106 protein-coding genes (1 of these 106 cut by a window edge) are annotated in these 112,982 nt (G+C 65.7%); 64 read left to right on the forward strand and 42 right to left on the reverse strand.

Annotated features, from left to right (window positions below):
* From QXZ94_RS29530 to QXZ94_RS29545, 4 genes are all read left to right on the forward strand, one after another.
* Positions 1-775, forward strand: the 3' portion of a protein-coding gene (locus QXZ94_RS29530) for a sterol desaturase family protein (RefSeq protein WP_172110085.1). It extends 53 nt beyond the left edge of the window; only the last 775 of its 828 coding nucleotides appear in the window; the start codon falls outside the window, past its left edge; the stop codon is at positions 773-775.
* A gap of 198 nt (positions 776-973) precedes the next feature.
* Complete coding sequence (locus QXZ94_RS29535; RefSeq protein ID WP_172110563.1) at positions 974-1,411, forward strand: pilus assembly protein N-terminal domain-containing protein; 438 nt, start codon at positions 974-976, stop codon at positions 1,409-1,411.
* A 266-nt stretch (positions 1,412-1,677) separates the two neighbouring features.
* Positions 1,678-2,223: a TadE/TadG family type IV pilus assembly protein gene (locus QXZ94_RS29540; RefSeq protein WP_172110084.1), complete on the forward strand. Its 546-nt coding sequence runs from the start codon at positions 1,678-1,680 to the stop codon at positions 2,221-2,223.
* 47 nt (positions 2,224-2,270) lie between these two features.
* Positions 2,271-2,825, forward strand: a complete 555-nt coding sequence (locus tag QXZ94_RS29545) for a TadE/TadG family type IV pilus assembly protein (protein WP_315724365.1) — start codon at positions 2,271-2,273, stop codon at positions 2,823-2,825.
* A 153-nt stretch (positions 2,826-2,978) separates the two neighbouring features.
* On the opposite strand, the gene QXZ94_RS29550 is transcribed toward QXZ94_RS29545, so the two are convergent.
* From QXZ94_RS29550 to QXZ94_RS29560, 3 genes are all read right to left on the reverse strand, one after another.
* Positions 2,979-3,191, reverse strand: a complete 213-nt coding sequence (locus tag QXZ94_RS29550) for a cold-shock protein (RefSeq protein ID WP_006612155.1) — start codon at positions 3,189-3,191, stop codon at positions 2,979-2,981.
* Between the two features lie 301 nt (positions 3,192-3,492).
* A complete protein-coding gene (gene infA / locus QXZ94_RS29555) occupies positions 3,493-3,783 on the reverse strand; it encodes a translation initiation factor IF-1 (protein WP_172110082.1) in 291 nt (96 codons plus the stop codon).
* 24 nt (positions 3,784-3,807) lie between these two features.
* Positions 3,808-5,220 (reverse strand): DEAD/DEAH box helicase, encoded by a 1,413-nt coding sequence (locus tag QXZ94_RS29560; protein WP_315724367.1) that lies wholly within the window; start codon positions 5,218-5,220, stop codon positions 3,808-3,810.
* 506 nt (positions 5,221-5,726) lie between these two features.
* Here QXZ94_RS29560 and urtA point away from each other — a divergent pair.
* The 16 genes from urtA (at position 5,727) to QXZ94_RS29640 (ending at position 20,574) form a co-directional block, all read left to right on the forward strand.
* Complete coding sequence (gene urtA / locus QXZ94_RS29565) at positions 5,727-7,049, forward strand: urea ABC transporter substrate-binding protein (protein WP_315724369.1); 1,323 nt, start codon at positions 5,727-5,729, stop codon at positions 7,047-7,049.
* Positions 7,050-7,181: 132 nt separating this feature from the next.
* Complete coding sequence (gene urtB, locus QXZ94_RS29570) at positions 7,182-8,744, forward strand: urea ABC transporter permease subunit UrtB (RefSeq protein ID WP_409998811.1); 1,563 nt, start codon at positions 7,182-7,184, stop codon at positions 8,742-8,744.
* A complete protein-coding gene (gene urtC, locus QXZ94_RS29575; RefSeq protein ID WP_315724373.1) occupies positions 8,741-9,904 on the forward strand; it encodes an urea ABC transporter permease subunit UrtC in 1,164 nt (387 codons plus the stop codon). Before urtB ends, urtC begins: the two co-directional genes overlap by 4 nt.
* Before the next feature lie 5 nt (positions 9,905-9,909).
* Positions 9,910-10,671 carry an urea ABC transporter ATP-binding protein UrtD gene (urtD, locus tag QXZ94_RS29580; RefSeq protein WP_315724375.1) on the forward strand — a complete coding sequence of 254 codons (762 nt, stop codon included), beginning with the start codon at positions 9,910-9,912 and terminating at the stop codon, positions 10,669-10,671.
* A 116-nt stretch (positions 10,672-10,787) separates the two neighbouring features.
* The gene (gene urtE / locus QXZ94_RS29585; RefSeq protein WP_315724377.1) at positions 10,788-11,483 is read left to right on the forward strand and encodes an urea ABC transporter ATP-binding subunit UrtE; all 696 of its coding nucleotides are present in this window, start codon (positions 10,788-10,790) and stop codon (positions 11,481-11,483) included.
* Positions 11,484-11,541: 58 nt separating this feature from the next.
* A complete protein-coding gene (locus tag QXZ94_RS29590) occupies positions 11,542-12,378 on the forward strand; it encodes an urease accessory protein UreD (RefSeq protein ID WP_315724379.1) in 837 nt (278 codons plus the stop codon).
* Positions 12,379-12,440: 62 nt separating this feature from the next.
* A complete protein-coding gene (locus QXZ94_RS29595; RefSeq protein WP_015669637.1) occupies positions 12,441-12,743 on the forward strand; it encodes an urease subunit gamma in 303 nt (100 codons plus the stop codon).
* Between the two features lie 117 nt (positions 12,744-12,860).
* Positions 12,861-13,166 (forward strand): urease subunit beta, encoded by a 306-nt coding sequence (locus tag QXZ94_RS29600; RefSeq protein WP_006612145.1) that lies wholly within the window; start codon positions 12,861-12,863, stop codon positions 13,164-13,166.
* Positions 13,167-13,170: 4 nt separating this feature from the next.
* Entirely contained in the window at positions 13,171-13,710 is a 540-nt protein-coding gene (locus tag QXZ94_RS29605) for an HD domain-containing protein (RefSeq protein ID WP_315724383.1), read from the forward strand.
* 14 nt (positions 13,711-13,724) lie between these two features.
* Positions 13,725-14,237 (forward strand): hypothetical protein, encoded by a 513-nt coding sequence (locus tag QXZ94_RS29610; protein ID WP_315724385.1) that lies wholly within the window; start codon positions 13,725-13,727, stop codon positions 14,235-14,237.
* 44 nt (positions 14,238-14,281) lie between these two features.
* Complete coding sequence (ureC, locus tag QXZ94_RS29615; protein WP_315724387.1) at positions 14,282-15,997, forward strand: urease subunit alpha; 1,716 nt, start codon at positions 14,282-14,284, stop codon at positions 15,995-15,997.
* A gap of 48 nt (positions 15,998-16,045) precedes the next feature.
* Positions 16,046-16,345, forward strand: coding sequence for a putative quinol monooxygenase (locus QXZ94_RS29620; RefSeq protein ID WP_315724389.1), 300 nt, complete (start codon positions 16,046-16,048; stop codon positions 16,343-16,345).
* A gap of 27 nt (positions 16,346-16,372) precedes the next feature.
* Positions 16,373-17,002 (forward strand): urease accessory protein UreE, encoded by a 630-nt coding sequence (locus QXZ94_RS29625; protein ID WP_315724391.1) that lies wholly within the window; start codon positions 16,373-16,375, stop codon positions 17,000-17,002.
* Positions 16,989-17,711, forward strand: coding sequence for an urease accessory protein UreF (locus tag QXZ94_RS29630; RefSeq protein ID WP_315726608.1), 723 nt, complete (start codon positions 16,989-16,991; stop codon positions 17,709-17,711). The genes QXZ94_RS29625 and QXZ94_RS29630 overlap by 14 nt, the downstream gene beginning before the upstream one ends.
* 142 nt (positions 17,712-17,853) lie before the next feature.
* Complete coding sequence (gene ureG / locus QXZ94_RS29635; RefSeq protein ID WP_172110069.1) at positions 17,854-18,477, forward strand: urease accessory protein UreG; 624 nt, start codon at positions 17,854-17,856, stop codon at positions 18,475-18,477.
* Between the two features lie 441 nt (positions 18,478-18,918).
* Complete coding sequence (locus QXZ94_RS29640; protein ID WP_315724394.1) at positions 18,919-20,574, forward strand: HWE histidine kinase domain-containing protein; 1,656 nt, start codon at positions 18,919-18,921, stop codon at positions 20,572-20,574.
* Positions 20,575-20,694: 120 nt separating this feature from the next.
* On the opposite strand, the gene QXZ94_RS29645 is transcribed toward QXZ94_RS29640, so the two are convergent.
* Positions 20,695-21,243 carry a sigma-70 family RNA polymerase sigma factor gene (locus QXZ94_RS29645; RefSeq protein ID WP_006612137.1) on the reverse strand — a complete coding sequence of 183 codons (549 nt, stop codon included), beginning with the start codon at positions 21,241-21,243 and terminating at the stop codon, positions 20,695-20,697.
* Positions 21,244-21,480 (reverse strand): NepR family anti-sigma factor, encoded by a 237-nt coding sequence (locus QXZ94_RS29650; protein ID WP_172110067.1) that lies wholly within the window; start codon positions 21,478-21,480, stop codon positions 21,244-21,246.
* 197 nt (positions 21,481-21,677) lie between these two features.
* Between QXZ94_RS29650 and QXZ94_RS29655 the strand changes: the two genes are divergently transcribed.
* The gene (locus tag QXZ94_RS29655; protein ID WP_172110561.1) at positions 21,678-22,481 is read left to right on the forward strand and encodes a response regulator; all 804 of its coding nucleotides are present in this window, start codon (positions 21,678-21,680) and stop codon (positions 22,479-22,481) included.
* A 97-nt stretch (positions 22,482-22,578) separates the two neighbouring features.
* On the opposite strand, the gene QXZ94_RS29660 is transcribed toward QXZ94_RS29655, so the two are convergent.
* The gene (locus QXZ94_RS29660) at positions 22,579-23,013 is read right to left on the reverse strand and encodes an energy transducer TonB (RefSeq protein WP_315724397.1); all 435 of its coding nucleotides are present in this window, start codon (positions 23,011-23,013) and stop codon (positions 22,579-22,581) included.
* 350 nt (positions 23,014-23,363) lie between these two features.
* On the opposite strand from QXZ94_RS29660, the gene QXZ94_RS29665 reads away from it, so the two are divergent.
* Entirely contained in the window at positions 23,364-23,804 is a 441-nt protein-coding gene (locus tag QXZ94_RS29665) for a hypothetical protein (protein ID WP_315724399.1), read from the forward strand.
* An 86-nt stretch (positions 23,805-23,890) separates the two neighbouring features.
* On the opposite strand, the gene QXZ94_RS29670 is transcribed toward QXZ94_RS29665, so the two are convergent.
* The 3 genes from QXZ94_RS29670 to QXZ94_RS29680 form a co-directional block, all read right to left on the reverse strand.
* Positions 23,891-24,334, reverse strand: a complete 444-nt coding sequence (locus QXZ94_RS29670; protein WP_315724401.1) for a hypothetical protein — start codon at positions 24,332-24,334, stop codon at positions 23,891-23,893.
* Positions 24,335-24,438: 104 nt separating this feature from the next.
* A complete protein-coding gene (locus tag QXZ94_RS29675) occupies positions 24,439-24,810 on the reverse strand; it encodes a YqjD family protein (protein ID WP_315724403.1) in 372 nt (123 codons plus the stop codon).
* 80 nt (positions 24,811-24,890) lie between these two features.
* Positions 24,891-26,009 carry an AI-2E family transporter gene (locus QXZ94_RS29680; RefSeq protein WP_315724405.1) on the reverse strand — a complete coding sequence of 373 codons (1,119 nt, stop codon included), beginning with the start codon at positions 26,007-26,009 and terminating at the stop codon, positions 24,891-24,893.
* Between the two features lie 221 nt (positions 26,010-26,230).
* On the opposite strand from QXZ94_RS29680, the gene QXZ94_RS29685 reads away from it, so the two are divergent.
* Positions 26,231-26,983, forward strand: a complete 753-nt coding sequence (locus QXZ94_RS29685) for a L,D-transpeptidase (protein ID WP_315724407.1) — start codon at positions 26,231-26,233, stop codon at positions 26,981-26,983.
* Positions 26,984-26,997: 14 nt separating this feature from the next.
* On the forward strand, positions 26,998-27,657 hold the full coding sequence (locus QXZ94_RS29690; RefSeq protein WP_315724409.1) for a DUF2865 domain-containing protein: 660 nt from the start codon (positions 26,998-27,000) through the stop codon (positions 27,655-27,657).
* A gap of 13 nt (positions 27,658-27,670) precedes the next feature.
* On the opposite strand, the gene QXZ94_RS29695 is transcribed toward QXZ94_RS29690, so the two are convergent.
* Together QXZ94_RS29695 and QXZ94_RS29700 are read right to left on the reverse strand one after the other, a co-directional pair.
* On the reverse strand, positions 27,671-29,764 hold the full coding sequence (locus QXZ94_RS29695; RefSeq protein WP_315724411.1) for a methyl-accepting chemotaxis protein: 2,094 nt from the start codon (positions 29,762-29,764) through the stop codon (positions 27,671-27,673).
* A gap of 75 nt (positions 29,765-29,839) precedes the next feature.
* Complete coding sequence (locus QXZ94_RS29700) at positions 29,840-31,933, reverse strand: HAMP domain-containing methyl-accepting chemotaxis protein (protein ID WP_315724414.1); 2,094 nt, start codon at positions 31,931-31,933, stop codon at positions 29,840-29,842.
* A 186-nt stretch (positions 31,934-32,119) separates the two neighbouring features.
* Between QXZ94_RS29700 and QXZ94_RS29705 the strand changes: the two genes are divergently transcribed.
* On the forward strand, positions 32,120-32,275 hold the full coding sequence (locus QXZ94_RS29705) for a Thivi_2564 family membrane protein (RefSeq protein WP_172110058.1): 156 nt from the start codon (positions 32,120-32,122) through the stop codon (positions 32,273-32,275).
* A 65-nt stretch (positions 32,276-32,340) separates the two neighbouring features.
* Here QXZ94_RS29705 and QXZ94_RS29710 read toward each other — a convergent pair whose 3' ends face one another.
* Positions 32,341-34,503: a malate synthase G gene (locus QXZ94_RS29710; protein WP_315724417.1), complete on the reverse strand. Its 2,163-nt coding sequence runs from the start codon at positions 34,501-34,503 to the stop codon at positions 32,341-32,343.
* Positions 34,504-35,858: 1,355 nt separating this feature from the next.
* Between QXZ94_RS29710 and QXZ94_RS29715 the strand changes: the two genes are divergently transcribed.
* On the forward strand, positions 35,859-36,890 hold the full coding sequence (locus QXZ94_RS29715) for a cytochrome-c peroxidase (protein ID WP_315724419.1): 1,032 nt from the start codon (positions 35,859-35,861) through the stop codon (positions 36,888-36,890).
* A 206-nt stretch (positions 36,891-37,096) separates the two neighbouring features.
* On the opposite strand, the gene cysC is transcribed toward QXZ94_RS29715, so the two are convergent.
* Together cysC and cysD are read right to left on the reverse strand one after the other, a co-directional pair.
* A complete protein-coding gene (cysC, locus tag QXZ94_RS29720; RefSeq protein ID WP_315724421.1) occupies positions 37,097-39,013 on the reverse strand; it encodes an adenylyl-sulfate kinase in 1,917 nt (638 codons plus the stop codon).
* Between the two features lie 17 nt (positions 39,014-39,030).
* Complete coding sequence (cysD, locus tag QXZ94_RS29725; protein WP_172110560.1) at positions 39,031-39,825, reverse strand: sulfate adenylyltransferase subunit CysD; 795 nt, start codon at positions 39,823-39,825, stop codon at positions 39,031-39,033.
* Between the two features lie 234 nt (positions 39,826-40,059).
* Here cysD and cysG point away from each other — a divergent pair, with 234 nt between their 5' ends.
* From cysG to QXZ94_RS29795, 14 genes are all read left to right on the forward strand, one after another.
* Entirely contained in the window at positions 40,060-41,490 is a 1,431-nt protein-coding gene (gene cysG / locus QXZ94_RS29730; RefSeq protein ID WP_315724423.1) for a siroheme synthase CysG, read from the forward strand.
* A complete protein-coding gene (locus QXZ94_RS29735; RefSeq protein ID WP_011924226.1) occupies positions 41,491-41,805 on the forward strand; it encodes a DUF2849 domain-containing protein in 315 nt (104 codons plus the stop codon). It abuts the gene before it with no gap.
* A gap of 10 nt (positions 41,806-41,815) precedes the next feature.
* On the forward strand, positions 41,816-43,471 hold the full coding sequence (locus QXZ94_RS29740; RefSeq protein ID WP_315724427.1) for a nitrite/sulfite reductase: 1,656 nt from the start codon (positions 41,816-41,818) through the stop codon (positions 43,469-43,471).
* Positions 43,458-43,976: a DUF934 domain-containing protein gene (locus QXZ94_RS29745; protein ID WP_315724430.1), complete on the forward strand. Its 519-nt coding sequence runs from the start codon at positions 43,458-43,460 to the stop codon at positions 43,974-43,976. Before QXZ94_RS29740 ends, QXZ94_RS29745 begins: the two co-directional genes overlap by 14 nt.
* Complete coding sequence (locus QXZ94_RS29750; protein WP_315724432.1) at positions 43,973-44,698, forward strand: phosphoadenylyl-sulfate reductase; 726 nt, start codon at positions 43,973-43,975, stop codon at positions 44,696-44,698. Before QXZ94_RS29745 ends, QXZ94_RS29750 begins: the two co-directional genes overlap by 4 nt.
* A 201-nt stretch (positions 44,699-44,899) precedes the next feature.
* The gene (locus QXZ94_RS29755; protein WP_315724433.1) at positions 44,900-45,889 is read left to right on the forward strand and encodes a sulfate ABC transporter substrate-binding protein; all 990 of its coding nucleotides are present in this window, start codon (positions 44,900-44,902) and stop codon (positions 45,887-45,889) included.
* A 45-nt stretch (positions 45,890-45,934) separates the two neighbouring features.
* Positions 45,935-46,768: a sulfate ABC transporter permease subunit CysT gene (gene cysT, locus QXZ94_RS29760; protein ID WP_172110048.1), complete on the forward strand. Its 834-nt coding sequence runs from the start codon at positions 45,935-45,937 to the stop codon at positions 46,766-46,768.
* A 9-nt stretch (positions 46,769-46,777) separates the two neighbouring features.
* Complete coding sequence (cysW, locus tag QXZ94_RS29765) at positions 46,778-47,680, forward strand: sulfate ABC transporter permease subunit CysW (RefSeq protein ID WP_315724435.1); 903 nt, start codon at positions 46,778-46,780, stop codon at positions 47,678-47,680.
* Positions 47,670-48,707 carry a sulfate ABC transporter ATP-binding protein gene (locus tag QXZ94_RS29770; protein WP_315724437.1) on the forward strand — a complete coding sequence of 346 codons (1,038 nt, stop codon included), beginning with the start codon at positions 47,670-47,672 and terminating at the stop codon, positions 48,705-48,707. The genes cysW and QXZ94_RS29770 overlap by 11 nt, the downstream gene beginning before the upstream one ends.
* A gap of 472 nt (positions 48,708-49,179) precedes the next feature.
* On the forward strand, positions 49,180-49,695 hold the full coding sequence (locus tag QXZ94_RS29775) for a CAP domain-containing protein (protein WP_315726611.1): 516 nt from the start codon (positions 49,180-49,182) through the stop codon (positions 49,693-49,695).
* 143 nt (positions 49,696-49,838) lie between these two features.
* Positions 49,839-51,014, forward strand: coding sequence for a patatin-like phospholipase family protein (locus QXZ94_RS29780; protein WP_315724439.1), 1,176 nt, complete (start codon positions 49,839-49,841; stop codon positions 51,012-51,014).
* Positions 51,015-51,019: 5 nt separating this feature from the next.
* Positions 51,020-51,811, forward strand: a complete 792-nt coding sequence (locus tag QXZ94_RS29785) for a 3-hydroxybutyrate dehydrogenase (RefSeq protein ID WP_172134430.1) — start codon at positions 51,020-51,022, stop codon at positions 51,809-51,811.
* 262 nt (positions 51,812-52,073) lie between these two features.
* Positions 52,074-52,325, forward strand: coding sequence for a SemiSWEET transporter (locus QXZ94_RS29790; RefSeq protein ID WP_006614646.1), 252 nt, complete (start codon positions 52,074-52,076; stop codon positions 52,323-52,325).
* Positions 52,326-52,334: 9 nt separating this feature from the next.
* Entirely contained in the window at positions 52,335-52,886 is a 552-nt protein-coding gene (locus tag QXZ94_RS29795; protein ID WP_315726613.1) for an RNA 2'-phosphotransferase, read from the forward strand.
* Between the two features lie 40 nt (positions 52,887-52,926).
* Here QXZ94_RS29795 and QXZ94_RS29800 read toward each other — a convergent pair whose 3' ends face one another.
* From QXZ94_RS29800 to QXZ94_RS29810, 3 genes are all read right to left on the reverse strand, one after another.
* Positions 52,927-53,586, reverse strand: a complete 660-nt coding sequence (locus QXZ94_RS29800; RefSeq protein ID WP_315724441.1) for a L,D-transpeptidase — start codon at positions 53,584-53,586, stop codon at positions 52,927-52,929.
* A gap of 176 nt (positions 53,587-53,762) precedes the next feature.
* On the reverse strand, positions 53,763-55,136 hold the full coding sequence (locus QXZ94_RS29805) for a lipopolysaccharide biosynthesis protein (RefSeq protein ID WP_315724443.1): 1,374 nt from the start codon (positions 55,134-55,136) through the stop codon (positions 53,763-53,765).
* Between the two features lie 102 nt (positions 55,137-55,238).
* Positions 55,239-56,078 (reverse strand): protein-disulfide reductase DsbD domain-containing protein, encoded by an 840-nt coding sequence (locus QXZ94_RS29810; protein WP_315724445.1) that lies wholly within the window; start codon positions 56,076-56,078, stop codon positions 55,239-55,241.
* 136 nt (positions 56,079-56,214) lie between these two features.
* On the opposite strand from QXZ94_RS29810, the gene QXZ94_RS29815 reads away from it, so the two are divergent.
* The gene (locus QXZ94_RS29815) at positions 56,215-56,865 is read left to right on the forward strand and encodes a YqgE/AlgH family protein (protein WP_315724447.1); all 651 of its coding nucleotides are present in this window, start codon (positions 56,215-56,217) and stop codon (positions 56,863-56,865) included.
* A 182-nt stretch (positions 56,866-57,047) separates the two neighbouring features.
* On the opposite strand, the gene QXZ94_RS29820 is transcribed toward QXZ94_RS29815, so the two are convergent.
* On the reverse strand, positions 57,048-57,935 hold the full coding sequence (locus QXZ94_RS29820) for a TauD/TfdA family dioxygenase (RefSeq protein ID WP_315724449.1): 888 nt from the start codon (positions 57,933-57,935) through the stop codon (positions 57,048-57,050).
* Between the two features lie 134 nt (positions 57,936-58,069).
* On the reverse strand, positions 58,070-58,849 hold the full coding sequence (locus tag QXZ94_RS29825; RefSeq protein ID WP_315724451.1) for an SDR family NAD(P)-dependent oxidoreductase: 780 nt from the start codon (positions 58,847-58,849) through the stop codon (positions 58,070-58,072).
* 137 nt (positions 58,850-58,986) lie between these two features.
* Here QXZ94_RS29825 and QXZ94_RS29830 point away from each other — a divergent pair, with 137 nt between their 5' ends.
* The 3 genes from QXZ94_RS29830 to QXZ94_RS29840 all read left to right on the forward strand — a co-directional run bounded on the left by QXZ94_RS29830 (position 58,987) and on the right by QXZ94_RS29840 (position 61,378).
* Positions 58,987-60,126, forward strand: a complete 1,140-nt coding sequence (locus tag QXZ94_RS29830) for a PQQ-dependent sugar dehydrogenase (protein ID WP_315724453.1) — start codon at positions 58,987-58,989, stop codon at positions 60,124-60,126.
* A 73-nt stretch (positions 60,127-60,199) separates the two neighbouring features.
* Positions 60,200-60,934: an SDR family NAD(P)-dependent oxidoreductase gene (locus QXZ94_RS29835; protein ID WP_172134424.1), complete on the forward strand. Its 735-nt coding sequence runs from the start codon at positions 60,200-60,202 to the stop codon at positions 60,932-60,934.
* A 75-nt stretch (positions 60,935-61,009) separates the two neighbouring features.
* Positions 61,010-61,378 carry a CsbD family protein gene (locus QXZ94_RS29840; protein WP_315724456.1) on the forward strand — a complete coding sequence of 123 codons (369 nt, stop codon included), beginning with the start codon at positions 61,010-61,012 and terminating at the stop codon, positions 61,376-61,378.
* A 128-nt stretch (positions 61,379-61,506) separates the two neighbouring features.
* Here QXZ94_RS29840 and QXZ94_RS29845 read toward each other — a convergent pair whose 3' ends face one another.
* A complete protein-coding gene (locus QXZ94_RS29845) occupies positions 61,507-63,342 on the reverse strand; it encodes a DUF459 domain-containing protein (protein WP_315724458.1) in 1,836 nt (611 codons plus the stop codon).
* A gap of 150 nt (positions 63,343-63,492) precedes the next feature.
* Positions 63,493-64,893, reverse strand: coding sequence for a lytic murein transglycosylase (locus QXZ94_RS29850; RefSeq protein ID WP_315724460.1), 1,401 nt, complete (start codon positions 64,891-64,893; stop codon positions 63,493-63,495).
* Positions 64,894-65,111: 218 nt separating this feature from the next.
* On the opposite strand from QXZ94_RS29850, the gene galU reads away from it, so the two are divergent.
* Positions 65,112-65,993, forward strand: a complete 882-nt coding sequence (gene galU / locus QXZ94_RS29855) for a UTP--glucose-1-phosphate uridylyltransferase GalU (RefSeq protein WP_315724462.1) — start codon at positions 65,112-65,114, stop codon at positions 65,991-65,993.
* Positions 65,994-66,019: 26 nt separating this feature from the next.
* Here galU and QXZ94_RS29860 read toward each other — a convergent pair whose 3' ends face one another.
* A complete protein-coding gene (locus QXZ94_RS29860; RefSeq protein WP_315724464.1) occupies positions 66,020-67,525 on the reverse strand; it encodes a sensor domain-containing diguanylate cyclase in 1,506 nt (501 codons plus the stop codon).
* Positions 67,526-67,657: 132 nt separating this feature from the next.
* On the opposite strand from QXZ94_RS29860, the gene QXZ94_RS29865 reads away from it, so the two are divergent.
* The 7 genes from QXZ94_RS29865 to QXZ94_RS29895 all read left to right on the forward strand — a co-directional run bounded on the left by QXZ94_RS29865 (position 67,658) and on the right by QXZ94_RS29895 (position 75,800).
* A complete protein-coding gene (locus QXZ94_RS29865) occupies positions 67,658-67,915 on the forward strand; it encodes a hypothetical protein (protein ID WP_315724465.1) in 258 nt (85 codons plus the stop codon).
* Between the two features lie 132 nt (positions 67,916-68,047).
* Entirely contained in the window at positions 68,048-69,841 is a 1,794-nt protein-coding gene (locus tag QXZ94_RS29870) for a peptide ABC transporter substrate-binding protein (RefSeq protein ID WP_315724466.1), read from the forward strand.
* A 258-nt stretch (positions 69,842-70,099) separates the two neighbouring features.
* Positions 70,100-71,893 carry a peptide ABC transporter substrate-binding protein gene (locus QXZ94_RS29875; RefSeq protein ID WP_315724468.1) on the forward strand — a complete coding sequence of 598 codons (1,794 nt, stop codon included), beginning with the start codon at positions 70,100-70,102 and terminating at the stop codon, positions 71,891-71,893.
* 44 nt (positions 71,894-71,937) lie between these two features.
* On the forward strand, positions 71,938-72,897 hold the full coding sequence (locus tag QXZ94_RS29880; protein WP_172110026.1) for an ABC transporter permease: 960 nt from the start codon (positions 71,938-71,940) through the stop codon (positions 72,895-72,897).
* Positions 72,863-73,804: an ABC transporter permease gene (locus QXZ94_RS29885; RefSeq protein ID WP_315724471.1), complete on the forward strand. Its 942-nt coding sequence runs from the start codon at positions 72,863-72,865 to the stop codon at positions 73,802-73,804. Before QXZ94_RS29880 ends, QXZ94_RS29885 begins: the two co-directional genes overlap by 35 nt.
* On the forward strand, positions 73,804-74,802 hold the full coding sequence (locus tag QXZ94_RS29890) for an ABC transporter ATP-binding protein (RefSeq protein ID WP_210265493.1): 999 nt from the start codon (positions 73,804-73,806) through the stop codon (positions 74,800-74,802). The genes QXZ94_RS29885 and QXZ94_RS29890 overlap by 1 nt, the downstream gene beginning before the upstream one ends.
* A complete protein-coding gene (locus QXZ94_RS29895; RefSeq protein WP_315724474.1) occupies positions 74,802-75,800 on the forward strand; it encodes a dipeptide ABC transporter ATP-binding protein in 999 nt (332 codons plus the stop codon). Before QXZ94_RS29890 ends, QXZ94_RS29895 begins: the two co-directional genes overlap by 1 nt.
* Before the next feature lie 16 nt (positions 75,801-75,816).
* On the opposite strand, the gene QXZ94_RS29900 is transcribed toward QXZ94_RS29895, so the two are convergent.
* On the reverse strand, positions 75,817-77,802 hold the full coding sequence (locus tag QXZ94_RS29900) for a cache domain-containing protein (protein ID WP_315724476.1): 1,986 nt from the start codon (positions 77,800-77,802) through the stop codon (positions 75,817-75,819).
* Positions 77,803-78,031: 229 nt separating this feature from the next.
* Positions 78,032-79,897: a feruloyl-CoA synthase gene (locus QXZ94_RS29905; protein ID WP_315724478.1), complete on the reverse strand. Its 1,866-nt coding sequence runs from the start codon at positions 79,895-79,897 to the stop codon at positions 78,032-78,034.
* A gap of 301 nt (positions 79,898-80,198) precedes the next feature.
* Here QXZ94_RS29905 and QXZ94_RS29910 point away from each other — a divergent pair, with 301 nt between their 5' ends.
* Complete coding sequence (locus QXZ94_RS29910; RefSeq protein WP_315724480.1) at positions 80,199-80,678, forward strand: MarR family winged helix-turn-helix transcriptional regulator; 480 nt, start codon at positions 80,199-80,201, stop codon at positions 80,676-80,678.
* A 163-nt stretch (positions 80,679-80,841) separates the two neighbouring features.
* On the opposite strand, the gene QXZ94_RS29915 is transcribed toward QXZ94_RS29910, so the two are convergent.
* Both QXZ94_RS29915 and QXZ94_RS29920 read right to left on the reverse strand, forming a co-directional pair.
* A complete protein-coding gene (locus QXZ94_RS29915; RefSeq protein ID WP_315724482.1) occupies positions 80,842-83,721 on the reverse strand; it encodes an EAL domain-containing protein in 2,880 nt (959 codons plus the stop codon).
* A 168-nt stretch (positions 83,722-83,889) separates the two neighbouring features.
* Positions 83,890-84,888 carry an NAD(P)H-quinone oxidoreductase gene (locus QXZ94_RS29920; protein ID WP_315724484.1) on the reverse strand — a complete coding sequence of 333 codons (999 nt, stop codon included), beginning with the start codon at positions 84,886-84,888 and terminating at the stop codon, positions 83,890-83,892.
* 85 nt (positions 84,889-84,973) lie between these two features.
* On the opposite strand from QXZ94_RS29920, the gene QXZ94_RS29925 reads away from it, so the two are divergent.
* Positions 84,974-85,165, forward strand: coding sequence for a DUF1192 domain-containing protein (locus tag QXZ94_RS29925; RefSeq protein WP_315724486.1), 192 nt, complete (start codon positions 84,974-84,976; stop codon positions 85,163-85,165).
* A 624-nt stretch (positions 85,166-85,789) separates the two neighbouring features.
* A complete protein-coding gene (locus tag QXZ94_RS29930) occupies positions 85,790-86,302 on the forward strand; it encodes a DUF1465 family protein (RefSeq protein ID WP_172110016.1) in 513 nt (170 codons plus the stop codon).
* Positions 86,303-86,455: 153 nt separating this feature from the next.
* On the opposite strand, the gene rpmE is transcribed toward QXZ94_RS29930, so the two are convergent.
* A complete protein-coding gene (rpmE, locus tag QXZ94_RS29935; protein ID WP_012046762.1) occupies positions 86,456-86,683 on the reverse strand; it encodes a 50S ribosomal protein L31 in 228 nt (75 codons plus the stop codon).
* A gap of 234 nt (positions 86,684-86,917) precedes the next feature.
* On the opposite strand from rpmE, the gene QXZ94_RS29940 reads away from it, so the two are divergent.
* Positions 86,918-88,777, forward strand: coding sequence for an ABC transporter ATP-binding protein/permease (locus QXZ94_RS29940; RefSeq protein ID WP_315724489.1), 1,860 nt, complete (start codon positions 86,918-86,920; stop codon positions 88,775-88,777).
* Positions 88,778-88,920: 143 nt separating this feature from the next.
* The gene (locus QXZ94_RS29945) at positions 88,921-89,121 is read left to right on the forward strand and encodes a hypothetical protein (RefSeq protein ID WP_172110014.1); all 201 of its coding nucleotides are present in this window, start codon (positions 88,921-88,923) and stop codon (positions 89,119-89,121) included.
* Positions 89,122-89,320: 199 nt separating this feature from the next.
* Here the strand turns inward: QXZ94_RS29945 and QXZ94_RS29950 are convergent, their stop codons facing one another.
* From QXZ94_RS29950 to QXZ94_RS29960, 3 genes are read right to left on the reverse strand one after another with little or no spacing between them, the layout of a single operon-like run.
* A complete protein-coding gene (locus QXZ94_RS29950) occupies positions 89,321-89,770 on the reverse strand; it encodes a GNAT family N-acetyltransferase (RefSeq protein ID WP_315724492.1) in 450 nt (149 codons plus the stop codon).
* Positions 89,767-90,795: a peptidoglycan -binding protein gene (locus QXZ94_RS29955; protein ID WP_172110012.1), complete on the reverse strand. Its 1,029-nt coding sequence runs from the start codon at positions 90,793-90,795 to the stop codon at positions 89,767-89,769. Before QXZ94_RS29955 ends, QXZ94_RS29950 begins: the two co-directional genes overlap by 4 nt.
* Positions 90,796-90,838: 43 nt before the next feature.
* Complete coding sequence (locus tag QXZ94_RS29960) at positions 90,839-91,828, reverse strand: MotA/TolQ/ExbB proton channel family protein (RefSeq protein WP_172110011.1); 990 nt, start codon at positions 91,826-91,828, stop codon at positions 90,839-90,841.
* Between the two features lie 182 nt (positions 91,829-92,010).
* Here QXZ94_RS29960 and QXZ94_RS29965 point away from each other — a divergent pair, with 182 nt between their 5' ends.
* The 5 genes from QXZ94_RS29965 (at position 92,011) to QXZ94_RS29985 (ending at position 99,285) form a co-directional block, all read left to right on the forward strand.
* On the forward strand, positions 92,011-92,823 hold the full coding sequence (locus QXZ94_RS29965) for a DUF1295 domain-containing protein (protein ID WP_315724495.1): 813 nt from the start codon (positions 92,011-92,013) through the stop codon (positions 92,821-92,823).
* A gap of 12 nt (positions 92,824-92,835) precedes the next feature.
* A complete protein-coding gene (locus tag QXZ94_RS29970) occupies positions 92,836-93,864 on the forward strand; it encodes a cyclopropane-fatty-acyl-phospholipid synthase family protein (RefSeq protein ID WP_315724498.1) in 1,029 nt (342 codons plus the stop codon).
* A 283-nt stretch (positions 93,865-94,147) separates the two neighbouring features.
* The gene (locus QXZ94_RS29975) at positions 94,148-95,341 is read left to right on the forward strand and encodes an efflux RND transporter periplasmic adaptor subunit (protein ID WP_315724500.1); all 1,194 of its coding nucleotides are present in this window, start codon (positions 94,148-94,150) and stop codon (positions 95,339-95,341) included.
* Between the two features lie 6 nt (positions 95,342-95,347).
* Positions 95,348-98,503, forward strand: a complete 3,156-nt coding sequence (locus tag QXZ94_RS29980) for a multidrug efflux RND transporter permease subunit (RefSeq protein ID WP_315724502.1) — start codon at positions 95,348-95,350, stop codon at positions 98,501-98,503.
* A 185-nt stretch (positions 98,504-98,688) separates the two neighbouring features.
* Entirely contained in the window at positions 98,689-99,285 is a 597-nt protein-coding gene (locus QXZ94_RS29985) for a hypothetical protein (RefSeq protein ID WP_315724504.1), read from the forward strand.
* 372 nt (positions 99,286-99,657) lie between these two features.
* Here QXZ94_RS29985 and QXZ94_RS29990 read toward each other — a convergent pair whose 3' ends face one another.
* The 11 genes from QXZ94_RS29990 to tkt form a co-directional block, all read right to left on the reverse strand.
* Positions 99,658-100,449, reverse strand: a complete 792-nt coding sequence (locus QXZ94_RS29990) for an inositol monophosphatase family protein (protein ID WP_257166422.1) — start codon at positions 100,447-100,449, stop codon at positions 99,658-99,660.
* A 140-nt stretch (positions 100,450-100,589) separates the two neighbouring features.
* On the reverse strand, positions 100,590-101,681 hold the full coding sequence (locus tag QXZ94_RS29995; protein WP_315724508.1) for a tetratricopeptide repeat protein: 1,092 nt from the start codon (positions 101,679-101,681) through the stop codon (positions 100,590-100,592).
* A gap of 10 nt (positions 101,682-101,691) precedes the next feature.
* Positions 101,692-102,369 carry a thiamine phosphate synthase gene (locus tag QXZ94_RS30000; protein ID WP_315724510.1) on the reverse strand — a complete coding sequence of 226 codons (678 nt, stop codon included), beginning with the start codon at positions 102,367-102,369 and terminating at the stop codon, positions 101,692-101,694.
* The gene (locus tag QXZ94_RS30005) at positions 102,370-102,591 is read right to left on the reverse strand and encodes a hypothetical protein (protein ID WP_315724513.1); all 222 of its coding nucleotides are present in this window, start codon (positions 102,589-102,591) and stop codon (positions 102,370-102,372) included. It lies immediately after the preceding gene.
* 242 nt (positions 102,592-102,833) lie between these two features.
* The gene (fba, locus tag QXZ94_RS30010) at positions 102,834-103,901 is read right to left on the reverse strand and encodes a class II fructose-bisphosphate aldolase (protein WP_172134409.1); all 1,068 of its coding nucleotides are present in this window, start codon (positions 103,899-103,901) and stop codon (positions 102,834-102,836) included.
* A gap of 187 nt (positions 103,902-104,088) precedes the next feature.
* On the reverse strand, positions 104,089-104,346 hold the full coding sequence (locus QXZ94_RS30015) for a hypothetical protein (RefSeq protein ID WP_315724516.1): 258 nt from the start codon (positions 104,344-104,346) through the stop codon (positions 104,089-104,091).
* A gap of 45 nt (positions 104,347-104,391) precedes the next feature.
* Complete coding sequence (locus QXZ94_RS30020; RefSeq protein ID WP_315724518.1) at positions 104,392-105,582, reverse strand: phosphoglycerate kinase; 1,191 nt, start codon at positions 105,580-105,582, stop codon at positions 104,392-104,394.
* Positions 105,583-105,606: 24 nt separating this feature from the next.
* The gene (locus QXZ94_RS30025) at positions 105,607-105,747 is read right to left on the reverse strand and encodes a hypothetical protein (RefSeq protein WP_315724520.1); all 141 of its coding nucleotides are present in this window, start codon (positions 105,745-105,747) and stop codon (positions 105,607-105,609) included.
* Between the two features lie 110 nt (positions 105,748-105,857).
* On the reverse strand, positions 105,858-106,865 hold the full coding sequence (gene gap, locus QXZ94_RS30030; protein ID WP_315724522.1) for a type I glyceraldehyde-3-phosphate dehydrogenase: 1,008 nt from the start codon (positions 106,863-106,865) through the stop codon (positions 105,858-105,860).
* Between the two features lie 145 nt (positions 106,866-107,010).
* A complete protein-coding gene (gene recQ / locus QXZ94_RS30035; RefSeq protein ID WP_315724524.1) occupies positions 107,011-108,888 on the reverse strand; it encodes a DNA helicase RecQ in 1,878 nt (625 codons plus the stop codon).
* A gap of 234 nt (positions 108,889-109,122) precedes the next feature.
* A complete protein-coding gene (tkt, locus tag QXZ94_RS30040; RefSeq protein ID WP_315724526.1) occupies positions 109,123-111,108 on the reverse strand; it encodes a transketolase in 1,986 nt (661 codons plus the stop codon).
* Between the two features lie 271 nt (positions 111,109-111,379).
* Between tkt and QXZ94_RS30045 the strand changes: the two genes are divergently transcribed.
* Both QXZ94_RS30045 and QXZ94_RS30050 read left to right on the forward strand, forming a co-directional pair.
* Positions 111,380-111,724 (forward strand): DUF4164 domain-containing protein, encoded by a 345-nt coding sequence (locus QXZ94_RS30045; protein ID WP_315724528.1) that lies wholly within the window; start codon positions 111,380-111,382, stop codon positions 111,722-111,724.
* On the forward strand, positions 111,721-112,104 hold the full coding sequence (locus QXZ94_RS30050) for a cell division protein ZapA (RefSeq protein ID WP_315724530.1): 384 nt from the start codon (positions 111,721-111,723) through the stop codon (positions 112,102-112,104). The genes QXZ94_RS30045 and QXZ94_RS30050 overlap by 4 nt, the downstream gene beginning before the upstream one ends.
* A gap of 295 nt (positions 112,105-112,399) precedes the next feature.
* Here the strand turns inward: QXZ94_RS30050 and QXZ94_RS30055 are convergent, their stop codons facing one another.
* Positions 112,400-112,795, reverse strand: coding sequence for an ester cyclase (locus QXZ94_RS30055; RefSeq protein ID WP_315724532.1), 396 nt, complete (start codon positions 112,793-112,795; stop codon positions 112,400-112,402).
* Positions 112,796-112,982 lie beyond the last annotated feature (187 nt).

The following is a 112,982-nucleotide window of genomic DNA, read 5'->3' on the forward strand; positions in this document are numbered from 1 at the left end:
GGTGCTGCCGATCACGCTGGTCCTGGCGGTCGTGTTCTCGGTGCTCAGCCATTTCTGGGCCTGCAATCCTGGCAAGCCATGGTGGCAGAAGCGCGAGCTTGTCACCGACATGGTCTACTGGTTCTTCGTGCCGGTGTTCGCGCGCGTCCTGCGCATCGGGCTGCTGGTGCTGGGGGCCGGCGTGATCTTCAAGATCCACGATGCGGATGAGCTGATCGCCTTCTACGAGAACGGCCATGGACCGCTGGCGCAATTGCCGGAATGGCTGCAGGGGCTGCTGTTCATCGTGCTCGCCGACTTTATGCTGTATTGGACCCACCGTCTGTTTCATGGCGGCGAGTTCTGGAAATACCACGCGGTTCATCACTCGTCGGAGGACCTCGAATGGATCTCGGCGGCGCGTTTCCATCCCGTCAACCTGATCATCGGCACGATTGCGGTCGACGTGATCCTGTTGATGGCCGGCATCTCGCCCAACGTGATGCTCTGGGTCGGCCCGTTCACGACCTTCCATTCCGCCTTCGTCCACGCCAACCTCAATTGGACGCTCGGGCCGTTCAAATATGTCCTGGCAACTCCCGTGTTCCATCGTTGGCACCACACCTCGATGGCGGAGGGCGGCAACACCAATTTCGCCGGCACTTTCCCACTCTGGGACATTCTGTTCGGCACGTTCCGGATGCCGGAGGGGCAGCTTCCGACGAGCTACGGCAAGGATGAAGCGACGATGCCCGGTGAGTTCGCCGGTCAGCTCGTCTTCCCGTTTCGTCGCTGATCGCCGCGCGCCCGCCGCCGAGAGAATTGGGGCGCGTTTGTAGATCGTTCACCAATTGAGCGCAGATTTGCCGCGTCGGGCGCCGTCACCGCTGCGTATCGCTTGAGACGGCTCGTCAAGGTCCCGGGGTTGAGTATGTCGTTCAGTGTGTCGTGTCGTCCTTATGTCTCCCTTGCTCTGCGGACGGCCGTGGCCGCGATGCTGTTGTGGCCGGCCGCGGCGTCGGCGGATCCAGATCCAGCGATCGCCGTGAACGTCGACCAGGCCAAGCTGGTCAAGCTGCCGGACCGCGTTGCGACCCTCGTGGTCGGCAATCCGATGATTGCGGACGTGACCCTGCAGAGCGGCGGCATCATCGTCGTGACCGGCAAGAGCTACGGCGCCACCAATTTCATCGCCATGGACCGCGGCGGCCAGGTGCTGATCGACCGCCAGATCCAGGTTGCCGGGCCGACCGACCGACTCGTCACGGTGTATCGCGGCGTCGACCGCGAGACCTATAGCTGCATGCCGGTCTGCCAGCGCCGGGTCACCCTGGGCGACGGCGACAGCTACTTCAAATCCGTGCTCGACCAGGCCGGGACGATGTCGAGCCAGGCCAGCGGCAATGCCGCGTCCGCCTCGAAGACCAACTAAGACTTCAAGTCGGGGCGCCCCTGCCGAGGCTGGGGCGTACCATGCTCGATCGGCAGCGCGTCCGGACCGCAATGAGCCGGACGGCGCTCTCGCGTGCAGTCTCGGCCAGCCACTGCAGAAGGTCAGCGGGGAGATTGCTGAACTTGGTTAGCGAGCGGTTGACGCCGCCGCCCATTTCGTTCGGATTGTGGGAAACCCTTTGCCAAGGAGTTTCCGCTATTTGTTTCACTCAGGTTGATGTGGGTTTCCAAATTCCGGGTCAGACAATGCAAGCCTCCGTTTCCGCGACCGGTTCGATCCGCAGGCTGCTGCGGCGCTTTCGGCGCAATCGACGCGCGTCGGCCGCGCTCGAATTCGCGCTGGTTGCTCCGGTCTTCTTCGCGCTGCTGTTCGCGATCATCGAAACGGCCTTGATGTTCTTCGCCAGTCAGGTGCTCGAGACGATCACGCAGGACTCCGCCCGCATGATCCTGACCGGGCAGGCCCAGCAGGGCTCGTACACGCAGTCGCAATTCGCGAGCTACGTCTGCACCCAGGTTCCGGCGCTGTTCGACTGCAACAAGATCTACATCGACGTGAAGAGCTACTCCTCGTTCGGCAGCGTGACGATCAACAGCCAGATCGACAACACCGGCAACTTCGTCAACAACATGACCTATAGCCCGGGCGCGGCCGGCGACATCGTCGTCGTCAGGCTGTTCTATCAATGGCCGATCTTCGTGACCGGGCTCGGCTACAACATCGCGAATCTGACCGGCAGCAAGCGGCTGCTCGTCGGCACGGCCGCATTCAAGAACGAGCCGTATTCATAAGGGCGCCAGGAACCATCATGCGTTGTGCAGACAGACCGAGGTCGAAGATGGAATCCCAGCTGCTAAGTCGCCTCCGCGCGTTCGGGGCCGATCGACGCGGCGTCGCCGCGACCGAGTTCGCCTTCATCGTGCCGCTGATGCTGGTGATGTTCTTCGGCACGGTGGAGTTCTGCTCGGCGATCGCGGTCGACCGCAAGGTGACGCTGATGGCGCGAACGCTGTCCGACCTGACCTCGCAGTCGACCTCGGTCGGCGACAGCGACATGTCGAACTTCTTCGCGGCCTCGACCGGCATCCTGTACCCGTATTCGACGACGCCGGTGAACGCGACGATCACCGAGCTTTATGTCGATCCGACCTCGAAGCAGGCGACGGTGAAGTGGAGCAAGGGATCGGCGCCGCGGACGACGGGCACGACGGTCGGGGTTCCGGCCGATCTGCTGGTCAGCGGCACCTATCTGATCTTCAGCGAGGTGAGCTATCAGTACGTTCCCACGATCGGCTACGTGCTGGCCAAGACGGGCGTCAATCTCAGCGATGTCGCCTACACTCGCCCCCGGCAATCGACCTGCGTCTATTACAGTCCGGCAACGAGCTGCTGAGGGGCCCCGTCGGGCGGACCGGTCCGGCATCACGCGACGTGCGCGATGCGCCGGGCTTGAGATCAGGCGTCCATGACGATTGGACAGTAAAAAAGGCCGCGCGAGGCGGCCTTTCGTTTTGTTCGCGAGCGATCGAAACCGCTCTTGCGCAGCTCAGTTGGCGGCGCGGAGATTGTCGGCCGACGACTTGCCCGAACGGCGGTCCGCCACGATCTCGTAGGAGATCTTCTGGCCTTCGCGCAGCGTGCCGAGACCAGCGCGCTCGACGGCGCTGATGTGCACGAACACGTCATTGCCGCCGTCATCCGGCTGAATGAAGCCATAGCCCTTGGTTGCGTTAAACCACTTCACGGTTCCCATGCTCACGGGGGTAGTTCCCTTCTCAGATATCAAATGCGTAACCCAGAAGTCTGGGCTGGTTAGATCGAATTTTTGGAAGGGTCGTCAGCGTCTGAACCGGCTGTACCGGTAATAGCTAATCTCGTCCGGCCGAAAATCGATTGCGGGCTATATTATTGGAAATGGCCGCGCAAAACAATCCTGAGGTGCGGGAGGGCGCACGATTTTTTGACGCGCCGGCCTGCGGCCGACGCGTTGAATTGTCGCTGATTGCGTAAGGGTTGATCAAGTCGCACGGCCGGGGCGGAGCATTCTTCCGCCCCAGGCGTCAGCGCCGGCGGAACTGTCCGCCACGCTGCGGTGCGCCACGCGGAGGGCCGCCCGCGCCGGCGGGGCGTTCGTCCTTGTGCCGGAAGATCAGGCGGCCTTTTTCCAGATCATAGGGCGACATCTCGACGGTCACGCGGTCGCCCGCGAGCGTCTTGATGCGATTCTTTTTCATCTTCCCGGCGGTGTAGGCGACGATTTCGTGCCCCGCGTCGAGTTGCACCCGGTAGCGCGCGTCGGGAAGGATTTCGGTGACCAGCCCTTCGAACTGGATCAGCTCTTCCTTAGCCATGTCTTTCTCCAGATCGATAGACGTCTAGTTTGGCCGTTGGTTGCGGTTGTGAGCGTGGTTTTTGGGTCTGCCTTCGCGATGCAGGAACGCAACGCCCTGAATCGACCCGGCCTTGCCGCCGCCTTGCGACGGACGTTGGGGCTCCTGACGATTGCCTGGCAGAGCCGGCATCTTAGCATTGGAACGGCGACGGCGGCGAGGGCCTTTTGCGGCGTTGCCACCCTCATTGGCCCGCGCGTTCTGCATGCCAGGACGGCCGCCACGATGCTGCTGCGGCTTGGCCGGCGGCGCGGCCTCGCGATGGCCCGGCGTGCGACGGTCCTCACGCGGCAGCGAGACCTTGATCAGCCGTTCGATATCCCGGAGATACGACATCTCGTCTGCTCCGGCGACCAGCGAGATCGCCACGCCCTCGGCGCCGGCGCGCGCGGTGCGGCCGATGCGGTGGACATAGGTCTCGGGCACGTTCGGCAGGTCGAAATTGACGACATGGCTGACGCCGTCGACGTCGATGCCGCGCGCGGCGATGTCAGTCGCGACCAGGGTGCGGATCTCGCCGGTGCGGAACGCCGCCAAAGTGCGCTCGCGGTGGTTCTGCGACTTGTTGCCATGGATGGCCTGGGCCGGAATGCCGGCCTTCTCCAGGCCCTTCACGACCTTGTCGGCGCCGTGCTTGGTGCGGGTGAACACCAGGGCGCGGTTGACCGGCTCATCCTTGAGCAGTTGAGCCAGCAGGTTCGGCTTGGCGGAGTGATCGACCTGGATCACACGCTGGGCGATGCGTTCGACCGTCGAGGACACCGGGGTCACGGCGACCCGCGCCGGATCCCGCAGCATGGCATCAGCGAGCTCGGCGATGTCCTTCGGCATGGTGGCCGAGAAGAACAGCGTCTGCCGCTTGATCGGCAGCTTCGCCACGATCTTCCGGATGTCGTTGATGAAGCCCATGTCGAGCATGCGGTCGGCTTCGTCGAGCACCAGGAACTCGACGTGGGACAGCTTCAGAGCGTTGCCCTGGACGAGGTCGAGCAGGCGGCCCGGGGTGGCGACCAGCACGTCGACGCCCGGCATCACCGCGCGGACCTGGCGGCCCATCGGGACGCCGCCGATGGCGAGCGTGGAGCTGAGGCGGATGTGACGGCCATAGGTGTTGAAGCTGTCGAGGATCTGGCCGGACAGCTCGCGGGTCGGGCTCAGCACCAGCACCCGGGCCGTCTTCGGCTGCGGCTTGATGCGGTTCTCGAGCAGGCGATGCAGGATCGGCAGCGCGAACGAGGCCGTCTTGCCGGTTCCGGTCTGCGCAATGCCGATCACGTCGCGGCCTTGCAGCGCGATCGGGATGGTCTGGGCCTGGATCGGGGTGGGGGTGGTGTAGTTCTCTTCCTTCAGCGCGCGCGTCAGCGCGTCGGCGAGGTTGAAGTCCTGAAAGGAGGTCAAAAGATGGGGCTTTCCATAAGAGGATATGCCCTCGTCGGCATGCGTGCCGGACGCGGGCGGGTGATTGAGACACCCGCGTGTTTGGAGCGCCTAGTGTGGAGTGCTGAGAATGCGGAGCCAAAAGCTCAGTCTGAGCTAGAGAACACGCGGCTCGCAAAGATCCGGCCGATTCGCCTCGATCTATCAGCTATATGGAACAGATGGACGCTCGTTTCAAGCCCGCTGCTCTCCGGCATGCCGCCGAAAGCGGTAATGGGCTGCTTTAAAATTAGCCATTTCAAACATTGTGCATAAATTTAATGCTGAGTGATGGCTGATTGGTCAGTTTGCATGCCCAGAATCGCGGCAGGTGGATGCGACCGTTCGCCGCGAACGTGCCGAGTTCCACATTCTGGTCAATGGCTTACGAGATGTGAACGGTATGGCACGCTTCTTGCGATTCTCTCGCCGCAGACCGCCGGCCGATTTGGCTGCGAAGCACGTCTGCGTCAGGGAGATATTATCGCATGCTTACTCGACTCACTCAGGAATTAACGGCGCCGTTCAGCCGCCGTCGCTGGCTGGCTGCTGCTGCCGGCCTGGCTCTCGGCGCTGCCGGCTTCGGCCCGGCGATGGCCGCTGACGACACCATCAAGGTCGGCGTTCTGCATTCTCTGTCCGGCACCATGGCCATCAGCGAGACCACGCTGAAGGACACGATCCTGTTCCTGATCGACGAACAGAACAAGAAGGGCGGCGTGCTCGGCAAGAAGCTCGAGGCCGTCGTCGTCGACCCCGCTTCGAACTGGCCGCTGTTCGCCGAGAAGGCGCGTGAGCTGATCACCAAGGACAAGGTCGCGGTCGTGTTCGGCTGCTGGACCTCGGTGTCGCGCAAGTCGGTGCTCCCTGTGTTCAAGGAGCTCAACAGCATCCTGTTCTATCCCGTCCAGTACGAGGGCGAGGAGAGCGAGCGCAACGTGTTCTACACCGGTGCGGCGCCGAACCAGCAGGCGATCCCGGCGGTCGACTACCTGATGAAGGAAGAGAAGGTGAAGCGCTGGGTGCTGGCCGGCACCGACTACGTCTATCCGCGCACCACCAACAAGATCCTGGAAGCCTACCTGAAGTCGAAGGGCGTGGCTCAGGAAGACATCATGATCAACTACACGCCGTTCGGTCACTCCGACTGGCAGACGATCGTCGCCGACATCAAGAAGTTCGGCTCGGCCGGCAAGAAGACCGCCGTGGTCTCGACCATCAATGGCGACGCCAACGTTCCGTTCTACAAGGAGCTCGGCAACCAGGGCATCAAGGCGAAGGACATTCCGGTCGTCGCGTTCTCGGTGGGTGAGGAAGAGCTCGCCGGCATCGACACCAAGCCGCTGGTCGGCCATCTCGCCGCCTGGAACTACTTCCAGTCGATCAAGACTCCGGCGAACGAGAAGTTCATCAAGGAGTGGCAGGCCTACACCAAGAACCCGAAGCGCGTGACCAACGACCCGATGGAAGCGCATGTGATCGGCTTCAACATGTGGGTGAAGGCGGTCGAGAAGGTGAAGTCGACCGATGCCGACAAGGTCATCGACGCGCTCCCGGGCACCGAGGCGCCGAACCTGACCGGCGGCGTGTCGAAGATGCTGCCGAACCACCACATCACCAAGCCGGTGTTCATCGGCGAGATCAAGGGCGATGGCCAGTTCAGCGTCGTCTACAAGACCAAGGATCTCGTCCCGGGCGACGCCTGGTCGAAGGAGCTCGAGGGCTCCAAGGACCTGATCGGCGACTGGGTCGGCAAGAAGTGCGGCAACTACAATACCAAGACCAACAAGTGCCTGGGCTCGGGCACCTGATCTGAGCCTTGCGACGTCATCAAGACCGGAGAAGGCGGCGACCTCCGCCGCCTTCTCTCTTCCTCCTGCCGGGGTGGTCCAGTGCCTGCCATTGTTCTCGCGCTTGTGCGCGGCCTTCTTCTATCCATTGCCTTGATCGTCGCGACCGCTCCGGCTTTTGCCGCCAGCTTCGAAGAATCGGTCGCCAAATTCGCCAATGACGACTTCTCCGACACCGACGACGCCGTGGGCGAGATCGCGGTGTCCGGCAACCCGCTGGCGTTTCCGATCATCAGCGCGCTGCAGGACGAGCGGCTGATGTTCGATGCCGAGACCAAGAAGGTCTTCATCAAGCAGGCTGACGGCAAGATCATCGATGCCGCGACGGGAGCCGCCGTCGACAAGCTGCCGGACAGCGCCGCGGCCGTGAGCCTCAATAACCGGCTGCGCCGCAGCGTCGATGCCGCGCTCGGCGGCCTGACCCTGCTGTCGCCCGACACCAACACCCGGCTGACCGCGGCCAAGTCCGTGTTCAAGTCGCACGAGGAGGCGACGCTGCCGACCGTGGAGTCGGCGCTCGCCAAGGAAACCAATCGTACGGTGAAGCAGGCGCTCGCCGAGGCCCGCGCCGCGATCCTGCTGTTCAAGTCCGACGCCAGCGAGGTCGACAAGCTCGAGGCCGTCGCGACCATCAGGGCGCGCGGCGACCAGGAGGCGCTGGCGCTGCTCACCGAGATCAGCGGCGGCGACCAGCCGGCGAATGTCGCCAAGGCGGCGGCGAGCGCGATCTCCTCGATCCAGGGCACGCTCGCGATCTGGTCCGGCGTGCAGAACGCCTGGTACGGCCTGTCGCTCGGCTCGGTGCTGCTGCTGGCCGCGATCGGGCTTGCCATCACCTTCGGCGTGATGGGCGTCATCAACATGGCCCATGGCGAGATGGTGATGCTCGGCGCCTACACCACCTTCGTGGTGCAGGAAGTGATCCGCACCCGCTACCCGGCGCTGTTCGACTATTCGCTGCTGATCGCGGTGCCGCTCGCCTTCCTGGTGGCCGGCGCGATCGGCGTCGTGATCGAGCGCACCATCATCCGCTTTCTCTACGGACGTCCGCTCGAGACCCTGCTCGCCACCTGGGGCCTGTCGCTGATCCTGCAGCAGGCGGTGCGCTCGGCGTTCGGCCCGACCAACCGCGAGGTCGGCAACCCCTCCTGGATGAGCGGCGCCTTCGAGCTCGGCCAGATCACCATCACCTACAATCGGCTCTGGATCCTCTGCTTCACGATGGCCGTGTTCGGGATCCTTCTGGCCATGTTGCGCTACACCGCGCTGGGCCTGGAGATGCGTGCCGTCACGCAGAACCGGCGCATGGCGGCGTCGATGGGCATTGCGACCTCACGCGTCGATGCGCTCACCTTCGGGCTCGGCTCGGGCATCGCGGGCATCGCCGGCGTGGCGCTGTCGCAGATCGACAATGTCAGCCCGAATCTCGGCCAGAGCTACATCATCGACTCCTTCATGGTCGTGGTGTTCGGCGGCGTCGGCAATTTGTGGGGCACGCTGGTCGGCGCCTTCACGTTGGGCATCGCCAACAAGTTCCTGGAGCCGGTCGCCGGTGCCGTGCTCGGCAAGATCGCGATCCTGGTGCTGATCATCCTGTTCATTCAGAAGCGCCCGCGCGGCCTGTTCGCGCTCAAGGGCCGGGCGGTGGAAGCATGATGCCGCATCTGCTGACGAGGTCGTTGGACCGCGCCGCGACGATCTTCGTGCTCGTGGTCGCCGCCTGCGGCGTCCTGATCCCGCTATCGAACCTGCTGCTGCCGGCGGGATCTGCCTTGCAGGTGCCGACCTATCTGGTGGCGCTGTGGGGCAAATATGTCTGCTACGCCATCCTGGCGCTCTCGATCGATTTGATCTGGGGCTATTGCGGCATCCTTTCGCTCGGCCACGGCGCCTTCTTCGCGCTCGGCGGCTACGCGATGGGCATGTACCTGATGCGCCAGATCGGCACCCGCGGTGTCTACGGCAATCCGATCCTGCCGGACTTCATGGTGTTCCTGAACTATTCGAAGCTGCCCTGGTACTGGCACGGCTTCGACATGTTCTGGTTCGCCGCGCTGATGGTGCTGGTCGTACCCGGCCTGCTGGCCTTCGGCTTCGGCTGGCTCGCCTTCCGGTCGCGCGTCACCGGCGTGTACCTCTCGATCATCACGCAGGCGATGACCTATGCGCTGCTGCTCGCCTTCTTCCGCAACGATTTCGGCTTCGGCGGCAACAACGGCCTGACCGATTTCAAGGACATTCTCGGCTTCAACGTCCAGGCCGAAGGCACACGTGCGGCCCTGTTCGCGCTGAGCTGCCTGGCGCTGATCCTGGCGTTCCTGATCTGCCGCGCGGTAGTCTCGTCGAAGCTCGGCAAGGTGCTGATCGCGATCCGTGACGCCGAGTCGCGCACGCGCTTCCTCGGCTACCGCGTCGAGTCCTACAAGCTGTTCGTGTTCACGCTGTCGGCCTGCATGGCCGGCGTCGCCGGCGCGCTCTACGTGCCGCAGGTCGGCATCATCAACCCCTCGGAGTTCGCTCCCGGCAACTCGATCGAGGCGGTGATCTGGGTCGCCGTCGGCGGCCGCGGCACGCTGGTGGGCGCGGCGCTCGGTGCTGTCGTCGTGAACTACGCCAAGACGTTCTTCACCTCGGGTGTGTTGGCCCCGTACTGGCTGTTCATGCTGGGTGCGCTCTTCGTGCTGGTGACGCTGCTGCTGCCGAAGGGCATCGTGGGCACCTTCAATAGCTGGTGGGACCAGCTCGGCACAAAGCGGCCGAATGCCGACAGCGCCGCCCGCGAGGATGGCGTCACCGAACCCAAGATGGCGGAGTGAGCGGCATGAACGTGATGGATACGAGATCGACCTCCGCGCTGCTCTATCTCGACGGCGTGCACGTCTCCTTCGACGGCTTCCACGCCATCAACAATCTGTCCTTGACGCTCGAGCCCGGCGAGATGCGCGCCATCATCGGTCCGAACGGCGCCGGCAAGACAACGATGATGGACATCATCACCGGCAAGACCAAGCCCGACGAGGGTACGGTGCTGTTCGATGGCAAGACTGATCTCACCCGCCTCGACGAGACCCGCATCGCCGAGCTCGGCATCGGCCGCAAATTCCAGAAGCCGACGGTGTTCGAGAGCCAGTCGGTCGAGGACAATCTGCTGCTCGCGCTCAATGTCGATCATAGCGTCAAGGGTACGCTGTTCTGGCGCGGCTCCAGGGGCGAAGCGGACCAGATCGACAAGGTGCTGGAGACGGTGCGGCTCAAGGATCTCCGGCGCAAGCTCGCCGGCAGCCTGTCGCACGGCCAGAAGCAGTGGCTGGAGATCGGCATGCTGCTGGCGCAGGACCCGAAGCTGCTGCTGGTCGATGAGCCCGTGGCCGGCATGACCGATGTCGAGACGCATCAGACGGCTGAGCTGCTCAAGGAAATCAATCGGGATCACACCGTCATGGTCGTCGAGCACGACATGACCTTCGTGCGCGAGCTCGGCGTCAAGGTCACCTGCCTGCATGAAGGCACGGTGCTGGCCGAGGGCACCATCGACCAGGTGTCATCGAACGATCGCGTGATCGAAGTGTATCTGGGCCGATAGGCGAATAGCGAGTGGCGAGTAGCGACTAGGGAAGCGCAGGAAACAATGATCGGGACAGCAATTTCGATTAGCTATTCGCTATTCGCCATTCGCCCATCAGCGACCGGAGGTCGGTGATGCTCGGCGTCAAGGACATCAACCTCTATTACGGCGCCGCCCAGGCGCTGCGTGGCGTCTCGATCGCGGCGGAGCCGGGCAAGGTCACCTGCGTGCTCGGCCGCAACGGCGTCGGCAAGACGTCGCTGCTGCGTGCGCTGGTCGGGCAATATCCGCTCGCGTCGGGCAGCATCACCTTCGACGGCACCGACATCACGCACCTGAAGCCCTACGAGCGGGCGCGGAAGGGCATCGGCTTCGTGCCGCAGGGCCGCGAGATCTTCCCGCTGCTGACGGTCGAGGAGAATCTCAAGACCGGCTTCGGCCCGCTGAAGCGGGCCGATCGCAGCATCCCGGACGACGTGTTCTCGCTGTTTCCGGTGCTGCAGTCGATGCTCGGCCGGCGCGGCGGCGATCTTTCCGGCGGGCAGCAGCAGCAGCTCGCGATCGGGCGGGCCATGGTGATGCGGCCGAAGGTCCTGTTGCTGGACGAGCCGACCGAGGGCATCCAGCCCTCGATCATCAAGGACATCGGCCGGGCCATCTCCTATCTGCGCAATCTCGGCAATATCGCCATCGTGCTGGTCGAGCAGTATCTCGACTTTGCCTGCGAACTCGGCGACAACTTCGCCGTCATGGATCGCGGCGCGGTGAAGTTCACCTGCACCCGCGCCAATCTCGACCAGGCCGAGATCAGCCGCCAGATGGCGCTGTGATCGTCATCTAGCTCTCAGGGCGCGGCCTTGCCGCGTCCGGTCCCAGGGGAGGGGATCGATGCGGGCCGATCCCGCCAGCGCCGCCGCCGACATCTTCGAGGCCAACCGCGCCCGCGGCGCGGTGCGCTTCGACGTGCGGCTGCAGGACGGCGTGACGCGGCGTCACCATCTGCATGAGTCCGGCTCGCTGCGCGTACGCTTTCCCTCGCCGGAGGATGATGGCCTCTCGGCGATGTTCGTCAATACGGCCGGCGGCATCGCCGGCGGCGACCGCTTCGCCATCCAGGTCGCGGCCGGCGAGGGCAGCCGCGTGACGCTGTCGAGCGCCGCCGCCGAGAAGGTCTATCGCGCTCCGGGGACGCCGGCCGAGCTGGACATTGTGCTGAAGGCCGAAGCCGGCGCGCACATCTCGTGGCTGCCGCAGGAGACCATCCTGTTCGACCGCGCCCGCATCCACCGCCGCATCGACATCGAGCTTGCCGAGGCCGCTTCGCTGCTCCTGTGCGAGATCGTCGTGTTCGGCCGCACGGCCATGGGCGAGCGCATGCGCGAGGGCGAGTTCGTCGATCGCTGGCGGCTGCGGCGCGGCGGCAAGCTGGTGTTCGCCGAGACCGTCCGCCTCGACGGCGACGTCGGCGCCAAGCTGGCGGAGCCCGCGATCGCCAACGGCGCCGCTTCGATCGGGACTGCGCTGATCGTCCCCGGCGACGCCGCACTGGTGGAGCGCATCAGGGAGAGCCTGCCGGCGTTCCGGGGCGAGGCCGGGCTGTCGGCCTGGAATGGATTTGCAATGGCGCGCTTCTGTGCCCAAGATGCCGCAAGCCTGCGCGCCGACATGATGGCCGTGCTCGGCTGCGCCTCGACCGTGCCGCTGCCGCGGCTCTGGCTCAACTAGACATTTACCAAGCGACGCTTACCAAGTAACGATTACCAGAAGACGATCACCAGAGAGTCCGCATGAACCTGTCTCCCCGCGAAAAGGACAAGCTCCTGATCTCGATGGCCGCCATCGTGGCCCGCCGCAGGCTCGAGCGCGGCGTCAAGCTGAACCATCCCGAGGCGGTCGCCATCATCTCCGATTTCATCCTCGAAGGCGCGCGCGACGGCCGCACCGTCGCCGAGCTGATGCAGGCCGGCGCCCAGGTCCTGACCCGCGACCAGGTGATGCCCGGCATCCCCGAGATGATTCACGACATCCAGGTCGAGGCGACGTTTCCGGACGGCACCAAGCTGGTCACGGTGCACGAGCCGATCCGCTGATCATATGGCACGTCATTCCGGGGCAGCCCGCAGGGCTGAACCCGGAATCCAGAGATTATTAGATCGAGATTCCGGGTTCGGTCCTGCGGGCTGCCCCGGAATGACGGAGAGGACAACATGATCCCCGGCGAACTCTTCATCCAGGACGGCGAGATCGAGCTCAATGCCGGCCGTAAGACCGTGACGCTCTCGGTCGCCAATACCGGCGACCGTCCGATCCAGGTCGGCTCGCACTACCACTTCTTCGAGACCAACCCGGCCCTGAAGTTCGACCGGAAGAAGGCGCGCGGCATGCGGCTCGACATCGCGGCCGGCACGGCCGTGCGCTTCGAACCGGGCCAGACCCGCGACGTGCAACTGGTCGCGCTCGCCGGCAAGCGCATGGTCTATGGCTTCCGCGGCGACGTGATGGGCAAGCTGTAAGCCGATGCTGACCGGATTGCGCCTCGTCTCCGAAGCCGCCGAGCTGGCCGCGCGCCGTCATGCCGGCCAGCAGCGCAAGGGGCGTGACGAAGAGCCGTACATCAATCATCTCGCCGAGGTCGCGAACATCCTGTCGGCAACCTGCAACGGCGAGGACGCCGAGCTCGTCGCGGCCGGCTGGCTGCATGACACTATCGAGGACACCGACACCAGCCACGACGAGCTGGCGCAGCGCTTCGGCGCGCGCGTCGCCGGGCTGGTCGAGGAGGTCACCGACGACATGACCCTGCCGAAGAGCGAGCGCCGTGCGGTCCAAATCATCGCGGCTCCCGGCAAATCTGATGGCGCCAAGCAGATCAAGATCGCCGACAAGATCAGCAACATCCGCGCGCGCGTCTTCTTCGAGCCGGACCTCGAGCAGCAACTGGAGCTGATGGAGTATCTCGGCTGGGCCGAGCAGGTGGTCGCCGGCTGCCGCGGCGTCAATGCGGCGCTGGATGCGCTGTTCGACGAGACGGTGACCAATGCGCGGGGGACGCTGTGAGCGGCCTAGCGCGAATGTCCTCGGCGGCCATCTACAGCCTGTGCGCGGCATCAACCGTTGCGGGGTTTGCTGCCGCGGCTTCGGCAGCCGACGAGCGGCGCTGGCGGCTGTTCGAGCAGGACGACGGCGCGTTGCTGTCGCCCAGTCGGAGCGATGAGGCGACCGACGACGTCGGATCGCCATCGTTCCGCTGCAAGGCCAAGTCCGGCACCATCGCTGTCACCGGAGATGCCGGCCAGGAGCTACGGAACGTAGTTGCGGATCTGCTGCGCTCGAACGGATATCCGCAGGTCGAGATGGTGCCGGCGAGCCGTTACGGGCAAACGCTGCTGAGCGTCTCCTACAGCGAGGCGGGATCGGTCTGGGAGTACAGCTTCGAGGTGGCGGCCGATGCGCCCGCTTTCGATGCTTTCAAGCGCACCGGACGCCTGACGTTCAAGATCGGCAAGACCACCATCCGCGAAGAGTTCAAGCCCGGTCTCGAGACCATCGCGAAGTTTCAATCGATCTGCGCACGTCCGAAATGATCCGCGCGCTGGAAATAGTTGAGAGCTAGAGGCTGGAGCACGACATGTCCGTCAAGATCAAGCGTTCTGTCTACGCCGACATGTTCGGCCCGACCACCGGCGACAAGGTCCGGCTCGCCGACACCGATCTGATCATCGAGGTCGAGAAGGACTTCACCGTCTATGGCGAGGAGGTGAAGTTCGGCGGCGGCAAGGTGATCCGTGACGGCATGGGCCAGTCGCAGGCGACCAACAAGCAGGGCGCCGCCGACACCGTCATCACCAACGCGCTGATCGTCGACCACTGGGGCGTCGTGAAGGCCGACGTCGCGATCAAGGACGGCATGATCTCGGCGATCGGCAAGGCCGGCAATCCTGACATCCAGCCTGGCGTGACCATCGTGATCGGCCCCGGCACCGACGTGATCGCGGGCGAGGGCAAGATCCTCACCGCCGGCGGCTTCGACAGCCACATCCATTTCATCTGCCCGCAGCAGATCGAGCACGCGCTGATGAGTGGCGTCACCTCGCTGCTCGGCGGCGGCACCGGCCCGTCGCACGGCACCTTCGCCACCACCTGCACGCCCGGCCCGTGGCACATCGGCCGGATGATGCAGTCGTTCGACGCGTTTCCGGTGAACCTCGGCATTTCCGGCAAGGGCAACGCCTCGCGGCCGGCGGCGCTGGTCGAGATGATCAAGGCGGGCGCCTGCGCGCTGAAGCTCCACGAAGACTGGGGCACGACGCCGGCCGCGATCGACAACTGTCTCTCGGTCGCCGACGATCACGACGTGCAGGTGATGCTGCACTCCGACACGCTCAATGAGTCGGGCTTCGTCGAGGACACCATCAAGGCGTTCAAGGGCCGCACCATCCACGCCTTCCACACCGAAGGCGCGGGCGGCGGCCACGCGCCCGATATCATCAAGGTCGCCGGCCTGAAGAACGTGCTGCCCTCGTCGACCAATCCGACGCGTCCGTTCACGCGCAACACCATCGACGAGCATCTGGACATGCTGATGGTGTGCCATCATCTCGATCCGTCGATCGCCGAGGATCTCGCTTTTGCCGAGAGCCGCATCCGCAAGGAGACGATCGCGGCCGAGGACATCCTGCACGATCTCGGCGCGCTCTCGATGATGTCGTCGGACTCGCAGGCGATGGGCCGGCTCGGCGAGGTCATCATCCGGACCTGGCAGACGGCCGACAAGATGAAGAAGCAGCGCGGCGCCTTGCCGCAAGACAAGGGCAAGGACAACGACAATTTCCGCATCAAGCGCTACATCGCGAAATACACGATCAACCCGGCGATCGCGCATGGCGTGTCGAAGCTGATCGGCTCGGTCGAGAAGGGCAAGCTCGCCGATCTCGTGCTGTGGTCGCCGGCGTTCTTCGGCGTCAAGCCGGACTGCGTGATCAAGGGCGGCACCATCGTGGCGGCGCCGATGGGCGATCCGAACGCCTCGATCCCGACGCCGCAGCCGGTGCACTACCAGCCGATGTTCGGCGCCTTCGGCAAGTCGCTGACGGCCTCCTCGGTGATCTTCACCTCGAAGGCGGCGGTCGCCGGCGGCCTCGCGCGCAAGCTCGGGCTGTCGAAGAAGCTCTATGCGGTGCAGAACACCCGCGGCAAGATCTCGAAGAAGAGCATGATCCACAACGACGCGACGCCGAACATCGAGGTCGATCCCGAGACCTATGAGGTGCGCGCAGACGGCGAATTGCTGACCTGCGAGCCCGCCGAGGTGCTGCCCATGGCGCAGCGCTACTTCATGTTCTAAACTTGCTCCCGGTACCCCAAAACAGAAACGTACCGGGAGGACTGCTTCGTGATCTATGTCGTCGCCACTTTGACCATCAAGCCCGAAACGCGTGCCGAATTCATCGCCGCTGCCACCGCCTGCATCGAAGGGACCCGCAAGGAACCCGGCAATATCGCTTATGACTTGCACGAGAGCGTCACCGATCCAAGCAGGGTGGTGTTCGTCGAGCAGTGGGAGAACGCCGAGGCGCTGGTGCCGCATCGTGCGACCGAGCACATGAAGACGTTCGGTCGCGTGGCCGTGAAGTGCATGGCGGCGCCGCCGAAGATCGAGATCATCACGCCCGAGAAGGTCGATGTCCGCTGAACGGAATAAGAGAATGAGGATTTCAGCATGATCCGCGCCACGCGCGTGCTCGGGCAGCATCGTTGGAAAGAGGCAGCCGCCGATTCCGTCCTGCTCGATTTCGACGACCGGCATCGCCGGCGGCTCGTGATGACCGGCACGCGCGGGCTCGAATTCCTGCTCGACCTCGAACACGCCACCGCCTTGCGCGGGGGCGATGCCCTGGTGCTGGAGGACGGCCGGCTGATCGAGGTCGTCGCGGCCGCCGAGCCTCTGCTCGAAATCCGCGCCAGTGATCCGCATCACCTGGTGCGGCTCGCCTGGCATCTCGGCAACCGGCATCTGCCAACCCAGATCATGGCCAAGGGCCTGCGCATTCGCCGCGACCATGTGATCGAGGCGATGGTGAAGGGCCTCGGTGCCCGCGTCATCGAGATCGAGGCGCCGTTCGATCCGGAAGGCGGCGCCTATGCCGAACCCAGCCATGCCCATGGCCATGATGATCATGATCACCACGGCCATGAGCATCACAGCCATGATCATCATCATGGTCATGGCTCTCACGATCATCACGATCATGCCCACGACCACGCGCATGACGATCATCATTTGCATGACGAGCACTGCGGCCACGACCAACATCATCATGGCCATTCCCATGCTCATGACCACAAGTGAGCGGACGCGCTCCTTGGAAGCAATGACTGAGCTCGATTCAGCCGGGCTCTACCGCGTGCTCACGTGGTTGTCTCCGGCCTTTCCGGTCGGCGGCTTCTCCTACTCCGGCGGCATCGAATGGGCCGTCGAGGCCGGCGACATCAGCGATGCCGCCTCGCTTCGCGGCTGGCTCTCGGTGATGCTTACGGACGGCTCCGGCTTCTGCGATGCCGTGTTCCTCGCTCATGTCCATCGGGCGGTCGAGCTCGGCGACATGGAGGCGCTCCGCCGGACGGCCGAGCTCGCCGCGGCCTTCGTGCCATCGCGCGAGCGCCAGCTGGAGACAACGGCGCAGGGGCGGGCCTTCATCGAAATCGCGCGTTCAGCCTGGAACTGTGACGGTCTCGACCAGACCGTGGCGCAATGTGAGACAGTCGTTTATCCCGTTGCGGTGGGGCTGGTCGGTGCGGCGCATGGCGTGTCGCTGGTGCCGTTGCTGCACGGCTTTCTGCACGCCTTGACATCGAACTGGATTTCCGCGGGCAGCCGCCTCGTTCCATTGGGGCAGACCGACAGCCAGCGTGTGCTCGGGGCGCTGGAGCCGATCGTCGCGGCGACCGCCGAACGCGCTCTGCGTGCGTCGCTCGACGAGATCGGCAGCTCCACGTTCCGCGCCGATCTCGCCAGCCTTCGTCATGAAACGCAATATACGAGGCTGTTTCGGTCGTGACGAAGCAGAGCATGTCGCTGCAAATTTGGGCCGAGCCCTGTGAATCGCGGCGGTTCCGCAAATCAATTGTCACGGCTGCACAGCGGCTGGTTCGTCAATCACGACTGCGCGCCGTTGCGCGTGCAACAGAAGGATCTATGACATGGCATCGTCTCACGGTCCGCTCCGCGTCGGCGTCGGTGGTCCGGTCGGCTCGGGCAAGACTGCGCTGATGGACCTTCTGTGCAAGTCGATGCGCGAGCGATACGACATCGCCGCGATCACCAATGACATCTACACCAAGTGGGATGCGGAATATCTCGTCCGGTCCGGCTCGCTGACCCCGGATCGCATCGCCGGCGTCGAGACGGGCGGCTGTCCGCACACCGCGATCCGCGAGGATGCCTCGATGAATCTCGCGGCCGTGGCCGACATGCGCGCGAAGTTTCCCGGGCTCGATTTGGTGCTGATCGAATCCGGCGGCGACAATCTCGCCGCAACCTTCTCGCCGGAACTGGCGGACATCACGATCTATGTGATCGACGTGGCGGCCGGCGACAAGATCCCTTCCAAGGGTGGTCCAGGCATTACCCGCTCCGACCTGCTTGTGATCAACAAGATCGATCTCGCGCCGCATGTCGGCGCTTCTCTCGAGAAGATGGAGACCGATGCCAAGCGCATGCGCGGCGAGCGCCCTTTCGTCATGACCAACCTCAAGAAGAGCCAGGGACTCGACAGGATCATCGGCTTCATCGAGGCGAAGGGGGGGCTGACGCCGTCAGCCTGAGCGACTGATCCGTGCAGGATGGTCAATCGTTGCGAAGGAGAGTCGCGGAGTTTGTTGCAAAACTTTGCAATATATTTCTGAGCTCTCATCGCGGAAACTGATCGCATGCTCAAGGCTTTGACTTAGGTAGAACTTTTGAGTTGACCGCGGCGAGGAGAACTCGCGAATAGGTGCCGCGAAGGCCGGCGCCGGACCGCCGGTGTAGTAGACGCAAAAAAGCCTCAACAAGCCGGAACAACTTGAGCTCCCGGATGTTGCCTCGACCCGGGGTGCGCCTTGCCAAGGGCGCATGATCGGCTCATGGATGGCCGGTATCCTGGGACTTCCGCTAAGATCCGATCGCTTCCGCTCGCCCCGAAGGTGCGCGTTACTTGAGTAGCAGGCCCGGTTATTGGATGACTCGTTTCCTCCTTCGCCAACCCTTGACCTTAGAGTGAACGAGTGCTGCGGCTGGGTGTCATCATCGGTGTGATTGCGCTGCTCGGGTCGGCGCTGTCCGGTTTGGCTGCGTATCGCGTTCACGACCAGGAACTGGCGCTCGACCGCATCGCCCTGGCGCGGGCCATCGACGTCCATGCCAGCCTGGTCCAGGACCGCCTGACCGAGCGCGAGCTGCTGGCCCGGGTGGCCTCGGGCCTGTTCAGGGCGCCGTCCGTGATCAAGGCCAACATGCTGGAGCCGCTGCGGTCGTCGATCTACGCCTTCAAGACCGATTTCGTGGTCGCGTCCTGGATCGCGCGGCTGCGCCCGGACGAGCTTACCGTCGCAGAAGCGGAGCTGCGTCAGGCCGGATTTCCGAACCCGACCATCCGCAATTTTGACGATACCCCGCTCGGCCCCCACGTCGATCGCCCGATCGACGTGCTCATGGATCTCGAGCCACGCAATTCCGAGACCTCGAAGCTTCCCGGCATGGCACTCGACCGGCAGCCCATCGTCGGGCCGATGCTGGCGCGGGCTATGGCGGAGGGCAAGCCGGTAGCCTCCGACCCCACACCGCTGTTACGCCCTGACGGTCCCGTCGGGATCGTCCTGGCGGCTCCGGTGGTCCCGCAGGGGGCGACCGCCCCGGCGGGCTTCGTGACCTTTTCCTACGAGATCGGGCCGCTGCTCCTGACCAATGACGACCTGTCCTTGTTCTCGGTCGCGTTGAAGGACCCGCGCAATGCCTCGGACGAGCTGGTCGCGAACGATCAGGGGGCGGTCAGCAACCGGACCCGCGGACCGGACGATCCGGTGCCGTCGTCGACGCGCACGGTGACCTTCGGCAACCACGACTGGTCGCTGGTTTACTACGCCAAGAGCAACTCCGTGCGCCGGGCCCAGCAGACGGCAGCGATCGTCGGTGTGATCGGGCTCGCACTGACTGGCATCATCTGCGGCCTGTTCGGCTATGTCGCCTACAACAATCTGCGGCTCAGCCGTGAAATTCAGGTGCGGATCGGCTTCGAACGGCGGTTGACGGCGGTCATCGACGAGCTGAATCACAGGGTCAAGAACATCCTGGCGGTGATCCAGTCGATCGTGACCCGCACGCTGCGTCACGGCAGTGACATCGATGTCGCCCGCGAGCTTCTGATCGGTCGCATCCATGCGATGTCGAACGTGGTCACCCTGCTGAGCGAGAGCCAATGGCAGGGCGTCCAGCTGCGCGGCCTGTTCGAAGCCCGGGCCATTCCGCATGCCGAGCGGATCGCGGTCACCGGACCCGATATCACCGTCAGCGCGCGCGCCGCCCAGAGCCTGTCGCTGCTGTTCTTCGAGCTCGCCTCGCATTCCGACGAGGGACTTTCGTTGGTCGGCAAGCACCCGCATATCACCGCGAAGTGGGAGGTGACGGGCGAGGAGCCGAATGCCGTGTTCCATTTCCGCTGGGAGGAGTGCAACACCAGCGAAGCCACGCGGCGGCCGGACAGTGATTTCGGACTGATCCTGCTCGATCGAGTCGCGCCGGAGGCGCTCGGCGGCACGTCGAAGCGGTTCTTCACCGAGGCGAGCTACGTCTACGAGCTGACTGCGCCGATGGATACGGTGATCGACATGACCGAGCGCGATCGCACCGAGCAGTTTTCCGCGCCCGTGCATCCGCCGCGTTGATCGCCGCCGCGCCCTCCGGCGAAGCAGGTCTCTCGGGAACGAATTCGCGAAACGACGAAAGAGGCGGCCCCGTTCGGGAGCCGCCCCATTCGCGTTCTGCTCAGCACTGCGCGGCGGTGATCAGCCGCCGCTGCCGCCGATCACGGCCCGCACGGTCTCGTCGGGGCCGAAATCCTCCGCCCCTTCGACATAGAGCAGGGCCGCCAGCTTGGACCGCGCGCGGTTGACGCGGCTCTTGATCGTACCGACCGCGCAGCCGCAGATCGCTGCCGCATCCTCGTAGGAGAAGCCGGAAGCCCCGACCAGGATCAGCGCTTCGCGCTGGTCCTGAGGCAGCTTTTCCAGTGCCGCGCGAAACTCCTCGAACTCGAGATGAGCCCCCTGTGAGGGATGCGTCTTGAGCGTCTTGGCGTAGTTGCCCTCGGCGTCCTCAACTTCGCGCCGCCGTTTTCGGTAGTCGGAGCGGAACAGGTTGCGCAAAATCGTGAACAACCACGCGGGCAGGTTCGAGCCCGGTTGAAACGAGTCGATGTTGGCCAGCGCCCGGAGCAGAGTTTCCTGCACCAAGTCGTCGGCGCGATCGCTATTACCGCTCAAGGAAATCGCGAATGCACGGAGGCTTGGGACGGCCGCAAGGATATCGTCCCGCAAAGAATCAGTGAGAGGCATTCACTCCCTCCCGTCGTTCTGGTCGGTGGATCCCCCGCCGTTCTCTACGTGGGACTGAGCTGCCGGCCCATCAAGCTTGCGGATCAGATCCGTGAAGCGGTCCGGAACCCCCTGACGAACGACGTCGTCGTACATCGCGCGGAGTTGATGACCGATCCTGGATTGAATCTCCGCGTTGAGTCCGCCGGGCTTGCGCGGTGCCGCATTCTTGCTGGCTTGAGACTTTACATCTTTCATGACCTTTTCCACGTTTCCCCGAGAGTTAAGTCCCTGAAGCTTCAAGAATTATCCTCGCCATCGAGGGGGTCTGATCGGGAACTAATGCAACCGGGCGCTAAAAGTTCCACGGGTTTGGGGAACTTTTGTTCGTTTCGGGCGTAATCAGCTCATCATGGAACCCGGGCGGGAAGCCCAGAATACCGAATGGAGTGGGGATGAGCCGATCACAGCTAGTTGCTGAACATTTGCCGCTGTTGCGCCGGTATGCGCGTGCCCTCACGGGCAGTCAGGGTTCAGGAGACGCTTACGTCGGCGCGATGCTGGAAGCTCTGATCCAGGATCCTGCCTTGCTGGACGAGCGCTACGGCCCCCGTGCGGGCCTGTTCCGGCTGTTTACCCAGATCTGGAACTCGGTCGCGCTCAACGACGACGCCGAAGTGGCGACACTGCCAATGCCGCCCGAGCGCCGCCTCTCCAATATCACTCCACTCCCGCGCCAGGCGTTCCTGCTGCTCTCCCTGGAGGGGTTCCCGGAAGAGGAGGTGTCGTTCATTCTCGACATCGACGTCGCCGAGACCCGCCGGCTGGCCGATGCCGCGGGCCGGGAGCTGGCAGCGGAGATCGCGACCGACGTGCTCATCATCGAGGATGAGACCTTCATCGCAATGGACCTCGAAAGTCTGGTGAAGAATCTCGGTCACAACGTGATCGGAGTCGCACGCACCCATTCGGATGCGGTCGCGCTGGCGAAGAACAAGAAGCCCGGTCTCATCCTCGCCGATATCCAGCTCGCCGACGGCTCGTCAGGCCTCGATGCCGTCAACGAGCTTCTGCGAACGTTCGAGGTTCCCGTCGTCTTCATCACCGCCTATCCCGAGCGGTTCCTCACCGGTGAGCGGCCGGAGCCGGCGTTCCTGATCTCCAAGCCATTCCAGCCCGCCATGGTCTCGGCCGTTGCCAGCCAGGCGCTGTTCTTCCAGCGCAACTCGCGCAACAGGATGCCGAAGCCGGCGGCCTAATCGTTGCAGCCCGATAGCGGATTTGAGGCTAGACTGTCCTCGGCGCGCTTTTCGGAGCGCGCCGTTTTTGTTGCGACGCATTGCCGTAAGAGGTCGATCAGCATCCTCGGCAAACGCCCTTCAATCTCGCCCTCAGTGCGGCGTCGTCTGGTCCGATGTCCTCGATGAGGTTCGACTTTGGTCTTGGCGGGAAGACGATCGGTACGCGCAGCGTCAAGGTGTCTTCGCCCACATCGGGTGGTGGGGGAGGAAATGGCTGAGCCCGTTCGACGATCGCCAGCGCCTCCTTGTCGAGGGCCGGGTCACCAGCGCTTTCGGCAAGCGCTGCAGAGAGCAGATGTCCTGAGCGGTCGATGTGGAAGACGACCCTCGCGGTCCCGCCCTGGCCCGTGGCCTGAGGCGGATAGCGCCGCTGCGCGGTCAGCTTGACGCTGCTCTTGATCCAGACGTCCTTGGTGCCCTCTGCCGCAGCGATCCCGGGTACGATCATCGCAATTGCCAGCGCTGTGCCGGCTCCCCGCAACATGCTCATCTATTATCCCACCCGATACACAAAAGGGTGCATCAGCGCCCCACGACACGCAGGCGAGCATAGGACGTCGAACAAGCGGGTTGGAACAGCGGTTTCGGCCGTGTGACCGAAAAGATGCGGGGCACCGCCGGCATCACCACGGCGGTGCCCCGCGTCGCCGGTCAATGGGGCAGGGGGAATAACCGGCTGCCTTGATGACGCACGACCCCCGAAGTCGTTCCTGGAAGCGCCGAATATTTTCGCCGCCGGACCTGTTAAGACACGGTTAAGTGATTTGCCCGTCCGAGAACCCACCCCGTGCGACTAACGTTGGAAATGCCGATCGCCTGCAGGCGAGGGGAGCAGAGACAATGTCGCAGACAGGTAAAGTTGTCATTCTGGGCACACTCGCGGCGTCCGGCTTGCTCGTGGGCGCGATGCAATTTGCCTCGGGGCATGATCTCGCCTCTGCGCTGCCTGTGCAGGCCGCGAGCCAACCCCAGACGGCGTCGGTCGTGGACAACGTGAACCGCGCGAACAAGACCGATCGGGCTGCCGTGCGGGTAGACTCCGCGCAAACGCAAACCGTATCTATCAAGCTTGCTGCGTTCGCCGATACCTCTTTCCTGCTGCGCTTGCCGCTGGCCGGCGCCGCGGCGCCCGGCCGGCAGGTGGCGCCCCCGCAGGGATCTCAGATCATCACCACCGAAACCGAGCGGCGCGAGGCCAAGCGGCCGGTCGCCTGCGAGCCGTCCGTCTCCGTGCTTACGGAAATCGCCAAGCGATTGCAGCCGGGCCGCTGCATCACCTGAAAACATGGTCCACCGTCGTCAACTCGGCTGACGACGGCACCACGACGTGATCTTGCACAAGGTGCTTTCCGGCAACTCACCGCGCGTTACTCGGCCGGCTCCGCCTCGTCCGCCATCTGGCTGCGGACCAGGAGGCCAAGCGCCAAGCCTCCCACGGCGAGAATGGGAACAAGCCGTTTGACCCCGATCATGCGTACGACCTGCAGGCCGCTGGCGAGCAGCATCGGATCAGCGAGAAGCGACTGAGCCGCAGATCGTGCCGCCTCCGCCGGCCGCGGCGCATGCTTCGTAACCGTGCGCTTGCGCGCCATGTAGCTGATTGCAGCAATCAACGTCACGACGAAGAAGATCGCCGCTCCCGTCAGGCATGCTGGGACGAGGCCGTAGCGTTCGAGCACCGCGACGAACGCCGCCGCGCACAGGAAGCAGGTGGTTACGAACAATCCGACTGCAGCCGCCAACGCGAGAGAGGTCAGCCTGACGGTATGTCCGGTCGATTCCTTGACCTCTTCGATCATGCGATGAAGCATGTAACTTCTCCCCTCGTCTCTCGATGGCTGGCCGATAAACTCGAATCGGCGCCGTGAGCGGCGCCGATTGATTGGTTCGGAAGTGGCCTCGCGGCTTGAAAAGCCTAGCGCTTCCAGGTCACGCCGATCAGGAAGCCGAGACCGAGCGCGAGCCCGACGGTCGCCAGCGGCCGCTGTGAGATCACGTCCTCCAATCGCTCTTCAAGGGAGTTTGCCGCATCCTGCGCCGCGCCGAGCATGGCGCCGCCGCGCTCGGACATGTCGTCGAACGTCTGGTCCATGTTCTCGCGCGCCTGGCGATAGCCGCTGCGGGCCTGCTTGCCGGCCTGACCCGCGAAGGCGTTGAGGGCGTCGGTGATCTGTTCGGTGAGGGCTGCGATATCGTTCTTCACGGCGTGGACATCCTTCTGCAGGCGTTCATAGTTCGCTTTGTCGGCGAGATCCTTCAACGCGGTCTCACCATCGGTCGATGGCATGGGAGGCTCCGGAGCAAGCTGGTGTGCGGACGTTCGGCAAACGCGTCGTTTCGGCCGAAGTTCCCGGTGCAGAAACCGAATCAGTCCGCAGGCAGTTGCGGCGAATCGTCCGGCAGCAGGTGCTCCTTGACGATGAGACCGACGATCAGCAGCGGTGACGCGAGAAAGGCGCCCATCGGTCCCCATAGCCAAGTCCAGAACGCCAATGCAATGAAGACGGCGAGCGCGTTGAGGGCGAGGCGCCTGCCGATGATGGTGGGCGTGACGAAGTGGCCTTCCATGAAGGTGATGACGGCGAAGATGAGCGGGGCGACCATGCCGCCGCTCAGGGTCGGGAATGCGATGACGCCCACCACGACCAGCACCGCGAACATCGCGATCGGGCCGATGATCGGGATGAAGTTCAGCGTCGCCGCCAGCGCACCCAGGCCGGCCGGATTCGGCATGCCCGCGATCGCGCAGGCGAGCCCGGCCGCAATGCCGACCCCGGTGTTGATGAGCGTGACCGTCAGCAGATAGTTGCCGAGGTGCAGCTCGAGCTCGTTGAGGATTCGCAGCGTCCGCAGCCGGGCCTCGTGATCGGCGAAGGTCATGATCAGCGTTCTGCGCAGATCGCGCCAGCTCGCGATGAACAGAACCAGTGTGGCGAAGAACAGCAGGAATTCGGTGAAGGTCGGCGACAGGAATTCGATCGTCGGCTGCACCCAGTCGAACTTCGGCAGCTCCAGGCTGGTCGCGACCTGCGTGCTTCCGCCACCGATCGCGGCCTGCATCTCGTGCCACAGCGCCAGCGGCCGATCGAACACGTGCAGCTTCGCCTTGAGCGTTGCGGCGAGCTCGGGAAGGCGGTTGGTCCAGTCGAGCACCGGTGCCGAGATCAGGCCGATGATGAAGGCGAGCCCCGCTGCAACGGCGATCACGATCAGCACGGCGCCGATGCCGCGGGGCACGCGATGGCGTTCGAGAAAATTGGCGGCGGGCGACAGCATGGTGCCGACGACGAACGCCATGACGATCGGCAGAAAGAATCCTCGGGCGACATAGAGGGCGCCGGTGACGCAGATCGCGGCGAGGATGACGAGCGCGACGGCGACGACCTCCGCCCGTTTGATCACTGGAGGCAGATCATGGCGGCTTTCGTCCAGGGCAGAGCCGTCCCTGCCGCTGGCGAGCAGCCGCTCGGTGGGAAGTACACGCACCATGATTCCCCGATGGAGCCGTTCGCGCGCGACTCGCGTGATGACGTTCTACATTCACTCAACCGTCGAAGGGGCGTGAGGTTCCGTCGCGAGAACGTGAGAGCTGCCGCGCTTGACTGACGCAGCGCGACCACATCGCAGCCGGAACTGCGGCGACCTCTCTCGCGTTTGTGGAGGCAATTGAGCATCGCATCGCGGTGCTCGTCCACAGGGGGCATCCCATGACAAACCTCGTTTCCGGTCAACGCTGCCGCGTGCAGCGAACCGCATCGATGATCGCCATCGCCGCAGCGCTCCTGTTGGCACCGGGTATCACCGCGTCCTACGCGCAGAGCCTCGGCTATGCGCCTGTCGAGCAGCAGATGTTTCCGCCGGACGACCAGACTGCGCCTGCGGCCAGCCAGGATCAGGATGAGGACAGCCTGCTGCCTGATCGGCTGCGCCGCACGATCGTCACTCTCGACACGCGCGAGGCGCCCGGCACGATCATCATCGATACGGCCAACACCTATCTCTACTACGTGCTCGGCGGCGGCCGTGCGTTGCGCTATGGCGTCGGCGTCGGGCGCGAAGGCTTCACCTGGTCGGGCGTGCAGACGGTGACGCGCAAGGCGGAATGGCCGGACTGGCATCCGCCGGCCCAGATGATCGCGCGCCAGCCCTATCTGCCGCGCTTCATGGCCGGCGGTCCGGGCAATCCGCTCGGAGCGCGCGCGATGTATCTCGGCTCGAGCGAATATCGCATCCATGGCACCAACGATCCGACGACGATCGGCAAGTTCGTGTCCTCCGGCTGCATCCGCCTGACCAATGAGGATGTCTCGGACCTGTTCAGCCGCGTGCAGGTCGGCACCAAGGTCGTGGTGCTGCCGAAGAATGCGTCACTGCAGGCAAGCGCCGGTCGCGTGCCGCGCGTGACGTCGTTGCCCTCCGGCCGGCAGGCGATGTCGCTGCCGGTGGCCGCTGTCAATTGATCGGGAGTGCGTTCATGACCAGCCGAAGGGCCCTTGCAATCATCTCGCTCGCGACCGTGGTCGGCGCCGGTGCGCTGGCTGCGCCGAGCGCCGCCCGTGCGCAGGATTTCTTCTCCGCGCTGTTCGGCGGCTTTCAAGCCCGGCCGGCGCCACAGCCCTACATCCGCATGCCGTTCGCGGATGAGGCGCCGCCGGCGCCTCGCCCGGCGCCGCGGGGCGATGTCACGTACCGCGGCGGCAGCAGCAGCGTCGCCTGGTGCGTGCGCACCTGTGATGGCCGCTATTTCCCGCTCGGCGCCACCGGCGACCAGGGCAAGGAGGCGACGTGCAACAGCTTCTGCCCGGCGTCCAAGACCGAGGTCGTGTATGGCAGCTCGATCGACAGCGCCGAGACTGACGGCGGGAAGCCGTATTCGGCACTGCCCAACGCATTCAAGTACCGGACCGAGGTGGTCGACGGCTGCAGCTGCAACGGCAAGGACCATTTCGGCCTTGCGAAAGTGTCGATCGACAACGACCCGACCCTGCGCAAGGGCGACGTCGTTGCCAGCGAGGACGGCCTGAAGGTCGCCAACCGCAGCGCCGGCCGCAAGAGCGCCGAGCTCAACTTCTCGCCGGCGCCGGCGGCGTTGCGCGCCAAATATGAGCGCGCGCCGGTCATGGCGTCGGACTGAGCACGGCGCGGCATCAGGCCGCGCGGATCTTGCCGAGGAAGTCCGTGACCTGATGACCGAGGCTCCTGCTCTGCTGCTCCAGCGTCTCCGAGGCGTTGCGAACATTGTCCGCCGCGGCGGCAGCGGCATCGGCGTCCGACTTCACCCCGGTGATGTTGTCGGACACGTTCTTGGTGCCGTCGGCGGCAAACTGCGTGCTGCGTGAGATCTCCTGCGTCGCGGCACCTTGCTCCTGCACGGCGGCTGCGATGGCGGTGGCGACCTCGTTGACCTCGCCGATGATGCCGCCGATGCGCTGGATGGCGTCGATCGCATCATTGGCGACCCGCTGGATGTCGGCAATCTGCTCCGAGATCTCATCGGTCGCCTTCGCGGTCTGGCTTGCCAATGTCTTCACCTCGGAGGCGACGACGGCAAAGCCCTTGCCGGCCTCGCCGGCGCGCGCGGCTTCGATGGTCGCATTCAGCGCCAGCAGGTTGGTCTGCGAGGCGATGCTGTTGATCAGGCCGACGACCTCGCCGATGCGGTTGGCCGATTGCGAGAGGCCCTGCACGGTGCCGTCCGTCATGCGCGCCTGCTCGACGGCGCGGCTGGCGATCCCCGCCGCATGCGAGGCCTGCTTGGAGATGTCGGCGATCGAGGCGTTCAGCTCTTCCGCCGCGGATGCGACGGTCTGCACGCTCATCGACGCGTCATTCGAGGCCTTCGAGGCCACCTCGGCGCGGGCATTGGTCTGCCGGGACACGTTGGTCAGGCCCGCCGACGTCGCCTGCATGTCGGTCGAAGCACGGCCGAGCTGCTCCAGGGACGCGCCGACGAGGCCTTCGAACTCGGCCACATAGGCTTCGATCGCGCGCTGGCGCGTGGCCGTGGCGGCATTGCGCTCGCGCTCCTGAGCCTCGATCGCAAGCTTGTCCTGCGCCTGCTGCTTGAACGTCTCGAGCGCACGGGCCAACGCGCCGATCTCGTCCTGACGCTGGATGTAGCCGGTGTTGACGGCAAGATCACCCGCGGCGACCTTCAGCATCGCGTCGCGCATCGTGTGGAGCGGAACAATCACGTGCCGGCTGATGGCCATGATGGCGCCGGTCGCGGCGATGATGGCCAGAATGAGCAGCGCGGACTGCAGCAGCAGCGAGCGCAACGCCGCGGCATTCTGGACGCTGGCCTGCTGTTTCGCCGCATCGAGCGCGGCATCCGCGACGGTGATCGCGGTGGCCATGCGCCCCACCGCGAGCGGGCTCCATTGCGTGGTCGTGATCTCCGGCTTCTCGCCCTTGACGACGGCCGCAACGAGCCGGTCCGCGAGTCCCGTATATTGCGGCTCGAAATAGGCGGTCTGCGCCGCCTTGAGTGCCGTCGAGAGGGCCGGCGGCAGCTCCATGCCGCTCGTCGAGAGCTGCAGCGCCGTCCAGCTCGCCTCGGCTCCACCCATGAGCTTGGTATAGGCGAGCTGGTTCTCGGGCGAGATGCTGCCGGAATTGATGGCGTTGCCGACGATCGACGACGCCTCGCCCGCGACGCTGCGCAGCAGCCAGGCGAACTGCTTGATCGACAGCAACTGGTCGATGGCCGCATCCTGATGATTGACGCTGGTGACCAGCGCCGTGCTGATCTTGTCGAGTGTCGTCAGCAGCGCGCTGACCGTCTGCACATAATTATCTGCGAGCGCCAGGCGACGCTGGGATTTCGGCTTGGCGACTTCGCTCCAGAACTCGGTTTGATAGCCAATAAGCGCTTTCTCGAGCCGCTCGAGCTCCGGGATGAGGGATTGGCTCTGCGCGAATTCGATCGTCGGCAGCAACTCGCGGGCGCGCGCCAGCGCGGGCATTTCGGTGTCGCGCAGTGAGCGCACATATTTTTCGGCTGCCGGCTCCATCGCCTGTTCGGCATTGATCGCGCGGGGGGTGGTCGACCGGTCGCTGCGCAGGTTGGTCATCGCCGTGAACAGGAATGCCGAGGCGTCGGTAACCTTGAGGATGTTGCCGGTGACCTGCAGCCGCCGCCATGACTCCCACGAATTCCAGGCGAAGGTGCCGATGATGATCAGCGCGGCAATGGTGATGACGGTCTTCAGGATCGCGGCGACGGTGAAGCGACTAAGCATGGGTCTCTCGAACTCTCCGGGTCTTCCCGTGTGCTAGTTGGTAACAAGTTAAATCCGAGTGATCTCCACAAGTCGTCAGGCCGCCCGAATCTTGCCCAGGAAGTCCGTGACCTGATGGCCGAGGCTCCTGCTCTGGTGCTCCAGCGTCTCCGACGCATGCCGCACGTTCTCCGCCGCAGCCGCTGCCGCGTCGGCATCCGACTTCACGCCGGTGATGTTGTCGGAGACGTTCTTGGTGCCGTCGGCCGCGAACTGGGTGCTGCGTGAAATCTCCTGGGTCGCCGCGCCCTGCTCCTGCACAGCCGCGGCGATCGCGGTGGCCACCTCATTGACCTCGCCGATGATGCCGCCGATGCGCTGGATGGCGTCGATCGCGTCGTTGGCGACGCGCTGAATGTCGGAGATCTGCTCGGAGATTTCGTCAGTGGCCTTGGCGGTCTGGCTCGCCAGTGTCTTGACCTCGGAGGCCACCACCGCAAAGCCCTTGCCGGCCTCGCCGGCGCGCGCCGCCTCGATGGTCGCGTTCAGCGCCAGCAGGTTGGTCTGCGAGGCGATGCTGTTGATCAGTCCGACCACCTCGCCGATGCGGTTCGCCGACTGCGACAGGCCCTGCACCGTGCCATCGGTCATGCGCGCCTGCTCCACGGCCCGGCTGGCGATCCCCGCGGCATGGGAGGCCTGCTTGCTGATATCGGCGATCGAGGCGTTGAGCTCCTCCGCGGCGGAGGCCACCGTCTGCACGCTCATCGAGGCGTCGTTCGAGGCTTTCTCGGCGACCTCGGCGCGGGTATTGGTCTGCCGCGACACGTTGGTCAGGCTGGCCGACGTCGCCTGCATGTCGGTGGAGGCCTGGCCCAGCTGGTCCAGCGATTTGCGCACCAGTCCCTCGAACTCGGCGACATAGGCTTCGATCGCGCGCTGGCGCGTCGCGGTTGCGGCGTTGCGCTCGCGCTCCTGGGCTTCGATCGCGAGCTTGTCCTGCGCCTGCTGCTTGAATGTCTCGAGCGCATTGGCCAGCGCGCCGATCTCGTCCTGCCGATTGGTGTAGCCGGTGTCGACGCTGAGGTCGCCACCTGCGACCGCGAGCATGGCGTCGCGCATCCGGTGCAGCGGACGGATGACGCGCCCGGTGACGGCAGCCATGGCCGCGCCGCTCAGGACCAGGGCGGTGAGCAGCAGCACCAGCTGAAGGATCAGCGACTCCGTCGCTGCGCTCTGCTGCGCGCTGGAATGCTCCTTGGCGGCGTCGAGCGCCGCTTCGGCCAGGGCGACGGCGCTTGTCATCTTGTTCACCGAAAACGGACTCCACTGATAGGCGGTCAGCTCCGGCTTCTCGCCCTTCTGCAGCGCGGCCAGCAGGCGCTCGCGCAGGCCGGCATAGTCCGGTGTGAAATAGGCCTTCTCCGTGGTCGACATGGCGGCAGAGAGCGCGGGGGACATCTCCATGCCGGCGGCGGCGAGCTGGACGGCCTTCCATCCGGTCTCGATGCCGCCGACCAGCTTGTTGTAGGCCAGCACCGCGTCCGGGGAGACCTTGCCTGTGGTCAGTCCGTTGCTGACGACCAGCGACGCTTCACCGGCCGTGTTGCGCATCAGCCAGGCCATCTGCTTGATCATCAGCAACTGGTCGACGGTCGCGCTCTGGTGGTTGACGCTGGCGGCGACATTGACCGAGATCTTGTCGAGCAGCGCCAGCAGTGCGTCGAACGTCTCGCCACATTCCTTCGCCAAGCCGGCCCGGCGGGCGGCCTTCGGCTTGACGATCTCGGTCCAGAATTCGGTATGCTCGGCCGTGATGGTCTTGTTGAGCCGGTCGAGATCGGCGATCAGGGCCTGCGCTTGCGCAAAATCGATGCTCTTCAACAGATCCAGGCTGCGGTTCAGCGCCGGCACGTAGATGTCGCGGGCCGAGCGCAGGAACTTCTCGGTGTCGGCATCCATCGCCTGGTCCGCGTTGAGCACCCTGATCGTCGTCGAGCGGTCACTGCGCATGCTGTTCATCGCCTTGAACACGACGCCCGACACCTCCGCCACCCGCGCGATCCGCTGGGCGGATTGCAGCCTGCTCCAGGAGGTCCAGGCGTTGAGCGAAAAGAGGGTGATGACGGCAAGGGCGGCCGTGACGATCACCGTCTTCAGCAGTGAGGAGATGGTCAGGCGGTTCAGCATGGCGGTCTCTTGAATCCTTGAAAGCTCAGGGATTTTGCGGGCCAACGGTAAAGATTCGGCCGTCGCTTCGACTCGGTAGAACTACGGGACCAGTGCCTCTCATGCCCAAGTTCCGGGCACGGAACCAACGCTCGACAGGCGGGTTAGGTCGGCAACCGCAGTCCATGCCTTGCAGAGGGGTCGTTCATGCTCATCAGTGCTCTCGTCACGTTCCTCGTCGTCATCCTGATCCTGTATCTGATCAACCTGCTGCCGCTGGACGGCCGGGCCAAGCAGATCTGCCGTGTGATCGTGATCGTGCTGGGCGTGATCTCGCTGCTGCGCTACATCGCGGTGATATGAACTAGCATCATGTTACCTCCTGCAGATGAAAAAAAGCCCCGGCCGATCGCCGGGGCTTTGCAGTGTCAGGCCTGAGCCTTCGCCTCGCGCCGCCGCGCGGTGAGGATGTACTCGGTGTAGCCGTTCGGCTGGGTCCGGCCCTCGAACACCAGGTCGCAGGCCGCCTTGAATGCGACGCCATCGAACGAGGGCGCCATCGGCTGGTACAGCGGGTCGCCGGCGTTCTGCTTGTCGACGACGACGGCCATGCGCTTGAGCGAATCCATCACCTGGTCCTTGCTGACCACGCCGTGGTGCAGCCAGTTGGCGAGATGCTGGCTGGAGATGCGCAACGTCGCACGGTCCTCCATCAGGCCGACGTCGTGGATATCAGGCACCTTGGAGCAGCCGACGCCCTGGTCGATCCAGCGCACGACATAGCCGAGAATGCCCTGGCAGTTGTTGTCGATCTCCTGGCGAACGTCGTCCGGCGCCCAGTTGGAGTTCGACACCGGGATGGTGAGGATGTCGCCGAGCTTGGCGCGCGGGCCGCCCTTGGTGAGCTCGTCCTGACGGGCGTGCACGTTGACCTGGTGATAGTGCAAAGCGTGCAGCGTGGCCGCGGTCGGCGACGGCACCCAGGCGGTGGTGGCGCCGGCCGAGGGGTGACCGATCTTCTGCGCCAGCATGTCGGCCATCTTGTCCGGCGCCGCCCACATGCCCTTGCCGATCTGGGCATGGCCGGGCAGGCCGTCGATCAGGCCCATGTCGACGTTCCAGTCTTCGTAGGCTTTGATCCAGGGCTGCGCCTTCATCTCGTTCTTGCGGATCATCGGACCCGCTTCCATCGAGGTGTGGATCTCGTCGCCAGTGCGGTCGAGGAAGCCGGTGTTGATGAAGACGATGCGCTTGGACGCCTGCTGGATGCAGGCCTTGAGGTTCACCGTGGTGCGGCGCTCCTCGTCCATGATGCCGACCTTCATGGTGTTTTCCGGCAGGCCGAGCAGCTTCTCGACGCGCGCGAACAGCTCCACCGTCAGCGCCACTTCGTCGGGACCGTGCATCTTCGGCTTGACGATGTAGATCGAGCCGGTGCGGCTGTTCTTGGTCTTGGAGTTGCCCTTGAGGTCGTGGATCGCGAGCAGGCCGGTCACGGCGGCATCGAGAATGCCTTCCGGAATTTCCTTGCCGTCGGCGCCGAGCACGGCGTCGGTGAACATATGGTGTCCGCAGTTGCGGATCAGCAGCAGGCTGCGGCCATGCAGGGTCAGCGTGCCGCCCGATGGCGTGGTGTAGCTGCGGTCGCTGTTCAGCGCGCGCGTGAGCGTCTTGCCGCCCTTCTCGAAGTCGGCGGACAGCGTGCCGTTCATCAGGCCGAGCGTGTTGCGATAGACCAGCACCTTGTCCTCGGCGTCGACGGCGGCAACCGAGTCCTCCATGTCGAGGATGGTCGAGACCGCGGCCTCGAGGATCATGTCGGACACGCCAGCGGGATCGTCCTTGCCGATGACATGGCTGCGATCGATCACGACCTCGACATGCAGTCCGTTGTTGGCGAGCAGGATGACCGACGGCGCGTCGGCGGAGCCCTGATAGCCGGCGAATTGTGCGGCGTCCTTGAGCGCTGTGGCGTTGCCGCTCTTGAGCTTGGCCGAGAGCTGGCCGGCGATGACGCTGTAGGCGGTGACGTCGGTGTGGCTGCCGGTGGCGAGCGGCACGGCCGCGTCGAGGAACGCCTTGGCCTTGGCGATCACCTTGTCGCCCCTGGCCTTGTTGTAGCCCTTTCCACCCTCGCTCGGATCATGCGGGATGGCATCGGTGCCGTAGAAGGCGTCGTACAGCGAGCCCCAGCGCGCATTGGCGGCGTTGAGCGCGTAGCGGGCATTGGTCAGCGGCACCACCAGCTGCGGGCCGCAGATCTTGCCGATCTCCTCGTCGACATTGGCGGTCTCGACCTTGTGGGTCGCCGGCTCCGGCAGCAGATAGCCGATCTCCTTCAGGAACGCCGTGTAGGCGCCGAGGTCGAAAGCCTTGCCCTTGTTGGCGAGGTGCCAGGCGTCGATCTTGTCCTGCAGCGTGTCACGGAACGCGAGCAACTCGCGGTTCTTCGGGCCGAGATCGCGCAGGATCGCGGCGACGCCGGCCCAGAACGCGTCCGGATCGATTCCCGTCTTGGGCGCGGCCTCCTTGGCGATGAAGTCGAACAAGACGGGGGCGATCTTCAGTCCATGGGCGTCGATACGGGTCATGATGAGACGTTTCTCTCGAATAGGGGCGACGTTGCGCGTGATCTGGGCAGGCTGAAATGGCCGCCTCCGGGGCAGCTTGTGCAGTGCATTTAGCGCCAAAGCGAGGACCAAGGAAGGGGGGAGGGGTATCGCAGTTGGTCGGGGGTTCGGGGGCCTCGCGAGCTTGGGCGCTCCCGGAACAACCCCAGGCCGCCGCATTCGATCCTGTCGCCACCGCCTCCGCTGTCATCACCCGCGAAAGGTCCATCGCTTTGCTGTGGCTGTCGCCATCTCCACCACTGTCATCACCCGCGAAAGCGGGTGATCCAGTACGCCGCGGCCTCTCATGGAGCCTCTGGCGTCTCTGGAATACTGGATCGCCCGGCGAGCCGGGCGATGACGGCTGTGGGTGGGGCAGTAGCGTCGATCTCATTGTCCTCGCAGGTCCACCGCTTCGCTGTAGCTGTCGCCATCTCGATCGCTGTCATCACCCGCGAAAGCGGCTGATCCAGTACGCCGTGGTCTCTCGTGGAGCCTCTGGCGTCTCTGGAATACTGGATCGCCCGGTCGAGCCGGGCGATGACAGCTGTGGGTGGGGAGGCAACGCCCAACCCAGCGAGATCATCGCTCGTGGAGGTCATGGCTCATGCGACTTCGTTCTCGCGCCGCGCGTTCGCGTCCGAGCTTTGCTCTTGCTCGCCCCTCGATCACGAGAGGCGCAGGGAAGGCCGGGTGCGGGCTGCACCCATGGCCCGCCTGCAGAAAAAATGCAGGCGGCAGAAACCACAGGCTCAGCCGAACACTCCGGCCTTCCCTGCGCGATGGATTTACGGTTGCTCCGTGGTCTCCCCGGTGCCCGGGCTTGTGGTCACCGTTGCCCGCGCGACGCGTTGGCGTCAGCGCCGGCGTGGCATCAGCATCGGGATGCCAGAACCCCACGACTTGGCCGTGCGCCTTGAGGACTGTCCGCCAGCATGATCGCTCACGCCGCAGCCCAAGACGCCCACCGCATCCCGCACCCGACGTCCGTGACGGTCGCGAACTGTCCCTCGTGTGGGACGGGATGCACGGATAAGAGCATGGTTTCTGGAAAAAAGAAATAGAAAAATCTTTGCGCCCGGGACTGGACAGGCCAAATCAGGTTGGGGACGTTGATGAATTCGGATTTGCGGATGAATCTCGATGCATGCGCCTGGCCGTCGCCACCTACCAGATGACAAGCTACTCGTAGAAAGAACTGAAGCGCGAGCATGGGCTCGTGCGTGCGTCTCGCAAGGACTTTGTCCGCGCCGATTCATTGCCCCTGCACAGTCCCACTTCGGACGTAAAGGCTGTCGATAACGACTTGCATCTAGCGTGTCGGGGGGAGACGGGTGATGTCGTTCACTGGGCTGCGGTCGGTCGTCCTGTGTCTGGGCCTGCTCACGCTGCCCGCGCTTGCGGCGGACAAGTCGGTGACGCCATATCTCCGCCCGGCCGAGACGAAGCCGGCGCCGACGCTGATGCAGCTGCTCGTCGCTGCGTTGAAGCCGAAGTCCGTGCATGCGGCCGAGCCTGCTCACAAGCCCAGGGTTCGACCCGCTGCCGCCGCGGCGAAGAAGCCGAAGACTCCGCCCGCCACCGCAGCGACCGAGCCGCCGCCGGCGCAGTCCACCACGGCTGGTGCCACGGAGCCGCCGGCGCAGTCCACGACGGTTGGCGCGGCGGTGACGCCGCCCGGGCCGCTGTACGAGACCGAGCTCGCCGCCAAGGGGCTGGAGCTGTTCAACGATACGAGCCTGTCGGGCGGCAACAAGGCGTCCTGCGCCACCTGCCACTTCTCGACCGGACACACCAACAACAAGACCTATGTCGGCCTTGATGTCGTTGCCGACGGTGACCCGAATGGCCGCAACACGCCGACCTTGTGGGGTGTCGGCGAGCGCGCGGTGTTCGGCTGGGCGGGGCAGGCGGCGACGCTCGAAGACAGCATCCGCGGCATCATCGTCAACCGCATGAAGGGCCCGGAGCCGTCGCAGCAGACCTTGGCGGCGCTGGTCGCCTATGTGCGCACCTTGAACTATCCGGCCAACTGGCAGGTCAAGGAGGACGGCACGCCGCGGCCCGACGCGAGCGCGGCCGTGAAGCGCGGCTACGATCTCTATATCGGCGATGGCGGCTGCGGCACCTGTCATCAGTTGCCGAGCTTCGACAAGAAGAGCAAGGACGACATCGGCACCGGCGGCAAGTTCAAGGTGCCGACCTTGCATGCGGTCGCATCGACCGCGCCGTACTTCCACGATGGCCGCACCGCATCGCTGCGCGATGCCGTCAAGCTCATGTGGGACGTCTATGCCAAGAAGATGGACTCGCGGCTGCCGACCGAGGACGAGGTCGACGATCTCACGGCGTATGTCGGGGCGCTGTAGCGCGGGTCTGAGCAGTCACCACATCGAGCTCTGACGTCCTGCCCGTCATTCCGGGGCGATCGGCAATGCGCAGCCGCGAAGCGGTTGTGCGTTGACGATCGAACCCGGAATCTCGAGGTTGTTAGGAAAGAATGCAATAACGTCGAGATTCCGGGTTCAAGGCCTGCGGCCTTGCCCCGGAATGACGTGGTGTGGGAACCAAGACGTCAGATGTTCGCGCCGAGGTCGGCGATGTCGTCGAACAGCACGCCCGTTTTCGACAGCAGCGATTCAAGCTCGTCGGTGGCGTCGGCGATGCCGCGCGTCGCGGTGTCGATGACGAGCTCCGCATCCAGCGGCGGCTCGTAGTCGGTGCCGATGCCGGTGAAGTTCTGCAAGTTTCCGGCGCGGGCCTTGGCGTAGTGGCCCTTGGGGTCGCGGCTCTCGCAGATCTCGGCGGCGGTGGCGACATAGACCTCGCGGAACAGGTCGCCGGCGACCCGACGCGCGGCGGCGCGATCCTCGCGCGCGGGCGACACCGCGGCGACGATCGCGATATGGCCGTTGCGGGCGAGATGGGTCGCGACCTCGGCGAGGCGGCGGATGTTCTCGGCGCGGTCCTCCGGCGTGAAGCCGAGATCCCTGTTGAGGCCGGCGCGCACGGTGTCGCCGTCGAGCAGCACGGGCGCGCCGCCGCGGCTGAACAGCCGCCGCTCCAGTGCCCGCGCGAGCGTGGACTTGCCGGCGCCGGGCAGGCCGGTCATCCAGACCACCGCGCCCTTGTGACGATAGCGGTCGGCGCGCTCCTGCGGCTGCAGCGCCGATTCCACCGGCATGATGTCGACCGGCGCGGCGCGCTTGCCCGCTGCGATCGACAGCACCAGCCCGCCGCCGGCGATGCGGCCCTGCACCTCGATGACCAGGCGGCCGGTGCGCGCATTCTCGGTGTAGGGGTCGACGGCGACCGGCTGGGTCAGCGCGATCTCGATCTCGCCGACATGGTTGCGCGCGATCGACGCGTTCTCCTCGTTCGACAGCGAGCCGGGATCGACCGCCTTCTCGATCGCGACCACGCTGCCGCGGGCCTCGCGAGTGCCGAGCCGCACCAGGATGTTGTCCCCTTTGGCGAGCGGCTGGTCGTGCAGCCAGAAGATGCGGGCATGCAGCCGGCGCGCGGCCTGCGGCTCGCGGCCGACATGGGCGATGACGTCGCCGCGCTCGATGAACAGCTCGCGGTCGAGCGTGATGCCGACCGAGCGTCCGGCGCCTTGCGGCGTCGTGACCGGCGTCTGCGGCCAGCCCTCGACGGTCTTGATCTTCGCGATCTTGCCGGCCGGCATGATCACGATCTCGTCGCCTGAGCGCAATTCGCCCGCCTCGACGCGGCCGGCGACGATGCGGCGGTCGTCGAACTTGTAGATCGCCTGCACCGGCAGGCGCAGCGGCAGGCTCGACAGCGGCTTGGCCGGCTCCAGGCCGTCGAGCGCTTCGACAACGGTCGGACCGCCATACCAGCCGATCCGCGAGGTCAGCTCGGCGACGCCGTCGCCGTCGCGCGCGGAGATCGGGATGACGGCGACCGGCTTGACGCCGAGGCCTTCGAGATGTGCCGAGATCTCGGCCTTGATCGCGTCGAAGCGGTCTTCGCCGAAATCGACGCGGTCCATCTTGTTGACGACGACCGCGACCTGCTTCACGCCGAGCAGATGCAGCAGATAGCCGTGGCGGCGGGTCTGGTCGCGCACGCCTTCGAGCGCGTCGATGATCAGCACCGCGCCGTCGGCCTGCGCGGCGCCGGTGATCATGTTGCGCAGGAACTCGGCATGGCCGGGCGCGTCGATCAGCACGACCTCGCGCGCATTGGTGCGGAAGCGGATCTGGGTGGTGTCGATGGTGATGCCCTGGTCACGCTCGGTCTGCAGCGCGTCGAGCAGGAACGACCATTCGAACGGCATGCCGCGGCGCGCCGACACCGCCTGCAGCATCTCCAGCTTGCCCTCGGGCAGGCTGCCGGTCTCATGCAGCAGGCGGCCGACCAGGGTCGACTTGCCGTGATCGACATGGCCGACGATGACGATGCGAACCTGCGGACGGGTGGTGCCGTTCGGCGTGGCGGGAGCGGCGGCCGGGACTCTCATGTTCATGATCCTCGGGCTCCGCTTTAGAGATAGCCGGCGACGCGCAGACGCTCGAAGGCGTCCTCGGTCTCATGGTCGAGCGCGCGTCCCGCGCGCTCCGGGACCTTGGTGCTTTCCAGCTCGGCGAGAATTTCCGCGATGTTCGAGGCGTTCGATGCGACGGGGAAGGTGATGTCCTGGTCGCCGAGCGAGCGATAGCGCTTGCCGTTTTTCGACAGATACAGCGGGATGATCGGGATGTTCTCGCGCGCGGTGTAGGCCCAGATGTCGGCCTCGGTCCAATGCAGGATCGGATGGATGCGCAAATGCGCGCCTTGCGGCGGCGAGGCGTTGAAATGGTCCCAGAACTCCGGCGGCTGGTCGCGGACGTCCCAGTTGCCCTCGGCGCCGCGCGGCGAGAACACGCGCTCCTTGGCGCGCGTCGCCTCCTCGTCGCGGCGAATGCCGGCGATCAGGCCGTCGAAGCCGTGCTTGGCGAGCGCCATCTTCAGGCCCTCGGTCTTCCGTGCAGCCGAGCGCGCAGCGGGGGGCAGCGTCGGATCGACCGCATCGATCGGCGGGCACGGCTCGATCTTCAGGTCGAGGCCCCATTCCTTCGCGTAGGTGTCGCGGAAGGCGTACATCTCCGGAAACTTCTTGGCCGTATCGACATGCATCGCCGGGAACGGTACGCGGCCGAAGAACGCCTTGCGCGCCAGCCAGATCATCACGTTGGAATCTTTTCCGAGCGACCACAGCAGCGCGAGCTTCTTCAACCGTGCAAAGGCCTCGCGGAGAATGTAAATGCTCTGCGCCTCCAGCTGATCGAGATGGTCCATCGTGGGCGCGGCGCTGAGGACGCGCGGCATGGAAGATGCTTGCTCGATCTCGGATGAGGGCAACCGGTCTCTGGAAACGTCGTTGGTGAGAATGTGCATGCTGTCAGCCATCGCCTGCTTGGGAGAAAATTCTATGGCGAAGCCAAGGAATAATTTTCTCTTTACGTCCGCGGCGTGACACTTATATAGAAAATAATTCCAGTCAACCCCGAAGTGTCGAAGCCGAAGAGCGCAATGCAATATCTGCCGGTATTTCTCGATCTCAAGACCGGCCCCGTGCTGCTGATCGGCGCGGGCGAGCTCGTGCGTGCCAAGCTGCGGGTATTGCTGTCCGCGGGTGCCCGCATCCGCTGGTTTGCGACCGATGGCGACTTCGATCTCGGCGGCTTGCGCGATGATCACGGCCAGATCGAGCGTGCTGACGGCGATCCGCTGAGTGCCGATCTCGTTGGCGTCATCGCGGTGCTGTGCGCGGGCGCCGGCGACATCGGCGTGGCAATGTCGGCGCGGGCGCGCAGCATGGGTCTTCCCGTCAACGTGATGGACGACCTCGCGCATTCCAGCTTCATCTTCCCGGCGATCGTCGATCGCGGCGACGTCGTGGTCGCGATCGGCACCGGCGGCTCGTCGCCGGTGGTGGCGCGGCGCGTGCGCGAGCGCATCGAGGCGCTGCTGCCGGCACGGATCGGCGAGCTCGCGAGCTTCATCGGCGATTTCCGCAAGACCATCAATCCGCGCATCTCCGAGATGCCGCTGCGGCGCCGGTTCTGGGAGCGCATCGTCGACGGCCCGATCGGCGCGCTGGTGCTGGCCGGCCGCAAGCAGGAAGCCGAGGCGGCGCTGCACGGCATCGCCGATCCCGCCGCATTCGCGGGCGCCGATCATGCCGGCCGCAGCGAAGGCCATGTCACCTTGGTCGGCGCCGGTCCCGGCGATCCCGATCTTCTCACGATCAAGGCGCTGCGCGCGCTGCAGGATGCCGACGTCGTGTTCTACGACGAGCTGGTGACGCCGGAGATTCTCGACCGCATCCGCCGCGACGCCTCGCGCGTGCCGGTCGGGCGTCGTGTCGGCAAGCCCGGCATCGGCCAGGAAGCCGTCAACAAGCTGCTGATCGACGCCGCGCGCGAAGGCAAGCGCGCGGTGCGCCTGAAGGGCGGCGACGCTTTCGTGTTCGGCCGCGGCGGCGAAGAAGTGGATGCGCTGCGCAAGGCCGGCGTGTCCTACAGCATCGTGCCGGGCATCACCGCCGGCATCGGCGCCGCCGCGCAGTTCGAGGTGCCCTTGACCTTCCGCAGCAAGGCGCTGCGCATCACCTTCCTCACCGCGCACAAGGAGCGCGACGCCGAGGCGGTCGACTGGTCGGTGCTGACCGACACCAAGATGACCGTCGTCGTCTACATGGGCATGACCGCGGCGCCCGCGGTGCGCTCTGGCCTGCTCGCTGCGGGCCGCTCGCCGCACACGCCTGTCGGCGTGTTCGCACGCGTGACGCGTCCCGATGCGCAGGCCGCGGTCGGGACGCTCGATCAATTGCCGGAGCTCGTTGCCAAGATCGATGGCGGCCCGGCCATCCTCATCATCGGTGACGTCGTGGCGCATTCGGCGCCGTGGCGTCAGCAGAACCTCAGTGGCGTGATTGAACAACTCCTGGAACCCGTCTGAATGACCTCTCCGCTGCAACAGAAGATCAAGATCACCGGTCCCTCGATCGTCACCGCGAACCGCACGTGGGACGGCGCCGTCATCTACCGCACCGGCAGCAAGAGCTGGTCCGATGAGCTGACCGACGCGGCGATCGTGCGCACCGCCGACGAGGCGCGCGCGCTGCTGACGGAAGCGGTGGCCGATGATCTCAACGCCATCGGCCCCTATATCGCGCCGGTCGAGGTCGCAGCCGACGGCGCAGTCAAGCCCGGCAACATGCGCGAACACATCCGGCTGACGGGCGCCACCATCGCGCTCCCGGCTCAAGCCTGAAGGCCTTCTCATGTATGCTTATGACGAAATCGACCGCACTTTGGTCAATGAGCGCGTCGCCGAATTCCGCGACCAGGTGAAGCGCCGCCTCTCGGGCGAACTGTCCGAGGACGAGTTCAAGATGCTGCGGCTGCAGAACGGCGTGTATCTCCAGCTGCACGCCTACATGTACCGCATCGCCATTCCCTACGGCACCCTGGCGTCGAACCAGCTGCGCCGGCTGGCGCATGTCGCGCGCCGCTACGATCGCGGCTATGGCCATTTCACGACCCGTCAGAACATCCAGTTCAATTGGATCAAGCTCGCCGAGCTGCCGGATGCGATGGCCGATCTCGCCGAGGTCGGCATCCAGTCGATGCAGACCTCCGGCAACAACATGCGCAACGTCACCTCGGACCAGTGGGCCGGCGTCGCGCCGGGCGAGGTCGAGGATCCCCGCATCTGGGCCGAGCTGCTGCGCCAGTTCACGACGCTTCATCCGGAATTCTCGTTCCTGCCGCGCAAGTTCAAGATCGCGATCACCGCGTCCGAGCACGATCGCGCCGCGATCAAGATCCACGACATCGGCCTGCGGCTCCTCAAGAACGAGCAGGGCGAGACCGGCTTCGAGGTGCTGGTCGGCGGCGGCCTCGGCCGCTCGCCGTTCATTGCCAAGACCATCAAGCCGTTCGTGCATGGCCACGACATTCTCAGCTATGTCGAGGCGATCCTGCGCGTCTACAATCAGTACGGCCGCCGCGACAACATCTACAAGGCCCGCATCAAGATCCTGGTGCACGAGCTCGGCATCGAGACATTCGCCGCCGAGGTCGAGGAGGAATGGCAGCAGATCCGCGACGGCGTGCTCAAGCTCGACCAGGGCATCATCGAGGACATCCGCTCGCGCTTCTTCTATCCGGCGTACGAGACGCTGCCGGCCATGCCGGACGAACTCAGGCAGGCCGCAGCCGATCCGACCTTCGAGGCCTGGCGCAAGAACTCGGTGTTCGCCCACAAGACGCAGGGCTATGCGATCGTGGTGGTGTCGCTGAAGCCCATCGGCAAGCCGCCGGGCGATGCGACCGCCGACCAGATGGATGCGCTCGCCGACATCGCCGACAAATATTCCTTCGGCGAGATCCGCGTCGGCCACGAGCAGAACCTGGCGCTGCCGCATGTCCGCAAGCGCGACCTGCCGGCGGTGTGGAAGGCGCTCGAGGCGATCGGGCTGGCGATCCCCAACGTCAACCTCGTCTCCGACATCATCGCCTGCCCGGGGCTCGACTATTGCTCGCTGGCGAATGCGCGCTCGATTCCGATCGCGCAGGAGATCACGCGGCGCTTCGCCAATCACGACACCGCGAACCTGATCGGCCGGCTGCACATCAACATCTCCGGCTGCATCAATGCCTGCGGCCATCATCATGTCGGCCACATCGGCATCCTCGGCGTCGAGAAGAACAACGAGGAATTCTACCAGATCACGATCGGCGGCCGTGCCGACGAGGGCGCCGAGCTCGGCAGCCTGATCGGCCCCGCGGTGCCCTATGCTGAAGTTGCCGATGTCGTCGAGGACATCGTCGAAGCCTATCTTGCGCTGCGCGCGCGCCCCGAGGAGCTGTTCGTCGACACGGTGAAGCGGCTCGGGGTCGAACCATTCAGGGAGCGGGTTTATGCCACTCGTTAAGGGCGGACACATCATCGCGGACGCGTTCGTCCGCCTCACCGACGATGCCGAGCTGCCTGCGCAGGGCGCGATCCTCGTCTCCGAGACGCGGTTTCTGGCCGGCCCCGAGGAGCTTGCCGGCCGCGCCGGTGGCAAGCTCGGCGTGATCTGGCCGAACAATCGCGATGTCGACGATCTCGTGCCCTATCTCGACCGGCTCGCGCTGGTCGCGCTGGTGTTCCCGAGCTTCCGCGACGGCCGCGCCTACACCCAGGCGCGCCTGCTGCGCGAGCGCTACGGCTATCGCGGCGAGTTGCGCGCCACGGGCCAGGTGCTGCGCGATCAGTTCGTGTTCATGCTGCGCGCCGGCTTCGACGCGTTCGACGTCAAGAAGCAGGCGGACGCGGAAGCGTTCACCGAGACCGTGAAGCGCTATTCGGTGTTCTACCAGCCGGCCGGCGATGGCCGCATCTCGGCGTTGCATCAGCGGTTGCAGCTGCGTCATTCGGAGAGTGCAGGACTGTGAGCACTTTGGCTGCATCGTCGTCCCCCGGACTGGTGCCGGTCGCGTCGCTGGACGCCGCGCTACGCACGGCCTCGCCGCAAGAGGTCATCGCGGCTGCATTGCAGGCGATCGGCCGCGAGCGGCTTGCGGTCGTCTCCTCCTTCGGATCGGAATCGGCGGCGCTGCTGAAAGTGACCGCCGATGTCGATCCGGCGATCCCGGTGATCTTCCTCGACACCGGGCACATGTTCGCGGAGACGCTCGCTTACCGCGACCGGCTGATCGAGATCCTTGGCTTGCGCGACGTACGCTCGATCAAGCCCGACGCCGCGGCCCTGGCGCGCGAGGATGCCGACAACGAACTCTGGTTCTCCGATCCCGACGCCTGCTGCCGCATCCGCAAGGTCGAGCCGTTGGCGCGGGCGCTGGCGCCCTTCGCAGCCTGGATCAACGGCCGCAAGCGTTTCCAGGGCGGCTTGCGTGCAGCGATTCCCGTCGTCGAGCAGGACGGCGCGCGGGTGAAATTCAATCCGTTCGCCAATGTGACCCGCGACGACATCGCGGACATCTATCGCTTGGCGGACCTGCCGCAGCATCCGCTGGTGGCCGCGGGCTTCCGCTCGATCGGCTGCATGCCCTGCACGAGCCGGTCGGATCATGGCGAAGACGAACGCGCGGGCCGTTGGCGCGGCCGTGACAAGACCGAATGCGGCATCCACACGGTGGCAACCTCGGCGGTTTAGTTGAATCCCGATCGGCTCTGAGGGCAGTCACGACGACATTGTGTCGCGGCAAGAACAGCTATGCCGAGGCTGGGCACATCGTAGCAAAATGCTGATGTCCAGCCGGAAACAAGAAAATCCGGTTTCGTTGACTCGGACGGGCAGATCCGGCGATCTGCAGGGCGCGCCTGCGATATCGCGGGCCTGGAATGGAGAGCTTCGATGATGCGGCGTGTTCTGGCGGTTGTCGCTGGTCTGGCCTGGGCGGGATCGGCCTATGCCGCCGACGTGAGCCTGCTCAACGTGTCCTACGATCCGACCCGTGAGCTGTATGTCGAGTTCAACAAGGCGTTTGCGGCGAGCTATCAGAAGGAGACCGGCAAGAGCGTCGAGATCAAGCAGTCGCATGGCGGCTCTGGCGCCCAGGCGCGCAGCGTGATGGACGGCCTGCAGGCCGACGTCGTGACCCTGGCGCTGGCCTATGACATCGACGCCATCGCGGGCAGGGGGCTGCTCGACAAGGATTGGCAGAAGCGTTTGCCGCAGAACGCCGCGCCCTACACCTCGACCATCGTGTTCCTGGTCCGCAAGGGCAACCCCAAGGGCATCAAGGACTGGGACGACCTGCTCAAGTCGGGGGTCGACGTCATCACCCCCAATCCGAAGACCTCCGGCGGCGCCCGCTGGAACTACTTGGCCGCCTGGGGCTACCAGCTGAAGAAGACCGGCTCGGCCGACAAGGCCAGGCAGTTCGTCGCCGACCTTTATAAGCACGTTCCCGTGCTCGACACCGGCGCCCGCGGTGCCACCGTCACCTTCGTCGAGCGCGGCGTCGGCGACGTGCTGCTGGCCTGGGAGAACGAGGCCTATCTGGCATTGAAAGAATTCGGTAAGGAAAAGTTCGAGATCATCTCGCCGTCATTGTCGATCCTGGCCGAACCGCCAGTTGCCGTCGTCGACCGGGTTGTGGCCAAGAAGGGCACGCAGGCGGCTGCCGAAGCTTATCTGAAGTACTGGTATACGAAGGAAGGCCAGGAAATCGCCGCACGCAACTTCTATCGTCCGCGCGATCCCGACGTGGCCAGGACCTACGCCGACGCGTTCGCCAAGCTCGATCTGTTCACGATCGACGACGTGTTCGGCGGCTGGACCAAGGCGCAGAAGGATCATTTCGGCGAGGGCGGCATCTTCGATCAGATCTACAAGAACTGATGATGCGGTACGGGATAGGGACATCGGAATGAGCCAGGTGGCTTCTTGAGCGTACTTGCACCCCGTCGCAGCACCTTGCCGGGCTTCGGTCTCACCATGGGACTGACGCTGACCTGGCTGTCCCTGATCGTGCTGATTCCCCTGGCCGGGCTGTTCGTCCGCTCGACCGACCTGAGCCTGGCGCAGTTCTGGGATATCGTCACCAGCCGGCGCACGTTGAGCGCGCTGAAGATCTCGTTCGGCCTCTCTTTCGCGGCTGCGTGCGTCAATCTCGTGATGGGCACGATCGTGGTCTGGGCGCTGGTGCGCTACCGCTTCCCGGGCCGACGGCTGTTCGACGCCATCGTCGACGTGCCGTTCGCGCTGCCGACGGCGGTCGCCGGTGTGGCGCTGACGGCGCTGTTCGCGCAAAAGGGCTGGCTCGGCGCGCCGCTGGCCGCGATGGGGATCAAGGTGGCGTTCACGCCGCTCGGCATCTTCATCGCGATGATCTTCATCGGCATCCCCTTCGTGGTCCGCACCGTGCAGCCGGTGCTGATCGATCTCGATCCGGAAATAGAGGAGGCGGCTGCCAGCCTCGGCGCCAGCCGCTGGCACATCGTCACCAAGGTGATCCTGCCGAGCCTGACGCCGGCGTTGCTCACCGGCTTCGCGCTCGCCTTCGCCCGCGCGGTCGGCGAGTACGGCTCGGTGATCTTCATCGCCGGCAATCTCCCGAACGTCTCCGAGATTGCTCCCCTGTTGATCGTGATCCGCCTGTCCGAGTTCCGCTATGCCGACGCCACGGCCATTGCAGTGGTGATGCTCGTGGTGGCATTCGTAATCATCTTCGCGGTGAATCGCCTGCAGCGCTGGGCCCAGTCCCAGGCGTCCACCTGAGGCCGCGACATGAGCATCGAGATGACCCTGCAACGGACGCCGGACGCTTCGGCGCGCAGCCTTGCCGAGAGCGCCGCCCGCCGCGATCCGCGCGCCGAGCCTGCCATCGTTCGCGTCGCCATCATCACCCTGGCGATCGCCTTTCTGTCCGTTTTCGTCGTGCTGCCGCTGGTGGTCGTGTTCGTGGAGGCGTTCGGCAGGGGCGTGGTGGCCTACCTGTCCGCGCTGGCCGACCCCGAGGCGTGGTCCGCCATCCGCCTCACGCTCGGTGTTGCGGCCGTCTCGGTCGGCACCAACCTGGTGTTCGGCCTTGCCGCCGCCTGGGCGATCACCAAGTTCGACTTTCCCGGCAAGACCTTCCTGATCACGTTGATCGACCTGCCGTTCTCGGTGAGCCCCGTCATCTCCGGCCTCGTCTTCGTGCTGCTGTTCGGCGCGCAGGGCTTTCTCGGGCCGTGGCTGCAGGATCACGATCTGCAGATTCTCTTCGCGTTTCCCGGCATTGCGCTCGCCACGATCTTCGTCACATTTCCATTCGTGGCTCGCGCCCTGATCCCGCTGATGCAGGAGCAGGGCACGCAGGAGGAGGAGGCGGCGATCTCGCTCGGCGCTTCGGGCCTGCAGACCTTCTTCCGCGTCACCTTGCCCAACATCAAATGGGGCGTGCTGTATGGCGTCCTGCTGTGCAACGCGCGGGCGATGGGCGAGTTCGGCGCGGTGTCGGTGGTGTCCGGCCACATCCGCGGCGAGACCAACACGATGCCGCTGCTGGTCGAGATCCTCTACAACGAGTACCAGATGGTGGCGTCGTTCGCGATCGCCTCGCTGCTCGCGATGCTGGCGCTGATCACGCTCATCGCCAAGACCATTCTCGAACGCAACATCGACGGGGACATGCCGCATGACGATTGAAGCGAGAGGCGTCGTCAAGAGCTTCGGCGCGTTCAAGGCGCTCGACGGCGTCGATCTCAAGGTCGCCAATGGCGAACTGCTGGCGCTGCTCGGCCCCTCAGGCTCCGGCAAGACCACGCTTCTGCGCATCATCGCCGGTTTGGAATGGCCCGACGCCGGCGAGATCCTGTTCGACGGCGAGAACGCGCTCGACCGTGGTGCGCGCGAGCGCCATGTCGGCTTCGTGTTCCAGCACTACGCGCTGTTCCGGCACATGAACGTGTTCGAGAACGTCGCCTTCGGCCTGCGCGTGCAGCCGCGTCGCATCCGCAAGACCGAGGCGCAGATCCGCGCGCGCGTGAAGGAGCTGCTCGACCTCGTGCAGCTCGACTGGCTCGCCGACCGCTATCCGAGCCAGCTCTCCGGCGGCCAGCGCCAGCGTATCGCGCTGGCACGCGCGCTCGCCATCGAGCCGCGCATTCTGCTGCTCGACGAGCCGTTCGGCGCGCTCGACGCCAAGGTGCGCAAGGAGCTCAGGCAATGGCTGCGCACCCTGCATCACTCGATCAACGTCACGTCGATCTTCGTCACGCACGATCAGGAGGAGGCGCTGGAGGTCGCACACCGCGTCGTGGTGATGGACAAGGGCCGCATCGAGCAGGTCGGCTCTCCCAGCGACGTCTATGACAGCCCGGCGACCGCCTTCGTCCATGGCTTCATCGGCGAGTCGATCATGCTGCCGGTGGAGATCACCGGCGGCGCCGTGCATCTCAACGGCCGGCCTCTGGACATCGCCGTGGAGGGCGGCGCCGCTGGCGCCTCAACGTTGTTCGTGCGCCGCCACGACATGCTGATCGGTCCGGCCGACAGCGGCACGCTGCATGGCGCCGTGACCCATGTGCGCAGCTTCGGTCCGGTGCAGCGCGCCGAGATCGCGCTCACGGAAGGCTCCACCATCGAGATCGACGCCCCGCGCGATCGCGAGCTGCGCATCGGCGATAGGGTCGGACTGAAGCCGCGGCATTACCGGATCTTCGCCGGCGGGTAGCGGCGGCTTGCTCGCTGCACTTCCCGTGCGGCTGCCCCTCACCCCAGCCCTCTCCCCGTGAAGGACGGGGAGAGGGAGCGCAGCGCTCGTGCGGCGACAGCTTGCCAAGTCGCACTGTTCATCTGCACGCTGGCTCCTCAACCATCAGTGTCGTCCCGGACAAGCCCGGCAACGCGAAAGCGTTGGCGGGCGCCGATCCGGGATCCATACTCCGTGCAGCCTGTTCGAGGCACGCTGGAGCGGCATCACGTCTCACCAGAGCCGCTGCGGATTATGGGTCCCGGCGCGGAGGCCGGGACGACACCGAGGGTGTTGCGCCGTCCTTGGCTTGACCGAACTGCCATTATGGTTGACGAACCGTTGCCGGCCGGAACGGCTCGAATTGCATCGATGGAACTTACCGTCGATTCACCTTTCAGCCACGGTTGATGTGCAACAACCCGCCTCTGTTATCGGCATAGGGATCGGTTCATTGAAGCATCGGGCAATCGCTTTCTCCATCGCATTCCTGCTCGCCGGCTGCGCGGCGGAGGCGCCGGTCGTGCAGGCGCCGACCATGTATGCCGACATGGCGGTTGCCGGAGCAAAGCTCGATGCCGTCGCTGCCGCGACGATGATCTCACAGTACCGTCAGAACAACGGGCTCGGCACGGTCGAGGTCGACCCCGAGCTGATGCGGCTCGCGGAGTCGCAATCGAACGCGATGGCCGACAAGAACAAGCTCGATCACGACGTGCGTGCGCCGCTGGCCAAGCGCCTGACGGGTGCGGGCTATGATGCGGTGGTGGCGGTGGAGAACGTCTCGGCCGGCTACCATACGCTGGCGGAGGCCTTTTCCGGCTGGCGGGACTCGCCGCCGCACCGGGCCAACATGCTCAAGACGGGTGTCACCAAAATAGGCATCGCCGCGAGCTACGCGCCCAATACCAAGTACAAGGTGTTCTGGACCATGATTCTGGCCGCGCCGGATGCCAAGAAGCCGTCGTGACAGGCAGGCCTGCCGCAGCCTTGCGCACTGGTGCCGCGTCCGCGGCGATCTCGTGTGACGGTCGTCACCCAGACCTTGGGGTGGATTGACGTCACCGCGAAGTGACGCCACGGTGGCGCCTCGCTTTGCTAATGACCGCCGTAATGACGCAACATCCATTTCCCCCGCAGCCCGCAACCCCCACCCAGTCGCAACGTGTTCTCGTCCTGCAGGGCGGCGGCGCGCTCGGCTCCTATCAGGCCGGCGCCTACCAGGCGCTGTGTCATTTCGACTTCGAGCCGGAATGGGTCGCCGGTATTTCGATCGGCGCGATCAATGCCGCGATCATCGCCGGCAATGACCGCGACAGGCGCATCGGCCGTCTCAAGGAGTTCTGGGAGATGGTGTCGTCCCCGGTGCCTTGGAAGCCGCTGCTCGACGGCGACCATCACCGCTCGGCCTTCAACGAGGCGAGCGCGGCGCTCATCGCGGCGTTCGGCGTGCCCGGCTTCTTCACGCCGCGCTTCCCGCCGGCCCCGCTGTGGCCGGCCGGCAGCCTGCAATCCGTCAGCTACTACGACACTGCGCCGTTGAAGCGGACGCTCGAGCGGCTGGTCGATTTCGATCGCATCAACGACCTCAAGACGCGTCTGTCGGTCGGCGCCGTCGGCGTCACCACCGGCAACTTCACCTATTTCGACAATGTCGAATTCAAGAAGCAGGGCAAGCGTATCGGGCCTGAGCACATCATGGCCTCGGGCGCGCTGCCGCCCGGCTTCCCGCCGGTCGAGATCGACGGCGAGCATTACTGGGACGGCGGCATCGCGTCGAACACGCCGCTGGACTACGTGCTCGACAGCGAGACCGATCGCGATCTGCTGATCTTCCAGGTCGACCTGTTCTCCGCCCGTGGCGAACTGCCGCGAACCCTGCTGGAAGCGGCCGAGCGCGAGAAGGACATCCGCTATTCGAGCCGCACGCGGATGAACACCGACAAGAACCGGATGATCCACAACACGCGCAAGGCGTTCCGCGAGCTCTACGCCAAGCTGCCCGACGAGCTGCGCAACGATCCGTCGCTGGAGATCCTGTGCAAGGCGGCGCAGGAGAACACCGTGACGGTGGTGCACCTGATCTATCGCAGCAAGAACTACGAGACGTCCTCCAAGGACTATGATTTTTCCCATGTCGCGATGGTCGAGCATTGGGAGGCGGGTGTGCGCGACGTCCACCAGTCGATGAGTCACAAGGACTGGCTGGAGCGGCCGCAGTCCGGCGAGACCATGGTCACCTACGATCTCACGCAGGACGGCGGCCTCGCCGCCGCCAAGAAGGAGTGAAGCACATGACGACGAATTTGAAGGGCAAGACCGCGGTCGTGACCGGCTCGACCAGCGGCATCGGGCTCGCTTATGCGCGCGCCTTTGCCTCGGCCGGCGCAAACATCGTCCTCAACGGCTTCGGCGCGCCCGCCGACATCGAGAAGGAGCGTGCCGCGATCGAGAGCGACTTCAAGGTGAAGGCCGTGCACTCGCCGGCCGACATGAGCAAGCCGGCCGAGATCGCCGGCATGATCGCGCTCGGCGAGACGACGTTCGGCTCGGTCGACATCCTCGTCAACAATGCCGGCATCCAGTTCGTCTCGCCGGTCGAAGACTTCCCGCCGGAGAAGTGGGAGCAGATCATCGCCATCAATCTCTCGTCTGCCTTCTATGGCATCCGCGCCGCGGTGCCGGGCATGAAGAAGCGCGGCTGGGGCCGCATCATCAACACGGCCTCCGCGCATTCGCTGGTGGCCTCGCCGTTCAAGTCGGCCTATGTCTCGGCCAAGCACGGCATCGCCGGGCTCACCAAGACGGTGGCGCTCGAGCTCGCCACCTTCAAGATCACCTGCAACTGCATCTCGCCGGGCTACGTCTGGACGCCGCTGGTCGAGAAGCAGATCCCCGACACGATGAAGGCGCGCAATCTCACCAAGGAGCAGGTCATCAACGACGTGCTGCTGGCGGCACAGCCGACCAAGGAGTTCGTGACGTCGGAGCAGGTGGCGGCGCTGGCGCTGTTCCTGTGCGGTGACGATGCCGCGCAGATCACCGGCACCAATCTGTCGATCGACGGCGGCTGGACCGCCGCGTAGCTTTGTTCGATTGGGGCGGGGCCTGCCCCACCCTTGCTGTCATCGTCCGCGCAGGCGGACGATCCAGTATTCCAGAGACGGCAGTGCGTGATCGAGAGGCCGCGGCGTACTGGATTCCCTGCCTTCGCGGGGAACGACCGAGGGTGTCGCGAGGTCGAGCGCCTCTCACGCGAAGCGATCAAATTCGCGCCGGAGCGGGTTTCGCTTCGGCGCGCGCTATTCTACAAGCGTGCGTTTCCACGGCTAGCGCACGGACCTCATCTTGCTGACCACCATCATCGGCCTCGGCGCCGCCACCTGCACCACATGCTCGTTCCTGCCCCAGGTCATCAAGGCGTGGCGCTCGCGCTCGACCCACGACATCTCGATGGGCATGTTTGTGCTGCAGACCACCGGCAACTCGATGTGGCTGCTCTACGGCGCGCTGATCAGCGACCTGCCGCTGGTCGTCGCCAACGCCATCACGCTGGGTCTGGTCGCGGCGATCCTCGGCCTGAAGCTGCGCTACGGTTAGGCGCTGATGATGGCTTCCGATCCGGTGCGCCTGAGCAAATTCCTGAGTCTCGTGCTGCGGCATCAGCCGGAGACGATCGGCCTCGCGCTGGACGCCCAGGGCTGGGTTGTCATCGATGATCTGATCGCCCGCGCCGCCGCGGCGGGAACGGCGTTCAGCCGGGCGGACCTCGAGCACGTGGTCGCGACCAGTGACAAGAAGCGCTTCACCGTCTCGGAGGATGGGCAGCGCATTCGCGCCGCGCAGGGCCATTCGGTGGCTGTCGAGCTCGGCCTGACGCCGCGCGAGCCGCCGGCTGTGCTCTATCACGGCACGGCGACCCGGTTCGTCGAATCGATCATGGCGCAGGGCTTGAAGCCGCAATCACGCCAGCAGGTGCATCTGTCTCTCGACCACGCGACGGCTGTGAATGTCGGGCGGCGGCACGGCAAGCCGATCGTGCTGCGGGTCGATGCCGCAGCGATGCATCGTGCGGGCCTGCGATTCTACGTTGCTGACAACGGTGTCTGGCTGACCGACGTGGTGCCGCCGGAATTCCTGACCACTGCCGCCGCGCCCTGAGCTGAGCACGGTCCGGCCGACATGCGGAACGTCGCAGCGGTCAGCTGCGCCGCGCGAAGATGTTTGTGCTGGTGGCGGCGACGCTCTGGCCGGGCGGCAGCACGACCACGGTCGAGCCGAGCTGCACGCGGCTGTAGAGATCGGCGACGTCGGTGTTTGTCATGCGGATGCAGCCGGACGAGATCGCCTGGCCGATATATTCCGGCTGGTTGGTGCCGTGGATGCGGTACAGCGAGTCCTTGTTGCCCTCGTAGAGATAGATCGCGCGGGCGCCGAGCGGATTGGCGGGGCCGCCGGCGACGCGCTTCGGATACGGCCCGAGCCGGGCCTGGATCTCGGCGGTGGGAACCCAGTCCGGCCATTCGGCGAGCTTGCCGACCGTGGCGACGCCGTGGAAGGCCTGCGCCTCCTCGCCGACGGCGACGCCGTAGCGGATCGCCTTGCGTTCGGGCAGCACGTAGTAGAGGAAGCGCGCATCGGTATCGACGACGATCGTGCCCGGCTGCTCCTGCCGCGTGTATTCGACGATGTGGCGCTGGAACTGCTGCGGGATCTGCGCCTCGGCGTAGGGGGCGCGCGCGAGCAACTGACGATCGCGGGGGGTGAGCGCTGCATCGGAGGTCGGCGACAACGTCGCTTCCATGCAGCCGGCCACCAACAAAGTGCCGGCCAGCGACACTGCGAGCCCCAGTCTCGACATCTCGATCTCCCCCAACGCGCGGTCGAATTCATGTGCCCGGAGGATCGCGCCAATATCAAGGCGTTGCACCCAACACTTGCGTGATCGCTGCGTGTCCCAGGCTGCGGTGATGCGACGCTCTCAGTTCCGTCAGGCGAAGGTCAAGATGACGCAACAGATGCGTCGAGACCGGTTCCTCACGATGCCTTGCCGAAGGCGAGAACGTGAAGCCCGAGGCGCTGCTTGACGATACGGAACAGCAGCACGGTCTCGAACGCGAGGGACAGCGAGGTGGCCGCCGCCGCGCCATGGCCGCCGAACTGCGGCACCAGCAGGATGCACAAAACGAGGTTCATCACGAACGCCGCCGCATAGGCCATCGCGCAGGCGCGCTGCTGGCCGAGCATGTTGAGGAGGCGTTCGACGGGACCGATCGCGGAGCGGACCACGAGGCCGATCGCGGCGATGAACATGATGTCGTAGCCCGCAGTGAATTGCGCGCCGAACAGCCACAGCAGCGGCTTGCCGAGCGCGAGCAGCACCAGCGTCGCCGCCAGCGACGGCCAGAACGTCCATTTTATCGCGTAGGCCACATAGGCCGACAGTCGCGCCTTGTCGCCGAGCGCGTGATATTCGGCGAAGCGATGCGCCGTCGTCGCCGACATCGCGTAGTGGATGAACGACACCAGCGCGAGCGTCTTGACGACTGCGAAATAGATGCCGACCTCCTCGGAGGAACGGAATTGCTGCAGCACCAGCACGTCGGTGTAGGACAGCAGCAGATAGAAGCTCTCGACCAGCAGGATCGGCAGCGAGATCGCGAGCCAGCCGCGCAGATCGTATTGTTTGCGCCCCGCCTCGATGTGGCGGCCGAGCCTGCGGTTCAGCACCAGCATCTGGCCGAGCATCGCGAGCCACACCGCCGCCGCGCTCGCGGCCATCGCCACGGTGGCGCCGAGCTGCAGCCCGAGCATGAATGCGCCGGCGGTGAAGCCGATGATCAGCGTCTGGCGGATGATGAATTGCGGCATCAGCCCGAGCGCCATCCAGTCGTGCGAGCGCGCGATGCCGTCCTGGGTGTTGGCGACGACGAAGGCGGGCAGCGTGAGGCAGCCGATGTAGAGCGGCATGCGCTCGCTGGCGTCGATCCACGGCGACAGCAGCGCGATCAATCCGGCGAGCAGCAGCGCGGCGACCGTGGACGTCGCCAAGGTCAGCCAGCGGCCGCCGGAGAGAAAGCCGCGCAGCAGCGCGTGCTGGCCCGAGGTGCGGTAGTCCGGGATGATCTTCTGCGCCGAGGAGGCGATGCCGAAATCGAGCATGCTGCCGAGCAGCAGCACCCAGGTCCAGACATAGACGTAGGTGCCGTAGTCCGACCCGCCCATCCAGCGCGCCAGCAGGATCTGGCTGAGATAAGCGAGGCCGGCGCTGAGCACGCGGATCAGGAAGATGGTGCCGGCCAGCCGCCGCGTCAGCGACGCTTCGCCGCTGCCGCCGAGCGCGCGCAGGCGCGCTTTCAACCGGGCTGCGAGGCCTGATGATGCGGTGGTACGGGCGTCGATCACGGCCACGGCGAAGGCTCCACGGCCGCACGGAGGGCGGCGAGGATCCTGTCCTATCAACGCATCGTTAAGAATGGGTTGGACGGGCTGTGCCCGGTCCGCCGGCGCGGCTCATGGCAGGTTGACGTTGAACTCGTAGGCCTTGTCGGGCGCCACCAGAGTGAACTTCAGCGCCGCTCCATCGGGCTTGACGCCGGGCGGCACGCCGTCGAGCTCGAAGGCGAAGCGCTTGATGCCGGGCGTGTCGCTGTCGCGCGCTTGCGGGATCGGCAAGGCCCAGTCCGGTGTCGGTCCCTCGACATAGAGATGGATGCCGCGCGGATCAGCCGCGGCAACATCGACGATGACGTCCTTCCTGCCGTCGCGCCTGACACTGCGGATCGTCAACGGAGTGGCGTCACCGACATTGGCGGGCTTCGGCACCGTGTCGAGCGCGGCCGACAGCGACGCGTCCTCGGTGCTGGCGACGCTGGTGAAGGCGAGCTCCGCCTTGGCTTCCACCGGGATGCAGATCTTCTCGCAGACGGCGTAGCTGATGTCGGCGCGCAACGTCATCGGCTTGTCGGCGCTCTTGGCGACGATGCGCAACGGCAGCACGACCTGATCGTGATAGCCGAGCGAATGTCCGCCGGCGCCGTCGTCGAACTTGGTCGGCGCCGGCCACAGGACGGTCACCGCTTCGACATTGTCCGACTTGGAAAAGTCGAATCGCGGCGGCACACCGGAATCGCCGGGCGTGCGCCAGTACGTCTTCCATCCCGGCTGCAGCTGGATGGCGATGCCGCCGAGCATGACCGGCCCGCTGCGCGACCCTGCGAGCAGGCGGATCGCGGAGTGGCCGTCGCGCTGCCAGGGCGAGGAATCCTGCGCCCGTGCTCCGGCACAAGGCCAGGACAGCACAACGACGGCGGCGAGCAGTGTGGCGGGAAGACGAGGAACCAAGGCGGACATGAGACGTCTTTAAAGTTTGGATCGGGCGCAAACCATTGAATTGCTTGTGAGCGGATTCGGACGCTGAGGCCTGAACCTTGATTGACAGATGCGCATCCCAATATCAGGATATCAACCATCATGAGAGTCCTTGCGGATGAATCCTGAAGCAAAAAGGCTGGGCGACATTCGCCGCAAAATGACCGGGATCGGGGATCATGCCTCTCAAGGCGGTTACCTCGACGGCCAGTTGCTGGTCGCAATGCCGGTGATGGGTGATTCCCGCTTCGAGCGCTCCGTGATCTATCTGTGCGCCCACTCCGCCGAAGGCGCCATGGGTATCATGGTGAACCGGCCGGCCGGCAGCATCGATTTCCCGCAGCTCCTGATGCAACTGAATATCATCGAGAAGGGCGACCAGATCAGCCTGCCGGACAGCGCCGAGACCATGAAGGTGCTGAGCGGCGGTCCGGTCGATACCGGCCGCGGTTTCGTGCTGCATTCGAGCGACTACTTCATCGCCAACGCGACGTTGAAGATCAACGACGGCGTGTGCCTGACGACGACGATCGACATCCTCAAGGCGATCGCCAAGGGCAACGGCCCGAAGCACGCCATTCTCGCGCTCGGCTATGCCGGCTGGCGTGCCGGCCAGCTCGAGGAGGAGATCCAGGACAATGGCTGGCTGCACTGCGACGCCGATCCCGAGCTGATCTTCGGCGATAATGTCGATGACAAATACGATCTGGCCTTGCGCAAGATCGGCATCGATCCGGGCATGCTGTCCAACGCCGCGGGCCATGCGTAGGTCTTCTCGATAGCGCACGTCCCGGCCCGGCGGCCTGACTGCCCGTCATAGTGGGCCGTCTGCCTCTCCACGGTCATTGCGAGTGCAGCGAAGCAATCCAGAGTCCCACGGCGACTCTGGAATGCGTCGTGGCTGCGCTCCTCGCAATGACGACCTCTTCTGACAGCCGCGGGGGAGACGAGCTACTCCGCCGCCTGCTGCGCCACCGTCGGCTCGGTGCCGGCCACCGTCGCGCGGCGCATGTCGCGGGGTTGCGACTGATCGTAGCGGCGCACGCGGTGCATGGTCTGGCGATTGTCCCACATGATGAGATCGTGTCGCGCCCATCTGTGGACGTAGACGAACTCCGGCTGCGTGGCGTGTTCGGTGAGATCGCGCAGCAGCAGTCGTCCTTCGGGCATGCTCATGCCAAGCACCGCGCCGGCATGCGATGATAGATACAGCGATTTGCGGCCATGCGCCGGATGCGTGCGCACCAGGCGCTGCCTGACCGGCTTGAACATCGCCTTCTCCTCCTCGGTGTAGTCGAGGAAGCCGAGCGAGCCGCGCGAATACATCAGCGAATGTTCGCAGACGAGATTCTCGATCTCCGCCTTGGTCTCCTGATCGAGCGCGTCATAGGCGGCGCGCATGTCGGCGAACTCGGTATTGCCGCCCTTCGGATTGACGATGCGCGCCGACAGGATCGAGTACTTCGCCGGGATCGGCCGGAACGAGCTGTCGGAATGCCACAGGCAGTTGCCGAGATTGAACAGATGCGTGCGATGGTCTGATGGCAGCGGCTTGCCGTCCTTGCCGAGGTTGGAGACGTCGTTCAGTCCGGTGGTGAGGCGATAGTCCTCCTTCTTCGTGACCGTACCGCCGCGCGCCTGCTCGCGCTCGCCGAAATTCAGCGCGAAGGCAAGCTGCTGCTCGTCGCTGATGTCCTGATCATGGAACACCAGCACGGCGTAGTGATCGATCGCGGCCTGCAATGCTGCGACGTCGTCGCGCGTGAGCGGAGCGCGCAGATCGACGCCCGAGACCTCGCCGACGAAATGGGGATGCAACTGCCGAATGGCGATCGCCATGGCGTCCTCCTTGCGTGCCCTCGTGATGGCGAACTGCCGTTCGCTTCTGGCCCCAAGGCTACGCCCGCAATGGATGAAGTCAATTCGTGCACCGGGCAACCTCGCGCACGGCTGTCATGCCGGCCCGTCAGACGTCACGCGTTGCGGGCCATCAGCCCGCCGTCGACCGGAATGACGGCGCCGGTGATGAACGAGGCCGCCGGCAAGCACAGGCTCAGCGTCATATGCGCCACCTCCTCGGGATCGCCGTATCGTCCGAGCGCGGTGCGCCGTCTCGCATAAATGGCCTTCTGCTCGTCGGGAATGCGCGCGGTCATCGCCGTCGTGATCGGCCCCGGGCAGATGCAGTTGACGGTGATGCCGTCGCGGCCGAGCTCGACCGCGAGCGAGCGCGTCAGTCCGGTGACGCCCGCCTTGGCGGCGGAATAGGCGCTATGCAGCGCGGTCGCGCCGAGCGCCTCGGTCGAAGCGATGTTGACGATGCGCGGGCATCGCGACCGACGCAGATGCGGCAGCGCGGCGCGGATGACGCGCTGCTGCGCCGTGAGCATCACGGAAAGACCCTTGGCCCAGGCGTCGTCATAGCTGTCGTCGTCGATCGCGACGCGCACCGAGATGCCGGCATTGTTGACGACGATGTCGAGCCCGCCGAAATGTGCCGCGGCCTCGTTGACCACGGCCGTGATGGCGTCGCGATCGGTCAGGTCGAGCTGCCAGGCGCGCGCCGTTCCGCCTGCCACCGCGATGGTCGTCGCCACGGCGCGCGCGCCGTCCGCGTCGATGTCGGTGACGGCGACCCGCGCCCCGTCGTCGGCGAACACGCGCGCGGTCGCACGGCCCATCCCGGATGCCGCACCCGTGATCAGGACGTTCAATCCCTGGACGGATCGGCTGAGTTGCTTGTGGTCCTGCATATTTGCGGCTCACGGAAAAATGCACATCGCGTCGGCGCCTTCGGGATTATCACTGATCGGACGCATTTGGTCAGCACCGATCCGACATGGCGGCATTCACGTTGCCTCACGACAGGGCTCAACGAACCGGAGTGATCATGGCGTTCAAGACAGTCATTGGCTTGGCTTTGGCAGCGGGATTGCTTGCTGCCGATGTGGCGCAGGCGGACGGCATCAACGCCGGTGGCCGCAAGGCCAGCGCCGTGCAGCCCTTCAATGCGCAGAGCGTAGCCGAATTCGATACGCCCTGGGCCATCGCCTTCCTGCCCGATGGCCGGATGCTGATCACGGAGAAGCCCGGACGGATCTACATCGTGACCCAGAGCGGCCAGAAGACCGAGATCGGCAACGTGCCGGCGGTGGCCGCACGCGGGCAGAACGGCCTGTTGGACATCGCGATCTCACCGGCCTTCGCGACGACGTCGCAGGTCTATATCAGCTATACCGAGCCGAGCACCGAGGGCAGCCGCCTCGTGCTCACCCGTGCCGTTCTGTCGCTGGCCAACGATCGCGCCATGCTGAGCGAACCGACGGTCATCTGGCGGCAGACGCCGGCGGGCGGCGGCGGTCAGCCCGGCGGCATCATCGCGTTCGATCCAGCCGGAACACATCTGTTCCTGACCGTCGGCGACCGCATGCAGCCGACCAGCGCCCAGGATCCACGCCAGGCCCGCGGCAAGGTGCTCAGGCTCAATCTCGATGGCGCGACGCCGTCGGATAATCCGATGGCCGAGGACAAGGGTGTGCGGGCCCAGACATGGACCACGGGCCATCGCAATCCCTATGGCCTTGCCTTCGCCCCGGACGGCCGGCTCTGGCTGCACGAGATGGGCCCGCGCGGTGGCGACGAGCTGAACCTGATCGAACCGGGAAAGAACTACGGCTGGCCGCTGGTCTCGAACGGCGACAATTACGACGGCACGCCGATCCCGCGTCATGCGACACGGCCGGACCTCACGGCGCCGCCGCTCTATTGGGATCCGGTGATCGCGCCCGCGGGCCTCGCTTTCTATGATGGCGCCTTGTTCCCGCAATGGAAGGGATCGGCGCTGATCGGGGGGCTCAGGGCGCATGCGCTGGTGCGCGTGGCGTTCCGTGGGGACGGCCAGCCGGACGAGGCCGAGCGCTGGGATATGGGTGAGCGCATCCGCGACGTTGCGGTGGCGCCCGATGGTGCCGTCTGGATCATCGAGGACGACTCGCCCGGCCGGCTCAAGCGGCTGACGCCTTCGAAGTGAGGCCGCTGGCGTTGACAGCGCGGCCGGTGCTCTCCACACAGGTCGAACAAACAACAAGACAAGGGCCAGGGAGATGAACGCGCTCGATTTCTCGGGACGGCAGGTGCTGGTGGTCGGCGGTTCCAGCGGCATCGGCAACGGCATCGCGCAGGCGTTTCGACAGCAGGGCGCTGAGGTCGCGGTCTGCGGCACGCGCGCCAGCGCGGCGGACTATGCGGCTGACGAAGGCTCCGATCTCGACGGGCTGGACTATCAGCAGCTCGATGTCAGCAATGCCGCCGCGATCGAGGCGTTCGCGCCGCGCTTCGGGCGGCTCGACGTGCTGGTGCTGGCACAGGGCGCGGTGCTGTACCGTCGCGGCGAGTTCGCGATGGACGGCTTCCGCAAGGTGATGGAGGTCAATCTCATCAGCTTGATGGCCTGCGCGACGAAGTTTCACAGTCTGCTGCGCGATGCCAAGGGCGCGCTGATCATCGTGTCGTCGACTGCGGCCTTTCATTCGACCATGGGCAATCCGGCCTACAACGCGTCCAAGACCGGCGCGGTCGGGCTGACACGGACGTTGGCCGAGGCGTGGGCCGCGGACGGCATCCGCGTCAACGGCATCGCGCCGGGTCTCGTCGATACCAAGATGACGAAGGTGACGACCGCCAATCCGCAGCGCCTCGAAGGCGCCCTGCAGCGCATTCCACTGAGGCGGCTGGGCACGCCGCAGGACATGGCAGGCGCGGCGTTGTTCCTCGCCTCGCCGCTGTCGTCCTACATCATCGGTCAGACCATCGTCGTCGATGGCGGCCTGATTTTGTAGTCGGCCGGAACCGTCCTCGTCCCTGCTGGTTAGCACAGCGGAAAGCCCGCAAACGCGAGACAAGGAGAAGCGGCGATGGATACGGATCGTTTGACCGGAACGGCGAAGGATGTCGCAGGCAAGGTCGAAGCCGGCATTGGCGAGATGACCGGCGACAAGAGCACCCAGGCGTCGGGGCGTGCGCGCGAGGCGTCGGGTGTCGTGCAGAATCTCTACGGTCAGGCCAAGGACGCCGCGCGCGAGGCCGGCGATGCGGCCATGGACTACGCCAAGGACACGTTCGGCAGCAGCACCGACACGCTGCGTGACGGCACCCAGGCGCTGACCAAGCGGGTTCAGGACAATCCGATGGGCGCGCTGCTGGTCGCTGGCGGCATCGGCTTCATGCTCGCCATGCTGATGCGCCCCTCGAGCCGGCCGCAGCCGCAGCGCTGGCGCTACTGAGCTCTCGCACCGACGGTCAAAGCCTGAATAGAAACCGGCCCGCATTCCTGCGAATGCGGGCCGGTTTGTCATTCGAGGCATCGAGTCGCGTCAAGGTCTGATCGTTGACAATCTTGCTGCGTCCGCGATCAGCGGACGGGCCCGTCGAGCGCCGCCGCCGAACGGCCCACGGCTGCCGGCGGCCGCGGCGGGCCGTTGGGATTGCGGGCGGCCGGTGGCCGGGGTGGCGGCGCCGGCTGTTGTTGTGGCGCGCCGAAGCCGAAGAACTCCTGGAAGCCCCGGCCGTTCTGGTTCGCCTGCCCATTGGGGTTCGGCTGTTGCGCCTGACTGGGCGCTGCCTGCCCAGGCGCTGCCGGCGTCGTCAGCCGCTTGGGCCGCTGCTGCGGCGGAAGCTGGCCAGGGGCTGCCGGATTGGTCTCGGCCGGTGACGTCGACGCGACCGGCGTATCAGGCTTGGCAAGCTCCTTCGGCGGCTCCTTGGCCTGTTCGCGGCCGACCTCGCGGCGTGGCCAGGCGAAATCGTCGGCGCGTCCGGCTGGCGGGCTCAGCGCCTCGCCCTTGACCAGCGTCCGCGAGGCCAATGCGTCGACCGCCGCGGGGCGGGAGCCGGGGCCGCCGAGCAGTTGATCGGTACCGACCGACGAGGCCACCAGCGGCAGGATTGGTCCCGCCATCGGGCGCGGCGCGGGCTGGCCGGGGACCGCATTGGCGTCCGGCGTGGCCGGCTCGTTCGGCAGCTCCAGCGGTGTGGAGCGGGCCGCGAGCAGCCGGTTGATCTCGCGTTCGGCATAATGCGCCAGCTTGCGCGCGCCGGGCTTGGTGAAATAGACGCCGTCATAGGAGCGCAGCTGGCGGATCTGGCCTTCGAAATCCGGGCCCTTGTGCAGGAAGCGGCCGGCCTCGTCGACGAAGCCGTCCCAGACGTCGACATAGGTGATGCCGGTCTTGCCGGCGACGTCGCGATAAAGCGAATCCAGGAACAGCGTGTCGGCCGTGCCCTTGGGGCCGCGCACGGCGGGCAGGCCGACCCACAGCACCGGCACGCCCTTGGTCTTGGCGACCGCGATCAGCTCCTCGATCTTCTTGGTGTAGAGCTCGACCCAGCGCTCGTCGCGGAATTCGGTGAGGCCGCCCGGTGTGCGCGCGGTCCTCTCCGGCGCTGCGACGGCGGGAGCGTCGTTGTCGACCTCGTCCTGCGGCAGCTCACTGTCCGGCTTGGCGGCGGTGTCCGTCTTCGCGTCGGGCTTGGCATCCCCGGCCTTGGTGTCGCCTGGTTTGGCGTCGCCGGCCTTCGCCTCCCCAGACTTGGCATCCCCAGACTTGGCCTCTCCTGGCTTGGCGTCTCCAGGTTTCGCCTCGCCGGGCTTGGCCTTGGCGTCCTTCTTGGCCTTGTCCGCCTTCTTGTCGTCGGTCTTCTCGACGGCCGGCTCTCGGATCGAGATCCGGTCGTTGAGCCCCAGCATGATCACGATCGCGTCGGCGCGCTCGGTGGCCAGGATGCCCTTGGCGGCGGCGGCCCAGTCGGCCGGCTCGCCCTTGGGCTGGTACTTGATGAGACCGGAATTGGTCCTGATCCGCCGGGTGACGCCCATATCCGGTTGCTCCGAATAGGCGTCCTCCAGGCCGTAGGCGAGCCAGTCGGCCATGCCGTCGCCGAGCACCAGCACATAGCGGTCCGGGGCGCTGGCATTGTCGCGCTTCTCCGGCGGCGGCGCCTTGGAATAATCCTGGGTGACCTTCTTCGGCTGCTGCGGCTGATACGGCGAGAAGAAGTCGCCGCCGAACCAGCCTCCGCCACCGCCGCCGCCGCGAGGCGCCGGACGGGGTGAGGAGAACGGGTTGAAGTTGAAGAACTGGGCCGAGGCCGGGCCGGTGATTCCGACCAGCATGGCGATGACGACGGCCAGCACGACCGCCGGGCCGGGCTCGTTCAACAGCTTGAGGATGGACTTCAGCTTTGACATGCGCACCCGTCCGCACCTGCCGTGCGGCGAAACCGTGACCAACCATATAATAGGACCCGAATCAGGCCGCAAACGGGCATTCACCGGATGGTGTTGATGGCCCCCGGCAATCGCCCCAAAAGGTTACCGGAGCGGGCCGATCGAGGCAGATCAGCGTCCGCGCAGCCGTTCCAGCACGTCGGAGGTGGCAAAACCGTCCGCCGGCGCCCCGATCGAGGCCTGGAAGCTCCGCAACGCCTCGCGGGTCTGGCCGCCGAACTGGCCGTCGGGCGTGCCGCGGTAAAACCCGCGCTGGGCCAGCAGCTGCTGGAGCTCCAGCCGCTCGGCGCGCGACAGCGTGCGCTCCTCGCGCGGCCAGGCCTGCACGAACGGCGGTGCGCCGCGCAGGCGGTCGGCGAAATGCCCGATCGCCAGCGCATAGGCCTCGGCGGGATTGTATTTCATGATGACGCGAAAGTTCTGCAGCATCAGGAACCCGGGTCCCTGGGCGCCTGCTGGCGCCAGCAGATAGGCCTTCTCGGTCGTGGCGGGGAACGGCTGGCCGTTGGCGCGGCGCAGGCCCAGCTGCTCCCATTGACCGAAGCTCATGCTCTTGGCGCGGTCGGCCAGCATGTAGTTGAAGCCCTGCGGCACCACGACCTCGTAGCCCCAGCTCTGGCCGCTCTGCCAGCCGTCCTTCTTGAGGTTGTTGGCAGTCGAGGCGATCAGGTCGGCGGGGTTGTCGACGACGTCGCGGCGCCCGTCGCCGTCGGCATCCACCGCGAAGCGCTTGAAGGCGGTGGGCATGAACTGGGTCGGGCCGAAGGCCCCCGCCCAGGAGCCGCGGAGCTGCTCGGGCCTGAGATCGCCGCGGTTGAGGATCTCCAGCGCCGACAGGAACTCGTCCTTGAAATAGGCCTGGCGGCGGCCGATGCAGGCGAGCGTGGCAGTCGACTGCAGCACGCTGCGGTCACCGATCTGGGTCGAGTAGTTGGACTCGATGCCCCAGATCGCGGCGATGATGTAGCGGTCGACGCCATAGGCGCGTTCGACCGCATCGAACTGCGGCTTGTACTTCGCCAGCACCTCGCGGCCCTTGGCCATGCGATTGTCGTTCACCAGGATGTCGAGATAATCCCAGATCGACTTGGTGAATTCCGGCTGCGCGTCCATCAGGTCCATGATGCGCAGGTCCGGCGACAGGCCGGCGGTGAAGCGCTGGAAATTGTCCTGGGTGATGTTGCGGCGTGCGGCATCTGGCCACATCCCGGCGACGCACGCATCGAAATTGCCGGCGGCCTCGCGAATCGCGGCCGCGGTCATCAGCGGATGGCCGGAGGCGCCGTCCTCGCCGCTCCAGGGTTGCGGGCCGCCCGGGGAGGGAGCCTGCGCGGGCTGGATCGGGCTTGGATTTCCCTTGGTCAGGGTCCCCGTGAACAGGCCGTCCAGGAAGTTCAGCGGATTGCCGGATTGCGCCAATGCGGAACCGGACACCACCGTCAACGCCGTGGCCAGAACCGCCGCCCCGGCACCGGCCTTCAGAGCTGTCAGCATCACGTTCCGTCGCATCATGTCTCGATCCAGATCGCGTGGAAGATCGGCCTCCACGAGGCCCGGTCCTGCTTAACGGCAGATTAACAAGGTTAACGATTTCCGCAGCGAAATTTAGCCTTTCGATCCGCCTCGCGCGGAACACTGGACCAACATCCGCCTTTGTTCTCGGCTGCAAACGAGCTACCTAAAATGCGATCGATTTCGCATTCATATCGCCACAAGGTCTAGTCATCCCCATGAAGATCCGCAAAGCCGTTTTTCCGGTCGCCGGTCTCGGCACCCGCGTCCTTCCCGCCACCAAGGCGATGCCGAAGGAGATGCTGACGATCGTCGACAAGCCGCTCATCCAATACGTCTTCGATGAAGCCAAGGAGGCCGGCATCGAGCATTTCGTGTTCGTCACCGGGCGCAACAAGACCGCGATCGAGGACCATTTCGACCGCATGTACGAGCTCGACGCGACGCTCGCGGCGCGCGGCAAGAAGACCGAGATCGAGATCCTGGCGCGCGACCAGCCGGAGGCGGGCGCGGTCAGCTTCACCCGCCAGCAGGCGCCGCTCGGCCTCGGCCACGCCGTGTGGTGCGCGCGCGATATCGTCGGCGACGAGCCGTTCGCGGTGGTGCTGCCGGACGAGCTGGTGCTGAATTCGCCGGGCTGCCTGGCGCAGATGATTGCTGCGGCCAGCAAGCTGCCCGAGAAGAGCAACGTGCTCGCGGTGCAGGAGGTGCCGGCGGACCAGACCCATCAATACGGCATCTGCGGCGTAGGCCCGCGTGACGGCAAGATCTTCGAGGTCGACGGCATGGTCGAGAAGCCGGCCAAGGGCACCGCGCCGTCGAACTTCTCGATCACCGGGCGCTATATCTTGCAGCCGGAGATCTTCAAGATCCTGGCGACGCAGGAGCGCGGTGCCGGCGGCGAGATCCAGCTGACCGACGCGATGATCGGGCTGTCGAAGACGCAGAAATTTTATGGCGTGGATTTCGACGGCGAGCGGCATGATTGCGGCTCGAAGTCCGGCTTCCTGAAGGCCAACATCGCCTTCGCCATGGCGCGCGCCGATCTGCGCGACGGATTGCGCGCCGACATGAAGAAGTACCTCGAGGCCAAGATCTGATCGTAAGAGGCGAGCGGCTGGCGGCGTCAGGCCGCCAGCGCGGCTGAGCGGAGCGGCTGCGGCACCGCTGCGGTGGCGCAGCAATTGCGGCCCGCCGCCTTGGCCATGTAGAGCGCCCGGTCGGCGGCATTCAACAGTCCGGTCCAATCGGTCTCGCGCGACGGCTTGATGCTGGCGACGCCGATGCTGATCGAGGTGTTGGCCGTCTCTCCCGCCCAGAGCGCGACCTTGGTGCGGATCGTCTCCGCCACATGCAGCGCGTCGGTCTCCGCGGTCCCCGGCAGGAGCACCGCGAACTCCTCGCCGCCATAGCGCGCCGCGCAGTCGCCGGCCCGCCGCACCGAATCCGAAATACAGACGGCGATCCCGACCAGCACCTGGTCGCCCGCCTGGTGCCCATGGGTGTCGTTGTAGCTCTTGAAATGATCGGCATCGATCATCAGCAGCGCCAGCGGGACCTGGGCCCGCTGCGCGCGCCGCCACTCGATCTCGATCGTCTCGTCGAACTTGCGACGGTTCTTCAGGCCGGTCAGTGGATCGGTCGTGGCCAGCCGTTCGAGTCTCGACTCGACCTTGGTGCGCAGCTGGATCTCGCGCGCGGCGACTTGCGTTGCGGCGAGCACGAAGACGATGAGCGCCAGCATCATCGCGCCGATCTGCGCCGCCTCGTTGCGCCAGACCGCATAGACGCTGTCCCAGGTCCGGCTGGCGACCACCACCAGCGGATCGTTGCCGTTGCGCCAGATCAGCAGCCGCGGCTGGTCGTCCAGCGCGCCGGTGCTCGACCAGCCGCTCGGCTCGGTGAGAGCGCGGGTCACCTCGGGCGTCCGTGCCAGATTGCGGCCGATCGCAGCGGCATCGAACGGCGCGGTGACGATGATGGTGCCGTCGCGCCCGAACACGGTGATGCCGACGCCGGGCGAAAGCGAGAGCCGGCCGAACAGGTCGCGGAAATAGCCGAGGCGGATCGAGCCGGCGACGACGCCGGCGAAGCCGCCGTCGGGCGCGGAGATGCGGCGGCTGAGCACGATGAAAGACTGGCCACCACGCTCCGCGGGCCGGCTGACAAAGAGGCCGATGTCCGGGCGATCACGATGCACCTGGAAGAATTCGGCATCGCTGCGGTCCTCGGGCAGAGGATCGAGGGTCGCCGAGTCGAGGGTGAGCCGGCCCCGGGCGTCGAATACCTGGATGGCACCGAAATTCCTCGCGGTGGAGGGGCGATCGAACAGGATCAGGTGCCGGATCGGCTTGCTGACCTGCTTGATTTCGGGCAGCAACATGTTGCCGGCGACCGCGCGCAAGGAGAGATCATACATCTCGATGTTGCGGCTGATGTCGGCGCCGATGCCGGCGGCGAGATTGTCCAGCGACTGCCGGGCGCGGACGTCCTCGCCCCGGCGCAGGTCGATCATGACGCTGGCACAGATGGCGGAGAACCCGATGATGGTCGAGATGGAGCAGGTCACCAGCGTGCGCGCCGAGAGACGCCAAGGCGGCTTGGCCTGGCCCGTTCGGCGTTTCCAGCGCATCGGCTCGTCCCGTCCCCGTGGAGTCCCGTCCGTAGCCTGACGGATACGCCGGAGTAACCCATGTTAGGTTAACGAGTGATTGCCGTCGCGAGTTGCGGCGCGCCGAGGCTGCCCTGTCCAATGGAGTCGAACTTGCCCGACTATGATGCCCTGCGCGATTATCTGGAGCGGCAGAGCCGTCCCGAGCTGGTGCTCAGCCTCGATGAGATCGAGGAGCTGATCGGTGACAGCCTGCCGCGCGCCGCGCAGCGAGCCTCCTGGTGGGACAGCCTGCGCAGTCCGCAGGAGAAGATGCCCCAGCGCGAGGCCTGCCTCGCGGCGGGCTATGTTGCCACGCGTCTGCCGGATGGAAAGGGCGTCCGCTTCCGCAAGCTGAAGACGCCACGCTGAATCGATGTCGCAGCCGTTGGCCCGGATCGTGCCTTCGGCTGGAGGCCGCCGGGCATGCGGCCATACGGAGCCTTGAAGGGGCGACGGCAGCCCGCTCAAATAGTCGCCGAAGGTTTGGAGAAAGACACGGCCATGAATGAACAGAACCTCCGCCGCGAGATCGCTGCGGTCAAAGAGGGGCGGCTGTCGCGCCGCGACTTCGTGCAGCGGATGCTCGCCCTCGGGCTGACGGCGCCGCTGGCCGGAATGATGCTGGCGCATTCCGGGGTCGCCATGGCCGCGCAGGCGTTTCCCTACAAGCCGACCAAGGCCGGCGGCGGCGGACCGCTGCGGATCCTGTTCTGGCAGGCGCCGACGCTGCTCAATCCGCATTTTGCGATCGGGGCCAAGGACCAGGAATCCTCGCGCGCGTTCTACGAGCCTTTGGCCGGCTGGGATGCCGAGGGCAATCTCGTGCCGGTGCTCGCGGCCGAGATTCCCAGCGTCGCCAACGGCACCGTCGCGCCCGACGGCACCTGGGTCGTCTGGAAGCTCAAGCCCGGCGTGAAATGGCATGACGGTCAGCCTTTCACGGCCGAGGACGTGATCTTCAACTGGCAATATGCCACCACCCCGGAGACGTCGGCGGTCACGATCGGCGACTACAAGGACATCAAGACGATCGAGAAGATCGACGACCACACCGTCCGGCTCGTGTTCAGCCAGCCGACGCCGCAATGGTTCACGCCGTTCGTCGGCGGCCGTGGCGCGATCATTCCGAAGCATCTGTTCGGCGACTATATCGGCGCCAAATCGCGCGAGGCGCCGAACAATCTCAAGCCGGTCGGCACCGGCGCCTACCTGTTCGTCGACTTCAAGCCCGGCGACATGCTGACGGGCAAGCTCAATCCCGACTATCACGTGCCCAACCGGCCGTATTTCGACACGCTGGAGATCAAGGGCGGCGGCGATGCTGTATCGGCCGCGCGCGCGGTGCTGCAGACCGGCGAGTTCGACTACGCCTGGAATCTGCAGGTCGAGGACGAGATCCTGGTCAAGCTGGAGGCCGGCGGCACCGGCGTCGCCGAGATCGTGCCGACCGGCAATCTCGAATTCATCCTGCTCAACGCCACCGATCCCAATGTCGAGGTCGACGGCGAGCGGTCGAGTCTCAAGACCAGGCATCCGCTGTTCTCGGATCCGGCCGTGCGCGAGGCGATCAACCTGCTGATCGACCGCACCTCGATCCAGAAGTTCATCTACGGCCGCGGCGGCATCGCCACGGCGAACTGCATCAACAATCCCGAGCGCTATCGCTCGAAGAACACCAGCTTCGAGTTCAACATCGAGAAGGCCAACCAGATTCTGGAGAGCGCCGGCTGGACGAAGGGCGCGAGCGGCGTGCGCGAGAAGGACGGCAAGCCGCTCAAGATCGTGTTCCAGACCTCGACCAACGGCCCGCGGCAGAAGAACCAGGCGATCATCAAGCAGGCCTGCCAGAAGGCCGGCATCGAGATGGAGCTGAAGTCCGTCGTCGGATCGGTGTTCTTCTCCAGCGACGTCGCCAATCCCGACACCTACACGCACTTCTATTGCGACATGGAAATGCTCATGATCACGATGGCATCGCCGGAGCCGCAAGCCTTCATGACCCAGTACGTGTCATGGGAAGCGGCCAGCAAGGCCAACAAATGGCAGGGCCGCAACATCTCGCGCTGGCAGAGCAAGGCGTATGACGATCTCTACAACGAGCTGACGCGTGAGCTCGATCCGGTGAAGCGCGCCGCGCTCTACATCAAGCTCAACGATACGGTCTGCGCGGGTCGCCACGTGCTGCCGGAGCTCAACCGCCCTCGCGTCAGCGGCATCCGAAAGGGGCTGCAGACGCATTCCTCGGGCTGGGACAACGATCTCTGGCAGCTACCCAGCTGGTACCGGGAAAGCTGAGCGCAAGCTCGGTACCGGCCAAAACGACGCTCTCCGCCGTGGCCGGCACGGCGGAGAGCAGTTCCATTTTCCGGGGATGCTTCGCAGCAAGCTTTTACCGCACTGCGGCGTGCGACAAACATTCCCTTCCATATTGCGAAATTGGCCCGGATTCTGCTTTGACACTGGCTTCGAAGGCTGATCCAATTTTGTGCAGCTCCGCGATGATGTTTGGCGGGGCGCTTTTTTTGGCAATCAGCACCACACTGGAGTCGATGAATGAACGAGCGTGACCTCCGTAGCCAGATCGCTGATGTCAAAACAGGACGCCTGTCGCGGCGCGAATTTGTGCAGCGGATGATTGCAGTGGGGCTGACCGCGCCGATGGCCGGCGCGATGCTCGCCCATTCCGGCGTCGTCCAGGCGGCCGAACCGATCACGTACAAGCCGACCAAGGCCGGCGGCGGCGGTCCGCTCAAGCTGCTGTTCTGGCAGGCGCCGACCTTGCTCAACCCGCATTTCGCCAACGGCACCAAGGACCAGGAAGCGAGCCGGCTGTTCTACGAGCCGCTCGCCGGCTGGGATGCCGACGGCAATCTGGTGCCGATCCTCGCTGCGGAGATTCCGAGCAAGGAGAACGGCCTGCTCGCCGCCGACGGTCTCTCCGTCACCTGGAAGCTGAAGCAGGGCGTGAAATGGCATGACGGCAAGCCGTTCACCGCCGACGACGTCATCTTCAACTGGGAATATTCGGTCAATCCCGATACCGCTGCCGTGTCCGTCGGCAGCTATCGCGGCATCAAGTCGATCGACAAGATCGACGACTACACGGTGAAGCTGAACTTCAAGCAGCCGACGCCGTTCTGGGCCGATCCGTTCGTCGCTGCCTACGGCCTGGTCATTCCGAAGCATCTGTTCGCCGACTATATCGGCGCCAAGTCGCGCGAGGCGCCGACCAATCTGAAGCCGGTCGGCACCGGCCCCTACGTCTACGTCGACTTCAAGCCCGGCGATTCCATCTCCGCCAAGCGCAATCCCGACTATCACCAGGCCAACCGGCCGTATTTCGACACGGTCGAGGTCAAGGGTGGCGGTGACGCGGTGTCCGCGGCGCGTGCGGTGCTGCAGACCGGGGAATACGACTACGCCTACAATCTGCAGGTCGAGGACGAGATCCTGACCAAGCTGGAAGCCGGCGGACAGGGCCGGGCGCAGCTCACGGTCACCGGCCATATCGAGTACATCGCGCTCAACGTCACCGATCCCTGGACCGAGGTCGACGGCGAGCGCTCCAGCGTCAAGACCAAGCATCCGATCTTCACCGACCCGGCGGTGCGCAAGGCCATCAACCTCCTGATCGACCGCGCCTCGGTGCAGAAGTTCATCTATGGCCGCGCCGGCGTTGCGACCGCGAACTTCCTCAACAATCCGGAGCGCTTCCGCTCGCCGAACAACAAGTTCGAGTTCTCGATCGAGAAGGCCAACCAGATCCTGGAGGAGGCCGGCTGGAAGAAGAATTCGTCCGGCATCCGCGAGAAGGACGGCAAGCCGATCAAGCTGGTGTTCCAGACCTCGATCAACGCGCCGCGCCAGAAGAACCAGGCGATCATCAAGCAGGCGTTCCAGAAGGCCGGCATCGAGGTCGAGCTGAAGTCGGTGGTGGCGTCGGTGTTCTTCTCCTCCGACCCTGCCAACCCCGACACCTATCCGCACTTCTACTGCGACATGGAGATGTACCAGACCACCATGCCGCAGGCCGACCCGCAGTTCTTCATGAACCAGTTCACCTCGTGGGAGGTGTCGACCAAGGAGAACAAGTGGCAGGGCCGCAACATCTCGCGCTGGCAGAACAAGGAATATGACGAGACCTACAAGCAGGCCTCGAGCGAGCTCGATCCGGTCAAGCGCGCGGCGCTGTTCATCAAGCTCAACGACCTCGTCGTCCAGGACAACTACATCCTGCCCGAGATCAACCGCCGCAACTGCATCGGTCTGAAGAACGGCATGGTCGCGAACAAGAGCGGCTGGGACAACGATCTCTGGCAGATCGCCAACTGGTATCGCGAGACCTGATCGCGCCACCAGCATGACCAGCCAGACATCGTAGGGGTGGAGCGATGGGAAACTACCTTCTCAGGCGCCTCATCGTCGCCGTGCCGAGCCTGCTCGGCATCAGCCTGATCTTGTTCGTGCTGCTTGCGCTCGCGCCGGGCGATCCGTTCGGCGAGCTCGCGAGCAACCCGAACATTCCCCCGGAGGTCCGCGAGGCCCTGCGCATCAAGTTCGGCATGGATGATCCGATCATGGTGCGCTACGTGCGCTGGCTGGTCGCCATGATCCATGGCGATTGGGGCTTCTCGTTCGCCAGCCGCGTCAACGTCGACACGCTGATCCTGCAGCGCATCCCGGCCACGCTCTACGTGGTCGGCACGGCGCAGCTGCTGGCGCTGCTCGTGGCGATCCCGGTCGGCGTGCTGGCGGCGCGGCGGCCCTATTCGATCTTCGACCAGATCGCCAACACCTTCGCCTTCATCGGCTTCTCGCTGCCCACCTTCTTCACCGGCCTGCTGCTGATCCTGATCTTCAGCGTCAATCTCGGCTGGCTGCCGTTCGTCTATCGTGCCGACATCCAGGCCACGGGATGGATGTGGTGGTGGGAGAACTTCAAGCAGGCGGTGATGCCGGTCACCGTGCTCGGCCTGTATCAGGCCGCGTCGTATACGCGCTACGTGCGTTCGGCCGTGCTCGACGTCATCAAGCTCGACTACGTCACGACGGCGCGCTCCAAGGGACTCGACGAGAGCAAGGTCATCGTCAAGCACGTGGTGCGCAACGCGCTGATTCCGGTTGTGACCTTGGTGGCGCTGCAGATGCCCACGGTGTTCGGCGGCGCCATCGTCACCGAGCAGATCTTCCGCATTCCCGGCATCGGCTCGCTCCTGATCAGCGCGATCCTCGCCAACGATACGCCCGTCATCATGGCGGTGACCTTCGTGTTTGCCTGCCTCGTCGTCCTGTTCAACCTCATCGCCGATATCCTGTATGGCTGGCTTGACCCACGCATCTCCTTCCGTTGAGGCGGCGCTCGCGCCGGCTTCGAAGAAACGCCGCTTCTCGCCCGGACGAGATGCCATCAGGCGCTTCCTGCGCCATCGCCTCGCGGCCGTCAGCATCGTCGTGTTGGCGCTGCTGGCGCTCGCGATCGTCGTCGGCCCGTGGATCTGGCGGGTACCGATCAACGAGATCGATTTCACCGCGCGGCTCGCGGCGCCGTCATGGGACCATCCGTTCGGCACCGATGATCTCGGCCAGGATCTTCTCGCCCGCATGATCTATGGCGGCCGCATCTCGCTCGCGGTCGGCTTTGCGGCGATGGCGGTCGGCCTGTTCGTCGGCGTCGTCATCGGCGCCATTGCCGGCAATTCCAAGGGGCCGGTCGATGCCGCGCTGATGTGGCTGACCGACCTGTTCCTGTCGCTGCCGCAGCTGCCGTTGCTGCTGCTCGTGATCTATCTGTTCCGCGACCTGCTGAAGGGCCTGGTCGGGCCGGAGGGCGGAACCTTCGTCCTGATCGTGCTGGTGATCGGCGGCTTCCGCTGGATGCCGGTGGCGCGTCTGGTGCGCGCGCAGTTCCTGTCGCTGCGCGAGAAGGAGTTCGTCGAGGCCGCGCGCGCGCTCGGCGCCTCCAATTTCCGTCTCGTCGCGCGTCACATTCTGCCGAATGCGCTCGGCCCGGTCATCGTCGCCGGCACGATCGACGTCGCCGCCGCGATCATCGCGGAATCGACGCTGTCGTTTCTCGGCCTCGGCTTCCCGCCGGACATTCCGACCTGGGGCCGGCTGTTGTTCGACGCCAAGGACTATCTCGACATCGCGCCGCATTGGGCGCTGTTCGCCGGCGGCGCGATCTTCCTCACCGTCATCGCGATCAACTTCATCGGCGATGGCCTGCGCGATGCGCTCGATCCGCGGAAGGTGATGTGATGGACGCGCGCGTAGCTCCGCTCCTCGAGATCAAGGGGCTGAAGACCTATTTCAACACCGACGAGGGCCAGGTCCAGGCCGTCGACGGCGTCGACATCTCGATCGGCAGCGGCGAGACCCTGTGTGTCGTCGGCGAGTCCGGCTCCGGCAAGACCGTGACCGCGATGTCGGTGCTGAAGCTGATCGCGATGCCGCCCGGGCGCATCGCGGGGGGCCAGATCCTGTGGCGGGGCCGCGACCTGGTGCCGCTGGGCTCGTCGGAGATGAACAAGATCCGCGCCAGCGAGATCGCGATCGTGTTCCAGGAGCCGATGACCTCGCTCAATCCGGTGTACACGGTCGGCGACCAGATCGCCGAGGTGATCCGGCTGCACCAGGGCCTGTCCAAGAAGGCGGCGATGGATCGCGCGGCGGAAATGCTGGCGCTGGTGCAGATCCCCAATCCGAAAGCCCGCGTGAACGATTATCCGCATCATTTCTCCGGCGGCATGCGCCAGCGCGTGATGATCGCGATGGCGCTGTCGTGCAATCCCAAGCTCCTCATCGCCGACGAGCCGACCACGGCGCTCGACGTGACGATCCAGGCGCAGATCCTCGATCTGCTGCTCGACATGAAAGAGCGGCTCGGCATGTCGATCATGCTGATCACCCACGCCATGGGCGTCGTCGCCGAGGTCGCCCAGCGCGTCGTCGTGATGTATGCGGGCCGGGTGGCGGAGGAGGCGCCGGTCGATCGCCTGTTCGCCAATCCACGCCATCCCTACACCCAGGGCCTGATCCGCTCGATCCCGCGGATCGATCTCGCGGCGGTCAAGAAGAGCCGGCTGGAGAGCATCCCGGGCAGCGTGCCGAAGCTGGTCAATCCGCCGGAGGGATGCCGCTTCGCCTCGCGCTGCCGCTTCGCCATTCCCGATTGCAGGACCGCGCAGCCTCCGCTCCGCGAAATCGAGCCCGGCCACAAGGTGGCGTGCATCCGCGCCGAAGAGACGTTGCTGTGATGACCGAAGCTGCCATTGCCCCTTCCACCGCGCCGGCGCCGCTGCTCACGGTGCGCAATCTCACCAAGGCGTTTCCGATCCGCGGCGGGCTGCTGAAGCGCCAGGTCGGGAGCGTGCGCGCGGTCGACGGCGTCAACTTCCACATCGAGCCGAGCGAAACCTTTGGCCTGGTCGGCGAGTCCGGCTGTGGCAAGTCGACCACCGGCCGCTGCGTGCTCCGGCTGATCGAGCCGAGCTCGGGCGAGCTGAACTTCGAGGGCAAGGACGTCATCGCGCTGTCGGGCGAAAACCTGCGCGCGCTGCGCCGCGACATCCAGATCATCTTCCAGGATCCGTACGCCTCGCTCAACCCGCGCATGACGATCGGCGCCATCATCGGCGAGGCGCTGACGATCCATGGGCTGGCGACGTCGCGACAACAATATGAAGCGCGCATCGTCCATCTGCTCGAGACCGTCGGCCTGCAGGCCGACCACATGACGCGCTATCCGCACGAATTTTCCGGCGGCCAGCGTCAGCGCATCGGCATTGCGCGTGCGATCGCGGTCGAGCCCAAGCTGATCATCTGCGACGAGCCGGTGTCGGCGCTCGACGTCTCGATCCAGGCGCAGGTCATCAACCTGCTCGAGGATCTGCAGCAGAAGTTCGGCATCGCCTATCTGTTCGTCGCGCACGACCTCTCGGTGGTCGAGCACATCAGCCGCCGCGTCGCGGTGATGTATCTCGGCCGCATCGTCGAGACCGCGCCGTCACGCCAGCTCTATTCGGCGCCGAAGCATCCCTACACCGAGGCGCTGCTGTCGGCGGTGCCGATCCCGGATCCGAGCGTGAAGCGCAAGCGCGTCCGTCTCAAGGGCGAGGTGCCGAGCCCGATCAATCCGCCGTCGGGCTGTCACTTTCACACCCGCTGCCCGATCGCCAAGGACGTCTGCAGCAAGGAAGTGCCGCCGCTCAAGGCGAGCGACGAGGGGCATCTCGTCGCCTGCCATTTCCGCTGACGCGGGTCTGATCGCGTCACGCCGCCTGGCGGTCGGAGACCAGGGCCGTCAGTCGCGCCGTCTGCTCGGGGTTCAGCGTGAACTGCACGAGCGCCGTTCTGTCGCCGACGCGGGTGACCGTGCCCGGCAGGTCGGACACCATGCCGCCGATCGCGAGCGTCACCGACGTGTTCACCGACAGGCGCACCGGAACGGATTCGAGCAGGGCGCCGCCGAGCGAGAGGTTGCGAACGACGATCGAGATGGGTTCCCCGTTGACCTGCAGCGTGCCCGGGCGATTGATGTTGAGCCGGGTCGAGAGCCGGCGGTCGACGTCGGCGGTGGAGGTCCGGATCACGCGGACCAACTCGGTGCGCAGCTGCTGCACCTTCTCGGCGACGGTGGTGGAGCCATCGCGGATGTCGGTCGAGCGCCGGCCGGCCTCGCTGGCCTCGCGGGACACCTCGGCAATCTGAGTGGCGACCTCGCGTGCCGCGGCCGAGGTCTCCTCGACCGTGCGCGAAATCTCGATGGTCACGCTGTTCTGCGCCTGGATCGCGTCCGCAATTCCGGACGATACCGCCTCGACGTTGCGGATGACCTCGCCGATCGCGCCGATCGAGGTCACCGAGGCTCGCGTCGAATCCTGGATCTCGGCGATCTGCTGCGCGATCTCGCTGGTCGCCTTTGCGGTCTGCTCGGCCAGTGATTTGACCTCGGAGGCGACGACGGCAAAGCCGCGGCCGGCGTCGCCGGCCCGGGCGGCCTCGATGGTCGCGTTCAGCGCCAGCAGGTTGGTCTGTCCGGCGATTTCGCTGATCAGGCTGGTCACGGCGCCGACCTTGTCGGCCGCTTCCGACAATTTCGCAATCGTCGCCTGGGCCTCCGACGAGGCCGCCACGGCCTTGCGTGTCAGCTCGCGCGACGAGTTCACCTGGCTGGAGATCTGCGAGATCGAAGCGGCGAGCTGCGACGAGGCCTTGGCGACCGTCTGCGTGGTCGCGAGCGCCTGCTCGGCGGCAGCCGCCACGCTGCTCGAGTTGCGCTCCAACGTCAGGGCGCTGTCGGTCATCGACTTGGCGTTACCGGCCATCTGGCCGGTGCCGACGGCGACCTCGCCGACCGCCTTGCTGGCGGCCTGCTCCACCGCTTCCGCCATCTCCTGCAGCGCCTTGCTCTTGATCCGCTCGGCGACCTGGCGCTGCTCATCCTCGAGCATCGCGGTCTGCCGCGCCTTCTCCTCGGTCTTCTGCCGGAACTGCTCGATCGAGCGCGCCATGTCGCCGAGCTCGTCGCTGCGGGTCAGGCCCGGCAGCTTGATCCCGAAATTGCCGTGGCCGAGCTCGGTCAGCGCGGCGCCCATGGACGCCAGCGCCGACGACATCCGGCGCGCGATGATCAAGGTGATCGATCCGATGATCAGCATCACCAGCATTGCGGCAATGAACACGCCGCGCTTGCTCTCCCACATCTGCGCTTCGAGATCGTCGACATAGACGCCGGTGCCGATGATCCAGCCCCAGGGCTCGAAGCCGGCGACGTAGGACATCTTGGGCTGGGGCGCGTCCTTGCCGGGCTTCGGCCACATGTAGTCGACCACGCCGGCCTTCTGCCGCTTGACGACGTCGACCATCTCCATGAATAGCCGCTTGCCGGTCGGATCCTTGTTGTCGGCGAGGTTCTGGCCGTTGAGCTCCGGCTTGATCGGATGCATGACCATCTTCGGGGCCATGTCGTTGATCCAGAAGTAGTCACCGCTGCCATAGCGCAGCTTGCCGATCCGTTCCGCCGCCGTCTTCTGCGCGGCCTCGGGCGCGACCTTGTCGCGCGCGATCGAATCATATTCCTCGCGCGCGATGCTGAGGGCTGTCTCGGTCAGATGGGCGAGCTCGCTTTGCCGCTGATCCTTCAGGGCCGTCCCGAGATTCTGGCTCTGCGTCGCAGCGAGCCCGATGAGTCCACAGAAAGACAGCCCGATGATCGCGTAGATCCGCAGGGCAAGAGAAAAGCGCGGCTGAGCCATGGATGTACCCGGGCACGAGAGGGATCAAATTCCCGCGCAAATTTAAGGAATCGCAGTTGATGCCCGGTTAAGTGCCCATGGTAGCATCATGCCGAATCGAGGCTGTCTTGCACGTAGTACTACGGACTATGCGGCAGAATGTTCGCACGGAGACGAACTCACACGCAGCAGCCCGGCGCCGCCGGCTGTCGGGACGCACGCTGTGTCGGGCCTCGGCTCCTCGTGTCGCTCAGGAGGAGCTTGGAGCCGGCCTGATGAGGTCGGCCGCCGCGTCGTCCTGCAGCCTTGCGACGAGATCGGCACGACGGCTCAGCACGGCACGCTGGTTGATGTAACCCTTGTCGGTGATCTCGCCGGCGTCGAGCGAGGGAGGCTCCGCCATCAGCAGTGCGCGGGTCGCGTAGCGCGACGAGCCGACGGCTTCGGTGCGCAGTCTCGTCAGCCCCTGCGCGATCGCCTCGCGCACTGCGGGATGCGCGAGCACCTCGCCGACCGAGGCCGTGTCCGCCAGCCCAGCCCTGCTGCGGCAGGCCGGAACGTTCGGCACGATCAGGAAGTGCACCTCGTCGGTGCCGTGGCCGGCGATCACGATGTCCTGCACCAGCGGCGCCAGCGCGGCGATGCCGGCGACGCGCAACGCGCCGACATTCACCCACGTGCCGGAGCTGAGCTTGAAATCCTCGGTGATGCGGCCGTCGAAGAACAGGCCGCGCTCCGGATGATCGGGATCGGCGAGCTTCACAGCGTCGCCGATCTTGTAGAAGCCTTCCTCGTCGAAGGCGGCGGCCGTGATCTCGGGCGCCTTCCAATAGCCGGGCATCACGTTGGCGCCGCGCACGCGGACCTCGAGCTTCTCGCCGGTGGGCACCAGCTTGAGCTCGGTGCCGGGAATCGGCACGCCGATATTGCCGGCGCGCTCGGCGAAGAAGTGGCAGTCTGTCGCGAGCGGCGAGGTCTCTGTCGCGCCCCAGGCCGACACCAGCGGCGCCGGGCGGCCGATCGTGGCCAGGCTCATCTCGTTGAGCGCATCCCAGAGGTTCTGCGGCAGCGCCGCCGCTGCATAGAGGATGCATTTCACACCGGAGAAGAATTTCCGCCGCAGCTCATTGTCCGTCTTGAGCGCTGCGACCAGCATGTCGAAGCCGCGCGGCACGTTGAAATAGATCGTCGGCACCATGCTCCTGAGATTGGCGAGCGAGGCCTCGAACAGGCCGGGCGCGGGCTTGCCCCCGTCGATATAGATCGAGCCGCCCTGGGCGAGCACCAGGTTGAAATTGTGGTTGGCGCCGAAGGTGTGACTCCATGGCAGCCAGTCGACGATGACGGGGCCGCCTTCGACCTCGCGCAGAAACGTCCAGAGCTGGCCCTTGGCCTGCTGGCTCATCGTCAGCATCCGGTGCGTGTTGATCACGGCCTTCGGCTGGCCGGTGGAGCCCGAGGTGAACAGCAGCTTTGCAATCGTGTCGGGCGTCACTGCGGCAAAGGCGCGGTCGACCTCCGGGCCGGGCTTCGTCGTGGTCAAGGTCTGCAGCGGCACGGCGCCGGCGCCCTCGCCATCGCCGGTGACGATCGTCGCGCGGTGAAGGCCGTCGATAGCCTGCAGCGCGCGGGCGAACGGGCCGTGTGCGGCGACGAAGATGGCGCCGGGATCGAGCAGCCTGATCATCGCCCGCAGCTTCTCGTGATCGGTCGACATCAGCGAATAGGCCGGCGAGATCGCGCAGACGGGAATGCCGACATGCTGTGCGGCGAGCGCCAGCACCGCGTGGGCGATGCTGTTGTCGGAGAGAATCGCGAGCGGGCGGTCGGGGCTTAGTCCCTGCGCCAGCATCCAGGCGGCTGCGGCGCGAGCCTGTGCGAGCGTCTCGCCATAAGTAAGCCAGGTCCAGGTCTCGCCGCGGCGCTCGGCCAGGAACGTCCGGTCCGGGACGGTGCGCGCCCAGTGCTCCAGCCATTCGCCGGTGCAGCGTGCGGCGGGCAGCAGCTCCATGCGCGAACGCAGGATGATGGCGCCGTCCTCGCGCCTGATCGCCTCGATCGACGGCTCGGCAAACATGGCGGCTTGCGGTTCGGTGCGACGTTCAGCATTCGCCATGGGAGGCCTCCGCTGCGTTGGAGGCGATGTCGACGGGAGCCGTGCCCGCAGGTCCGCGGCGAGAGAACACGGTGCGCTGCGGCGTGCGATCCGCTCCATGGCTCCGCCGCATTGCCGTCACAATGCGGTCAGCCGCAGTCGTTGAGCGCGACATGGCTCCTCCCTCCCATCTGATATTCGTTGCCCGTCAGACTAACAGAATGGTTGTAGGTTGCAATTATTGTTGCCGTGACCAATTGCGGCGGCTTGTTCTGGCGATGCCGCGGGTCTAGGCATGGGCGTCTCATATCAGTGAGCCAGCATGCCCAAGAGCGAGCGCGCACGCGCGCAACGAGATGCAGCGAGACAGGATGCCCGGATCGGCCTCGGCGAGCTCGAGAGCCATCTCGGCTATTTCGTCCGCCGCCTGCAGCACTGGATCTTCCGTGACGTCAATGCGGCGCTTGCACCGATCGAGCTCGACGTCATCCTCTATTCGATCATGGAGACGATCGCCGCCAATCCCGGCGCCACGCAGATCGCCGTCGCCGGGGTGCTCGGCATCGAGCGCGCGCGCATGGTCGCGCTGCTCGACGATCTGCAGCAGGCCGGGCTGATCGTGCGCGAGCGCTCCGAGAAGGACCGCCGCGCGCATGCACTCGGCCTGACGCCGCGTGGCCGCATGATCCTGAAGAAGGCGAATGTCGCGGTGGCCGCCCACGAGAAACGCGTGGCGCGCCGCCTCGGGGCCGACAATTATCGCCGTGCCCTGACGGCGCTGTCGCAGTTCGAGACGGACTAGGCGCGTCGCGAACGGGCGATGTCGCGAGCCTTCTGCCCCGCAAGCACGCATCGGTCATCACTCACACGGCACATCTACGCGGTACCGCGGTAACTCTACCTGAAACGAAGCAAAAGAAAAGATGCATCCTGAGGCTGTCGCGCTCCTGGATGCATTGCAGCCCTCAGCTCGCCGCTTCCAGCCGCTCTTCGGTCAGCAGCCGCATCGCGGCGTCGGCGTCCATCGGCTCGCCGAAGGCGTAGCCCTGGGCGTATTCGCAGCCGAGCTGATAGAGCTCGACGGCATCGGAGTCCGTCTCCGCGCCTTCCGCCACAACATCCATGCCGAGATCGTGCGCCAGCGCGATGATCGATTTGAGGATCACCGGACGGGTGCCCCGCGCGGTGGTGCGCACGAAGGACTGGTCGATCTTCAAAGTGTCGAACGGGAAGCGCTGCAGATAGGCGAGCGAGGAGTGGCCGGTGCCGAAATCGTCGATCGACAGGCCGACGCCGAGCTCGCGGATGCGCGTCAGCATCTGTGCCGCGTGCTCGGGATTCTCCATGACCAGCGATTCCGTCAGCTCGATCTTGAGCGAGCCGCGCGCCACCGACGAGCGCGCCAGCACCGAGCGGATGTCGTGGATGAGGTCGTGACGCAGCAGCTGGCGCGACGAGACGTTGACGCTGGCAAAAATCGGCTCGCGCAGCCGCGTCGCGCGCTGCCACACCGAGAGCTGCCGCGCGGTCTGGTCGAGCACGAAGGTGCCGAGATCGACGATCAGGCCGATCTCCTCGGCGATGGTGATGAACTCGATCGGCGACATCCGGCCGAGCTTCGGATGGTCCCAGCGGGCCAATGCCTCGAAGCCGGCGATCGAGCGATCCTCCAGCCGCACGATCGGCTGGTACAGGATCGTGATCTCCTGGCGCTCGATCGAGCGGCGCAGCTCGCTCTCGAGCGTCAGCCGGTCGTTCTTGCGCGCGCGCATCGCCGGCTTGTAGACGTCGATGCGGTCGCCGCCGATGCGCTTGGAGTGATACATCGCAAGCTCGGCATCCTTGATGATGTCCTCCGACAGCTGCGTCTGCGGATCCGACAACGCGAGCCCGATCGAGGCGGTCAGGAAGATCTCGCGCTCGTTGAAGGCGATCGGCGCGCGGATGGTCTTGCGGATGGTCTCGGCAAACGCCGTGATGCGGGCCGGGTCCTGCTCGGACAGCAGGATCAGGCCGAACTGATCGCCGGCAAGCCGCGCCAGCGTGTCCTGCGGCTTGAGGATGCGCGACAGCCGCCGCGCGAGCGTGAGCAGGATGGAGTCGCCGACGGCGATGCCGACGGAGTCGTTGACCTGCTTGAAGCGGTCGAGATCGATCACCATCAGGGTCGGCCGCAGGGTCGGCATCGTCTTGGCGAAATTGGCGACCGCGGCGAGACGGTCGATGAACAGCTTGCGGTTGGGCAGGCCGGTCAGATTGTCGTGCACGCTGTCGTGGAGCAGCCGCTCCTCGGCATTCTTGAACTCGGTCACATCGGTGAGGGTGCCGACGACGCGCGAGACCTCGCCGTCGGAGCCGACCACGGGGCGCGCCTTCAGCGCGAACCACATGAAATGGCCGTCGGGCGTGCGCAGCCGGAAGTCCTGCACGAGCCGGCCGCGGCGCTGATCGAGCACGCTGTCGAGCGCGGCGCGGAAGCGATCCTGGTCGAGCGGATGCAGCACCTCGAGCCATTTCGCCGCCGGGCCTTCCAGCGTGCCGCGCTTCAGCCCGAGCAGGCTCTCGGTCTCCGGGCTCGTGAACACCTTGTCGGCGGAGACGTCCCAGTCCCAGATCAGGTCGCCGGAGCCGGCCAGCGCCAGCGCGCGGCGCTCGACGTCGGAGACGATGCCGGTGGTGGCGCCGCCGCCGGCGAAGGCGTGCTGCATCACGGTGAAGCCGATCAGCATCACGATCAGCACGAGGCCGCCGAGCAAAGCAGGGCCGACGATGTCGTTGGTGACCTGGCCCGCCACCGTCATGCCGGCGGCCGCGACCCAGACGGTGAGCAGGAACCAGGTCGGGATCAGCAGCACCGCGCGATCGAAGCCGTGGCTGGAAAGATAGACGATCAGCGCGAAGCCGACGACCGCGATCAGCAGCAGCGAGATGCGCGCGATGCCCGAGGCGACGGCGGGATCGAACAGCGCCACCGCGACCAGCGACCCCAGGAAGAACAGCCACCCCAGCGTGATGTGCGAATAGCGGACGTGCCAGCGCGACAAGTTGAGGTAAGCGAACAGGAATACCAGCAGGGTCGCCGCCAGGATCGCCTCGCCGGAGGCGCGCCAGACCCGCTCGGCGTTGTTCGACATGTCCAGGACCTTGCCCCAGAAGCCGAAATCGACGCCGATATAGACCAGCACCGCCCAGGCCAGCGCGGCGGCGGCCGGGAACATGATGCTGCCCTTGACCACGAACAGGATGGTCAACACCAGCGCAAGCAGGCCGGAGATGCCGATCACGATGCCCTGGTACAGCGTGAACGAGTTGACCTTGTCCTTGTAGGATTCCGGCTCCCACAGATAGAGCTGCGGCAGCTTGTCGGTGCGCAATTCGGCGACGAAGGTCACGACCGAGCCGGGATCGAGGGTGACGCGGAAGACGTCGGCGGTCGGGCTCTCCTGCCGCTCGGGCAGGTCGCCGATCGAGGGCGTGATGGTGGCGATTCGCGACAGGCCGAGATCGGGCCACAGCACGCCGGAGCCGACCACGCGGTAATGCGGCGCCACGATCAGGCGGTCGAGCTGGTCATCGGTATTGTTGGCCAGCGCGAACACGATCCAGTTCTGGCCGCCCTCGCGGGCGCGGACCTCGATGCGGCGGACGATGCCGTCGGTGCCGGGCGCGGTCGAGACCTGGATGCGGTCGTTCTCGCTGCGCTGGTGATCGAGGATGCCCGTCAGGTCGATCGCAGGCGCGTCGCTGCGAACGCTGACGGCGTCAACGGCCTGAGCGGGGGCAGCGGCACCACACATCACGAGGCCCAGCGCCACCATGGACGCCAGGCACCTGATCAGACGCAATGTCAAATCTCCGCGTTCGACACCAAACCACAGCGAAACAGTTCAAACTTAAAGGCACGTTCGCAAACGATTTGGAGCCGTTCCAGGCACGGTTCAGATGTGCGCGATCATTGGCACGAAAGCGAGGAAAATCAAAGAGTTTCCAAACACGCTCTGTTTAGACTGCGCCTAGATTTCCAACACAATTTTGCCAATATGTTGGCTGGTCTCCATGCGTGCATGCGCTTTGGCTGCATCTGCGAGTGGAAACGTCGAGTCCATCAGCGGCTTGATGCGGCCCTCGCGCAGCAACGGCATCACCTTGGCCTCGATCGCGGCCACCATCGCCGCCTTGTCGGCATTGCTGCGTGGGCGCAGGGTCGACCCGGTGTGGGTCAGGCGCTTCACCATCAGCTTGACGAAGTTGACCGTGGCCTTGGCACTGCCGAGGAAGGCGATCTGGACGATCCGTCCGTCGGTCGCCGCGGCGTCGTAGTTGCGCTCGATGTAGTCGCCGCCGACCATGTCGAGGATGACGTTGGCGCCCTTGCCGCCGGTCGCCTCCTTGACCACCGCCACGAAGTCTTCCGTCTTGTAGTTGATGGCGCGGTCCGCCCCGAGCTTGACGCAGGCCCCCGCCTTGTCCTGCGAGCCGACGGTGACCAGCACCGTGGCGCCGAACGCCTTGGCGAGCTGGATCGCCATGGTGCCGATGCCGGAGGAGCCGCCATGCACCAGGAGGGTCTCGCCCGCCTTGAGGCCGCCGCGCTCGAACACGTTGTGCCAGACCGTCATCAGGGTCTCGGGCAGGGCGCCGGCCTCCTTGATCGACAGCGCCGGAGGTACCGCCATCGCCTGGGCGTCCTGGGCGATGCAATATTGCGCGTAGCCGCCGCCGGCCACCAGCGACATCACGGTGTCGCCGAGCTTGTGCCGGAGAGCGCCGTCGCCGAGCGCCACCACCTCGCCGGCGACTTCCAGCCCCGGCAGGTCGCTGGCGCCGGGCGGCGGCGGATAGCTGCCGGAGCGCTGGGCGACGTCGGGACGGTTCACGCCGGCGGCCTTCACCTTGATCAGGATCTCGCCGGGCCCCGGCTTGGGAACGGGCCGCGTCTCGGGCTTCAGCACCTCGGGGCCGCCCGGCTGGCTGATGGCGACCACGGTCATTTGCGCGGGCAGCTGTTCCATGAGAAATCCTTGGCAAAGAGATCAAGCGGGTGCTGGGGCGTGCTTAAGCCAGCCCGGGCCCCGCTGGCAACCGGCAGAGGGCGAGATGGCAAACGAGGACGACGATCGGCCGCGCAAGGCCGTTTCCCACGAGATCGGGCAGGATCTCTCGATGCTGTCGGTCGAGGAGCTGACCGGCCGCGCCGCGCTGCTGCGCTCGGAGATCGAGCGGATCGAGCAGGCCGTGGCCAAAAAGCGCGCCTCGCGCGATGCCGCCGCCAGCATCTTCAAGTCCTAGAATGGTTCCGCAGCACGTAGAAACACGGTCGGCCAGTGGCCGACATGGCTAACGAAGTTTGAAAAATTTGTGCCATTTACGGTTGATTAAGCTTTCGCGTTTACAACCGTAACCGTCCTCGTTTGGACACTGAGTGGCTCCTGTCCACTCTGTTTGACGCCTCCCTGTTATCAACTTCAAAGCCGCCGGCAACGGCGGCTCTTTTTTTGGCGCGCCCGAACGTGCCCTGCATCACCCGGAGCGTCGCGAGGCCGTTAGCGTCCCGGCAAGCACGCTAGCGTTTGCCAGGAACGGTTAGCTCGGGATCGTCTTGAAGCTGTGCCGGTCGGCGGATCGGCGGGCACCGGTCACATCCTGTGCGTCGCAACAGTGAATAAGTTCATCGTCGTCCAACTACCGCACATTGTTGCCGTGATCGTGGTTGCTAGTTGTGATGCGTGCACGACTCGGTCGAACTGATCGTCCCGCAGCCGCAAATGGTACGCCGGCACGGCACGTCCCACGCCGTGGAAACCATATTGGGCGTTGCTGCTGGACTCTCGAAACCGGCCGCGCAATGATTTGTTCATCATACCGGCGCGGTTGCCGGATTGCGTAAACAGTCGCGTTTATGAGGCGTTAACCATGTCGGACCGTTTGCTGGGCGATGGCGCTCTTGTTCAGTTCAATGAGCGGCTCACCAACTCCGCTGCATTCGGCACGCTGTTCCGGGAAGGCATGGATCTGGTCGAGGAGACCGCCGCCTATCTCGACGGCGAGGGCCGCAATGAAGCCAAGGCGCTCGACCGCGCCGTCAGCCTGACCTACGCGACGGAGAGCATGCGGCTCACCACGCGGCTGATGCAGCTCGCCTCGTGGCTGCTGCTGCACCGGGCGGTGAAGGAGGGCGAGATGACCCTGGGCCAGGCCAATCGCGAGAAGACCAAAGTCAAGCTGACGGCCGCCGATCCCGGCCCGGCCGACCTGCTCGAGAAGCTGCCGCAGCAATTGCAGGACCTGATCGCCCGCTCGATGAGCCTGCAGACGCGGGTGCGCCGGCTCGACGCCACCATCCATTCGCCGCCGCCGGACCAGAGCGCGATCGGCAATCCGCTGGTTCCGCACCTCAACCGGCTGAAGGCGGCCTTCGAGCAGTAAGCCCATCGGGCCCGCGGCTCGGCCTTGGCCGAGCCGGTGCCAGACCGCAGTTTCGCCACCCAAACAAAAACGCCCCCGTTTCCGGGGGCGTTTTGCTGCGATGGGGTCGATTCAGGGCAGAGCCAGGAGGCCGCACGAGGCGGCTCGGAGGCATCAATCCTTCTTGAGGAATCCCTGGAACTTCTTCTGGAAGCGCGAGACGCGGCCGCCGCGGTCCATGATCTGCTGGGTGCCGCCCGTCCAGGCCGGATGCGACTTGGGGTCGATGTCGAGGTTGAGCTTGTCGCCCTCTTTGCCCCAGGTCGAGCGGGTCTGGTACTCGGTGCCATCGGTCATCACGACCGTAATCGTATGATAATTCGGATGAATGTCGGCTTTCATGGCGGGTCCTGCGGCGTGATGCGAAGACATGACGCGGCGCAGCCGCGCCTGATCCTGTCGTCACTGAAGGGGGACAATTGGCGCGCTCTATAGCCCAAGGTCCCGCCTAAAACAAGCCAAGGTCGCCAAACAAGCCAGGGCTCGCATCCCCACCTTGGTAAGTTTCCGGATTTGCCAAGGCCGGGGCGGCAGGCCTATCACGACGAGAGATTGGATGAATTCTTAGGTGGCCCCATGAGTGCAGTGGAACGGCTTGACGAGCGGCAGAGCGCTGCCCCCCTGGCGCAGGAGGCGGTCGAGGATGCCGTCGCCGCCGTCGAGGCGCTGACCGAGCCGGCCGCCCCGGTCCGCCGCTCCAAGCTTCGCCCGTTGCTGGCGCTGGCGCCCTACATCATGCGCTACCGCTTTCGCGCCGTGCTGGCCCTGATCGCGCTGACGGTTGCCGCGCTCACCACGCTGCTGGTGCCGGTCGCGGTCCGCCGCATGATCGATTTCGGCTTCACGCCGAAGGGCATCGAGCTGATCAACAGCTATTTCAGCGTGATGATCGCAGTGGTTGCCGTGCTCGCGCTGGCAAGCGCCGCCCGCTACTATCTCGTCATGACGATCGGCGAGCGCATCGTCGCCGACATCCGCCGCGACGTGTTCGCCCATCTGATGTCGCTGTCGCCGTCGTTCTTCGATTCCGCGCGCTCCGGCGAGCTGGTGTCGCGGCTCACCGCCGATACGACGCAGATCAAGTCGGCGGCCGGCGCCTCGGTCTCGATCGCGCTGCGCAATCTGCTGCTGTTTCTCGGCGCCACCGCGATGATGGTGTTCACCAGCCCGAAGCTGTCCTTGTTCGTGCTGCTGGCGATCCCGCTGATCGTGCTGCCGCTGGTGGCCTTCGGACGCTGGGTGCGCCGTCTGTCGCGCAACGCGCAGGATACGCTCGCCGATGCCTCGGCCTATGCCTCGGAGCTGGTCGGTGCGATCAGGACCGTGCAGGCCTACACCAGCGAGAAGCTTGCGGCCGGCCGCTTCGGCGGCGAGGTCGAGCAGGCCTATGAGGCGGCGCGGGTCTCGACCAAGGCGCGCGGCGTGCTCACCGCGATCATCATCTTCATCGTGTTCTCCAGCGTCGTCGCGATCCTCTGGGTCGGCTCGCATGACGTGCTGACCGGCAACATCAGCGCCGGCCGGCTCGGCCAGTTCGTGCTCTATGCGGCCTTCGCCGCCGCCGGCCTCGGCCAGCTCTCGGAGGTCTGGGGCGAGGTCTCGGCGGCCTCGGGTGCTGCGGAGCGGCTGTTCGAGCTGCTGCACGTCCAGCCGGAGATCACCGCGCCCGCACGGCCTGTGGCGCTGCCTGAGCCCGCGCGCGGCGACATCGGCTTCGAGCGCGTCGGCTTCGCCTATCCGAGCCGTCCCGACGTCCGGGTCCTCGAGGACGTGTCGTTTGCGATCCGTGCCGGCGAGAAGGTCGCGATCGTCGGTCCGTCCGGCGCCGGCAAGAGCACGCTGTTTCATCTCTTGCTGCGCTTCTACGATCCGGCGTCAGGCACGATCTCGGTCGATGGCGTGCCCGTGCGCGCCGCCGATCCGCGCAAGGTGCGCGAGCGGATGGCGCTGGTGCCGCAGGAGTCCGTCGTGTTCGCGACAAGCGCGCGCGAGAACATCCGCTTCGGCCGCCCCGAGGCCACCGACGCCGAGGTCGAGCGCGCCGCCGACCTCGCCCATGCCAGCGAGTTCATCCGCCGCCTGCCGGAAGGGTTCGAGACCCAGCTTGGCGAGCGCGGCGTGACCTTGTCCGGCGGCCAGCGCCAGCGCATCGCGATCGCGCGCGCCATCCTGCGCGATGCGCCGCTGCTCTTGCTCGACGAGGCGACCTCGGCGCTCGACGCCGAGAGCGAGACCCTGGTGCAGACGGCGCTCGAAGGCCTGATGAAGGACCGCACGACGCTGGTGATCGCGCATCGTCTCGCGACAGTGTTGTCCTGCGACCGCATCCTGGTGATGGACCGTGGCCGGATCGTCGAGCAGGGCACGCATTCGTCGCTGGTCGCCGCCAATGGCCTCTATGCGCGGCTGGCGCGGCTGCAGTTCGAGACCGTGTAGTTTCAGCAACACCCGTGGACGGTCTGCAACACCGCGAATTCTCGTCGCAGACCCTGCAACCTTTCTGCAGCTTTATACGTTCCCTGCGCGAAACTTCATGGCGCCATTCATGCTGTGGCGCCCATCGCACAGGATGAATGACCATGCCCTATCGTCGTGGCAGCTTTGCCCTCACGCCGCCGTCGTTCGTGATCTTCGCCATCGCGCTGGTGCTCGCGCTCGTCGCGATGCTCGCGCACTACATGCACGCCTCGGTGCCGCTGCTGTCCGCCGCCCACGCCTTCGACGCGCTGGCGATCGCCTTCGTGGTGCTGACGGTGGGCGTGCTGTTTCGTGGCGTGTAGTTGCTGATATTGCTGCCACTCGGTGTCGTCCCGGCGAACGCCGGGACCCATAACCCCGGTCGAATGTTTGGTAGTCGAACATAGCCACATCGTTCTTCGCAACACCTCTGCTGCGGAGATGGGTCCCGGATCTGCCCTCGCTACGCTCGGTTGTCCGGGACGACAGCGGTAGGTTCGGCCGGCGGCGGTGTGTCTGTGCCTAGGGCGTCCACGCCATCCGCAGCACCGGGCGGCCGGAGGTCGGGTTGACGTCCTCGCCGGCTTCGATGAACCCACATCGCTTGTAGAAGCGGATGGCGCGGGCGTTGTCTTTGTTCACCAGCAGCGTGATGCCAGACGGAGACCGCTGCTTGGCGGCGTCAACGAGCTGCGTCGCGAGCGGTGAGCCCCAATGCTGCGGTGACACCACGAGCTGATCGAGGTAGCCCGTCTCGTCGATGGTGACGAAGCCCGCGAGCATTCCCTCCACCTCGGCCACGATGACCTCGGCCTTGGGGACCAGCTCGCTCCGCCACCGCTCGCGCCACCACGGCACCCGCGCGGCGAAATCGATAGTAGGATAGGCGAGCTGCCACGTCTCCTGCCACAGCGCGATCGTCGCGTCTTCATCGGCGGCGCGATAGGGACGGAGGGTGAAGGGCGACGTCACCGCTCCGTCAGCTTCAATTCGATGCGGCGGTTGCGGCGGAAGGCGTCCTCGGTGTTCGCGGGATCGAGCGGCTGGAATTCGGCAAAGCCCGCCGCGACCAGACGTTGGGCGGGAACGCCGAGCGAGATCATATATTGCACCACCGAGATGGCGCGCGCCGACGACAATTCCCAGTTCGACTTGAACACCGGGCTGTTGATCGGACGAACGTCGGTGTGGCCGTCGACCCGCAGCACCCAGGAGATCTCGGCTGGAATTTGCTTGTCGAGGTCGACCAGGGCCGTTGCCACCGAGTTGAGCTCCTGCTGTCCCTCGGGCAGCAGAGTCGCCTGTCCGGTGTCGAAGAACACCTCCGACTGGAATACGAAGCGGTCGCCGACGACGCGGATGTCGGGACGGTTGCCGAGGATCGCGCGCAGCCGGCCGAAGAACTCCGAGCGGTAGCGCGTCAGCTCCTGCACCCGCTGAGCCAGCGCGACGTTGAGGCGCGAGCCGAGATCGGCGATCCGGCTCTGCGATTCCTTGTCGCGCTTCTCGGACGCATCGAGCGCGTCTTCGAGCGCCGCGAGCTGACGTCTGAGCGCGCTGATCTGCTGGTTGAGCACCTCGATCTGGGCCAAGGCCCGCGCCGTGACCTGCTTCTCGGAATCGAGCGCGCGATTGAGCTCCGAAGCGCGTCCTGCGGCATTGCTGCCGGCATTGGCGAGCCCGTCGTAGAGACCCTTGATGCGGTCGCGCTCGGCCTCGGCATTGGAAAGGCCGGCGCGCAGCTGCGCGACCTGGTCGTCGAGCGACAGCTTGCCGAGCTTCTCCAGCGACAGCATCTCGTTGAGCTGCGCGATCTTGGCGTTGAGCTGCTCCAGCGCCTTGTCCTTGCCGGTGACCTCCTGCGACAGGAAGAACTGCACCACCAGGAACACGGTCAGCAGGAACACGATCGACAGCACCAGGGTCGACAGCGCGTCGACGAAGCCCGGCCAGTAGTTGAGGCCGGACTCTCCCCGGCGGGAACGGGCCAGCGCCATTCAGCGTCTCCTCGGAACTGTAAACGCGAGCGCGAATACCGCGCTAGCTCTTCTCCGTCTGCCGCGCCAGCCGCTCCAACAGCCGCTTGATCTCGCGGTTCTGCTCGCCCTGGCCGTCGGCCCACTCGCGGATCATCTGCTGCTCGGTGCGCATGTGCGCGACCAGGCCCTGGATCGCTTCGGCGAGGTTGGCCATGGCCGCGGTGGCGCCGCGATTGGAGCCTTCCTCCATCGCCGTGCGCAGCCGCTCGATGGCCACTGAAAGATCGGCGCCGGTGTCGCCGGTGCCGCCGTATTCCCGCACCGTGCCGGCCAGCCAGTCCTCCAGGTCGGTATAGAAGCGGTTCTGCGCCTGGCTCGACTGGAGGTCGAGGAAGCCCAGGATCAGCGAGCCGGCGAGGCCGAACAGCGAGGACGAGAACGAGATGCCCATGCCGCTGAGCGGAGCCGCGAGGCCGCCCTTGAGGGTATCGAACAGCGCGCCGGCGTCGCCGCCGACCTTGAGCCCATCGATCACCTTGCCGACCGAGCCCACGGTCTCGATCAGGCCCCAGAAGGTGCCGAGCAGGCCGAGGAAGACCAGCAGGCCGGTCATGTAGCGGGAGATGTCGCGGGCCTCGTCGAGCCGGGTGGCGATGGAGTCGAGCAGGTGGCGCATGGTCTGCTGCGAGATCGACATCCGCCCGGTGCGCTCGCGGCCGAGGATGGCGGCCATGGGCGCCAGCAGGACCGGATGGCGGGGCACCGCCAGGCCGGGATCGGCGATCCGGAAATTGTTCACCCAGGAGACTTCCGGATACAGCCGGACGACCTGCCGGAATGCCAGGATGACGCCGATCAGGAGCACCGCGCCGATCAGGGCGTTGAGGCCGGGATTGGCGAAGAACGCCATGATGATCTGCTTGTAGAGCACGACCCCGACCAGGGCGCACAGCACCAGGAAGACCAGCATCCGCACCAGGAAGATCCGGGGCGTGGACAGTTTGGTCGGGTCGACGCCCATGGCGGAGCGGGGAGGGGAGCCTTGAGGCATTGTCGATGACATCCGTTGCGGGGACCGGTCCCGGAAATCCACTATGGCATAGCAGGGTGCGGAGAACAGCCGCGATCGGCGCAATCCCCGTCCCTGCACGGAACCATGGCTGAAACCGGCGGGCATCCGCGGCGTAGTTAGTCCCGTTGGCTCTTATCTAGCGGGAATGCCCGGGCTTTGTCATGACCATCGTTGATTATCTGCAGGCGCTGCTGGTGCTGGCTTTGGCGCTCTCCCTGCTCATGGCGGCCGCCTGGGTGGTGCAGCAGCGCACCGGAAATTCCGGCTGGGTCGACACGATCTGGACATTTTCCGTCGGCCTCGTCGGGTCCGCCGGCGCGATCTGGCCCGTGGGCGGTGATGCTCCCAACGCGCGGCAATGGCTGGTCGCGGTGCTGGTGGCGATTTGGTCGCTCCGGCTGGGCGGCCATGTCGCGGCGCGAAGCCGTGGCATGTCCGATGATCCGCGCTATGCCGAGTTCGCCCGGCAATGGGGGGACGCCGCGCCGCGGCGGATGTTCTTTTTCCTGCAGCAGCAGGCCTGGGGCGCGATCCCGCTGGTCTCGGCCATGTTCGTCGCAGCGCACGCGCCAGCCGCCGAGTTGCGGCTGCAGGACTATCTCGGCGTCCTCGTGCTGTTCATCGGCATCGCCGGCGAGGCGCTGTCCGATGCCCAGCTCAAGGCGTTTCGGGAAGATCCCGTCAACAAGGGCAAGGTCTGCGACGTCGGCCTGTGGCGCTGGTCGCGGCATCCCAACTATTTTTTCGAATGGGTGTGCTGGCTCGCCTATCCCGTCATCGCGTTGTCACCTGACAACCCCTGGGGGATCGCCAGTCTGCTGGCGCCGCTGCTGATGTACTACATCCTGGTCCACGTCACCGGCATCCCGCCGCTGGAAGAGCAGATGCTGCGCTCGCGCGGCGACCGCTACCGGGCCTACCAAGCCCGCACCAGCGCGTTCTTCCCCCTGCCGCCCAATCCTGCTGCGAAGTAACGGAGCCCGAGCATGAGCTTCATCTCCACCATCATCGGCGCCGCGGAACGTGTGCCGCTGCCCGACGCCGTGATCCGCGCCGCCATCCAAGAATTGTGCGCCCGTACGGCGACGCGGCTCGGGGGTGTCAATGCCATGGGGGACGCGGAGTTCGCCCGCCTGCTGACGACGCGTCCGATCGCGGAGCATACCGATGCGGCGAACAGCCAGCATTACGAGGTGCCGGCCGCGTTCTTCGCCCGGGTGCTCGGGCCGAACCGCAAATATTCCTGCTGCTTCTACAAGGAGCCGGTCTCGACGCTTCAGGAGGCGGAGGAGGAGGCGCTGCGCCAGACCGTCGCCAATGCTGATCTGCAGGACGGCCAAAGCATCCTCGAGCTTGGCTGCGGCTGGGGCTCGCTGTCGCTGTTCATGGCCCGGCAGTTCCCGCATGCGAAGATCACCGCGGTCTCGAATTCGCACTCCCAGCGCCGCGCGATCGAGGAATTGGCCGAAGCGCGCGGCCTGCTCAATCTCCGCGTCGTCACCGCAGACATGAACCACTTCACCCCGGAGGCGCGCTTCGACCGCGTCGTCTCGGTCGAGATGTTCGAGCACATGATGAATTGGCGCGAGCTGCTGTCGCGCGTCAGATCATGGCTGGCGCCCGACGGACGGCTGTTCATGCATATCTTCACCCACCGCACCGGTTCCTACCTGTTCGATCGCAACGATCGCGAGGACTGGATCGCACAGCACTTCTTCACCGGCGGCATCATGCCGAGCCACGGCTTGATCCGGCAGTACGAGGATCTGTTCGCGGTCGAGAAGGAATGGCGCTGGAGCGGCACGCACTATCAGCGGACGGCCAAGGACTGGCTGGCTAATTTCGATGCCGACCGCGACCGCATCCTGCAGGCGCTGCAGCCGGTCTATGGCGACGACGCCACGCTGTGGATGCGCCGCTGGCGCTGGTTCTTCCTCGCCACATCGGGCCTGTTCGGCCACGACGAGGGCCGCGAATGGGGCGTCAGTCACTACCGCCTGCGGCCCGTCAACTAAGCCGCAGATCGCAGTAGGAATCCGCCGGAACTTGAGCGGGATTCGCGTTTCGCTGTGCGGAACCTGCGGGAACTTGCTTGCCACAATGCGCTCACAATCGAGTGAATCGTAAAAACGCTCGATTGTTCAATCAAGTAGCTCGTGTGACATCAAGCCGCCCGGCTGCTGCGTTGCGTCGCAGCACCGCGCTTTTATGGTGCGGGACACGCTCGGCTCCAGAATGGGCCATGACCCGGTCATCCGGTCGACTCCTTTCCAACATGATCCAGGGGCTCCAAGACTCATGTCTCGTTTTCGCGCGTCGCTGCTCAGCAGTGCATTGATGCTCGCAGCCGCGCCGCTGCTGGCCGGCTGCAACGAAGGTTCTCAGGCTCAGGCTCACGCCAATGAGCAAGTCGTGGTTCCCCACGTCGGCATCGTCACCGTCGAGCAGAAGGCGCGGGCCATCGTCCGCGAGCTGCCCGGCCGCATCGCACCGACCCGCGTCTCCGACGTGCGGCCGCGCGTTTCGGGAATCATCGTCGAGCGGCTGTTCCGCCAGGGCAGCGAGGTCAAGGCCGGCGATCCGCTCTACCGCCTCGATCAGAAGCCGTTCGAGGTCGAGATCCTGTCGAGCCGTGCCGCGCTCGCCAAGGCCGAGGCGGTGCATGAGCGCGCGGTGCAGCAGGCCAATCGCATCGCCCAGCTGTTCAAGGAGCGCGCGGCCCCGGCGGTCGAGAACGAGAAGGCGATCTCGGGGGAGCGGGAGGCCGCGGCCGACATCGAGGCGCGCAAGGCGGATCTCGCGCGCGCCCAGCTCAATCTGGACTACGCCACCGTGCGCGCGCCGATCGACGGCATCGTCGGCGCGGCCCAGCTCAGCGAGGGCGCGATTGCCGTGCAGAACGAGACCTCGCTGGTGACGATCCAGCAGCTCGATCCGATCTATGCCGATTTCACCCAGTCGGTCAGCGAGCTCAACCGCCTGCGCCGCGCCTTCGAGTCCGGCGATCTCGATCAGATCTCGCCCGACGCCATCAAGGTCCGTCTCGTGCTCGACGACGGCACGCCCTATTCGATTCCGGGCCGGCTGCTGTTCTCCGACGCCAAGGTCGATGCCGCCACCGGGCAGGTCACCTTGCGCGGAGAGTTCGCCAATCCCAAGCGCGAGCTGTTGCCGGGCATGTATGTCCGCGTCCGCATCGAGCAGGGCATCGACAGCGACTCGGTCGCGGTTCCGCAACAGGCGGTGCAGCGCAATGCCGCCGGCGGCTCCGAGGTCTATGTCATCCGCGACGACAGCCGCGCGATCGTGCGTCCGATCCGCACCGGACCGGTGCAGGATGGCCTGGTGCTGATCACCGACGGGCTGCGCGCCGGCGACAAGGTCGTGGTCGACGGCTTCCAGAAATTTGCCGCCGGCGACAAGGTCGCGCCGCAGGTCTGGACCGAGGTCAGCGCGGCGGCCCAGCTCGAAACGAAGTCAGCGTCGCGGTAAGTCCTGATGCCGAGTTTCTTCATCGACAGGCCGATCTTCGCCTGGGTCGTCGCGCTTTTCATCTGCCTGATCGGCTTGATCGCGATCCCGCTGCTGGCGGTGGCGCAATATCCGATCATCGCGCCGCCATCGATCTCGATCTCGACCAGCTATCCCGGCGCCTCGCCTGAGAACCTCTACAATAGCGTGACGCGGCTGATCGAGGAGGAGCTCAACGGCGCCTCCGGCATCCTCAACTTCGAATCGACCAGCGACTCGCTGGGGCAGGTCGAGATCACCGCGAACTTCGTGCCGGGCACGTCGACCAACGACGCCTCGGTCGAGGTGCAGAACCGCCTCAAGCGCGTCGAGGCGCGGCTGCCGCGCGCGGTCATTCAGCAGGGCATCCTGGTCGAGGAAGCCTCCGCCGCGGTGCTGCAGATCATCACCCTGCAATCGACCGACGGCAGCCTCGACGAGGTCGGCCTCGGCGACTTCATGATCCGCAACGTGCTCGGCGAAATCCGCCGTATTCCCGGCGTCGGCCGCGCCACGCTGTATTCCACCGAGCGCTCGTTGCGCGTCTGGCTCGATCCGGCCAAGCTGATCGGCTACGGCCTGACCGCCGACGACGTCACCAAGTCGATCGGCGCGCAGAACGCGCAGGTCGCCTCCGGCAGCATCGGCGCGGAGCCCGCGACCACCGTCCAGCGCACTTCGGCGCTGGTTCTGGTCAAGGGCCAGCTCGATTCGCCGGACGAGTTCGGCGCGATCATCCTGCGCGCCAATGCCGACGGCTCCACGGTGCGGCTGCGCGACGTCGCCCGCATCGAGATCGGCGGCCTCAGCTATCAGTTCAACACCCGCTTGAACGGCAAGCCGACCGCAGGTCTCTCGGTGCTGCTGTCGCCGACCGGCAACGCGCTGGCGACCGCGAGCGCGGTCGAGGCCAAGATGAAAGAGCTGTCGCGCTTCTTCCCCTCGAACATCACCTATGAGATCCCCTACGACATCACGCCCGTGGTGAAGGCCTCGATCAAGCGCGTGCTGATGACGCTGGTCGAAGCCGTGGTGCTGGTGTTCGTGGTGATGTTCCTGTTCCTGCAGAACATCCGCTACACCATCATCCCGACCATCGTCGTCCCCGTGGCGCTGCTCGGCACCTGCGCGACGTTGATGCTGGTCGGCTACTCCATCAACATGCTGACGATGTTCGGCATGGTGCTCGCGGTCGGAATCCTCGTCGACGACGCCATCGTTGTGGTCGAGAACGTCGAACGCATCATGAGCGAGGAGGGGCTGTCGCCGAAGGAGGCGACGCGCAAGGCGATGAGCCAGATCACCGGCGCCATCATCGGCATCACCTTGGTGCTGATGGCGGTGTTCGTGCCGATGGCGTTCTTTCCCGGCTCGGTCGGCATCATCTACCGGCAGTTCTCGATCACCATGGTGGCGGCGATCGGCTTCTCGGCGCTGCTGGCGCTGTCGCTGACTCCGGCGCTGTGCGCGACCCTGCTGAAGCCGGTCGAGGCCGGCCACGGCCATGCCCGGACCGGTGTGTTCGGCTGGTTCAATCGCTTCATGGATGGCAGCCGCAACCGCTATGTCGGCGTCGTGCGCGGCGGCTTGCGGCGTACCGGCCGACTGATGCTGATCTACGCGATCTTCATCGTCGGCCTGTCCTGGGCCTTCATCCAGCTGCCCGGCGGCTTCCTGCCGGTCGACGACCAGGGCTTCATCACGACCGACGTGCAGACGCCGGCGGATTCCTCCTATGCGCGGACGCAGGCGGCTGTGGAGGCTGTCGAGAAGTATCTCGCCAAGCGCGAGGGCATCGAGGACGTCACCTTCCTCACCGGCTTCAGCTATGCCGGCCAGGGCGTCAACACCGCGCAGGCCTTCATCTCGCTGAAGGACTGGTCGGAGCGCGGCAAGCACGACAGCGCCGCGGCGCTGGTCGCCGACATCAACCGCGATCTCGCCGGCTTGCGTGACGCCAAGATCACCGCGTTGCAGCCGCCGCCGATCGACAATCTCGGCAACTCCTCGGGCTTCAGCTTCCGCCTGCAGGACCGCGGCCAGAAGGGCTACACCGCGCTCGTTGCGGCCGCCGACCAGCTCATCGCCGAGGCCAATGCCAGCCCGGTGCTGCAGAAGGTCTACGTCGAAGGCCTGCCGCAAGGGCCTCAGGTCAATCTGATGATCGACCGCGAGAAGGCCGGCGCCTTCGGCGTCACCTTCGAAGACATCAACAACACGATCTCGACCAATCTCGGCTCGAACTACGTGAATGACTTCCCCAATCGTGGCCGCATGCAGCGCGTCGTGGTACAGGCCGACCGCATCAGCCGCATGAATGCGGACGACATCCTCAACTACAGCGTCAAGAACGCCAAGGGACAGCTGGTGCCGTTCTCGTCGTTCGCGACCATCCAATGGGCGAAGGGGCCGACCCAGATCGCGGGCTTCAACTATTACCCGGCGATCCGCATCTCCGGCGAGGCGAAGCCGGGCTTCACCTCGGGCGACGCGCTCAACGAGATGGAGCGGCTGGCGGCCAAGCTGCCGCGCGGCTTCGGCTATGAATGGACCGGCCAGTCGTTGCAGGAGAAGCTGTCCGGCTCGCAGGCGCCGCTGCTGCTCGGCCTGTCGGCGCTGGTCGTGTTCCTGTGTCTCGCCGCGCTGTACGAGAGCTGGACGATTCCGCTCGCGGTGCTGCTGACGGTGCCGCTCGGCATTCTCGGCGCGGTGGTCGCGGCCAATCTGCGCGGGCTGTCCAACGACGTCTACTTCACCGTCGCGCTGATCACGATCATCGGTCTCGCCGCCAAGGACGCGATCCTGATCATCGAGTTCGCCAAGGACCTGCGCGCGCACGGCAAGCCGCTGGTCGAGGCGACCGTCGAGGCATGCTCGCTGCGCTTCCGCCCGATCATCATGACCGGCCTCGCCTTCGTCTGCGGCGTGCTGCCGATGTCGATGGCGACCGGCGCCGGCGGCGCCAGCCAGCAGGCGCTCGGCACCAACGTCATGGGCGGCATGATCGCGGTGGTGATCCTGGCGCTGCTGATGGTGCCGGTGTTCTTCGTCTCGGTGCAGCGCGTTCTGGCAGGGGATCGTGAGAAGACGGAGAAGGGCGCGGAGCCGCAAGCCTATGGACCGCCGGCGCCGGTGAAGCCGTAGATGATCGCAATCGCGATGGCTCGCTCGAGCGATTGAGCCGCAATCTCGCCACGCTGGCGGTGCGCTGCCATCCTCGCCAGGAGGAGGGAAGTGCACCGCCGATGCGGGAAATGGTGCTCCAATCCTGGCAACTGGAGTTCCCCGCTCGCTGCGTGTATTGTTCTCCGACATGTAACGGATACGGCATGTCGATGATCTCTCGCAAATCTGTTCTCGCATTCGCGCTCGCCGCCATCTGCCTTGGTGGTCAAGCTGCGGAAGCCCAGTCCGGTCCTGTGAAGTACTGGCTCCCCGGCTGGCCGGTCGGCTTCAGCGACTCCGGCAGCCTCGACTCCTATGGCAATTTTCCGAGCTTTGCGGCCGATGGCCGCGACAGCGGCTTCTTTGCGCGTCGCTACAGCGTGTCCAGCAACTGGGCGTCGCTGGCGGGCGTGGGCCTCAGCTCGAACATCATCAACCGCTATGGCGCGCTCGGCACTTACACCACCGAAGGCGCGCAATACGGCTACACCTTCAAGAGCGGCGTCAGCTTCTACGGCGGCTTCGAGGCGCTGAAGGTCACTCCCGGTCTGGGTGGCCCGTTCGCGACGTTCGACGGGCGCTCCACCTCGACGCCGGCTTACGCGATCAACGGTGGCGTCGAGTTCAAGCCGACCTCCAATGTCAGCCTGTCGCTCGGCTTCAGCTATGCCGGCCAGTCGTCCGATCGCATCGACAGCGACATCAACTCCCCGGCACTGCCCGGTGCTACGCCGCAGGCGTTCACCAGCGGGCGCAGGTAGCTTTTCGCGGGCAGAGCCCAGCCGTCAGCTCCACCCTCGGTGTCGTCCCGGACAAGCGCGCGGCACGCGCGCGCCGATCCGGGATCCATAACCACAGGGAGATGTTTGAGGCACGCTGGTCGACCGTTCTCGCTTAATCGCGGCGGCCGGTGGTTATGGGTCCCGGCTCAAGGCCGGGGCGACACCGCGCGTGGAGCGACGGCCGCGCCAACATCACCCAGCACCGTCATGCCCGCGAAGGCGGGCATCGAGTAAACGCAATTGGTCGTGTTCATCACAGCCGTCACGGCGTACTGGATCATCCGCTTTCGCGGATGATGACAGCGAGCGAGAGGCGATAGCCTGGGTCCAAACGCCAGTAAGATCGGACCCCTACGCCGCCGCCTTCAGCACCTTCACCAGCTCGCGGTGGATGACCTCGTTGCCACACACGACGTGCCCGGTCGCCAGCGCGTCTTCCTTGCCGTCGATGCCCGATACCGTGCCGCCGGCCTCGCGCACCATGATCATGCCGGCTGCGATGTCCCAGGGCTGCAGGTCGCGTTCCCAATAGGCGTCGAAGCGGCCGGCGGCGACGAAGGCGAGGTCGAGCGAGGCGGCGCCGAAGCGGCGCAGGCCCGCGACCTTGACCTGCAGCGAGGTCATCTCGCGCAGGAACTGCTGGTGGTCGCCGCGGCCGATGTGCGGCAGGCCGCAGGCGATGACGCATTCATGCAGCTGCTTGCGCGCGGCGACGCGCAGCCGCTGGTCGTTGAGGAACGCGCCCTTGCCGCGCTCGGCGATGTACAGCTCGTCATTGGCCGGGTTGTAGATCACGCCGGCGATCACGGTGTCCTCGCGCTGGAGCGCGATCGAGATCGCGAATTGCGGGATGCCGTGCAGGAAATTGGTGGTGCCGTCGAGCGGATCGACGATCCAGGTGTGCGACTTATCGCTGCCTTCGCGCTTGCCGCCTTCCTCGCCGAGGAAACCATAGCCGGGCCGGGCCTTGGAGAGATCCTCGTACAGCATCTCCTCGGCCTTCTTGTCGGCGCGCGAGACGAAGTTCGCGGGCCCCTTCAGCGACACCTGGAGGTGCTCGATCTCGCCGAGATCGCGCTTGAGGTTGCGGCCGGCCCGGCGCGCGGCCTTGACCATGACATTGATGAGGGCGGAGTGAATCATGTGCTCGATGCGCTGGGCTGACCGCACCTTGCGGTGCGCGCCTCGCCTGGATCAGGACGAAGGCGGGTGAAACGGCTGGCTGTGGGTGCCCTGAAGGGGCCGCCGCGTCAAGGGCGGATCAGATGCCGGTCAAGCCCAGGTTACTTGATCGTGCCGAGCCAGCGCTTGGCGGCCTGCTCGCCCTTGGCGCGATCCTCGGGCGGCATGTCGGCAAATTTCTCGTCGAGCTTGGGGTCGCCCTTGCCGGCGGTCTTGGCCACCAGGTGCCATTTATAGGCTTCGACCTTATCCATCTGGGTGGCGATCCCGTACAGCAGCACCCAGGCGAGGCGGTTCTGGGCCACCGGGCTGTTCTGCCGGGCTGCCCGGCGCAACAGCGAGATCGCGGCGGGCTGGTTCTTCGGCACTCCGGTGCCGTTGAACAGCGCGATGGCGTATTCGACCTCGGCGTCGACATTGTCGGCGATCGCCGCCGCCTGCAGCAGGCGGGCGGCCTTTTCCAGATCCTGCGGGACGCCGGTGCCCTCCTTGTAGAAGGTCGCCAGCGCATATTGCGCCTCCGGATTGCCGGCGTCCGCGGCCATCCGCAGCAGCTCGGCGGAGCGCCTCAGGTCCTGCGGCAGCGTCTGGCCGTCGAGATAAAGCAGAGCGAGATTATAGGCCGCCTTGGGCTCGCCGAGCTTGGCGGCGGAGGCGAGCAGCTTCACCGCCTCCGGCTTGTCGACGGGGCCGCCGCGCCCGGCCAGCCGCATCATCGCCAGCGCGAACATCGCCTCGCGGTCGCCGGCCTCGGCGGCGCGCTTGTACCAGATCGCCGCCTTCTCATAGTCGCGGCGGATGCCCTGGGCGTTCTCATAGAGCTGCCCGAGCATCGCCATCGCCTTGGGATCGCCGGCCTGCGCACGCGGCGTCGCCAAGTCGAAGGCTGTCTTGTACTGGCCCCGCTGATAGGCGCCGTAGACCAGGTCCACATTGGGATCGTTGGCCGCAGCCGGAGGCGTCGGGGCGGGCGCCGGCGCCGCCGGCTTGGCTGACGGGGCGGGAGCCGGCTTCTTCGCTGCGGCCGCCGGCGGCGCCGGCGGTTTCGGCTTCTCGGCGGCCTTCTCGGCAGGTTTGGGCTTGTCGGCCGGCGGCTGTTGCAAGGCCGGTGGCGTCAACGAGATCTGCGCGCGCGCGCCGGGCCCCAGGGCCAGGAGCGCAGCAACGAGGCATGTCAGGCGCAGCACCGTCATCGCCAGCCGTTCAGCCCTGTCCAGCGACGGCGGCCGGCGCCGCCGCGTGGGCCTGCCGGATCGTCGCACCGATGTCGGCCAGCGCGGCTGCCGGCCCACGCGGATCGCTCCAGACGAGATCGTCGACCAGCACGAAATCCGCTCCCGCGGCGACGAAGTCGGCCGCTTCCTTCAGCGAGATCGCATAGCCGACGCAGGGCGGCTCGAACAGCTCGGCCCACCACGCCAGACGCTCGTTGACGGCATCCGGCGACGGCCGCCGGCCCTGCGCGTCGCGCTCGCCGAACAGCACGTAGTCGGCGCCGAGCTCTCCGGCCCGCATTGAATCATGCCGCGTCGACAGTCCGCCGCCCCCGGCGATGCGGTCCGGCTTGAGGCCGGGCAACGCGTCTTCCAAGGCGGCAATGCCGGTCAGATGTGCGCCGTCGGCGCCCGCACGTGCCACGATGTCGGGATGGCCATCGATCAACAGCGCCGCGCCGGCGCCCTGAATGGCCGGCACCAGCGCCTTCACGGTGGTGATCATGCTGCGCGGATCGCTGTCCTGAAGCCGTACCAGCACCGCGGCGACGTCGGCGCTGGCGAGGATCGCGGGCAGGCTGGCGGCAAGCGCCGCGGCGTCGGTCACCACCGGCGTCGCCAGATAGAGGCGCGGCTCGGGCCGCGCGGATGTGGTCTTGCCGGACACTTAGGCCGCCTTCTTCTCGCGCAACGCCACCAGGTAGCGGGGGTTTCCGTCATTGTCGATGCGGTGAGGCACGGTCCGCCATGGGGCGAGGCGTGCTCTCTGCGGGTAGTACGCGGAGCGGTGATCCGCAAGCCTGTCGCGGGCCGCTTTACCGGCGGCGGGATAGCCCAGGCCGGGCGCCGCCGTCGCAGCGGCGACGGTGGTGAATGCGAAGATGTCCATCATCTGCTCCAGACGGCATCTGCCCTGCCCGTCAAACTAGACGGTTCTCGGGCCGTTGCCGAGCAAACATTGGCCGCAGCTGAGGCAGGCTCTCACAGAGGTGAACGGGGAGTTCATTGTCGTGGGTTGAACGATCTCTCACGTCCGCGGCGGTCGGCTCCCCTCCCCGCAAGGGCGAGGGGAGCTCACCGGGGTCGCGGCAAGCTATCTAGGTTGAGCAATTCCGAGCCTGAGCGAGACGCTCACGCCACCTTCGGGTCGAGCTCGCCGCCGGCGTAGCGCTTGGCCATCTCGGCGGTCGTCAGCACACGCTTGATCTTGCCGGCCTGGCCCGCGGTGTTGAACTCCTCGAAGCGCTGCTTGCAGAGCTTGGTCATCGCTTCCATCGCCGGCTTCAGGTACTTGCGCGGATCGAACTCTTCCGGGTGCTCCGACAGAACCTTGCGGATCTGGCCGGTCATCGCCATGCGGTTGTCGGTGTCGATGTTGATCTTGCGCACGCCGTTCTTGATGCCGCGCTGGATCTCGGCGACCGGCACGCCCCAGGTCGGCTTCATCTTGCCGCCGAACGAGTTGATGATCTCCTGCAGGTCCTGCGGCACCGACGACGAGCCGTGCATGACGAGATGGGTGTTCGGCAGCTTGCGGTGGATCTCCTCGATCACGTTCATGGCGAGGATGTCGCCGTCCGGCTTGCGGGTGAACTTGTAGGCGCCGTGCGAGGTGCCCATCGCAATCGCGAGCGCGTCGACCTTGGTCTCCTGGACGAACTTCACGGCCTCGTCGGGATTGGTCAGCAACTGGTCGTGCGACAGCTTGCCTTCGGCGCCGTGGCCGTCCTCCTTGTCGCCCATGCCGGTCTCGAGCGAACCGAGCACGCCGAGCTCGCCTTCGACCGAAATGCCGCCGAGATGCGCCATCGTCGTCACGGTCTTGGTGACGCCGACATTGTACTCCCAATCGCCGGGGGTCTTGCCGTCGGCCTTCAGCGAGCCGTCCATCATCACCGAGGTGAAGCCGGACTGGATCGCGGTCATGCAGGTTGCCGGCTCGTTGCCGTGGTCGAGATGCACGCAGATCGGGATCTGCGGATAGATCTCGGTCAGCGCGTCCATCATGTGCTTGAGCATGACGTCGTTGGCATAGGCGCGGGCGCCGCGCGAGGCCTGGATGATGACCGGGGCGTCGGCTGCGCTGGCCGCCGTCATGATCGCCAGCGCCTGTTCCATGTTGTTGATGTTGAAGGCCGGGACGCCGTAATCGTGCTCCGCCGCGTGATCGAGCAATTGACGCAAGGTAATGCGGGCCATGGCTGGAACTCCCTGGGATAAGAATTGGACCGTGCGGCTGACGCACGCGTCGAAACGGCTGCACCGTGCATAACGCGGTGATCGGCGGAATCCAAGGGTGCCGGCGACGCAGGCGAGAGGAGGGGGCGGTCAGGCGGCACCCAAGGTTATCAACCCCGAGAGCGCGCCGCGAGCCGACAACGCGGGATCAGCTCTTCCTGGCTTCGAGAGCGGCGATGCGCTCCTCGACCTCGGTGACACGTTCGTCGAAGTCGCTGGCGGCCGCGCGCATCATGACCAGCATGCCAGCGGAATCGCGACGCTGTTTGCGGATTAAGACTTCCAGGGCGTCAAGCCGCGTCTCGGTCGATTGTCTGAATTGGCCAAACTCTGATCGGAACGCAGCAATGCTCTCCTGGATCTTGATGAGGATCGAGTGGACAGCGTCTGTCGGGGGCTCGGCCATGGATGGAACATAACAGAAACATCCATAGCCGACAAGCTCAGAGTATTAGGCCTTCAGCACTTCCACGCCCGGGAGCGGCTTGCCTTCCATCCATTCAAGGAAGGCGCCGCCCGCGGTCGAAACGTAGCTGAAATCGCCGGCCACGCCGGCCTGATTGAGCGCAGCAACCGTGTCACCGCCGCCCGCCACCGAGACCAGCTTCTTGGCCTTGGTCCGCTCAGCGGCGTGCTTGGCGGCGACCATCGTGCCGCGGTCGAACGGCGTCAGCTCGAAGGCACCGAGCGGGCCGTTCCAGACCAGGGTCGCGGCGTCGTCGATCGCGGAATGGATGCGCGCGGTCGATTGCGGGCCGACGTCGAGGATCATGCTGTCCGGCGGGATCGCGTCGAGGCCGTAGGCGAAGGACGGCGAGTTGGCCGCGAAGTGGAACGACACGGTGGCGTCCACCGGCAGGATGATCGCGCAGTTCGAGGACTCCGCCTTCTCCATGATCCTGAGCGCGGTGGCCGCCAGATCCTTCTCGGCCAGCGACTTGCCGATCTGCACGCCCTGCGCATGCAGGAAGGTGTTGGCCATGCCGCCGCCGATCACCAGCGCGTCGACCTTGGTGACGAGGTTTTCCAAGAGGTCGATTTTGGTCGAGACCTTGGCGCCGCCGACGATCGCGATGACCGGCTTGGCCGGGCGGCCCAGCGCCTTGTCGAGCGCGTCGAGCTCGGCCTGCATGGTGCGGCCGGCATAGGCCGGCAGCTTGTGGCCGAGGCCCTCGGTCGAGGCATGGGCGCGGTGGGCGGCGGAGAACGCGTCGTTGACCCAGATGTCGCCGAGCTTTGCGAGCTCGCCCACGAACGCCGGATCTTTCTTCTCTTCCTCCTTGTGGAAGCGGGTGTTCTCCAGGCACAGCACGTCGCCGTCCTTCATCGCGGCGATGGCGGTGGCGGCCGGCTCGCCGATGCAGTCATCGGCGAAGGCGACCGGGCGCTTGATCACTTGCGACAGCGCGGCCGCGACCGGCTTCAGCGAGTCCTTGGCGTCGCGGCCCTTGGGCCGGCCGAAATGGGCGAGCAGGATGACCTTGCCGCCCTTGCTCGCGATCTCGTTGATGGTCGGCGCGACGCGCTCCAGGCGCGTGGCGTCGGTCACGTGGCCATTCTCCATGGGCACGTTGAGATCGACGCGCAGCAGCACGCGCTGGCCTTTGACGTCGACGTCGTCGAGGGTTCGGAATTGTTTCATGTCATGCTCGCTTGTTGGCCGACATCACGAGGAGCCCGGAGGCTGATGCTCTGGCGGGTTGCCCTCTTGCTGGGACGTCACCTTTCGCCCCTGGCGAAACCCGTAAAAGATGACCCCGATCATCAGGATCACGCCGGGAATTCCGAGCCAGTGCGGAAGGGTCATGATGCTCTCTTGAGCCGTCATTCCGGGGCGATGCGAAGCATCGAACCCGGAATCTCGAGATTCCGGGTCTGGTCCTTCGGACCATCCCGGAATGACGATCGAGAATGCAGTTAAAGCAGCTTGCCCATCGCGACGGCGGTGTCGGCCATGCGGTTGGAGAAGCCCCACTCGTTGTCGTACCAGGACATCACGCGCACGAGGTTGCCGTTCATGACCTTGGTCTGGTCCATGTGGAACGTCGAGGAGTGCGGGTCGTGGTTGAAGTCGATCGAGACGTTCGGCGCGTTGGTGTAGCCGAGCACGCCCTTGAGCTCCTGCTCGGCGGCGCGCTTGATCGCCTCGTTGATCTCCTTCGGCTCGGTGTTGCGCTTGGCGACGATCTTGAGGTCGACAACCGAGACGTTCGGCGTCGGCACGCGGATCGCGACGCCGTCGAGCTTGCCCTTCAGCTCCGGCAGCACGAGGCCGATCGCCTTGGCCGCACCGGTCGAGGTCGGGATCATCGACATCGCCGCCGCGCGGCCGCGATAGAGATCCTTGTGCATGGTGTCGAGCGTCGGCTGATCGCCGGTATAGGCGTGGATCGTGGTCATGAAGCCAGTCTCGATGCCGACCGTGTCGTTCAGCACCTTGGCGACCGGCGCCAGGCAGTTGGTGGTGCACGAGCCGTTGGAGACGACCAGATGATCCTTCGTCAGCGTGGTGTGGTTGACGCCGTAGACGATGGTGGCGTCGGCGCCGTCGGCCGGAGCTGAGACCAGCACCCGCTTGGCGCCGGCAGTCAGATGCGCCGAGGCCTTGTCCTTGGAGGTGAAGATGCCGGTGCATTCCAGCGCGATGTCGACGCCGAGATCCTTCCACGGCAGCTTCGACGGATCGCGCTCGGCGGTGACCTTGATCTTGCCCTGGCCGATATCGATGCTGTCGCCGTCGACGGTCACGGTGTGCGGGAAGCGGCCGTGCACGCTGTCGAAGCGCAGCAGATGGGCATTGGTCTCGACCGGGCCGAGATCGTTGATGCCGACCACCACGATGTCCTTGCGGCCCGATTCCGCGATGGCGCGCAGAACGTTGCGGCCGATACGGCCAAACCCGTTGATCCCGACCCGGACTGCCATTTTCGTCTCCTTCAATGACGTTTCTCGTCCCCGTCTGCGTCCTCCCAACAGGGGCGCCACGAGGGTTTTGGAACTAATGCCGACCGGTTCTGCCGGACGGGAGCGGACGATAAGGGCCTTCTGGTAGACCTTTTTCGCGCAAACCTCAACTGTCTGGCGGCGATCCGGCTCCTGCCGACCGCGCGGCATTGATCAGCGCCAGCAGCTCCTCGCCGTAATGTTCGAGCTTCTTGTCGCCGATCCCTGGTATATCGCGGAGCTGGCCGAGCGTGGTCGGCCGGGCGCTGGCGATGCCGTCGATGGTGGCGTCGTGCAGCACCACATAGGCTGGTACACCACGCTTGCGCGCGATCTCCGAGCGCCAGGCGCGCAGGCTGGCGAGCAGGGGCGCATCGGCTGCCGCCGCGGGCCGCGCCACCAGCTCGCCACGGCGTGATTTGCTGCGGATCGCGCGGACCGAGCTTGCCGTCTCCTCGCGCAGCATGACCGGCGTCTCGCCCTTCAGCACGCCGCGGGAGCTCTCCGTCAATTTCAGCGCGCCATAGGCTTCGCTGTCGGGTGCGAGATGCCCCATCGCCACCAACTGGCGCAGCGCCGCGCGCCACTGCTTCTCATTGAGCTCGCGGCCGATGCCGAACACTGACAATTGATCGTGTCCGAACTGCTTGACGCGCTCGGTGGCGCGCCCCACCAGCACGTCGATCAGATGCATGGCGCCGAAACGCTGGCCGGTGCGATAGGCGCAGGACAGCAGCTTCTGCGCGATCACCTTGCCGTCGCGCATCTTCGGCGGCGACACGCAGTTGTCACAATTGCCGCAGTTCTCGCCCGCCGGGCTCTCGCCGAAATAGCTGAGCAGCAACTTGCGCCGGCAGCCTGCGGTCTCGGCGAGCGCGACCAATGAATCGAGCTTGCGGATCGACATCCGCTTGTAGGCCTCGGCGCCGGTGGATTCGTCGATCATCCGGCGCTGCTGCACGATGTCTGAGAGACCATAGGCCATCCACGCCGTCGACGGCTTGCCGTCGCGCCCGGCGCGCCCCGTCTCCTGGTAGTAGGCCTCAATGCTCTTCGGCAGATCGAGATGCGCGACGAAGCGCACGTCCGGCTTGTCGATGCCCATGCCGAAGGCGACGGTGGCGACCACCACGACGCCGTCCTCGTTGATGAAGCGGTCCTGGTTGCGCGAACGCACCGCCGGATCGAGCCCGGCGTGATAGGGGATCGCCGTGATGCCGGCCTCGTTCAGCGCCGCCGCAGTGTCCTCGACCTTGGCGCGCGACAGGCAATACACCACGCCGGCATCGCCGGCATGACGATCCCGAATGAAGGCCTTGAGCTGCGCCGGGCCGTTGTTCTTGTCGACGATCTCGTAGCGGATGTTGGGGCGGTCGAAGCTCGCGACGAATTGCGGCGCATCGGTCAGGCTGAGCCGCTCGGCGATCTCCTTGCGGGTCAGTTCGTCGGCGGTCGCGGTGAGCGCAATGCGCGGCACGTCGGGGAAGCGCTCGGCGATGATCGAGAGGCCGATATATTCCGGGCGGAAGTCGTGCCCCCATTGCGACACGCAATGCGCCTCGTCGATCGCGAACAGCGCGATCTCCGCGCGCTCCAGCAGCGACAGGCAGCGCGGCGTCACCAGCCGCTCGGGCGCAACGTAGAGCAGGTCGAGGTCCCCGACGATCAGCCGCCGCTCAACCTCATCGGCTTCCTCGCGCGACAGGGTGGAGTTCAGCACGGCGGCGTTGACGCCGGCCTCGATCAGGCCGGCGACCTGGTCGCGCATCAGCGCGATCAGCGGCGACACCACGATGCCGCAGCCCTTTCGCAGCAGCGCCGGCAGCTGATAGCACAGCGACTTGCCGCCGCCGGTCGGCATCAGCACCAGGCAATTGCCGCCCTCGGCGACATGCCGGACCACCTTTTCCTGCGCGCCGCGAAAACCCGGCAGCCCGAACACCGAATGCAGCACCGCCAGCGCGCGATCGGCCGTGTCGGTCGGGGCGTTGGGGGACGAGGGCATGGTGGGAGGGAGCTTCCGGAAGGTCTGGCGAACGAGCGCCTCAAGGGCGCCGGTTCTCCTATTGTCCTCGTCCTGGCGCGTCACAGTCAATGCATCTCCTCACCCTGAGGAGACCGCCGGAGGCGGTCGTCTCGAAGGGCGAGGCCAGCGCTTTCGACGCGGGCCTCATGGTTCGAGACGGCGCTGCGCGCCTCCTCACCATGAGGGTATTCACCGACTACGCCGTGAGAACGCTCAGCCCAGCCGCTTGACCGCCGCGTCCACCGCCGCTTCCGCGGTGATGCCGAAGTGCTTGTACAGCTCCTTGTAGGGGCCGCTCTCGCCGAACGAATGCATGCCGACGAAGATGCCGTCCTGGCCGATCACGGCGTCCCAGCCCCAGCGCACCGCGGCTTCGATCGCGATCTTGACCGGCGCGTTGCCGATGATCCTGGCCTTGGCTTCGGCCGGCTGCTCGAGCAGCAGCTCCAGCGACGGCACCGAGACGACGCGCGCGGCGATGCCGCGCTCGGCGAGCTGCTTCTGCGCGGCGACCGCGATCTCGACCTCGGAGCCGGTGGCGAACAGCGACACCTTGGCCTCGCCTTGCGCGGCCACCAGCTCATAGCCGCCATGGCTGCACGGATTGTCCGACGGCGCATTGGTGCGCAGCTGCGGCAGGTTCTGCCGCGTCAGCGCCAGCACGGTCGGGCCGTTGGTGCGGTTCAGCGCCAGCTCCCAGCATTCGGCGGTCTCGACGGCGTCGGCCGGGCGGAACACGCGCATGTTCGGGATCGCGCGCAGCGCCGCCAGATGCTCGACAGGCTGGTGCGTCGGGCCGTCCTCGCCGAGGCCGATCGAATCGTGGGTCATGACGTACACCACGCCGGCGCCCATCAGCGCCGACAGGCGCATCGCACCGCGGGCGTAGTCCGAGAACACCAGGAAGGTGGCGCCGTTCGGCGCGAAGCCGCCATGCAGGAAGATGCCGTTCATGCATGCCGCCATGCCGTGCTCGCGGATGCCGTAATGGATGAAGCGGCCCTTCGGCGTCTTGGCCGAGAACGAGGTCGCCGACTTCGCCTTGTTGTTGTTGGAGCCGGTGAGATCCGCGGAGCCGGCCACGAATTCGAACGGCATCGCCGCTGCGATCACCTCGATCGCGGCCTCCGACGACTTGCGGGTGGCGATGTTGAGCGGGTTCTCGAGCAGCGCCTTCTTGTGGTCCTTCAGTGCCTTCGCCAGCGTGGCGGGGCGCTCGTGGCGCAGCCGGCGTTCGAACTCCGCCCGCTTGCGCGGGCCCATCTCGCCGAGTCGGGTCTCCCATTCGCTGCGCGCAGCCGCGCCGCGGCGGCCGGCCTCGCGCCAGGCGGCGAGCACGTCGTCGGGCACGGAGAAGGCTTCCTGCGAGATGCCGAGCTTCTCCTTGGCGCCCTTCAATTCCTCGGCGCCGAGGGCCTCGCCATGCACCTTGGAGGTGCCGGCCTTGGTCGGCGCGCCATAGCCGATCGTGGTCTTGCAGGCGATCAGCGACGGCTTCGACGATTTCTGCGCCCTGATGATCGCAGCGGCAATCGCCTCGGGGTCATGGCCGTCGATCAGCTCGGCGGCCCAGCCGGCCGATTTGAAGCGCTTCACCTGATCGACCGAATCGGCGATCGACAGCGGGCCGTCGATCGAGATGCCGTTGTCGTCCCACAGCACGATCAGCTTGTTGAGCTTCCAGTGCCCGGCCATCGCGATCGCTTCCTGGGAGATGCCCTCCATCAGGTCGCCGTCCGAGGCCAGCACGTAGGTGTGATGGTCGACGATCTTCTTGCCGTATTCCGCCTGCAGCATCTTCTCGGCCAGCGCCATGCCGACCGCGGTGGAGATGCCCTGGCCGAGCGGGCCGGTGGTGGTCTCGATGCCCTTGGTGCGGAAATTCTCCGGATGGCCCGGCGTGAGCGAATCGACCTGGCGGAAGCGCTTGATCTGGTCGAGCGTCATCTCCTCGTTGCCGGTCAGATACAGCAGCGCATACAGCAGCATCGAGCCGTGGCCGGCCGACAGCACGAAGCGGTCGCGGTCCGGCCAGGCGGGCGCTGCGGCATCATATTTCAGCACGCGGGTGAACAGCACGGTGGCGACGTCGGCGGCGCCCATCGGCAGGCCAGGATGGCCTGATTTCGCCTTTTCGACGGCGTCCATTGCGAGCGCGCGGATGGCGTTGGCCATGCGGGAATGATCGACCTGCGTCATGCTGGAATCCGTCCAAACGTGAAATGCTGATGACAGGAGAGCCGCCGGTATTGCTGGCGGGCCGGGATTTTGCGGGCTGATTAGCACCTCAGTTCCGGGAATCAAAGGCAATGCAACGTCCCGGACGTCCCAAAAGTTGCTTAGTAGTGCATAGTTTCGGCCGAGCGTTGCGCTTGGCTCGCCCAGCACGTAAGATTCTGCCCGTAAACGCTTGCCGGACAGCGGCTTTTGTCGCTATCCCCGGGCGGTGTAAGGGCCTCGCATCCGTGCCATGAACGATCACCCTGCCAATCTTGCCGGTCAGGTGGAACCCGGCGCTGCCGATCTGGAGGCGGCGACGCGGCGACTCATGACGGCCCTCGACGCGCTGGAGAGCGCGGTCGAGCGGCGGCGCGAGGCGGATCGCGACGAGGACGAGCTGGCGACGCGCATCCAGGCGCTCGGTGCCGACCGCTCCCGCCTTGCGGACGAGCTCGACGGCTCGCTGATGAAGACGCGCCGGCTCGAGCGCACCAACCGCGAGATTGCCGAGCGTCTCGACACGGCAATCGGCACCATCCGCGCGGTGCTCAATGGCGGCGGGCAGGACGGTGCTGAAGACGAGGATGACGAATGAGCCACATCAACGTCACCATCAACGGCCGCCAATATCGCATGGCCTGCGAGGAAGGCCAGGAGCTGCGGCTTCTCAAGCTTGCCGAGAGCCTCGAGACGCGCATCACCAATCTGCGCGGCAAGTTCGGCGAGATCGGCGACGCCCGGTTGACGGTGATGGCCGCGCTGACCGTGTGCGACGAACTGATCGACGCCAACCAGCGCGTGCAGCTGCTCGAGCAGGAGCTCGAAGGCCTGCGCAATGTTCGCAGCCAGTCCGCCGACCGCGCCCGCGCCACGCAGGTCGCCGTGGCCAAGGCCCTCAACGCCGCCGCCGAGCGCATCGAGCGCACCACGCAGGTGCTCAACCGCACGATCGGTGGCGGGGTCGCGATCGGGTAGCGCGGATCGAACTAACAACTAATAATCTGGCGTCGGCGCTGGTCTTCGCTTGTCATTCGAAAGCGCCTATGAGTGTGCCCTCTCCCCTTGCGGGCCCCTTGCGGGAGAGGGCATCTCCGGCCTGTCCGCGTACGCGGTTGGGTGAGGGCTATCTCTCCGCGGATACCGCGCTTGCGGAGGCATACCCCTCACCCAAACCGAGCTTGCTGCTCTGTCCTACATGCCCTCTCCCGCAAGGGGGACAGGGCGCTGTATCTGACAGCACGCCGGAATTTCGCGCTTCTCTCCGCGTCGCTCACGTTGGTGCGAGCAGCGCCTCGATCGCCGCCTTGTCGATCACCGACCACACTTGCGCGATCCTGCCATCACGGAATTCGTAGAACACGTTCTCGGCAAAGGCGACGCGCCGGCCGTTGACGGCCAGGCCGAGGAATTCGCCCTTCGGCGTGCAGTCGAAGTCCAGCCGGCTCGCGATCCGCGGCGGGTCGGACAGCAGCAGGCCGATGTTGAAGCGAAGATCGGGAATCTCGGTGAAGTTGCCGATCAGCATGTCGCGATAGCCGGCGAGGCCGAGCGGCTGGCCGTTATGCACGACACGGTCATGCACGAAGTCGCCGAGCGCCGGCCAGGCCTGCGCATTCAGGCAGACGATATAGGCGCGATAGTGATTGGCGAGTTCGGCGGCGGTCATGGTGGTGATCTCAACGAGGGTGGATCGTGATCAATCCTCCCCGGCGTGCACTGTTCCCGCCGTTGATTCGGCGATGCGGCTCCAGTGCGTCCAAGTCCAGCATCGGTGGCTATGGGTCCCGGCTCAAGGCCGGGACGACGTCGGAGGGCGTGGCGCGCTGCTCGCCATCCCCTCCGCTGTCGTCCCG

The organism is Bradyrhizobium sp. SZCCHNS2022 (genome assembly GCF_032377575.1).
Classification (GTDB): domain Bacteria; phylum Pseudomonadota; class Alphaproteobacteria; order Rhizobiales; family Xanthobacteraceae; genus Bradyrhizobium; species Bradyrhizobium aeschynomenes.

What these genes read in the sequence shown, in the direction of transcription:
- QXZ94_RS29535 (WP_172110563.1), top strand. Translation starts at nt 974, where the DNA reads ATGCTGTTGTGGCCGGCCGCGGCGTCGGCGGATCCAGATCCAGCGATC.
- QXZ94_RS29540 (WP_172110084.1), top strand. Translation starts at nt 1,678, where the DNA reads ATGCAAGCCTCCGTTTCCGCGACCGGTTCGATCCGCAGGCTGCTGCGG.
- QXZ94_RS29545 (WP_315724365.1), top strand. Translation starts at nt 2,271, where the DNA reads ATGGAATCCCAGCTGCTAAGTCGCCTCCGCGCGTTCGGGGCCGATCGA.
- infA (WP_172110082.1), bottom strand. Translation starts at nt 3,783, where the DNA reads ATGGCTAAGGAAGAGCTGATCCAGTTCGAAGGGCTGGTCACCGAAATC.
- urtA (WP_315724369.1), top strand. Translation starts at nt 5,727, where the DNA reads ATGCTTACTCGACTCACTCAGGAATTAACGGCGCCGTTCAGCCGCCGT.
- urtC (WP_315724373.1), top strand. Translation starts at nt 8,741, where the DNA reads ATGATGCCGCATCTGCTGACGAGGTCGTTGGACCGCGCCGCGACGATC.
- urtD (WP_315724375.1), top strand. Translation starts at nt 9,910, where the DNA reads ATGAACGTGATGGATACGAGATCGACCTCCGCGCTGCTCTATCTCGAC.
- urtE (WP_315724377.1), top strand. Translation starts at nt 10,788, where the DNA reads ATGCTCGGCGTCAAGGACATCAACCTCTATTACGGCGCCGCCCAGGCG.
- QXZ94_RS29590 (WP_315724379.1), top strand. Translation starts at nt 11,542, where the DNA reads ATGCGGGCCGATCCCGCCAGCGCCGCCGCCGACATCTTCGAGGCCAAC.
- QXZ94_RS29595 (WP_015669637.1), top strand. Translation starts at nt 12,441, where the DNA reads ATGAACCTGTCTCCCCGCGAAAAGGACAAGCTCCTGATCTCGATGGCC.
- QXZ94_RS29600 (WP_006612145.1), top strand. Translation starts at nt 12,861, where the DNA reads ATGATCCCCGGCGAACTCTTCATCCAGGACGGCGAGATCGAGCTCAAT.
- QXZ94_RS29605 (WP_315724383.1), top strand. Translation starts at nt 13,171, where the DNA reads ATGCTGACCGGATTGCGCCTCGTCTCCGAAGCCGCCGAGCTGGCCGCG.
- QXZ94_RS29610 (WP_315724385.1), top strand. Translation starts at nt 13,725, where the DNA reads ATGTCCTCGGCGGCCATCTACAGCCTGTGCGCGGCATCAACCGTTGCG.
- ureC (WP_315724387.1), top strand. Translation starts at nt 14,282, where the DNA reads ATGTCCGTCAAGATCAAGCGTTCTGTCTACGCCGACATGTTCGGCCCG.
- QXZ94_RS29625 (WP_315724391.1), top strand. Translation starts at nt 16,373, where the DNA reads ATGATCCGCGCCACGCGCGTGCTCGGGCAGCATCGTTGGAAAGAGGCA.
- QXZ94_RS29630 (WP_315726608.1), top strand. Translation starts at nt 16,989, where the DNA reads ATGACCACAAGTGAGCGGACGCGCTCCTTGGAAGCAATGACTGAGCTC.
- ureG (WP_172110069.1), top strand. Translation starts at nt 17,854, where the DNA reads ATGGCATCGTCTCACGGTCCGCTCCGCGTCGGCGTCGGTGGTCCGGTC.
- QXZ94_RS29645 (WP_006612137.1), bottom strand. Translation starts at nt 21,243, where the DNA reads ATGCCTCTCACTGATTCTTTGCGGGACGATATCCTTGCGGCCGTCCCA.
- QXZ94_RS29650 (WP_172110067.1), bottom strand. Translation starts at nt 21,480, where the DNA reads ATGAAAGATGTAAAGTCTCAAGCCAGCAAGAATGCGGCACCGCGCAAG.
- QXZ94_RS29655 (WP_172110561.1), top strand. Translation starts at nt 21,678, where the DNA reads ATGAGCCGATCACAGCTAGTTGCTGAACATTTGCCGCTGTTGCGCCGG.
- QXZ94_RS29660 (WP_315724397.1), bottom strand. Translation starts at nt 23,013, where the DNA reads ATGAGCATGTTGCGGGGAGCCGGCACAGCGCTGGCAATTGCGATGATC.
- QXZ94_RS29665 (WP_315724399.1), top strand. Translation starts at nt 23,364, where the DNA reads ATGTCGCAGACAGGTAAAGTTGTCATTCTGGGCACACTCGCGGCGTCC.
- QXZ94_RS29670 (WP_315724401.1), bottom strand. Translation starts at nt 24,334, where the DNA reads ATGCTTCATCGCATGATCGAAGAGGTCAAGGAATCGACCGGACATACC.
- QXZ94_RS29675 (WP_315724403.1), bottom strand. Translation starts at nt 24,810, where the DNA reads ATGCCATCGACCGATGGTGAGACCGCGTTGAAGGATCTCGCCGACAAA.
- QXZ94_RS29685 (WP_315724407.1), top strand. Translation starts at nt 26,231, where the DNA reads ATGACAAACCTCGTTTCCGGTCAACGCTGCCGCGTGCAGCGAACCGCA.
- QXZ94_RS29690 (WP_315724409.1), top strand. Translation starts at nt 26,998, where the DNA reads ATGACCAGCCGAAGGGCCCTTGCAATCATCTCGCTCGCGACCGTGGTC.
- QXZ94_RS29695 (WP_315724411.1), bottom strand. Translation starts at nt 29,764, where the DNA reads ATGCTTAGTCGCTTCACCGTCGCCGCGATCCTGAAGACCGTCATCACC.
- QXZ94_RS29700 (WP_315724414.1), bottom strand. Translation starts at nt 31,933, where the DNA reads ATGCTGAACCGCCTGACCATCTCCTCACTGCTGAAGACGGTGATCGTC.
- QXZ94_RS29705 (WP_172110058.1), top strand. Translation starts at nt 32,120, where the DNA reads ATGCTCATCAGTGCTCTCGTCACGTTCCTCGTCGTCATCCTGATCCTG.
- QXZ94_RS29710 (WP_315724417.1), bottom strand. Translation starts at nt 34,503, where the DNA reads ATGACCCGTATCGACGCCCATGGACTGAAGATCGCCCCCGTCTTGTTC.
- QXZ94_RS29715 (WP_315724419.1), top strand. Translation starts at nt 35,859, where the DNA reads ATGTCGTTCACTGGGCTGCGGTCGGTCGTCCTGTGTCTGGGCCTGCTC.
- cysC (WP_315724421.1), bottom strand. Translation starts at nt 39,013, where the DNA reads ATGAACATGAGAGTCCCGGCCGCCGCTCCCGCCACGCCGAACGGCACC.
- cysD (WP_172110560.1), bottom strand. Translation starts at nt 39,825, where the DNA reads ATGGACCATCTCGATCAGCTGGAGGCGCAGAGCATTTACATTCTCCGC.
- cysG (WP_315724423.1), top strand. Translation starts at nt 40,060, where the DNA reads ATGCAATATCTGCCGGTATTTCTCGATCTCAAGACCGGCCCCGTGCTG.
- QXZ94_RS29735 (WP_011924226.1), top strand. Translation starts at nt 41,491, where the DNA reads ATGACCTCTCCGCTGCAACAGAAGATCAAGATCACCGGTCCCTCGATC.
- QXZ94_RS29740 (WP_315724427.1), top strand. Translation starts at nt 41,816, where the DNA reads ATGTATGCTTATGACGAAATCGACCGCACTTTGGTCAATGAGCGCGTC.
- QXZ94_RS29745 (WP_315724430.1), top strand. Translation starts at nt 43,458, where the DNA reads ATGCCACTCGTTAAGGGCGGACACATCATCGCGGACGCGTTCGTCCGC.
- QXZ94_RS29755 (WP_315724433.1), top strand. Translation starts at nt 44,900, where the DNA reads ATGATGCGGCGTGTTCTGGCGGTTGTCGCTGGTCTGGCCTGGGCGGGA.
- cysW (WP_315724435.1), top strand. Translation starts at nt 46,778, where the DNA reads ATGAGCATCGAGATGACCCTGCAACGGACGCCGGACGCTTCGGCGCGC.
- QXZ94_RS29770 (WP_315724437.1), top strand. Translation starts at nt 47,670, where the DNA reads ATGACGATTGAAGCGAGAGGCGTCGTCAAGAGCTTCGGCGCGTTCAAG.
- QXZ94_RS29780 (WP_315724439.1), top strand. Translation starts at nt 49,839, where the DNA reads ATGACGCAACATCCATTTCCCCCGCAGCCCGCAACCCCCACCCAGTCG.
- QXZ94_RS29785 (WP_172134430.1), top strand. Translation starts at nt 51,020, where the DNA reads ATGACGACGAATTTGAAGGGCAAGACCGCGGTCGTGACCGGCTCGACC.
- QXZ94_RS29795 (WP_315726613.1), top strand. Translation starts at nt 52,335, where the DNA reads ATGGCTTCCGATCCGGTGCGCCTGAGCAAATTCCTGAGTCTCGTGCTG.
- QXZ94_RS29800 (WP_315724441.1), bottom strand. Translation starts at nt 53,586, where the DNA reads ATGTCGAGACTGGGGCTCGCAGTGTCGCTGGCCGGCACTTTGTTGGTG.
- QXZ94_RS29810 (WP_315724445.1), bottom strand. Translation starts at nt 56,078, where the DNA reads ATGTCCGCCTTGGTTCCTCGTCTTCCCGCCACACTGCTCGCCGCCGTC.
- QXZ94_RS29815 (WP_315724447.1), top strand. Translation starts at nt 56,215, where the DNA reads ATGAATCCTGAAGCAAAAAGGCTGGGCGACATTCGCCGCAAAATGACC.
- QXZ94_RS29820 (WP_315724449.1), bottom strand. Translation starts at nt 57,935, where the DNA reads ATGGCGATCGCCATTCGGCAGTTGCATCCCCATTTCGTCGGCGAGGTC.
- QXZ94_RS29825 (WP_315724451.1), bottom strand. Translation starts at nt 58,849, where the DNA reads ATGCAGGACCACAAGCAACTCAGCCGATCCGTCCAGGGATTGAACGTC.
- QXZ94_RS29830 (WP_315724453.1), top strand. Translation starts at nt 58,987, where the DNA reads ATGGCGTTCAAGACAGTCATTGGCTTGGCTTTGGCAGCGGGATTGCTT.
- QXZ94_RS29835 (WP_172134424.1), top strand. Translation starts at nt 60,200, where the DNA reads ATGAACGCGCTCGATTTCTCGGGACGGCAGGTGCTGGTGGTCGGCGGT.
- QXZ94_RS29840 (WP_315724456.1), top strand. Translation starts at nt 61,010, where the DNA reads ATGGATACGGATCGTTTGACCGGAACGGCGAAGGATGTCGCAGGCAAG.
- QXZ94_RS29845 (WP_315724458.1), bottom strand. Translation starts at nt 63,342, where the DNA reads ATGTCAAAGCTGAAGTCCATCCTCAAGCTGTTGAACGAGCCCGGCCCG.
- QXZ94_RS29850 (WP_315724460.1), bottom strand. Translation starts at nt 64,893, where the DNA reads ATGATGCGACGGAACGTGATGCTGACAGCTCTGAAGGCCGGTGCCGGG.
- galU (WP_315724462.1), top strand. Translation starts at nt 65,112, where the DNA reads ATGAAGATCCGCAAAGCCGTTTTTCCGGTCGCCGGTCTCGGCACCCGC.
- QXZ94_RS29860 (WP_315724464.1), bottom strand. Translation starts at nt 67,525, where the DNA reads ATGCGCTGGAAACGCCGAACGGGCCAGGCCAAGCCGCCTTGGCGTCTC.
- QXZ94_RS29870 (WP_315724466.1), top strand. Translation starts at nt 68,048, where the DNA reads ATGAATGAACAGAACCTCCGCCGCGAGATCGCTGCGGTCAAAGAGGGG.
- QXZ94_RS29875 (WP_315724468.1), top strand. Translation starts at nt 70,100, where the DNA reads ATGAACGAGCGTGACCTCCGTAGCCAGATCGCTGATGTCAAAACAGGA.
- QXZ94_RS29880 (WP_172110026.1), top strand. Translation starts at nt 71,938, where the DNA reads ATGGGAAACTACCTTCTCAGGCGCCTCATCGTCGCCGTGCCGAGCCTG.
- QXZ94_RS29885 (WP_315724471.1), top strand. Translation starts at nt 72,863, where the DNA reads ATGGCTGGCTTGACCCACGCATCTCCTTCCGTTGAGGCGGCGCTCGCG.
- QXZ94_RS29890 (WP_210265493.1), top strand. Translation starts at nt 73,804, where the DNA reads ATGGACGCGCGCGTAGCTCCGCTCCTCGAGATCAAGGGGCTGAAGACC.
- QXZ94_RS29895 (WP_315724474.1), top strand. Translation starts at nt 74,802, where the DNA reads ATGACCGAAGCTGCCATTGCCCCTTCCACCGCGCCGGCGCCGCTGCTC.
- QXZ94_RS29900 (WP_315724476.1), bottom strand. Translation starts at nt 77,802, where the DNA reads ATGGCTCAGCCGCGCTTTTCTCTTGCCCTGCGGATCTACGCGATCATC.
- QXZ94_RS29905 (WP_315724478.1), bottom strand. Translation starts at nt 79,897, where the DNA reads ATGGCGAATGCTGAACGTCGCACCGAACCGCAAGCCGCCATGTTTGCC.
- QXZ94_RS29910 (WP_315724480.1), top strand. Translation starts at nt 80,199, where the DNA reads ATGCCCAAGAGCGAGCGCGCACGCGCGCAACGAGATGCAGCGAGACAG.
- QXZ94_RS29920 (WP_315724484.1), bottom strand. Translation starts at nt 84,888, where the DNA reads ATGGAACAGCTGCCCGCGCAAATGACCGTGGTCGCCATCAGCCAGCCG.
- QXZ94_RS29925 (WP_315724486.1), top strand. Translation starts at nt 84,974, where the DNA reads ATGGCAAACGAGGACGACGATCGGCCGCGCAAGGCCGTTTCCCACGAG.
- QXZ94_RS29930 (WP_172110016.1), top strand. Translation starts at nt 85,790, where the DNA reads ATGTCGGACCGTTTGCTGGGCGATGGCGCTCTTGTTCAGTTCAATGAG.
- rpmE (WP_012046762.1), bottom strand. Translation starts at nt 86,683, where the DNA reads ATGAAAGCCGACATTCATCCGAATTATCATACGATTACGGTCGTGATG.
- QXZ94_RS29940 (WP_315724489.1), top strand. Translation starts at nt 86,918, where the DNA reads ATGAGTGCAGTGGAACGGCTTGACGAGCGGCAGAGCGCTGCCCCCCTG.
- QXZ94_RS29945 (WP_172110014.1), top strand. Translation starts at nt 88,921, where the DNA reads ATGCCCTATCGTCGTGGCAGCTTTGCCCTCACGCCGCCGTCGTTCGTG.
- QXZ94_RS29955 (WP_172110012.1), bottom strand. Translation starts at nt 90,795, where the DNA reads ATGGCGCTGGCCCGTTCCCGCCGGGGAGAGTCCGGCCTCAACTACTGG.
- QXZ94_RS29960 (WP_172110011.1), bottom strand. Translation starts at nt 91,828, where the DNA reads ATGCCTCAAGGCTCCCCTCCCCGCTCCGCCATGGGCGTCGACCCGACC.
- QXZ94_RS29965 (WP_315724495.1), top strand. Translation starts at nt 92,011, where the DNA reads ATGACCATCGTTGATTATCTGCAGGCGCTGCTGGTGCTGGCTTTGGCG.
- QXZ94_RS29970 (WP_315724498.1), top strand. Translation starts at nt 92,836, where the DNA reads ATGAGCTTCATCTCCACCATCATCGGCGCCGCGGAACGTGTGCCGCTG.
- QXZ94_RS29975 (WP_315724500.1), top strand. Translation starts at nt 94,148, where the DNA reads ATGTCTCGTTTTCGCGCGTCGCTGCTCAGCAGTGCATTGATGCTCGCA.
- QXZ94_RS29980 (WP_315724502.1), top strand. Translation starts at nt 95,348, where the DNA reads ATGCCGAGTTTCTTCATCGACAGGCCGATCTTCGCCTGGGTCGTCGCG.
- QXZ94_RS29985 (WP_315724504.1), top strand. Translation starts at nt 98,689, where the DNA reads ATGTCGATGATCTCTCGCAAATCTGTTCTCGCATTCGCGCTCGCCGCC.
- QXZ94_RS29990 (WP_257166422.1), bottom strand. Translation starts at nt 100,449, where the DNA reads ATGATTCACTCCGCCCTCATCAATGTCATGGTCAAGGCCGCGCGCCGG.
- QXZ94_RS29995 (WP_315724508.1), bottom strand. Translation starts at nt 101,681, where the DNA reads ATGACGGTGCTGCGCCTGACATGCCTCGTTGCTGCGCTCCTGGCCCTG.
- QXZ94_RS30005 (WP_315724513.1), bottom strand. Translation starts at nt 102,591, where the DNA reads ATGGACATCTTCGCATTCACCACCGTCGCCGCTGCGACGGCGGCGCCC.
- fba (WP_172134409.1), bottom strand. Translation starts at nt 103,901, where the DNA reads ATGGCCCGCATTACCTTGCGTCAATTGCTCGATCACGCGGCGGAGCAC.
- QXZ94_RS30015 (WP_315724516.1), bottom strand. Translation starts at nt 104,346, where the DNA reads ATGGCCGAGCCCCCGACAGACGCTGTCCACTCGATCCTCATCAAGATC.
- QXZ94_RS30020 (WP_315724518.1), bottom strand. Translation starts at nt 105,582, where the DNA reads ATGAAACAATTCCGAACCCTCGACGACGTCGACGTCAAAGGCCAGCGC.
- QXZ94_RS30025 (WP_315724520.1), bottom strand. Translation starts at nt 105,747, where the DNA reads ATGACCCTTCCGCACTGGCTCGGAATTCCCGGCGTGATCCTGATGATC.
- gap (WP_315724522.1), bottom strand. Translation starts at nt 106,865, where the DNA reads ATGGCAGTCCGGGTCGGGATCAACGGGTTTGGCCGTATCGGCCGCAAC.
- recQ (WP_315724524.1), bottom strand. Translation starts at nt 108,888, where the DNA reads ATGCCCTCGTCCCCCAACGCCCCGACCGACACGGCCGATCGCGCGCTG.
- tkt (WP_315724526.1), bottom strand. Translation starts at nt 111,108, where the DNA reads ATGACGCAGGTCGATCATTCCCGCATGGCCAACGCCATCCGCGCGCTC.
- QXZ94_RS30045 (WP_315724528.1), top strand. Translation starts at nt 111,380, where the DNA reads ATGAACGATCACCCTGCCAATCTTGCCGGTCAGGTGGAACCCGGCGCT.
- QXZ94_RS30050 (WP_315724530.1), top strand. Translation starts at nt 111,721, where the DNA reads ATGAGCCACATCAACGTCACCATCAACGGCCGCCAATATCGCATGGCC.
- QXZ94_RS30055 (WP_315724532.1), bottom strand. Translation starts at nt 112,795, where the DNA reads ATGACCGCCGCCGAACTCGCCAATCACTATCGCGCCTATATCGTCTGC.